Origin of the sequence: Alkalihalobacterium sp. APHAB7, assembly GCF_048323755.1 — a bacterium.
Lineage (GTDB): Bacteria > Bacillota > Bacilli > Bacillales > Bacillaceae_F > Alkalihalobacterium.
The window spans coordinates 1-115,343 of record NZ_JBLWFS010000011.1 but is presented as its reverse complement, the minus strand read 5'-3'; the positions used below and the strand labels follow the sequence as shown (position 1 = coordinate 115,343).

Annotated in this window: 86 protein-coding genes, 1 rRNA gene and 3 pseudogenes (1 of these 90 running past the window's edge); 76 read left to right on the top strand and 14 right to left on the bottom strand. The window is 38.0% G+C overall.

From position 1 onward, the window contains the following. Positions 1 to 323, top strand: partial view of a phosphoribosylamine--glycine ligase gene (gene purD / locus ACNSTQ_RS12885; protein ID WP_418200227.1) — the 3' end only. It extends 949 nt beyond the left edge of the window; only the last 323 of its 1,272 coding nucleotides appear in the window; its start codon lies beyond the left edge, outside the window; it ends in the stop codon at positions 321 to 323. On the opposite strand, the gene ACNSTQ_RS12880 is transcribed toward purD, so the two are convergent. Together ACNSTQ_RS12880 and ACNSTQ_RS12875 are read right to left on the bottom strand one after the other, a co-directional pair. Further along, positions 298 to 396, bottom strand: coding sequence for an EYxxD motif small membrane protein (locus ACNSTQ_RS12880; RefSeq protein ID WP_373323188.1), 99 nt, complete (start codon positions 394 to 396; stop codon positions 298 to 300). The two genes, purD and ACNSTQ_RS12880, sit on opposite strands and share 26 nt — an antisense overlap. A 524-nt stretch (positions 397 to 920) precedes the next feature. Further along, on the bottom strand, positions 921 to 1,199 hold the full coding sequence (locus ACNSTQ_RS12875; RefSeq protein ID WP_418200226.1) for a DUF2892 domain-containing protein: 279 nt from the start codon (positions 1,197 to 1,199) through the stop codon (positions 921 to 923). A gap of 131 nt (positions 1,200 to 1,330) precedes the next feature. On the opposite strand from ACNSTQ_RS12875, the gene ACNSTQ_RS12870 reads away from it, so the two are divergent. The 3 genes from ACNSTQ_RS12870 to ACNSTQ_RS12860 are packed head-to-tail and all read left to right on the top strand — an operon-like array spanning position 1,331 to position 4,490. Continuing rightward, the gene (locus ACNSTQ_RS12870) at positions 1,331 to 3,073 is read left to right on the top strand and encodes an adenine deaminase (RefSeq protein ID WP_418200225.1); all 1,743 of its coding nucleotides are present in this window, start codon (positions 1,331 to 1,333) and stop codon (positions 3,071 to 3,073) included. A gap of 46 nt (positions 3,074 to 3,119) precedes the next feature. After that, entirely contained in the window at positions 3,120 to 4,163 is a 1,044-nt protein-coding gene (locus ACNSTQ_RS12865) for a DUF3048 domain-containing protein (RefSeq protein WP_418200224.1), read from the top strand. Positions 4,164 to 4,178: 15 nt separating this feature from the next. Continuing rightward, entirely contained in the window at positions 4,179 to 4,490 is a 312-nt protein-coding gene (locus ACNSTQ_RS12860; protein ID WP_418200223.1) for a YerC/YecD family TrpR-related protein, read from the top strand. A gap of 66 nt (positions 4,491 to 4,556) precedes the next feature. Here the strand turns inward: ACNSTQ_RS12860 and ade are convergent, their stop codons facing one another. Next, complete coding sequence (gene ade / locus ACNSTQ_RS12855) at positions 4,557 to 6,290, bottom strand: adenine deaminase (RefSeq protein WP_418200222.1); 1,734 nt, start codon at positions 6,288 to 6,290, stop codon at positions 4,557 to 4,559. Between the two features lie 188 nt (positions 6,291 to 6,478). Here ade and ACNSTQ_RS12850 point away from each other — a divergent pair, with 188 nt between their 5' ends. The 8 genes from ACNSTQ_RS12850 (at position 6,479) to gatB (ending at position 18,121) form a co-directional block, all read left to right on the top strand. Continuing rightward, entirely contained in the window at positions 6,479 to 7,165 is a 687-nt protein-coding gene (locus ACNSTQ_RS12850; RefSeq protein ID WP_418200221.1) for a heptaprenylglyceryl phosphate synthase, read from the top strand. A 48-nt stretch (positions 7,166 to 7,213) separates the two neighbouring features. Beyond that, a complete protein-coding gene (pcrA, locus tag ACNSTQ_RS12845; RefSeq protein ID WP_418200220.1) occupies positions 7,214 to 9,451 on the top strand; it encodes a DNA helicase PcrA in 2,238 nt (745 codons plus the stop codon). 15 nt (positions 9,452 to 9,466) lie between these two features. Continuing rightward, positions 9,467 to 11,479 carry an NAD-dependent DNA ligase LigA gene (gene ligA / locus ACNSTQ_RS12840; protein ID WP_418200219.1) on the top strand — a complete coding sequence of 671 codons (2,013 nt, stop codon included), beginning with the start codon at positions 9,467 to 9,469 and terminating at the stop codon, positions 11,477 to 11,479. A gap of 78 nt (positions 11,480 to 11,557) precedes the next feature. After that, positions 11,558 to 12,730: a CamS family sex pheromone protein gene (locus ACNSTQ_RS12835; protein WP_418200218.1), complete on the top strand. Its 1,173-nt coding sequence runs from the start codon at positions 11,558 to 11,560 to the stop codon at positions 12,728 to 12,730. A 393-nt stretch (positions 12,731 to 13,123) separates the two neighbouring features. Continuing rightward, positions 13,124 to 14,641, top strand: coding sequence for a sodium/proline symporter PutP (gene putP / locus ACNSTQ_RS12830; RefSeq protein WP_418200217.1), 1,518 nt, complete (start codon positions 13,124 to 13,126; stop codon positions 14,639 to 14,641). Positions 14,642 to 14,908: 267 nt separating this feature from the next. After that, positions 14,909 to 15,199 carry an Asp-tRNA(Asn)/Glu-tRNA(Gln) amidotransferase subunit GatC gene (gatC, locus tag ACNSTQ_RS12825; RefSeq protein ID WP_418200216.1) on the top strand — a complete coding sequence of 97 codons (291 nt, stop codon included), beginning with the start codon at positions 14,909 to 14,911 and terminating at the stop codon, positions 15,197 to 15,199. Positions 15,200 to 15,212: 13 nt separating this feature from the next. Further along, positions 15,213 to 16,673: an Asp-tRNA(Asn)/Glu-tRNA(Gln) amidotransferase subunit GatA gene (gene gatA / locus ACNSTQ_RS12820; RefSeq protein WP_418200215.1), complete on the top strand. Its 1,461-nt coding sequence runs from the start codon at positions 15,213 to 15,215 to the stop codon at positions 16,671 to 16,673. A gap of 14 nt (positions 16,674 to 16,687) precedes the next feature. Next, positions 16,688 to 18,121: an Asp-tRNA(Asn)/Glu-tRNA(Gln) amidotransferase subunit GatB gene (gene gatB / locus ACNSTQ_RS12815; RefSeq protein ID WP_418200214.1), complete on the top strand. Its 1,434-nt coding sequence runs from the start codon at positions 16,688 to 16,690 to the stop codon at positions 18,119 to 18,121. 499 nt (positions 18,122 to 18,620) lie between these two features. Here the strand turns inward: gatB and ACNSTQ_RS12810 are convergent, their stop codons facing one another. After that, positions 18,621 to 20,153: a glycine betaine uptake BCCT transporter gene (locus ACNSTQ_RS12810; RefSeq protein WP_418200213.1), complete on the bottom strand. Its 1,533-nt coding sequence runs from the start codon at positions 20,151 to 20,153 to the stop codon at positions 18,621 to 18,623. 253 nt (positions 20,154 to 20,406) lie between these two features. Between ACNSTQ_RS12810 and ACNSTQ_RS12805 the strand changes: the two genes are divergently transcribed. The 6 genes from ACNSTQ_RS12805 (at position 20,407) to ACNSTQ_RS12780 (ending at position 26,543) form a co-directional block, all read left to right on the top strand. After that, positions 20,407 to 21,009, top strand: coding sequence for a DedA family protein (locus tag ACNSTQ_RS12805; RefSeq protein ID WP_418200212.1), 603 nt, complete (start codon positions 20,407 to 20,409; stop codon positions 21,007 to 21,009). Between the two features lie 196 nt (positions 21,010 to 21,205). After that, complete coding sequence (locus ACNSTQ_RS12800) at positions 21,206 to 22,357, top strand: amidohydrolase (RefSeq protein ID WP_418200211.1); 1,152 nt, start codon at positions 21,206 to 21,208, stop codon at positions 22,355 to 22,357. A 131-nt stretch (positions 22,358 to 22,488) separates the two neighbouring features. Next, positions 22,489 to 23,379 (top strand): diacylglycerol kinase, encoded by an 891-nt coding sequence (locus ACNSTQ_RS12795; RefSeq protein WP_418200210.1) that lies wholly within the window; start codon positions 22,489 to 22,491, stop codon positions 23,377 to 23,379. A gap of 60 nt (positions 23,380 to 23,439) precedes the next feature. Next, a complete protein-coding gene (locus ACNSTQ_RS12790) occupies positions 23,440 to 23,778 on the top strand; it encodes a DUF7010 family protein (RefSeq protein ID WP_418200209.1) in 339 nt (112 codons plus the stop codon). 102 nt (positions 23,779 to 23,880) lie between these two features. Then, a complete protein-coding gene (gene rlmD / locus ACNSTQ_RS12785) occupies positions 23,881 to 25,260 on the top strand; it encodes a 23S rRNA (uracil(1939)-C(5))-methyltransferase RlmD (protein ID WP_418200208.1) in 1,380 nt (459 codons plus the stop codon). A 383-nt stretch (positions 25,261 to 25,643) separates the two neighbouring features. After that, the gene (locus ACNSTQ_RS12780; RefSeq protein WP_418200207.1) at positions 25,644 to 26,543 is read left to right on the top strand and encodes a cation diffusion facilitator family transporter; all 900 of its coding nucleotides are present in this window, start codon (positions 25,644 to 25,646) and stop codon (positions 26,541 to 26,543) included. 144 nt (positions 26,544 to 26,687) lie between these two features. On the opposite strand, the pseudogene ACNSTQ_RS12775 reads toward ACNSTQ_RS12780, so the two are convergent. Further along, positions 26,688 to 27,192: pseudogene (locus ACNSTQ_RS12775) on the bottom strand (DsbA family protein). A gap of 50 nt (positions 27,193 to 27,242) precedes the next feature. Between ACNSTQ_RS12775 and ACNSTQ_RS12770 the strand changes: the two are divergent. The 14 genes and pseudogenes from ACNSTQ_RS12770 to ACNSTQ_RS12705 all read left to right on the top strand — a co-directional run bounded on the left by ACNSTQ_RS12770 (position 27,243) and on the right by ACNSTQ_RS12705 (position 44,066). Continuing rightward, entirely contained in the window at positions 27,243 to 27,761 is a 519-nt protein-coding gene (locus ACNSTQ_RS12770; RefSeq protein ID WP_418200206.1) for a TetR/AcrR family transcriptional regulator, read from the top strand. A 596-nt stretch (positions 27,762 to 28,357) separates the two neighbouring features. After that, the gene (locus ACNSTQ_RS12765; protein WP_418200205.1) at positions 28,358 to 28,654 is read left to right on the top strand and encodes a WXG100 family type VII secretion target; all 297 of its coding nucleotides are present in this window, start codon (positions 28,358 to 28,360) and stop codon (positions 28,652 to 28,654) included. 229 nt (positions 28,655 to 28,883) lie between these two features. Continuing rightward, the gene (esaA, locus tag ACNSTQ_RS12760) at positions 28,884 to 32,279 is read left to right on the top strand and encodes a type VII secretion protein EsaA (protein WP_418200204.1); all 3,396 of its coding nucleotides are present in this window, start codon (positions 28,884 to 28,886) and stop codon (positions 32,277 to 32,279) included. Then, positions 32,254 to 32,745, top strand: a complete 492-nt coding sequence (gene essA, locus ACNSTQ_RS12755; RefSeq protein ID WP_418200203.1) for a type VII secretion protein EssA — start codon at positions 32,254 to 32,256, stop codon at positions 32,743 to 32,745. The genes esaA and essA overlap by 26 nt, the downstream gene beginning before the upstream one ends. 11 nt (positions 32,746 to 32,756) lie before the next feature. Continuing rightward, a complete protein-coding gene (locus ACNSTQ_RS12750) occupies positions 32,757 to 33,008 on the top strand; it encodes an EsaB/YukD family protein (protein ID WP_418200202.1) in 252 nt (83 codons plus the stop codon). Positions 33,009 to 33,049: 41 nt separating this feature from the next. Then, positions 33,050 to 34,345, top strand: coding sequence for a type VII secretion protein EssB (gene essB / locus ACNSTQ_RS12745; RefSeq protein WP_418200201.1), 1,296 nt, complete (start codon positions 33,050 to 33,052; stop codon positions 34,343 to 34,345). 55 nt (positions 34,346 to 34,400) lie between these two features. Then, complete coding sequence (gene essC, locus ACNSTQ_RS12740; RefSeq protein ID WP_418200200.1) at positions 34,401 to 38,852, top strand: type VII secretion protein EssC; 4,452 nt, start codon at positions 34,401 to 34,403, stop codon at positions 38,850 to 38,852. Positions 38,853 to 38,865: 13 nt separating this feature from the next. After that, entirely contained in the window at positions 38,866 to 39,285 is a 420-nt protein-coding gene (locus ACNSTQ_RS12735) for a YwqH-like family protein (protein WP_418200199.1), read from the top strand. Next, positions 39,286 to 39,585: a TIGR04197 family type VII secretion effector gene (locus ACNSTQ_RS12730; RefSeq protein WP_418200198.1), complete on the top strand. Its 300-nt coding sequence runs from the start codon at positions 39,286 to 39,288 to the stop codon at positions 39,583 to 39,585. A gap of 19 nt (positions 39,586 to 39,604) precedes the next feature. Beyond that, positions 39,605 to 41,140 carry a T7SS effector LXG polymorphic toxin gene (locus ACNSTQ_RS12725; RefSeq protein WP_418200197.1) on the top strand — a complete coding sequence of 512 codons (1,536 nt, stop codon included), beginning with the start codon at positions 39,605 to 39,607 and terminating at the stop codon, positions 41,138 to 41,140. Between the two features lie 5 nt (positions 41,141 to 41,145). Next, positions 41,146 to 41,790 carry a DUF443 family protein gene (locus tag ACNSTQ_RS12720; protein WP_418200196.1) on the top strand — a complete coding sequence of 215 codons (645 nt, stop codon included), beginning with the start codon at positions 41,146 to 41,148 and terminating at the stop codon, positions 41,788 to 41,790. Positions 41,791 to 41,866: 76 nt separating this feature from the next. Next, the gene (locus ACNSTQ_RS12715; RefSeq protein ID WP_418200195.1) at positions 41,867 to 42,166 is read left to right on the top strand and encodes a DUF4176 domain-containing protein; all 300 of its coding nucleotides are present in this window, start codon (positions 41,867 to 41,869) and stop codon (positions 42,164 to 42,166) included. A gap of 49 nt (positions 42,167 to 42,215) precedes the next feature. After that, a pseudogene (locus tag ACNSTQ_RS12710) lies at positions 42,216 to 42,723 on the top strand (DUF443 family protein). A gap of 143 nt (positions 42,724 to 42,866) precedes the next feature. Further along, positions 42,867 to 44,066, top strand: coding sequence for a class I SAM-dependent rRNA methyltransferase (locus ACNSTQ_RS12705; protein ID WP_418200194.1), 1,200 nt, complete (start codon positions 42,867 to 42,869; stop codon positions 44,064 to 44,066). Between the two features lie 44 nt (positions 44,067 to 44,110). Here ACNSTQ_RS12705 and ACNSTQ_RS12700 read toward each other — a convergent pair whose 3' ends face one another. Beyond that, a complete protein-coding gene (locus tag ACNSTQ_RS12700) occupies positions 44,111 to 44,542 on the bottom strand; it encodes a VOC family protein (protein ID WP_418200193.1) in 432 nt (143 codons plus the stop codon). 93 nt (positions 44,543 to 44,635) lie between these two features. Here ACNSTQ_RS12700 and pgmB point away from each other — a divergent pair, with 93 nt between their 5' ends. Then, complete coding sequence (gene pgmB / locus ACNSTQ_RS12695; RefSeq protein WP_418200192.1) at positions 44,636 to 45,313, top strand: beta-phosphoglucomutase; 678 nt, start codon at positions 44,636 to 44,638, stop codon at positions 45,311 to 45,313. A gap of 117 nt (positions 45,314 to 45,430) precedes the next feature. Further along, the gene (locus tag ACNSTQ_RS12690; RefSeq protein ID WP_418200191.1) at positions 45,431 to 46,774 is read left to right on the top strand and encodes an aspartate aminotransferase family protein; all 1,344 of its coding nucleotides are present in this window, start codon (positions 45,431 to 45,433) and stop codon (positions 46,772 to 46,774) included. A 205-nt stretch (positions 46,775 to 46,979) separates the two neighbouring features. Here the strand turns inward: ACNSTQ_RS12690 and ACNSTQ_RS12685 are convergent, their stop codons facing one another. Next, positions 46,980 to 48,281, bottom strand: a complete 1,302-nt coding sequence (locus ACNSTQ_RS12685; RefSeq protein ID WP_418200190.1) for a methyl-accepting chemotaxis protein — start codon at positions 48,279 to 48,281, stop codon at positions 46,980 to 46,982. Positions 48,282 to 48,465: 184 nt separating this feature from the next. On the opposite strand from ACNSTQ_RS12685, the gene ACNSTQ_RS12680 reads away from it, so the two are divergent. From ACNSTQ_RS12680 to ACNSTQ_RS12615, 14 genes are all read left to right on the top strand, one after another. Next, positions 48,466 to 49,794: a polysaccharide biosynthesis protein gene (locus ACNSTQ_RS12680; RefSeq protein WP_418200189.1), complete on the top strand. Its 1,329-nt coding sequence runs from the start codon at positions 48,466 to 48,468 to the stop codon at positions 49,792 to 49,794. Between the two features lie 61 nt (positions 49,795 to 49,855). Then, a complete protein-coding gene (locus ACNSTQ_RS12675; protein WP_418200188.1) occupies positions 49,856 to 50,563 on the top strand; it encodes a hypothetical protein in 708 nt (235 codons plus the stop codon). A gap of 312 nt (positions 50,564 to 50,875) precedes the next feature. Beyond that, positions 50,876 to 52,486, top strand: coding sequence for a glutathione ABC transporter substrate-binding protein (locus ACNSTQ_RS12670; RefSeq protein WP_418200187.1), 1,611 nt, complete (start codon positions 50,876 to 50,878; stop codon positions 52,484 to 52,486). Between the two features lie 169 nt (positions 52,487 to 52,655). Then, positions 52,656 to 53,579: a nickel ABC transporter permease gene (nikB, locus tag ACNSTQ_RS12665; RefSeq protein WP_275119850.1), complete on the top strand. Its 924-nt coding sequence runs from the start codon at positions 52,656 to 52,658 to the stop codon at positions 53,577 to 53,579. A 20-nt stretch (positions 53,580 to 53,599) separates the two neighbouring features. After that, positions 53,600 to 55,162 (top strand): ABC transporter permease, encoded by a 1,563-nt coding sequence (locus ACNSTQ_RS12660; protein WP_418200186.1) that lies wholly within the window; start codon positions 53,600 to 53,602, stop codon positions 55,160 to 55,162. Positions 55,163 to 55,177: 15 nt separating this feature from the next. Further along, entirely contained in the window at positions 55,178 to 56,164 is a 987-nt protein-coding gene (locus ACNSTQ_RS12655; RefSeq protein WP_418200185.1) for an ABC transporter ATP-binding protein, read from the top strand. After that, positions 56,161 to 57,189 (top strand): ABC transporter ATP-binding protein, encoded by a 1,029-nt coding sequence (locus tag ACNSTQ_RS12650; RefSeq protein ID WP_418200184.1) that lies wholly within the window; start codon positions 56,161 to 56,163, stop codon positions 57,187 to 57,189. The genes ACNSTQ_RS12655 and ACNSTQ_RS12650 overlap by 4 nt, the downstream gene beginning before the upstream one ends. Further along, entirely contained in the window at positions 57,158 to 59,884 is a 2,727-nt protein-coding gene (locus ACNSTQ_RS12645) for a cyanophycinase (RefSeq protein ID WP_418200183.1), read from the top strand. The genes ACNSTQ_RS12650 and ACNSTQ_RS12645 overlap by 32 nt, the downstream gene beginning before the upstream one ends. Positions 59,885 to 59,923: 39 nt before the next feature. Continuing rightward, the gene (gene iadA, locus ACNSTQ_RS12640; RefSeq protein ID WP_418200182.1) at positions 59,924 to 61,093 is read left to right on the top strand and encodes a beta-aspartyl-peptidase; all 1,170 of its coding nucleotides are present in this window, start codon (positions 59,924 to 59,926) and stop codon (positions 61,091 to 61,093) included. A gap of 257 nt (positions 61,094 to 61,350) precedes the next feature. Continuing rightward, positions 61,351 to 63,429 carry a sigma 54-interacting transcriptional regulator gene (locus ACNSTQ_RS12635; protein WP_418200181.1) on the top strand — a complete coding sequence of 693 codons (2,079 nt, stop codon included), beginning with the start codon at positions 61,351 to 61,353 and terminating at the stop codon, positions 63,427 to 63,429. A 394-nt stretch (positions 63,430 to 63,823) separates the two neighbouring features. Further along, complete coding sequence (locus tag ACNSTQ_RS12630; protein WP_418200180.1) at positions 63,824 to 64,726, top strand: aldo/keto reductase; 903 nt, start codon at positions 63,824 to 63,826, stop codon at positions 64,724 to 64,726. A 598-nt stretch (positions 64,727 to 65,324) separates the two neighbouring features. Continuing rightward, the gene (locus ACNSTQ_RS12625; RefSeq protein ID WP_418200179.1) at positions 65,325 to 67,232 is read left to right on the top strand and encodes an ABC-F family ATP-binding cassette domain-containing protein; all 1,908 of its coding nucleotides are present in this window, start codon (positions 65,325 to 65,327) and stop codon (positions 67,230 to 67,232) included. Between the two features lie 10 nt (positions 67,233 to 67,242). Then, a complete protein-coding gene (locus tag ACNSTQ_RS12620; protein ID WP_418200178.1) occupies positions 67,243 to 68,013 on the top strand; it encodes a DNA polymerase beta superfamily protein in 771 nt (256 codons plus the stop codon). Between the two features lie 281 nt (positions 68,014 to 68,294). Beyond that, the gene (locus ACNSTQ_RS12615; RefSeq protein ID WP_418200177.1) at positions 68,295 to 69,083 is read left to right on the top strand and encodes an enoyl-CoA hydratase/isomerase family protein; all 789 of its coding nucleotides are present in this window, start codon (positions 68,295 to 68,297) and stop codon (positions 69,081 to 69,083) included. Positions 69,084 to 69,233: 150 nt separating this feature from the next. Here the strand turns inward: ACNSTQ_RS12615 and ACNSTQ_RS12610 are convergent, their stop codons facing one another. From ACNSTQ_RS12610 to ACNSTQ_RS12600, 3 genes and pseudogenes are all read right to left on the bottom strand, one after another. Beyond that, the gene (locus tag ACNSTQ_RS12610; protein WP_418200176.1) at positions 69,234 to 70,562 is read right to left on the bottom strand and encodes a hypothetical protein; all 1,329 of its coding nucleotides are present in this window, start codon (positions 70,560 to 70,562) and stop codon (positions 69,234 to 69,236) included. 273 nt (positions 70,563 to 70,835) lie between these two features. After that, positions 70,836 to 71,744, bottom strand: a complete 909-nt coding sequence (locus tag ACNSTQ_RS12605) for a hypothetical protein (protein ID WP_418200175.1) — start codon at positions 71,742 to 71,744, stop codon at positions 70,836 to 70,838. A gap of 325 nt (positions 71,745 to 72,069) precedes the next feature. Continuing rightward, positions 72,070 to 72,381, bottom strand: a pseudogene (locus tag ACNSTQ_RS12600) (methyl-accepting chemotaxis protein); the annotation flags it as partial. A 727-nt stretch (positions 72,382 to 73,108) separates the two neighbouring features. Here ACNSTQ_RS12600 and ACNSTQ_RS12595 point away from each other — a divergent pair. The 18 genes from ACNSTQ_RS12595 (at position 73,109) to ACNSTQ_RS12510 (ending at position 103,198) form a co-directional block, all read left to right on the top strand. Continuing rightward, complete coding sequence (locus ACNSTQ_RS12595; RefSeq protein WP_418200174.1) at positions 73,109 to 76,141, top strand: PD-(D/E)XK nuclease family protein; 3,033 nt, start codon at positions 73,109 to 73,111, stop codon at positions 76,139 to 76,141. Next, positions 76,134 to 79,334, top strand: a complete 3,201-nt coding sequence (locus ACNSTQ_RS12590) for a UvrD-helicase domain-containing protein (protein ID WP_418200173.1) — start codon at positions 76,134 to 76,136, stop codon at positions 79,332 to 79,334. The genes ACNSTQ_RS12595 and ACNSTQ_RS12590 overlap by 8 nt, the downstream gene beginning before the upstream one ends. Positions 79,335 to 79,622: 288 nt before the next feature. Next, entirely contained in the window at positions 79,623 to 82,028 is a 2,406-nt protein-coding gene (locus ACNSTQ_RS12585; protein WP_418200172.1) for a penicillin acylase family protein, read from the top strand. 87 nt (positions 82,029 to 82,115) lie between these two features. Then, complete coding sequence (locus ACNSTQ_RS12580) at positions 82,116 to 82,835, top strand: lysophospholipid acyltransferase family protein (RefSeq protein WP_418200171.1); 720 nt, start codon at positions 82,116 to 82,118, stop codon at positions 82,833 to 82,835. Between the two features lie 270 nt (positions 82,836 to 83,105). After that, positions 83,106 to 84,824 (top strand): methyl-accepting chemotaxis protein, encoded by a 1,719-nt coding sequence (locus ACNSTQ_RS12575; RefSeq protein ID WP_418200170.1) that lies wholly within the window; start codon positions 83,106 to 83,108, stop codon positions 84,822 to 84,824. Positions 84,825 to 84,993: 169 nt separating this feature from the next. Further along, positions 84,994 to 86,352: an MATE family efflux transporter gene (locus ACNSTQ_RS12570; RefSeq protein ID WP_418200169.1), complete on the top strand. Its 1,359-nt coding sequence runs from the start codon at positions 84,994 to 84,996 to the stop codon at positions 86,350 to 86,352. Positions 86,353 to 86,402: 50 nt separating this feature from the next. Then, positions 86,403 to 87,038 carry a ribonuclease H gene (gene rnhA, locus ACNSTQ_RS12565; RefSeq protein WP_418200168.1) on the top strand — a complete coding sequence of 212 codons (636 nt, stop codon included), beginning with the start codon at positions 86,403 to 86,405 and terminating at the stop codon, positions 87,036 to 87,038. A gap of 90 nt (positions 87,039 to 87,128) precedes the next feature. Then, complete coding sequence (locus tag ACNSTQ_RS12560) at positions 87,129 to 88,502, top strand: aldehyde dehydrogenase (protein WP_418200167.1); 1,374 nt, start codon at positions 87,129 to 87,131, stop codon at positions 88,500 to 88,502. A 653-nt stretch (positions 88,503 to 89,155) separates the two neighbouring features. Then, positions 89,156 to 90,937, top strand: a complete 1,782-nt coding sequence (locus ACNSTQ_RS12555; RefSeq protein WP_418200166.1) for a methyl-accepting chemotaxis protein — start codon at positions 89,156 to 89,158, stop codon at positions 90,935 to 90,937. A 345-nt stretch (positions 90,938 to 91,282) separates the two neighbouring features. Further along, positions 91,283 to 92,179, top strand: a complete 897-nt coding sequence (locus ACNSTQ_RS12550; protein WP_418200165.1) for a DNA-3-methyladenine glycosylase family protein — start codon at positions 91,283 to 91,285, stop codon at positions 92,177 to 92,179. A 257-nt stretch (positions 92,180 to 92,436) separates the two neighbouring features. After that, the gene (locus ACNSTQ_RS12545; RefSeq protein ID WP_418200164.1) at positions 92,437 to 94,050 is read left to right on the top strand and encodes a long-chain fatty acid--CoA ligase; all 1,614 of its coding nucleotides are present in this window, start codon (positions 92,437 to 92,439) and stop codon (positions 94,048 to 94,050) included. 196 nt (positions 94,051 to 94,246) lie between these two features. Beyond that, positions 94,247 to 94,870: a hypothetical protein gene (locus ACNSTQ_RS12540; protein ID WP_418200163.1), complete on the top strand. Its 624-nt coding sequence runs from the start codon at positions 94,247 to 94,249 to the stop codon at positions 94,868 to 94,870. Positions 94,871 to 94,983: 113 nt separating this feature from the next. Then, positions 94,984 to 95,367: a hypothetical protein gene (locus ACNSTQ_RS12535; RefSeq protein WP_418200162.1), complete on the top strand. Its 384-nt coding sequence runs from the start codon at positions 94,984 to 94,986 to the stop codon at positions 95,365 to 95,367. A gap of 452 nt (positions 95,368 to 95,819) precedes the next feature. Further along, positions 95,820 to 97,235: a PTS system trehalose-specific EIIBC component gene (treP, locus tag ACNSTQ_RS12530; protein ID WP_418200161.1), complete on the top strand. Its 1,416-nt coding sequence runs from the start codon at positions 95,820 to 95,822 to the stop codon at positions 97,233 to 97,235. Between the two features lie 170 nt (positions 97,236 to 97,405). Further along, complete coding sequence (locus ACNSTQ_RS12525) at positions 97,406 to 99,070, top strand: glycoside hydrolase family 13 protein (protein ID WP_418200160.1); 1,665 nt, start codon at positions 97,406 to 97,408, stop codon at positions 99,068 to 99,070. A 13-nt stretch (positions 99,071 to 99,083) separates the two neighbouring features. Then, on the top strand, positions 99,084 to 100,766 hold the full coding sequence (gene treC / locus ACNSTQ_RS12520) for an alpha,alpha-phosphotrehalase (RefSeq protein ID WP_418200159.1): 1,683 nt from the start codon (positions 99,084 to 99,086) through the stop codon (positions 100,764 to 100,766). A 23-nt stretch (positions 100,767 to 100,789) separates the two neighbouring features. Then, entirely contained in the window at positions 100,790 to 101,506 is a 717-nt protein-coding gene (gene treR, locus ACNSTQ_RS12515) for a trehalose operon repressor (protein ID WP_418200158.1), read from the top strand. A gap of 219 nt (positions 101,507 to 101,725) precedes the next feature. After that, positions 101,726 to 103,198: a CPBP family intramembrane glutamic endopeptidase gene (locus ACNSTQ_RS12510; RefSeq protein WP_418200157.1), complete on the top strand. Its 1,473-nt coding sequence runs from the start codon at positions 101,726 to 101,728 to the stop codon at positions 103,196 to 103,198. Positions 103,199 to 103,464: 266 nt separating this feature from the next. Here ACNSTQ_RS12510 and ACNSTQ_RS12505 read toward each other — a convergent pair whose 3' ends face one another. Then, positions 103,465 to 104,499 (bottom strand): cytochrome d ubiquinol oxidase subunit II, encoded by a 1,035-nt coding sequence (locus tag ACNSTQ_RS12505; RefSeq protein ID WP_418200156.1) that lies wholly within the window; start codon positions 104,497 to 104,499, stop codon positions 103,465 to 103,467. Between the two features lie 14 nt (positions 104,500 to 104,513). Then, a complete protein-coding gene (locus tag ACNSTQ_RS12500; RefSeq protein WP_418200155.1) occupies positions 104,514 to 105,848 on the bottom strand; it encodes a cytochrome ubiquinol oxidase subunit I in 1,335 nt (444 codons plus the stop codon). Positions 105,849 to 106,157: 309 nt separating this feature from the next. Here ACNSTQ_RS12500 and ACNSTQ_RS12495 point away from each other — a divergent pair, with 309 nt between their 5' ends. After that, a complete protein-coding gene (locus ACNSTQ_RS12495; RefSeq protein ID WP_418200154.1) occupies positions 106,158 to 106,487 on the top strand; it encodes an SCP2 sterol-binding domain-containing protein in 330 nt (109 codons plus the stop codon). A 57-nt stretch (positions 106,488 to 106,544) separates the two neighbouring features. Here the strand turns inward: ACNSTQ_RS12495 and ACNSTQ_RS12490 are convergent, their stop codons facing one another. Next, a complete protein-coding gene (locus ACNSTQ_RS12490) occupies positions 106,545 to 106,700 on the bottom strand; it encodes an FbpB family small basic protein (RefSeq protein ID WP_418200153.1) in 156 nt (51 codons plus the stop codon). Between the two features lie 219 nt (positions 106,701 to 106,919). Between ACNSTQ_RS12490 and ACNSTQ_RS12485 the strand changes: the two genes are divergently transcribed. The 6 genes from ACNSTQ_RS12485 to ACNSTQ_RS12460 all read left to right on the top strand — a co-directional run bounded on the left by ACNSTQ_RS12485 (position 106,920) and on the right by ACNSTQ_RS12460 (position 112,389). Continuing rightward, entirely contained in the window at positions 106,920 to 107,339 is a 420-nt protein-coding gene (locus tag ACNSTQ_RS12485) for a hypothetical protein (protein WP_418200152.1), read from the top strand. Between the two features lie 360 nt (positions 107,340 to 107,699). Further along, positions 107,700 to 107,846: a hypothetical protein gene (locus ACNSTQ_RS12480; RefSeq protein ID WP_418200151.1), complete on the top strand. Its 147-nt coding sequence runs from the start codon at positions 107,700 to 107,702 to the stop codon at positions 107,844 to 107,846. A 189-nt stretch (positions 107,847 to 108,035) separates the two neighbouring features. Continuing rightward, complete coding sequence (locus tag ACNSTQ_RS12475; protein WP_418200150.1) at positions 108,036 to 109,214, top strand: CaiB/BaiF CoA transferase family protein; 1,179 nt, start codon at positions 108,036 to 108,038, stop codon at positions 109,212 to 109,214. Then, the gene (locus ACNSTQ_RS12470; RefSeq protein WP_418200149.1) at positions 109,201 to 110,172 is read left to right on the top strand and encodes an MBL fold metallo-hydrolase; all 972 of its coding nucleotides are present in this window, start codon (positions 109,201 to 109,203) and stop codon (positions 110,170 to 110,172) included. The genes ACNSTQ_RS12475 and ACNSTQ_RS12470 overlap by 14 nt, the downstream gene beginning before the upstream one ends. Before the next feature lie 90 nt (positions 110,173 to 110,262). Further along, positions 110,263 to 110,637, top strand: a complete 375-nt coding sequence (locus ACNSTQ_RS12465) for a YtxH domain-containing protein (RefSeq protein WP_418200148.1) — start codon at positions 110,263 to 110,265, stop codon at positions 110,635 to 110,637. Positions 110,638 to 111,612: 975 nt separating this feature from the next. Further along, complete coding sequence (locus ACNSTQ_RS12460) at positions 111,613 to 112,389, top strand: VLRF1 family aeRF1-type release factor (RefSeq protein WP_418200147.1); 777 nt, start codon at positions 111,613 to 111,615, stop codon at positions 112,387 to 112,389. A 162-nt stretch (positions 112,390 to 112,551) separates the two neighbouring features. Here the strand turns inward: ACNSTQ_RS12460 and ACNSTQ_RS12455 are convergent, their stop codons facing one another. Then, positions 112,552 to 113,757 carry an MFS transporter gene (locus ACNSTQ_RS12455; RefSeq protein ID WP_418200146.1) on the bottom strand — a complete coding sequence of 402 codons (1,206 nt, stop codon included), beginning with the start codon at positions 113,755 to 113,757 and terminating at the stop codon, positions 112,552 to 112,554. Between the two features lie 174 nt (positions 113,758 to 113,931). On the opposite strand from ACNSTQ_RS12455, the gene ACNSTQ_RS12450 reads away from it, so the two are divergent. From ACNSTQ_RS12450 to ACNSTQ_RS12440, 3 genes are all read left to right on the top strand, one after another. After that, the gene (locus tag ACNSTQ_RS12450; protein ID WP_418200145.1) at positions 113,932 to 114,318 is read left to right on the top strand and encodes an OsmC family protein; all 387 of its coding nucleotides are present in this window, start codon (positions 113,932 to 113,934) and stop codon (positions 114,316 to 114,318) included. After that, positions 114,315 to 114,926, top strand: coding sequence for a YitT family protein (locus ACNSTQ_RS12445; RefSeq protein WP_418200144.1), 612 nt, complete (start codon positions 114,315 to 114,317; stop codon positions 114,924 to 114,926). Before ACNSTQ_RS12450 ends, ACNSTQ_RS12445 begins: the two co-directional genes overlap by 4 nt. 310 nt (positions 114,927 to 115,236) lie before the next feature. After that, positions 115,237 to 115,343, top strand: a 16S ribosomal RNA gene (locus ACNSTQ_RS12440); the annotation flags it as partial.

Genomic DNA, 115,343 nt, shown 5'->3' with positions numbered 1-115,343 from the left:
TTGAACTAAAATGGTCAAACGAAGCAGTTGTTGGTGTTGTGATGGCTTCAAAAGGGTATCCTTTAGCTTATGAAAAAGGTGCTGTAATTGAAGGTTTGCAAGAAGTAGATTCACAAACGCTGGTGTTCCACGCTGGAACCAAATTAGAAAAAGATCAATTTGTAACAAACGGCGGAAGAGTCTTACTTGTTGCTCGTAAAGACAACAGCCTGCAAGCAGCTCAAGAAAAAGTGTACGAAGAGATTACGAAAGTAAAGAGCGATGGCTTGTTTTACCGTACAGACATCGGAAACAAAGCTATCGGGCGCGCTTTTTCCTCATAAACAAATAAATAATCGCAACAATTGAACCAATGATTGATGCATAAACAAATAAAGAATCAATCGCAAATTCCATAAAATTTCATCTCCTTTATAATAAGAGAGGCTGTACTCAAAATGGTTGAGATAGCCTCCTTTTTTATAATAGCTTTGCTAACGACATGATTTAGTCAAAATACGTTGAATTTAGGCTCACCGTCATTTCAAACGCCTTTCAGCAACTGGAAGGTTGAAAAACGAAATGCTACGATGGTGAACACCAGCAAAAATAACTCAAAAGTTTGAGAAATTGTTCTTATACAAAAAGTTAGCGGATACCAGGGCCGTTATTTACTAATTCTTGTGATGTTTATAAAGGATTCCAAGCAAATAGCGTCCTCTCAGTCCGCTAAAAAAATTCCATTAGTAGTTCTAGCGCAAGCCCCCATCGACTAGCGAGACTTCCCTCACCTTCGTACGATAAGTCAACATCGACTCACTGGCGATCGTCGTGTTTCCTTTATCTCCTACTGTTCAGTCCAGTCCTTACGGCGCTTAACGGTTGCTTGCGCTTTTCTTGACATGATTTAGTTCGTCAGTTCATAGAGTAATGAACGAACCTTAAATGGTATCAACTGTTTCTTGTAGCTTTTCACTGTCAACATTCATTTGTTGTTCATTATTTTGTTTTTTCATTTGTACGATTTGTTCTTCAAACATGTATGTTAAAGGACAAAAACGAGTAAAGCCTTCTGCCACTTTCATTGCGCCCATCATTGCGACAAACAATGGCATACTTCTATATGGTTTTTTCACTAACTTTGCTGTGGCCCAAGCAAGGACAGTAAATCCACAAGTAATACGAACAAATGCGTTAATCATTCCAATATTTGGTTTCATTTCACTGACAACACCTTTCTGACAGACTATTTTGTAAAATTTCTAATAAATTGTATAACTTTAATGTGTTAAACGGTGAAAATATGTTACGATAATATAAATTAGCTCAAGTAGAAATGGGTGAAGTTAAAATGGCTGAACGTATCTATCGTTGGACAAAGAAACTTTTAAGACAACAACTAGCGGTCATTCGTGGAGAGTTAGCCCCTACTGTTGTATTAAAAAATGCAACATATCTTAATAGTGTAAGAAAAAAATGGCTTAAAGCCCATATATGGATTTACGAAGATCGGATCGTCTATGTAGGAGACCAAATGCCTACACAATATAAAGGGACTTCTATTATTGATTGTAGCGACCAATATATCGTACCAGGGTATATTGAACCGCATGCTCATCCTTTTCAGTTATATAATCCCCATAGTTTTGCTAAATATGCATCAACTCGAGGGACGACTACATTGATTAATGATAATCTAATGTTCTTTTTACATCTTGAAAAAAAGAAAGCGCTTACGCTGATTGAAGAGCTAGATGAACTTCCGACCTCTATGTACTGGTGGTGTCGTTATGACGCACAGACCGAATTAGACGGGGAGGAAGAGTGTTTTTCTAATTCGAGAATGAAAGCTTGGCTCGAACACCATCTTGTCGTTCAAGGAGGAGAGCTAACGTCTTGGCCGAAAGTGTTAGCTGGGGACGATTCCATTCTTCATTGGATGCAAGAAACAAGGCGCTTACGAAAGCCGATTGAAGGACACTTTCCTGGAGCGTCTGAACGAACGCTTACTCAAATGGCATTATTAGGTGTAACTTCAGATCACGAAGCGATGACAGGTGAAGATGCGGTCATGAGGTTAAATCTAGGGTACACTACATCTTTACGACACTCCTCTATTCGTCCCGATTTACCAAGGTTGTTAAAAGAAATGTTGGAATTGGGTGTAGATGATTTTACGAACTGTTTATTAACTACTGATGGTTCGACTCCTACATTTTATGAGCGAGGAGTAATTGACCATTTAATTCAAATTGCCATTGAAAGTGGTGTCCCTCTAGTCGAAGCTTACAACATGGCATCTTATAATGTGGCTAAATACTATAATTTAGACTATAAGATTGGAATGATTGCACCAGGACGAATTGCACATCTAAACTTTTTATCAGAAAAAGACAACCCTGTCCCTACTTCAGTAATGGCAAAAGGTCAATGGGTTGTTCGCGATAATGCTATTGTCCAAAATTATGAAAGTTTTCCGTGGGATCAATATGAGATGAGACCATTGCAGTTAGATTGGGATATTACAGAAGAGGACCTTCATTTTTCAATGCCAATGGGGATCGAATTAGTGAACTCTGTTATTCTTAAGCCATTCCAGATAACGGTTGAAGGAACAGGTGAAAATCTATCTAAGGAACACAATGAGAGCTTTTTTGTCTTACTCGATCGAAAAGGTAAATGGCGGATTAATACCATAATAAAAGGTTTCGGCAATAAAGTTTCTGGTTTTGCGAGTTCGTTTTCGAATACAGGCGATATCGTGGTAATCGGAAAAAATAAAAAAGATATGATGTTTGCGTTTAAACAATTAAAACAACAAGGTGGAGGTATTGTCCTTGTTGAAGACGGGGAAGTCATTAGTGCTATTCCTTTAAGTTTAACGGGAATTATGTCCGACCAAGCAATGGAAGAAGTAATTGAGCAAGAGAAAGGTCTTGTTAGAGAATTAAAGAAACGTGGTTATGCATACGAAGATCCTATTTATAGTTTATTATTTTTCTCGTCTACACATTTACCGTACATTCGGGTAACACAACATGGAATTTATGACGTTTATAATAAAAAAGTACTCTTTCCTTCAATTATGCGTTAAACTATTAAAGAACAATTATCATTATGGGTCAAAGGTCGTGTAATCATTGAAGAATTCATCGAAATTATTATTAACAGCAGTGTTAGCAATAACGATCAGCATGACAGGATGCAAAAAAGATAAAGAAACGGTTCAAGATGATATTGATCCTGTTAAACAAGAAGAGCCTAAAGAAGAGGTTGTTGAATATGAGGCAACTTTTCCGTTAACAGGCATTCCAACTGATTCAGCAATTGACCAGCGCCCATTTGCTGTAACGATTAATAATCATCGTCAAGCTAGACCGCAGTCAGGTTTGTTAGAGGCGGATGTTGTATATGAAGTTCTTTCAGAATATGAAATCACTCGTCTAGTCGCGATCTATCATAGTATGCAGCCAGAAAACGTTGGACCAGTGCGAAGTGCGAGAGGGTATCACATTGACTTAGCCAAGGGCTACGATGCATTTTTCGTAAGTCATGGCTGGAGTCCTGACGCTAAAGAAAGGCTGCTTATACAAAATGAGACAGATTACCTAAATGGTATAGAAGGTAATAATGATGGCGCCTTGTTTAAGCGTTCATCTGAACGAAAAGCTCCTCACAATTCGTATATTACGTATGATAATATTATGAAGGGGTTAGAAGCCAAGGGGTATAATCTAATGGGTGAACCGGCACCGTTAACCTTCTATGAAGATGTTGATGTTGAACTTGAAGGAAGCACTGCCGACAGCGTAACGATCGACTATCATAACCTTTATGATGTAACTTATAAGTATGATCAAGCTAATAAAACATTTTCACGGTATAATGGTTCTTATCATGCTGTAGATTATGCAACGTCAGACCCACTGGCTATTCATAACATCTTTGTTGTTGAGACAAAGCATGAAGTCATAGATGATCAAGGCCGACGTAAGATCGATTTAACATCAGGCGGTAAAGGACTATTGTTACAAAAAGGTGTAGCAATCGAAGTAGATTGGGTGAATAAAGACGGGAAAATATTGCCTGAGAAGAATGGTGAGCTGGTGAAGTTAGTACCAGGGCAGACGTGGATTAATATTATTCCAGAAAAGATTGAACAAAGAGTAATTATTGAAGAATAGGAAGAGGTGAAAACATTGCAAATTAATAAGTTACGTGGGAAAGAACTAGACCAACTATTTAATGCAATATTATCGCTAAATGATCTAGAGGAATGTTATCAGTTTTTTGATGACTTATGTACAATAAATGAGATCCAATCGTTAGCTCAACGTTTAGAAGTAGCTCGTATGCTTCAATTAGGATACACGTACCATAAAATAGAAACCGAAACAGGTGCAAGTACTGCTACGATTTCACGAGTAAAACGTTGTCTCAACTATGGTAACGACGGTTATAAAATGACATTAGACCGAGTTCACGGCGAAACCAAAGAAGAAAAAGAATAAAAACCCGGTGCCAGGCACCTTCAACACTGTACAGTGTTAAAGGTGCCTGGCACCTCTTTTTTTCCTCTATATAGTTATATGCTTGAATTGTTTGACTTGGAAAAGACCTGTATCGGTTAGCTTCAAGTCGGGGATAACGGGTAGGGCTAAGAAGGACAACGTTAAAAATGGATTAAAGTTACCCGAGAATCCGACTTCAGCCAGTGAGGTATTTAACGCATTGATTTGTTTTAATGTCTCCTCGTAGTGCTGGTCCGTTAATAACCCGCAAATCGGTAATGATAGACTGCAAACTGACTTACCGTTTTTAACGATTGCTATTCCTCCCTGCATGTCTTCGATCATAGAAATCGCTTCTAACATGTCATCATCATTCGTACCGCAAACAATAATATTATGTGAATCGTGAGCGATCGTCGTTGCAATCGCGCCTTCCTTTAATCGCATGCCTTTCACTATACCAAGCCCAATATTTCCAGTTGCATGATGCCGCTCAATAACCGCCAATTTCAGTTGGTCTTTTTTAATAGAAGGGACAAATGAGCCATCTATGGAAGACACTTCCTCATTTAGATGATTAGTAATTAGTGAATTAGGAATGACTTCAATGATGTTCGCTGTTTTCCCGTTTAATGAGATGTTAAAGTCTTCTTTCGTAACGGGCTGAATGTGCACACTTTTCTTCAGAGATTGAGGTATCATTATATCCTTTTTGTTTGTGGCACTTTCGATAAGTACTCTCTTCTGAACGATGTGCTCGCCTTTTAGAAATACGTCCTCAATTGCAACTTGATTAAGGTCTGAAAGAATAAGCAAGTCGGCATCATAGCCAGGCGCAATTGCGCCTTTGTTTCGTAATTGGAAACATTCTGCAGCATTAAGAGTCGCCATTGAAATTGCTTGTATCGGATCTAACCCCTCGGCAATGGCTAAGCGAACATTGTGATCAATGCTTCCTTCTTCTACTAGATCATCTAGATGTTTATCATCTGTTACGAATAAGCAACGCCTTGAGTTCCGTTCAGTTACGACCGGAAGGAGGGCTTGTAGATCTTTAGCGACTGACCCTTCTCTAATCATTAAATACATCCCACGTTGCAACCGAATTTTAGCTTCTTCTGCATTAACAGCTTCGTGATCCGTTTGGATACCTGCGACTCGATATGTATTAATTCCATATGTATCTAAACCCGCTGCATGACCATCAATCAATTTACCGTGTTCCGTTGCAGAAATTAGCTTGTTCACCATCTGCTCACTACCATTTAAGACAGCAGGAAAATCCATCACTTCAGCTAGTCCTAATACATTTTGGTCGTTATAAAAAGGTACAATATCTTCTGCCTCAAGGACAGCACCGGCATTTTCAAATGAAGTGGCAGGAACACAGGATGGGATCATAAAATAAATATCTAATAAAGACTCCCTGCTGCTTTCAATTAAATATTGAATGCCTTCTGTTCCTGCAACATTTGCAATTTCATGTGGGTCAGCAATCAATGTAGTAACCCCATGAGGAACAAGAACTTTTTCTAGCTGCTGCGGGGTAAGCATGGATGATTCGATATGGACATGACCATCAATAAAAGCAGGACATATATAACCACCTTTAGCATCAAATGTGGAATGGCCTTCATAGGAACCAATTCCAACGATTTTTCCTTTTGTAATTGCTACGTCCTCTTCGATAATTTCCCCATTAAATACATCAATTACTTTTCCATTCGTTATGACAAGATCTGCTTTTTTAGCTGTAGATGCACTATGAATATAATCATAGATGTTATTGCCGATATTCAATTGAAAACCTCCTAATCGTTCGAACCGAAATCATTTTGTATAGTATACCAACCTAATTTTTAAAATGTTAGTTTTTAGTCCAAAAATGTACCAATATTTTTTTCGTGGGTGTATCCTTAGATTGATATCTAATTTTTGATATAATCATTCAGTGTAGATAAATGTTTTCGATGATGGAGGAAATAGTCATGCTTGAATATAAAGATTGGAAGCATGCCTTTAAATTAGATCCGAATAAAGAAATTAGTGATGAGGATTTAGAGGCAATTTGTGAGTCTGGAACAGATGGAATTATTGTAGGAGGAACAGATGGAGTAACCCTAGATAATACCCTTAGTTTATTGGCAAGAATTCGCCGGTATTCAGTACCTTGCGCGTTAGAAGTTTCAAATCTCGAATCATTGACACCAGGATTCGATCATTATTTTATTCCAACTGTTTTAAACAGTAATGATACGCAGTGGATCACGAAACTTCATCATCAAGCTGTAAAAGAGTATGGTCCGATTATGAATTGGGATGAAATTGTAATGGAAGGATATTGTATTCTTAATCCAGATGCCAAAGTTGCCCAATTAACGAATTCAGATACAAATTTACAAGAAGAAGATGTTGTCGCGTATGCACGAATGGCAGAGAACATGTACCAGTTACCTATATTTTATATTGAATATAGTGGAATGTATGGAGAAGTATCAGTTGTAGAAGCGGTAAAAGATGTGTTGAAAGATACCCGCTTATTTTACGGCGGGGGCATAACGAATGCAGACCAAGCCGAAGAAATGGCGCAGTTTGCTGATACAGTCATCGTAGGAAATATCATCTATGATAATATAAAAGCTGCAATTGCTACGGTGCGTACCGTAAAAAAATAGAGTTGTTGCAAAACAAATACTAAAGTAAAATAGATAGAATAAGAACATATGTTTGGTGGTGGGATTGTGCAAAGTAAGTTAATGGAAAAGATGTTAGCAGGATTAAACCCAGAGCAAAGGAAAGCTGTGCAGCATACAGATGGTCCCTTATTATTGATGGCTGGTGCTGGAAGTGGAAAAACGAGAGTATTAACTCATCGGATTGCTTATATTATTCGAGAAAAAGGAATAGCGCCCTATAATGTTCTAGCAATTACATTTACGAATAAAGCAGCCCGTGAAATGAAGGATCGTGTGGCTCAAATTGTAGGAGGAACAGCTGAGAATATTTGGATTTCGACCTTCCACTCGATGTGCGTACGGATTTTACGTAGAGATATTGATCGAATTGGATTTAGTAGAAACTTTACAATTTTAGATGGATCCGATCAATTGTCTGTTATAAAGCAAATCTTAAAAACGAAGAATATTGACCCGAAAAAATTCGAACCTAGAAGTATTCTTGGTACTATTAGTTCAGCCAAGAATGAATTAAAGCGTGCTGAAGAATTTTCAAAAACGGCAAGTGGGTTATATGATCAAACAGCAGCAGAAGTGTATGTAGAATATGAAAAACAATTAAAGAAAAATCAGTCCTTGGATTTTGATGACCTGATTATGACAACCATTCGATTATTTAAGCTAGTACCTGAAGTACTAGAGTATTATCAAAGAAAGTTCCAATATATTCACGTTGATGAGTATCAAGATACAAACAAAGCACAATATGTATTAGTGAATATGCTAGCTGAAAAATATAAAAACATTTGTGTTGTCGGGGACTCGGATCAGTCAATTTATCGCTGGCGTGGAGCAGACATTGCAAACATTCTTTCATTTGAACAAGATTATCCAACAGCAGCGGTTATACTATTAGAGCAAAATTACCGCTCAACCAAAACCATTTTAGAGGCAGCCAATAAAGTTATAGAAAATAACTTGAAAAGAAAGCCGAAAAAGCTTTGGACTGAAAATGACGAAGGATGTAAAATTGTCCGTTATGAAGCGGATACCGAGCAAGATGAAGCGTATTACGTCATCGGAAAAATTAGAGAAGTCACACGTAATGGCCATAGTAATTCTGATATAGCGATCCTTTACCGTACCAACGCACAATCGCGTGTCATGGAGGAATTGCTCGTTAAATCGAACATTGAATATAACATCGTCGGCGGAACGAAATTCTATGATCGTAAAGAAATTAAAGATGTATTAGCTTACTTACGTCTTATTGGGAACCCTGATGACGATATTAGCTTACAACGGATTATCAATGTTCCAAAACGAGGAATTGGGGCGGCCACGGTTGACCGTATTCTAGAATATGGAGCAGACCAAGGGATCTCAATGTTTAAAGTATTACAAGAAATTGAACAAGTTGGTTTAAGCGCACGAGTGGTCGGTAAGCTCGAAGATTTTTCAAAACAGATGAACAACTGGATCAATATGCAGGAGTACTTATCCGTTACTGAACTAGTAGAGGAAGTCCTTGAGAAATCAGGCTACCGAGACATGTTAAAAAATGAAAAAACATTAGAAGCGCAAAGTCGCTTAGAGAATATTGATGAGTTTTTATCGGTAACGGTCGATTTTGAAAAAAATAGTGAGGATAAATCGTTAATTGCCTTTTTAACTGACCTTGCTCTTGTGGCTGATATTGACAAACTTGATGAAGATAATGAAAAGCCAACAGAAGTGGTTACTTTGATGACGATGCACTCGGCAAAAGGATTAGAATTCCCCATTGTATTTATTATTGGAATGGAAGAAGGCGTCTTTCCTCACAGCCGATCTCTTTTCGAAGAAGAAGAAATGGAAGAAGAACGCCGCTTAGCTTATGTAGGAATCACTCGAGCTGAGCAGCAATTATTCTTAACGAATGCAAGAAGTCGTACGTTATTTGGACGTACGAGTACAAATGCTCCATCTCGTTTCTTAAAAGAGATCCCAGAGTCGTGTCTAGAAGAACCGGCAAAACCAGAGCCGGTCTGGGCAAAAACTTCACGACCAAGCTCATTTGGTGCGCCAAAACGAAATGTTGCTGCTAGTCGACCGGTCGCTTCCTCATCAGGTGGGGAAGGCTTCCAATGGTCAGTAGGAGATAAAGCAGAACATGGGAAGTGGGGAATTGGCACTGTAGTGAGCACAAAAGGCCAAGGAGAACATATCGAGCTTGATATTGCCTTTCCAAAGCCAGTAGGTGTCAAACGGTTAGTAGCCAAATTTGCTCCAATCAAAAAGGTGTAATGAAAGGACGATCACATGGAAAAGCATGAAGCGAAATCTCGGATTGATCAATTAAGAGAGCTTCTAAATGAATATGGTCATCATTACTATGTACTAGACAAGCCAATCGTTTCTGATGCAGAATATGACCAATTAATGCAAGAACTTGTCTCTCTAGAAGAAAAACATCCAGAGCTTATAACCGATGACTCTCCAACCGTCCGAGTTGGGGGAGAACCGTTACCATTTTTTAATAAGGTACAACATGATGTACCTATGTTAAGCTTAGGAAATGCGTTTAATGAAGAGGATTTACGCGATTTTGATCGTCGAGTTAAACAAGGTCTAAACGAGGCTGAACCAACATATAGCTGTGAATTAAAAATAGATGGACTAGCTGTTTCACTTAAATATGAACAAGGAAAATTCATTCGTGGAGCGACTCGTGGAGATGGTTCTGTCGGGGAAGACATTACACAAAACTTGAAAACGATCCGTTCGATACCATTGCGACTAAAGGAAGAAGTGACTTTAGAAGTTCGCGGCGAAGCCTTTATGCCGAAACGATCATTTGAAAAGTTGAACGAGGCAAAAGAGGCTGCTGGAGAAGAAAAGTTTGCCAACCCTAGAAATGCAGCAGCTGGTTCACTACGTCAACTAGACCCAAAAATAGCAGCAAAACGTAATCTTGATCTTTTTCTCTATTCACTCGGTCGCATCGAAAATGATCAGATTACTTCCCATCATCAAGCATTAAATTATATACAAGATTTAGGGTTAAAGATTAATCAGGAAAGCCGTCATTGTAGAAACATCGATGAAGTCATTGAATATGTTAAAAGCTGGGTAGAGAAAAGACCAGACTTACCATATGAAATTGACGGTATTGTAATTAAAGTTGATGAACTTGATCAACAGATAACGTTAGGATTTACTGCGAAAAGTCCCCGTTGGGCGATCGCTTATAAATTTCCAGCAGAAGAAGTGGTCACAAAGTTAATTGGGATTGATTTGAATGTTGGCCGGACGGGAGTAGTCACTCCGACAGCAATTTTAGAGCCGGTAACAGTTGCTGGTACTACTGTGAAGAGAGCTTCATTGCACAATGAAGACTTAATCCGGGAAAAAGATATTAAAATCGGTGACTCTGTTGTTGTGAAAAAAGCAGGGGACATCATCCCAGAGGTCGTTAACGTATTACTTGAATTACGAACAGGAGAAGAGCAAGACTTTCATATGCCGACACAGTGTCCTGAATGTGAAAGTGAACTTGTCCGACTCGAGGGTGAAGTAGCTTTACGCTGTATTAACCCGAAGTGTCCAGCGCAAATTCGCGAAGGGCTAACTCATTTTGTTTCTCGAAACGCTATGAATATTGATGGACTAGGAGAACGAGTGATTGCCCAACTTTTCGCTGAAGGGCTTGTTGAAGATGTTGCTGATTTATATAAGTTAAAGAGAGAGCAATTGTTGCAACTTGAAAGAATGGGCGAGAAATCGGTTGATAACTTACTCAGTGCTATCGAAGCGACAAAAGAAAACTCACTGGAAAAATTACTATTTGGTTTAGGAATCCGTTTTGTAGGTGCAAAAGCAGCGAAAACATTAGCAATGCACTTTGAAACGATCGAGGCACTTCAATTAGCTGATTACGAAACACTGAAAGCGGTTAATGAAATTGGTGAAAAAATGGCCAATTCAATCGTGAATTACTTTGAGCAGGAAGAAGTGATCGAATTAATTAACGAGCTAAATGAACTCGGTGTGAGTATGACATATAAAGGGCCAAAGCTACCGTCTGCTGAAGACGTTCAGGAAAGCCCGTTCTTAGGTAAAACAGTTGTACTTACGGGGAAACTAGCTCAGTTAACCAGAGATGAAGCAAAAGAAAAGATCGAAGCTCTAGGTGGAAAAATAACTGGAAGTGTCAGTAAAAAAACGGATTTAGTGATTGTTGGGGAAGATGCAGGCTCCAAATTAGCGAAAGCACAGGAATTAGGGATTACGGTTTGGAGTGAAGAACAATTCATTGAAGAAACGGCTAACTAGTAAGGTTAGATCAATAATCCTCCTCTTAAATAAACGTTTGTTTAAGAGGAGGTTTAATACGGAGTAGGAGTGATGAAGATGATAAAACGAGCGATACCGATTGCTCTTTGTAGCGTCATCTTTTTGTCAGGTTGTTTGCCTTTTTTACAGCCAGAGGAGCAGTTAATAGAAGAGGAAGAACATGGGGAAGACCAAATTGTTGAATTGAGCCCGGAAGTGTACACACCTGAAAACTACTATCGAAGTGTTCTGTATGATGGTTCCTATACTCATGGTGAAGGCAGAGGCTTTAGTAATGCCGTCGTATACAATCGTCTTGATATCGAACAACTTGAATTAGGTTTAATGGAGCTGGCTAACGAAAGATTCGATCCAGAAAAGTATTTCTTTAGGGAAGGCCAGTTTATTTCTCGTAATGAACTGAATAATTGGTTAATGCGAAATCACGAAGAGGATAATCCTCTAGGACTAAATCCACCTCTCGGATCAGGGGACACGTTAAGGGACCAAGAAGAGGACCAACCTCGTTATTTGTCTCATATACTAGAACATAATTATTTAGTAGAAAATGCAAACGGCCAGCTAGAATTAGGCGGAGTGGTCATTGGCCTTTCTATGAATAAGGTGTATAACTATCGTATTTATGATGATCAAGGAAGAATTTATCGATACGAAGTTGATATTAATGAGAAAAAAATGGAGGCTGAAGGAAAGCGAATGGCCGAAGAAATCGTTTCTCGTTTGCGTTTGCCTAATCGTGAAGAAGGAGCGTTAGAAAATGTTCCAATTATCATCGCACTATTTCAAGAAGAAAAACGAGAAGCCATTGTACCAGGTAGTTTCATCATGAAGGGAATTGCTGAACCACAACGCCAAGTGGATAAATGGCAACCGATTAATCAGAAGTACTATTTTTACCCTTCTACTCTTGCAAACAATGAACAGCGAAATGATGCGGAACGTTTCTTAAAGTTTAAAGAAGAAATTAATGATTTCTTTGATAACTATGTGGGGGTCGTAGGTAAAGGGTTTTATAAAGATGAGCAGCTTACAGAACTGACGATTGAAATCCCGATCCGTTTCCAAGGGAAGGCTGAAATCATTGCACTTACACAATTTTCGGCTGACCGAATTGCGCAACGTTTTCCAAGTAACTTAAAAATACAAGTGTATATCACATCTGTATCTGGACAAGAGGCCCTTATTGTTCGTAATCCGAATGAAGACCCGTTTATCCACATTTACAGATAAATCATTTCCAAAGGTAGTTGTGGACTAAGTAGTTCCATGTTGGTGGAGGATCATTCCAAATAGCTTATTAATTAGCAGACCAAATCGCATAATGATTTGGTCTCTTAATATCCATTTTTGTTTAGATGATGTAATAATCATTTAAATGTTCGTACATCTATAATGTGTTAACGTAAAAAGAGCGACTCAATTCAATTAGAATGGAGTTATTAAAAGAAAATTGAAGATATTTTGAACATTGTTAGGACGTTTGATGCATAGATTTTGCATAAAGGGAGGTGTAGGAATGGAACATCAATTAACGTTGGCTACATCTGTTTTACTTTGGGTTCCAATGCTTTTATTAATTGTTTTTTCATTGGTAAGTTTGATTAAAGAAAGGAGAGAATAACTTTGGAGGTTGCAACGTTATTTACGTTTATCATTTATCTTGTTGGAATGTTGGTCATTGGAATTATCGCTTATCGTTTAACTAACAATCTATCTGACTACGTGTTGGGTGGTCGCAGGCTTAGTGGAAGTGTTGCTGCATTAAGTGCGGGTGCTTCGGATATGAGTAGTTGGTTGCTTTTAGGTTTGCCAGGTGCCCTTTATATCGGTGGAATGGGTGAAATCTGGATAGCGGTAGGCCTTGCAATTGGTGCGTATCTAAACTGGCAGTATGTTGCTGCTCGCTTAAGAAAGTATACAGAAGTCGCTAATGATTCTATCACTCTACCAGACTTCTTTGAAAATCGATTTCATGACAAATCAAAGATCCTTCGAGTGGTGTCAGCCCTAGTTATCTTGCTGTTTTTTGCTTTTTATACATCAGCAGGACTTGTGGGGGGCGCGTTGTTGTTTGAAGCTTCTTTTGGAATGACTTACACACAAGCACTTTGGATTGGTGCAATTGTTATCATTTCTTACACCTTTTTAGGTGGTTTTTTAGCGGTTAGTTGGACAGATTTTTTTCAAGGGATATTAATGTTTCTTGCATTAATTATTGTTCCGGTTGTTGCTATATCTAAATTAGGTGGTTGGCAATCAACGCTAAATGCTGTCGGTGAAATTGATCCTGCCTATTTAGATGCGTTCCAAGGAGCTACGATACTGGGTGTCATTTCGTTGTTAGCTTGGGGATTAGGTTACTTTGGTCAACCTCATATCATAACGAGGTTCATGGCTGTAAAATCAGTAAAGGAAATTCCAAAAGCCCGCTTTATTGGAATGACGTGGATGGTTCTCGCTTTATTTGGAGCCATTTTCACAGGCTTTGTTGGAATCGCTTATTTTTCGATGAACGGGCCAGAAGCAGCCATTTCAGCAGGGGCTCATGAAACGGTATTTATCTTATTTACTCAAGTTTTATTTGATCCTTGGGTAGCTGGTTTCCTTCTTGCTGCTATACTAGCTGCGATTATGAGTACAATTGATTCGCAGTTACTTGTTTCATCAAGTGCTTTAGCTGAAGATTTTTATAAAGGCATGATCCGAAAGAGTGCTTCAGAAAAAGAGCTTGTTTGGGTTGGGAGATTAGGTGTTGTTGCTATTGCAGTGATCGCCATTATCCTCGCCTACAATCCGAATAATTCCGTATTAAATTTAGTTGGTTATGCTTGGGCAGGGTTTGGCGCAGCATTCGGACCACTGATCATTTTCTCTTTATTCTGGAAAAGGATGACACGCAATGGTGCTCTTGCTGGTATGCTTACGGGGGGAATTACGGTTGTAGTATGGGATCTCTTATCAACACCTCCAAATGGTCCGGATGGAACGCCACTGCCGCAATCAGAAGCGATTATTCCGTTTGGGCTCTATGAAATCGTTCCAGGGTTTATCTTTGCTGTCATTGCGATTGTAGTTGTTAGTTTACTAGGCAAGGTACCTAATCAAGAGATTCAAGAAGAGTTTGAGCGAGCTAGATTATAACAGAAGCTCTGGCATACTGACTCGTTTTAGAATTTTTTATGGGTTAATCAATCAAGCAAACCTTGAGGATAATTCTACTATCCTCAAGGTTTTTTATTTAATTGAAAGCAATTAAAGACTTGATCCAGTGGAAGATAGAAACCTTAATACTTTCCGTAATATTTCGATAATTTGTCAAGTCTTGTTATAATGGGGTTTATTGCCTATTACAGCGTAATTTGGTATGATCTATTTATTGTAAAAATGAACGATTTTGGAGGTGGAAGGATGGCACGTATCACAAAAGACGAGGTGAAACATGTCGCGAACTTAGCACGCTTATCAGTGACAGAGGAAGAAGCCGAGATGTTTACAAAACAACTTGATGCAATTATCTCATTTGCTGAGCAACTAAATGAGTTAGATACAGATGGTATTGAAGCGACAACACATGTATTAGATGTGAGAAATGTATTGCGTGAAGATGAGGTAAAACAATCGTTACCGAGGGAAGAAGTATTAAAGAACGCACCAGATGAGCAGGATGGACAAGTTAAAGTTCCGTCGATCCTTGAGTAGAGGAGGGGTATAAATGTCACCATTAGAAGGAAGTATTTCAGAAATACATAATCGTTTACGTAATAAAGAAGTATCAGTTTCAGAACTCGTTAATGCCTCTTACGACAGAATTCAAGCTGTTGATGAGAAAGTTAAGGCATTTATAACGTTAGACGAGGAAAAAGCAAGAAATCATGCAAAAACATTAGATGAGGCACTCAGTTCAAATGATAAAAGAGGCCTCCTTTTTGGAATTCCAGCAGGTATCAAAGATAATATCGTCACAAGAGGGTTAACGACTACATGTTCAAGTAAATTATTAGCTAATTTTGAACCGATGCATAATGCGACTGTCATTGAGCATTTACAAGGAGCTCAATCTGTAACAATCGGTAAGTTAAATATGGATGAATTTGCGATGGGGTCTTCTACGGAAAACTCAGGATTTTTTAATACAAGAAATCCATGGAACACCGATTACGTCCCTGGTGGTTCTAGTGGAGGTTCTGCCGCATCTGTAGCGGCTGGAGAAGTTGTCTTCTCATTAGGTTCGGATACTGGAGGATCGATCCGTCAACCTGCATCCTATTGTGGAGTAGTTGGACTCAAACCAACGTACGGACGTGTTTCTCGTTTTGGACTCGTTGCTTTTGCATCTTCTCTAGATCAAATCGGTCCGATTACGCGATCGGTTGAAGATAATGCATTAGTACTTCAAGTGTTAGCAGGCTATGACAAAATGGATTCTACTTCAGCGAATGTAGAAACATCCGATTACCTGTCAGCGCTGACAGGTGAAGTAAAAGGATTAAGAATTGCTGTGCCAAAAGAATATTTGGCTGAAGGTGTTAACGAAGATGTTAAAAACCGTATTCTAGAGTCACTAAAAGTCCTTGAAGGAATGGGCGCTACTTGGGAAGAGGTGTCTTTACCTCATTCTAAATATGCGGTTGCTACGTACTATTTACTTGCTTCTTCTGAGGCTTCTGCTAATTTAGCTCGTTTTGACGGTGTACGCTATGGTGTACGTTCAGATAATGCTGCAAACTTAATTGAAATGTATAAAGAAACACGAAGTAAAGGCTTTGGTGATGAAGTCAAACGCCGTATTATGCTTGGAACGTATGCACTAAGCTCAGGCTATTATGATGCTTACTATAAGAAAGCTCAAAAGGTTCGTACATTAATCAAAAAAGACTTTGAAGATGTGTTTGAGAACTATGATGTGATCATTGGACCAACAGCACCGACAACGGCATTTAAAATTGGTGAAAAAATCAATGATCCATTAACCATGTATGCAAACGATATTTTAACGATTCCAGTGAACTTAGCAGGTGTACCCGCTATATCGGTTCCATGTGGCTTAGGGGAAAATGGAATGCCAATCGGATTACAAATTATCGGAAAGCATTTTGATGAAGATACAGTCTACCGTGTAGCTCATGCCTATGAGCAAGCGACAGAACATCATAAAGCGAAACCGGAACTTTAAGGGGGGATAAACAAATGAAATTCGAAACGGTAATTGGATTAGAAGTCCACGTTGAGTTAAAGACAAAATCAAAAATCTTTTGTGGCTGTTCGACTGAGTTTGGTGCCCCGCCGAATACACACACATGTCCTATCTGTTTAGGACATCCAGGAGTACTGCCAGTATTAAATAAGCAAGCTGTTGAATATGCTATGCGAGCAGCGATAGCGTTAAATTGTGAAATCGCAGAAGAAACGAAGTTTGATCGGAAAAATTACTTCTACCCAGACAGTCCAAAAGCTTATCAAATTTCTCAGTTTGATAAACCGATTGGAGAACACGGATCTATCGAAATAGAAGTGAACGGAGAAAAGAAAACGATCGGGATCACACGGATTCACCTTGAAGAGGACGCAGGGAAACTCACACACTCAGAGTACGGGGACTATTCGTTAGTTGACTTTAACCGTGTGGGAACACCGTTAATTGAAATTGTATCGGAGCCTGATATCCGTACACCAGAAGAAGCTTATGCTTACCTAGAAAAATTGAAAGCGATCCTTGAATATACAGAAGTCTCCGACTGTAAAATGGAAGAAGGATCATTACGTTGTGATGCAAACATTTCCCTTCGCCCATTTGGACAAATAGAATTTGGTACAAAAACGGAGCTTAAAAATTTAAACTCATTTGCTAACGTTCAAAAAGGACTAGCGTATGAAGAAATTCGTCAAGAGAGAGAACTGTTGGAAGGGAATGTATTAAATCAGGAAACTCGCCGTTGGGATGATGGAAAGAAAGAAACGATCTTAATGCGTGTAAAGGAAGGATCGGACGACTACCGTTACTTCCCAGACCCAGACCTCGTATCTATTTTTATTGACGAGGAATGGAAAGAGCGTGTTCGCAACCAAATCCCAGAGCTTCCTCACGAGCGTCAAGTTCGTTATATAGCTGAGCTAAACCTTTCAGAGTACGACGCACAAGTATTAACGGCTTCAAAGGCGATGTCAGATTTCTTTGAACAAACATTGGCTCAAGGTGGCGATGCAAAACAAGTGGCCAATTGGTTGATGGGTGATGTATCAGCGTATCTAAATTCGAATAACAAAGAAATTACGGATGTACCATTAACGTCGGAAAACCTTACAAAAATGATTGCTTTGATTGAAAAAGGGACGATCTCATCGAAGATTGCTAAAACGGTCTTTAAAGAAATGATCGAAAATGGTGGCGATCCAGAAACCATCGTAAAAGAAAAAGGACTCGTACAAATTTCAGATGAAGGAGAATTGCGCAGCATCGTTGTCGCCATTCTTGATAGTAACCAACAATCTGTAGACGACTTTAAAGCAGGGAAACAAAAAGCGATTGGTTTCTTAGTCGGTCAAGTGATGAAAGAAACAAAAGGAAAAGCCAACCCGCCAATGGTTAACAAGCTAATCGCTGAAGAGATTGGCAAACGTTAGGCTTGGTATGATGTAATATGTAAATAGGGAACACACAGGCCCCTATTTTGCCAAAAACAATGATTTTTTTAATGATAGGGCACTGAGAGGACGTTATTAATTACTATTCGTTATGTTTTTTAACGATTTTAAGCAAATAAGGTCCCCTCGAGTCCGCAAGTGACCTAAAAATGTGATTTCCATTAATATAAGGGCTGCTGCTGAGTCTGTTAAAAAAGCAACAAACAAAAATAGACAGAGTAGTTTACAAAATTGCAGTTTTCTTTCATACAAAGACGGTCTCAATAGTGTTTGGAAGCAATGCTTCTAACACTGTCAGAGACCGTTTTTTATATACGTTTAAAATTCGAAGATGTCTAGCTCCAGTGGCCCAGCGACCAGCGAGACTTTGCTCACCTCCTTACGATAAGTCAACATCGGCTCACTAGCGATCACCTTGTTTCCTTTATCTCATACGATGCACTTCAGTCCGTACGTTGCTCAACGGGCGCTTGCGCTTTTAAGTTGGATTTGGTCGTTCTTTTATTACAGTTTCTGTCTTCCGTTCTTTTTGTTTTTTAGGGCCAACTTCGGCATTTAAAGATTTAACCATGGAGAAGGACATCGCAATCAGAACAAAGGTTAACGGAAAGGCGCTAACGATAATCGCTGTTTGCAAACCAGCTAATCCCCCCGTGTACATTAGAATTGCAGCGGAAGCAGCTAATAATATCCCCCACGCATACTTGATGATATTAGGTGGCTCTAAACTTCCGTTCGTTGTCTGCATCCCAAGGACAAATGTAGCAGAATCGGCTGATGTTATAAAGAAGACCGTAATTAAAAACAAGGTAACGATAATCAATAGAGCGCTTAACGGTAGCTGTTGAAAAACTAGAAATAAAGCCGTTTCAAGGGTTTGTTCCGATATTGGAATGCCCAAATTGTATTCGAGGTAAATACCCGTTCCACCGAAAACAGCAAACCATAAAGCACATACAATTGTTGGAATGAATAAAACAGCAACTACGAATTCTCTAACAGTACGCCCTCTCGAAACACGTGCAATAAAAGTTCCGACAAATGGTGCCCACGCAATCCACCATGCCCAATAAAAAATAGTCCAGCCTTGTATCCAAGCTGCATTGTCCGCATTAAAAGGTGCCAATCGTAAGCCCATTGCAGGTAAATTTTGAATATAAGAACCTAAAGTGGTAGTAAAGAGCTCTAATAAGAACACAGTAGGTCCAAGGAAAAGTACACTGAAAAATAGAAGCACAGCTAATATCATATTCGTATTGCTTAAATATTTAATTCCTCTTTTAATTCCAGTCCCAGCTGAAATGAGGAACAGAACTGTGATGATCGTAATAATTAACAGTTGAATACCAAATGTGTTTGGAATACCAGTAACGTAGCTTAATCCTCCGTTAATTTGGGCTGCACCTAAACCGAGTGAAGCAGCAACACCAAAGATGGTGGCAAAGACCGCAACAACATCAATAATTCCACCAATCGGTCCCTTTGTTTTCTCCCCTAGTATCGGATATAACGTAGCACTAATTAATCCTGGATATCCTTTTCTGAATTTAAAATAAGCCAATCCTAACGCAATCGTTGCGTAAATCGCCCACGCATGAAATCCCCAATGAAGATACGTATACCTTAAAGCTTGCGTAGCTGCTGCACTCGTCCCGGCTTCTCCTAAAGGCGGATTCGCAAAGTGTGAGATTGGTTCGGAAACACCGAAAAAAAGAAGTCCGATTCCCATCCCGGCACTAAACAACATCGCAAACCAAGTCGGTCTGCTGAACTCTGGTTTATCCTCATCTTTCCCGAGCTTTACTTTGCCGTAACGACTGAAAATGAGAAATAAAGCAAAGATGAGAAAGAATGTAGCCGACAGTTGGTAGAACCAGCCGAAATTTTGTAAAAAGAAGCCTAACGTAACATCCATAACACTAGTTAACTGATTTGGTAATAGGACACCCCAAAGCACGAATACAATGGCAATTACAATAGATATCCAAAATACCTTAGTTGCTTTCTCCATATGTACACGCTCCTCCTTTTTACCATAGCTTTTCATGAATATGATTTCTTTATGTGTTTCCAAAGTGTTTGGTAATATGTAGTAAGCTGCATAGATATAGTAAAGCGATGATTTAATAAAGGGTCAAAGCTTCTTTAGGTTAGACTAAATAATGCACATTAATTGGTTTATTTTCAATAATGGTGTAAATTGGTACTAACGTGAAAGAAATTCAGCATGTCTTTTTCCGAACAAATAGGGAGAGGGTGCAGTAATGGAATGGGAAATGGTTATTTCAGTTTTATATGATTTCGGTTACGGCGGCTTATTTCTGTGGCTTTGGCTAGGAATGTTTATTTTTCCTGTTCCTAATGAAGTCATTGTAATAAGTATCGGCTGGTTGTCAGGTGGGTATCTAGAAGCAATTCCAGCATTTGCAGCAGCTTACTTTGGAATAATTGCAGCGACAACAACGACTTTTTTATTGGGACGATTTGCAGGAGCGCCTCTTCTAGGTAAATTAAAAAGCAGAAGTGTCATAAAAAAGGGTAAGAAAATGATTGATGATCACGGCACATACGCACTTGTTTTTTGTAGCTTTTTTGCTGGGTTACGACATGCAATACCATTCTTGTGTGGGACTCGGAAACTATCGTACGTAACATTTGCTATAGTTTCATATACTAGTAGTCTCATATGGTGTGCTCTTTACTTTGCGTTTGGACGATTTATTCTTGTAACTGGAATTGAAAACTTACAACAGCACAACATATATATCGTTTCAATCGTTGTTTTTGCAATAGCTGTCGTCGGCTTTTTTGTAAAAAATCTTCTTCGGAATAAGAGAGACGATGAAGCAACGACGTATACAAGTTAATATATTTTTTTTAAAAATAATTCTAAAAATAAATAGTTTGTCTTTGAAATATTTCGATACCCGTAATAAGATAGAGGTATCGAATTTTTTTATTCACTTCACATAAGTAATTGAGAGCATGCTATTAGAGAACTGCAACATAGTCATGAACAATATGCGTAAAAAAAGGATCGATATTATTAAAGGAGTTGTTCACATGAAGGCAATTATTAATGCACATATTTTAGGTGAAAATGAAATCGCAAAAGGGACACTTTTATTTGAAGGTGGAAAGTTAATCAGTGTGGGGAAAGATGAAGATGTAAAAGTTCCAGCAGAAGCAGAAGTTGTTGATGCCAATGGAAGATACGTGACGCCTGGATTTATTGACGCGCATACTCACTTAGGAATTGACGAAGAAGGGGTACGTTGGGAAGGGCAAGATTATAACGAAACCACTTCGGCTATTACACCGCATTTGCGTGCGATGGACGGAATTTATCCGTATGACCAAGGGTTTCACGATGCGGTTGCTTCAGGTGTGACAACGGCCCAAGTGTTACCAGGAAGTGCCAATGTCATTGGCGGTTTAACGGTCTGTATTAAGATTAGACTTGGAAAATCAGTAGATGAGATGGTTGTCCGTCAGCCATCAGGGTTAAAAATTGCCCTTGGTGAAAACCCTAAAGGAGCTCATGGTAATCATGGACGAGCACCTAAGACAAGAATGGCTGTTGCCGCTATCCTTCGTGAACAATTTTCTAAAGCGAAGCACTACATGGAAAAGAAGAAAAACGGAGAGAATGTGTTTGATTTTGAATTAGAGGCTTTACAACTAGCTCTTGAAAAGAAAATTCCTGTTCGTGCTCATGCGCACCGTGCTGATGATATTATGACGGTAATTCGAATTGCAAAAGAGTTTGATTTAGATTTAAGTGTTGAACATACAACAGAAGGACATCAAATTACCCACTTGTTGGCGGAAAGCGGTGCGAAGTTTACAGTCGGCCCTACGATTTCAAGCCGTAGTAAAGTAGAGTTAAGAGATAAAGGCTGGCAGACATATAAAGCTCTAGAAGAGGCGAATATTCCATTTGCTATGACGACAGATCACCCTGTTATTCCGATTCAGTACCTTCAAACCTCTGTAAGCATTGCTGTAAAAGAAGGATTGTCAGAACTCACTGCATTAAAATCAGTAACAGAACACGCAGCGGCCGTATTAGGTATCGAAGACCTTACAGGAACACTCGAAGTGGGGAAAGATGCGGACATCGTTATTTGGGATGCGCATCCATTAAGAGAAAACAGCTATGCATGGAAGACGTTTGTAGATGGGGACCTTGTGTACGAGCAAGACGAAGAGTAAAAAGTGATATGTTAAAAGGGTTGTCAGAAATAGTTATGAGATATCACTTGTATAAGAAGCATGTATCCCTTATCATACAAGTTAATAGATTGTAATAAGATGGATATTACTTCATAAAAGTGGGAGATAGTATGAAACGAGCCCGAATTATATATAATCCAACGTCCGGAAGAGAGCAAATGCGTAAAAGTTTACCTTACGTATTGGAGCGACTTGAAAAAGTAGGTTACGAAGCTTCTGCACATGCAACGACAGGGGAAGGTTGTGCGATTAAGGCGGCTAGGTCAGCTGGTGAGAGAGGCTTTGATTTAGTTATTGCTGCTGGAGGAGACGGAACAATTTTTGAAGTTGTCAATGGGTTAGCAGAATTAGAACAACGTCCATTGCTTGGATTAATACCAGGTGGAACGACGAATGATTTTGCTAGAGCGCTGCATATTCCAAGAGATATCGTAGAAGCTTGCGATGTGTTGTGCGGGGAACATCAGCAACCCATCGATATTGGAAAAGTTGGCAGTCAATACTTTATCAACATAGCGGCAGGGGGAACCCTAACCGAGTTAACATATGAAGTACCTAGTAAGTTAAAAACATTAATGGGGCAACTTGCCTATTATATAAAAGGCTTAGAAAAGTTACCGTCCATTTCGCCGACTTCTGTAAGAATTGAATATGATGGAAAGCTTTTTGAAGGCGAAATCATGATGTTTTTAGTTTCGAATACGAATTCAGTTGGCGGGTTTGAAAAACTAGCGCCTGATGCTTCAATTCAAGACGGGTTGTTTGATTTAATCATTGTGAAAAAGACATCCTTCCCCGAATTTATTCGTATTGGTGGTCTGGCGATGCGCGGTGAACATATGAACCATCCGAAAGTTATCTATACACAAGCGAACCGGATTAAAGTCTATGTTGAAGGTGATATGCAGTTAAACCTAGACGGGGAATATGGCGGGATGTTACCAAGCGAATTTGTTAATTTGTATCAACATTTTCAAATCTTATGTCCTCCAAAAAAGTAGAGAAAAAAATGGGATTAACAGGTTTACTTCAGCTTCAGAGAATGTAAACAACCCAATCACATGCTAAAAAACATGCATTTCCCACAAGGAATGCATGTTTTTTTATTGAATTGTACTGATAGAAACAGAGGATTACTTTTTGCAAAATATCTATCTAACAGGGGGAAGGCGATATTTTTTGCAATTATAACTGGCGCTCATTTTTATCCATATGGGTGGTTTTATAATGCTGAGCCCTTCTATATCATGGCACCAATCGTTTCAGTTGTAATTATGTTGCTTGGGTTTTATTTAAACGGAAACGATTTATGGCTGATTACATTGTCTATGACTGTACTTCTTCTATTTTTGGTTTTTTGGCTTGTTTTAGACTATAAGAGAAAATCTAAGATAAAATAATATTTTACATACGGTGTGTACTAGTTTAGTCAAAGTTTTTTATATACAGTCAGTTATGCTACAATCAGGGGAGCATATTTCGGACGTAAAGGAAGAGAGATAATGAGTAAACATAATATACCAGTTCAAAAAAACCAACAATATGAAGTAGTATTTGAAGATTTAACCCATGAAGGAGCAGCCGTTGCCAAAATTGATGGCTATACCCTTTTTGTACCTAAAGCTCTTCCCGGTGAACGTGGAGTAGTAAAAGTAACAAAAGTCAACAAAGGATACGGATTCGGCCGATTAATGGAACGACTAGAGACGAGTGAGCACCGAGCGGAACCGCCTTGTCCTGTCTATCATCAGTGTGGTGGCTGTCAATTGCAGCATTTAAGCTATGACGCCCAACTTAAACAAAAGCAGAAAATGGTCCAAAATGTACTGGAGAGAATTGGTAAGATTTCAGATATTCCGGTGCATCCTACATTAGGTATGGATGACCCGTGGAGGTATCGAAACAAGGCTCAAGTTCCTGTCGCGACAAGAGAGGGTGGGCTAGTTGCTGGATTTTATCAAGAAAGAACCCACCATATTATTGATATGGACGAGTGTTTGATTCAACAAGAAGCCAATGATAAAGTCGTTCAAACCGTGAAAGACATTGCAAATAAGCTTCATATTAAAGGATATGATGAAGAAAAGCATAGAGGTGTATTGCGTCATGTAGTAGCTAGATACGGACTAGTCACGAAAGAAGTCATGGTTGTCCTGGTTACACGAACCAATGATTTACCTCAGAAAGAGCAGCTCATTTCACAAATAAGAGATCGACTTCCAGAAGTGAAATCGATCGTACATAACATAAATACTAAGAGAACGAATGTTATTTTTGGTGATCAAACCGATGTTCTTTGGGGTGAAGAGTATATTTATGATTATATTGGTGAAGTGAAGTTTGCGATTTCTGCCAGATCGTTTTATCAAGTCAATCCTGAGCAAACAAAAGTGTTATATGATAAAGCGCTAGAATATGCACAGTTGTCAAATGAGGATACGGTGATTGATGCGTATTGTGGCATTGGGACGATTTCGTTATTCTTAGCACAAAAAGCAAAGCACGTCTATGGTGTAGAGATTGTGCCACAAGCCATTGATGATGCGAAGCGAAACGCAAAATTAAACAACATAGGAAATGTAGATTTTGCCGTTGGTGAAGCTGAAAAAGTGATCCCGTGGTGGTACGCTCAAGGTATTCGTGCCGATGTCATCGTCGTAGATCCACCGCGAAAAGGCTGTGACGAAGCGTTACTGAATACCATTATTCAGATGAAACCGAAGCGGGTAGTGTATGTTAGCTGTAATCCAGCAACATTAGCTCGCGATTTACGAGTACTTGAAGACGGCGGTTATAAAACGAAAGAAGTTCAACCGGTCGACATGTTCCCTCATACGATGCATGTTGAGTGCGTGTCGCAGTTAGAATTTGTAGGAAAGTAATTAGTCTCTATAGGTATTGAAAACTTATACTTTATGATTGGAGTTCCATGCTTTTGAACATCAATTCGTTCAACAAGGTAATGTAACAACTCATTTGATACACTATTTATCGTTGTAAGATGGTACCCCCTGCGATTAAGCAGGGGGTACCACTTTTATTTATGAATATGCTAAATTACCATCGAAAGCTTTGCTGGTTTTGTTATTTATATTAAGTTTACTAAATGCAAAAAAATATAGTAAACGAAAGTTATTTTACTAGTGTTACATTACTTGTCACCTCACAAAAACGTTGCTGTAGACCCACATGATATTCATCTGATAGGATAAAAAAGCATTAAAAAGTGATCTAGGATATGGAATATTTGGGTGGTGTTTGATAAATGGAAAATCGTTTTAAACAAGCAGAGGTGGCAACGTGGATAGGAATAGTTGCCAATGGGTTATTAGCAATTATGAAAGGGTTTATCGGTTGGGTGTCTGGTAGTCGAGCTCTAATAGCTGATGCCGCTCATTCGGCTTCTGATGTGGCGGGTTCAATTGCCGTTCTTGCAGGGTTACGTACCGCCAAAAAGCCTCCAGATAAAGATCATCCGTATGGGCATGGTAAAGCTGAAAATATTGCGACGATTATAGTTGCCATTCTATTAATTGTTGTAGGGATCGAAATAGCCATTTCATCTTTAAAAGTATTTTTTGGTGAAATGCCTACTGCTCCAAAAGGGATCGCATTAGGTGCTATCATTATTTCCATCATTGTAAAGGAATTGCTGTTTCAATATAAGTATCGTTTAGCTAAAAAAATCAACAGTTCAGCATTATTAGCTGAGGCCTGGCATCATCGTTCTGATTCATTATCATCAATCGCAGCTTTTGTAGGTGTCCTTGGAGCCATTTTAGGTCAACATTATAACTATCCGATATTGATTTATTTTGACCCATTAGCTGGGTTAATCGTATCCATAATTGTTATAAAAATAGGATTTTCATTGGCAAAGGAATCGAGTCTGATTATGATGGAACAAGTTCTTGATGCTGATAAAATAATGCCTTTTTTTAAAACAGTAACCAATATCCAGGGTGTTAAAAGAGTTGACGAATTGTTGGCTAGGACACATGGACACTATATCGTTATAGATATCAAAGTAAGTGTTGACCCTCATATTAGTGTGGAAGAGGGGCATCTCATTTCAAAAGAAGTCAAAAAGGGACTAATAGATAACCATAGTAATATAAAAAAAGTGTTTGTTCATATTAATCCGTATCGGTTAGAAAGTGGTTAAAATGAATAAAAATAATAGCCTGTATCATTGATCGTTTGTATTCAAAGATACAGGCTATATTATATAGTAATATATAAATATTTTCAGCAAAACATAGTTCTTATTGCCTCTTGTGCAGATATTATAAGCTACTGGATTTCTCTTTTATTTACCAGTCGTTATAAAATACGACTCTCCAAGAAAATTCTTTGCTTGATAACTACTTGGTGAAAGTTCTTTTTCAATAAAATTGTTAATATCCGATTTCTCAACTCCATACATTACTTCGATTTCTTTTGAGAAAAGGAGTTTTTCGTCTTGAAGTAAAGTTGATAATGCTGGCTGTTGTTCGGGGGTAGGCTTTTCATCTAAAACTTGCGCTAATCCATCTACATAATATTCGAAAGGACGACCACCAACGATTTTAACTGCCACCCATTACTGTTTTGAAGTTGAAATATTGACCATATTGCTTCATAAAACGACGAAGTACTGGTTCTAATGCCCAGCAATGTGAGCAGATTGGATCGGTTACATAATATAAATCTATTTTTTTGCTTGGTTGGTTGAATTCAATTACCTCTATATCATCTTCACCTGTCACACCACATACACCTGTTTCTAGATCACAAGTCATATTATTATTGTTTTTCAATTCATGTTCCTCCATTTCTATTTAATAGCAACTACCCTCGAGTTTTGCGTACGCGGAAATTAATTATGGATTCTTTCATTGAACTTTCAGTAAAAAAAGAATTTAAGGATATTACGATAAAAGATATTACAACTGAAGCTATGATTAACAGGGCAACTTTTTATTATCATTTTAAAGATATTTACGACTTACTAGAAAAGGTCTTATCAGATGTATTGTTAGTAAATTTGAATTATGATACTTACGAGATTAATGAACTAAATGAAGAAGCTTTCGTTTGTATTTTTACAGCGATAACGAATTTTCAAAAGTCATTATCGAATCGGTGCCATAGGGGATACGAAGATACTATTTCTCGAATTATTAGGGATCAGCTCGAAGTCATTTTTTATAATATGTTATTAAAACAACATAATATGAAAGAGGATGAAGCGCTAAGAATTACTACAGTTATATTAAGTTGGGGGATCTACGGAGCTTCTGTAGAATGGAAAAGGGTTGGTATGAAGGTAAGTCCAGAAGATTTTATTAAACCCGCAATTCCTTTTCTATTGTCTAAGACGGAGTTTCGTTCAGAAATATAACTGTGAGATTTTGTACTTAAACAAAGGATTTAGTTCAATAATATCCGTATTCCTTATAAATATACTCAAAATTAGATCCACAACCCCGTAAATCAAGAAGTTTCCAACTAAAACTATCTTCCTAGAACTACAAAACCACAACAAGTCCATACCAAAAATAAAAGATATAAGTCTGAAAATGCTAAGCAACGCCACAATGTCAATGGACAGCTACTTTCCTTAAAATAACTTTAACAACAAGTCTCTCCCTCTCGTACAAAAGAGATTCGAGGCCATTCGAATTAATTCATCAATCGTAAACCCATCATTTTTACTAGATACATAGCGTCGATTAGTCCCTATTATAATAGTGGGGTCTATTTGACTCTGTATAATCGAGAGACATTTTTCATATCTTTTTTAGGTGAAAAGCAATGTTTAATGATGGTAAATCGCAGAAAACTTTAAATGCGGTTCTAAATATTCATTTTTAGGAAAATATTTCAACTTAATTGACTCTATATATTGTTAGTAATACCATATTATAGGATAACAGAGGGAAATTCATTATATTATCCTATGTAATTTCCTAATTTTGAAAAAGGAGATGAGTATTCATGGCAGGCCAAATTCGTATGACCCCTGATCAGCTGCAAGCAAAGGCTAAGCGTTACGGTCAGAGCTCACAGCAAATCGATCAAATTTTAAGAGATTTAACTAATTTGCAGGAAGAGTTAAGAGGCGAGTGGGAAGGGCGTGCATTTGAACGCTTCGATGACCAATTTAGAGAATTAAGTCCTCGTGTGCAAGACTTCTCTCGTTTAATGCAAGACATTGAAACACAATTGACTAAAACGGCTGAAGCTGTTGCACAGCAGGATCAAGCTCTTTCTCAAAATTTTGGTCTTAGATAAGAGATAAGTAGTTTTTGAGATTGTACGTGCCCTTTATGAGCTACATAACTAATGTTGTGTAGCTCATCATCTTTAAGTGGTGGAAAATAAATTCATCTTCATATTGTTTTGAGAATAGGACTGTTAAATAGTATGATTCTTGCCTTTATATAATTTTTAGAATATCGATCATTTTTACTGAAAGACTAGTCTACTAATTTCGAAAAAGTAGCGGGAAGAGGAAAAAGAGATGAAAAGAATAGAGCTAAGGTTAATCGCATTCTTAGTATTAATTCTAATACTAGCTACTGGTTTATCTTATGTAGCTTTAAATCAAGTAACAGACACAAATAGTGATGATGCCGGACACCGGATGACGATTGCGTTGGTAAATGAAGATGAAGGTGCGGTATTTAATAATGAGCGTTTGGCTTTTGGAGATGCTTTTGTCCGTAGTGTCGATAATGATCTTAACCATGAATGGTTTGTCGTTAGTCGGGGAGTTGCAGAGAGTGGGTTGGAAAGACAAACCTACGACATGATGATTGTGATCCCAAATGACTTCTCTGTTAAGGCGCTATCAATAGATTCAGTTTCGCCAGATCCGGTTACACTGAATTATAAAATTAATGCTTCAGAAAATGATGAAATAAGAGCAGAGGCTGAAAGAACTGCTAGTGAAATATTAAATGACTTTAACCGACGTATCATCGATGTTTATTTTGCTAGTGTGATTGGTAATTTGCATGAAGCACAGGATCAAATCGGTTATATCGTTGACGAGCAAGCGAAGTACACAGCTACCTATAATACAGCTATTCAATCTCCTTTATCAAACTATACAAATCAATTTAGTACAGTGAAGAATTTTACAGAAGCATCAAGAGGTAGCTTTAGCAGTCTTGAAGATACTCTTGGATTTTTTACCGATCGATTAACTGAAGAGACTGAATTAAGTAAAAACTTTGTATCGAATATTAACGATATAACGAGTCTTACAGCCTCTAACCAAGCTTTATCACAAGGTTTTTATGATTTATTAAATCAATATAATTCTACGATTCATGATACAGGTACCCAGCGACAGCTTGATCAACTCGTTCGTGCTAATGAACGGATCCATTATCAGTTTCAACTCCAAGAAGAGAGTGCAACGCTTATTTCTGATGCTGCTCTGTTAAGAGAGTACTTTGATCGAGCCAATCAACAAGTAAGCAGTTTAGAGCAGAATTTAGAACAAAAACTTCAATCGAATATGGAAAAAAACGTTTCCAATCGGTTGTCGGGGATCTTTACCAACGCCTTTAAAGATGAATTGACGAATTTAAATTCGTTATTTAGACGTCCTGATCGCAACCTGCATCGTACGATACAAGAGCAGATTAATCAACTGCCTTCATTAAATATGCGAGATATTGATGAATCTGGATTGTCTGATCAGATGGCATTAGAGATCAATAATGTCATTGCCACAGCAAGAAAGTATAATCGTGAAAATGACTTTTCTCCTAAGGAACTTGATAATAGCAAGATTCTATCAACCCAAATTCAAGAAATTAAAAACCGCTTAGCTGATACAGGTGTTGTAATGAGAAACTCTGTTGAATTACCAGCTAATCAAAAGTCAGGGCAAACTTTTACCTTATCGATTCCGAATGAATATGAGTTACAAAATTTGTGGTTAACGTTGCCTGATTTTAATGAAGTCAATTACACAGAGGTATATAAAGAAAATGGGCAAGTGAAATTACCTCGTAATGATGAAGGGGTTTTCACTGTTCGAGTTCAACTACGGTTGAAAGATGCAAATAGTAAAATAGATGTTTTCCAACCTGCTACTTGGAGCTGGAGTATGCTTCAAGAAGATATTACAGATGTTGATGATGTAGAAGAGCTCTTCGGCTATGAGGTTTATAATGCTCCTTTACTTGCAAATACAGTTATCGTTCAAGAAACGGAAGAGCCGGGTGGAACTGAAGTTGATGGAGAAAATGGGAATCGTGAGAGCGAAGAGCAGCCAGTGAGTCCTGGTGATCAAGAGGAAACAAATCCGTCTAAGCCTCAAGATGATGAGAACAATGACGGTGGAAACGGGGAAGAGCCTGAACCTCAGCCTGAACCCGAGCCTCAGCCCGAACCTGAGCCAGAGCCAATCATAGAAAAGGTGAAGGTGATCAATAATTATATTCACCATCGAGTCATGTCACCCATATTAGATGATGGTACGCAAGCTCTGATTAATGCAGCTGAGCATACGATGAGCGATTATATAAAATTATCCGCTCTTTTCGAGACTTACTTTGGATTAGATATGAGTTCACCAACATTACAGGATTCCTTTGTTGGAAATCGTTTATCTGATTTAGCAACCGAGTCTTCTCTATATTATCTGTTCAATGTTCAAGAGTTAGATGAATTGATTACGAATTATGTTGTTGAACGAGTAACGGCAGGTGTTACGAACGAAATTAGAGAGCCAATTGTACAGCTATATGATCAAATTAGACGATATCATGACCAATCAAAACGGGCTGAAAGTCTTATGGATCAACTTGTTGGGAAGATAGCTTCAACGACAGAGCAGGCTCAGGTCATGAATCAAAGCCTTTCTGACGTATTGGAGGATGTCATGGACTGGCGAGATCGAAGCATAGCATTAATTGAAGAACAGTCTGTGGTGAGGGCTGCTAGTGATGAAGAACAACAGGCAATCATGGCACTTGGTAATGATTTCATGCCACTGTTATCAACAAGTGAAGTGCTCACAGAACAAGCGCAAAGTAATTTTTATTCGGCTGAGACTGTTTATCAAACCCTTGAAGACATTGACAATCAGGCGACGATGATACAAGAAAGCGGAAATGATTTAATCAGTCAGGCAGAAGCTCTCTCTATTAATTTGACAAATAAATTAATAGAAGATGAAGAGTTTGTGACTAACTTTACCGACGTATTAGCGAATAGCCGAATTGGCGATAGACAAAATGAGGATTTATTAGGCTTCTTATCAAGTCCGGTTCAAACGAAAAATGAAGGCGTGATCGTCTCTGGTAATACATTTACACCATACTTTATCGTGTTAATTGCTTTTATTGTTGCTCTCTTTACAGCATACGTGATTTCAACCAATCACCAACGTCGTTTAGCGAAGGATGAGTTTGAAGGAGAACGTACGATTTTCTCTCAAAATACTCCTATTACAATTATTACAACAGGTGTCGGGATTATCGAGGGTGCAGCGATTGGGTTAATTTCAAGTTACATCTTAGAGATCAAAGGGTCTAACCTATTGTTATGGACACTACTGATAACGGCTATTGTCTTAACGATATTACTCATCTCTACTTATTTATTAAGACAATTAAAAATGATAGGAATGTTCTTGTTACTCGCGGTATTTGGTATGTATTTATTCTTTACAAGAGCATTAGGTTCAGTGGCTAATGGAGGATTACGAGCATACTCGCCATTACAATATGCGGAAAATGTATTGATCCGGGTCTTCGATGGATCGATTAATTATCAAGTAACCTTCTTTATTTTGTCTCTGCTATGTATGGCAGGTATTCTGCTTAACCTACTAGTGTTCAATCGTGCGACAAGGAGTGAGGGAACAGAAGATGAAGAGGTTTCTAAAGCTAGTTAATGGAGTGTTCTGTATTTTAATCGTTAGCTTATTGCTTCCAATGTCGGTAGTGCTCGCTGAAAGTCAATTAAGTACTGAGGAACGTGGAAAATTAAATATGAATTTGGATCGAATTAGTGGCAGTAAAGGAGATCAAACCAAAACGAAAACAGAACTTGAAAAAGTGTTTCCAGAGTTGTTTCGTGATGAGACGAGAGAGCTCATTGACAGGAAGCAACTAAAACAGGAAGAGTGGCTTCAAGACCTACATCAATCGATTTTTGAAATGGAAAGCCAAGCAGATGCGACAGTCGCTCTTGTCCAAGAAACACTTTTTACCGAAAGTTATACGGCACCAACAACGCAAAGCCTTGCACAGGAGATACCAAATGAGGACGCTCAAAACGTCCTCCTTTTCTCCGCTTTGGGATTTATCTTAATGGTTGGTGGGGTTGTTTTCACGATGATGCGACAAGTTGTGGAATAGGAGAATAAACGATGGCAAAGTCTTCGCATATAAACGTAACGATCGATTTTCATCATTGGGGTGGCGGTGTATACGACTTGCGTATTCCGGTCCAATTAACGGTAAAACAATTATTGTTAAGCGTTTCTGAGACGCTGAATTTACAGCAGTCGGATTCATCTGTTTGGGCTATAAAGGTAGTGACAAAAAAGCTACTGATTACAGATGATGATAGTTTGAATGATTACCCAATTACAGATGGTGATATTTTACAAGTGCTTTAGAACAGATAGTGAGTCTGTTGAAAAGGTGAAGGAGTAACGTTATGGAGGAAAAAAAAGTTCAATTTGATTCTCTTACTCTTCATTTTCATATCGAAGATGAAGAGTGGAGGACAGAATTAGCAAAGTCTCAAACAAAAGTGAAAGATATCAAGCAATTAGGACTCATTACAGCCCCTTCAGAATATTTTGTACCGGTAACTATAAAAGAGGAAGAGGATCTTTTTAGATTTTCGTTTGTGGTGAAAGAAGAAAAAAAGAAATGGAAGGACATAAAGGATCTTCAACGGAATGAGAAGCTACGGTTACTTTGTAACATAGCGAAACTGAAACCTTACTTATCTTCTAGAATCACTTTCTTTCTTCATCCAGATAACGTTGTTTTTGATGCAAATTTAATGCCAGCGATTATGTACCGTGGTATTCGTGAATTGTTACCACCGTACGTAGGGAAGGAGGAAGACTTCTTCCTACAATATAAATGCTTCACCCTCGCTTTATTTTCCAAGCAGTATACATTTGATGATCTGTACAATGGTTCATTAAATAAGGCGAAGGATACAGAATTTGAACGTCATATTCTCGAAAAGAAAAATCTAGAAGAATTGATGGAATATATTCAAATCTGTTATCACAAAGAGCAACAAAAGACAGAAAACACGATGATGACGGTACCCATTAAACGGTTCCGGTTATTTAAGCAGCTATCGATCATCATGATCGCGTTATCTATTATTTTGGCTGTGCCTTTGTTTTATTACATGTTCGTGAAGGATCCATACCAAGATAAGTTATTAACAGCTCATGGTGAATTTCTATCATCTAATCACAGTGCTGTCATATCAACACTGAGAGGAGAAGACCCTGAACGACTACCATTTCGAACAAAGTATATTTTAGCCTATTCTTATATTCAAGTTGAAAGTTTATCCGATCGAGAAAAAGAAGCGATTATGAGAAACGTCAGCTTACGCAGTCATGAAAATTATTTACTTTACTGGATATTAAATGGTCGAGGCTCTTTTGACGAAGCCATTGATAAAGCAATGTTTATTGATGACCCTCAATTAATTATGTATGGGTTAATCAAACAAATTGAACAAGTACGAAATGACCCTAAATTAAGGGGTTCAGAACGAGATGAAGAAGTACGAAGGCTACAAGAAGAACTAAATCGGTATCGTGAGGATTATATTCAGGCTGGAGAAGAAGAGCTAATTGATGAAACGCCAATTGAAGAGGCAAGTATAGACCAAGAACCAGTCGAAGTACCTGCTGAAGTTGAAGAACCTGCTGAAAATGAAGAATTGATTGATGATGAGAATAACGAAGAGGCATAGCAGTATGGGGTTGTAGGCCAATGCTAGATGGGCTGACGGAGAGAGGAAGAAAATCATGGCACAAACAAAACTATTCATTCTTTTTGATAAGCAGTTGCAAAAATGCTCATTACCTCAAGGGGTGTCAAAAGAAATTACAGTAAGTAGCGATTGGTCCGATACAGTGACATTTACGAACCTAGCAGCATCTTTTGTAGTCACTTGGGATGGGGAAGCGTGTACCCTTGATGGGAAAGCTCTTACGCAAAATAGGCGAACTCAGTTACCAGTAGGCTCTGCTGAAATAGAATTTCTTCTTGTAGAAGAGAAAGAAGTCATCGTTTATGATTTAGCGGGAGTTTCAACGGTAACGTTTGGAAATAGCGAACAACATGATATTCAACTGAAGTCAATCGAAGTAGATTTCTCCCTTATGCGAACGCTCGAACAACCATTCTTTCAATTGATGGTCAATCGTGGTGAAGTTTATCACAACAATGTTTGTAAGGAAAGTGTTCACATTGAACCGGGAGACCAATTATATGCTGATGGAATATCGATAACGATTCATTCAGAGGACATGGAAGTCGTTGTAAGCCAAGAGGAACCACCCTCGACGCTAACACGGTTGATGGAACGAGATACGTATTATAGTGAGGAGTATCCAGATTATCATCGCTCTCCTCGGGTCATTTATCGCGAGCCGACCAAAAAGCAGACGATTGCGAAGCCACCACCCCAGCCGTCCAAGCCGAGTGAGCAAATTGCACGAACCGTTGTCCCGTCTCTTGTCATGATTGCGGCCTTTGTTTTGCTAACGATTTTTCAACCACGTGGAATTTACATTGTCGTCATGCTTGCAATGACCGTCACAACCATTTTAATTTCAGTCATTTATTATGTGAAAAACGTAAGACAATATAAGGCAGACACGAAAGAGCGATTAGAGAGCTATAGAGAGTATTTACATCGAAAAACAAAAGAGCTTTATCAGATTAGTGAAGACCAAAGGCATTCCTTACGTTATCATTTTCCAAATATCGAGCAAATGAGAGATATGGCTATACGTGTTGATGCGAGAATTTATGAAAAAACGAGGTTTCATCATGATTTTCTTCAATTCCGTACAGGGCTAGGCTCAGCAGAAAGAAGCTTTGAGATTGATTTTAATGAAGAAGAGTTCACACAAGAAAAAGACATATTGGTAGATGAAGCTAGGGAGCTATTAAATCAGTATGGTGATATCCGCGAAGTCCCAGTCGTTGCATCGTTGATGAAAGGGCCTGTTGGTTATATTGGTCAACGACACCTCGTATTAGAGCAGCTACAGCTATTAGCAATGCAAATTGGACTGTTTCAAAGCTATCATGATGTTCAACTCATCACGGTATTTCCGGAAGAGGAAAAAGAGCAGTGGAATTGGATGAGATGGCTACCACATGCACGTCTACGTGATGTCAATGTAAGAGGTTTTGTCTATCATGAGCGTTCCCGTGATCAAGTACTTTATTCCATGTATCAAATATTAAAGGAACGAAAACAGGTGATAGATGAGAAAGGAAATACAAGTGAAAAAACGTATTTCTTCCCGCACTATGTTGTCCTTATTACAGATGAAAAACTGATCCTTGACCATACGATTATGGAATTCTTTAATGAGGATCCTAGTATTCTTGGGCTATCACTCGTTTTTGTTCAAGATGTGATGCAATCTTTGCCTGAGCATGTAAAAACGGTGATTGATATTCGAGATTCAAAGACGGGAAATATAATTTTAGAAGAGGGAGAGCTAGTCAATCGTACTTTCGTTCCAGATCACTTTCCGCCGTCTTTTGATAAGGAAGAAGTATCACGGGCGCTTGCGCCAATTAATCATTTGCAAAGTTTAAAAAATTCCATTCCTGAAAGTGTGACCTTCCTTGAAATGTATGGAGTGGAGAGAGTCGAAGAATTAGGAATTTCAGCAAGATGGCAAGCAAATGAAACGTATAAGAGCTTAGCTGTTCCGCTTGGACTGCGTGGAAAACAAGATATCGTTCAGCTTAATCTTCATGAAAAAGCACACGGGCCGCATGGGCTTGTCGCTGGGACGACAGGTTCAGGTAAATCTGAGATTATCCAATCGTACATCTTATCCCTTAGTGTCAATTTTCATCCATATGAAGTCGCCTTTTTATTAATTGATTACAAAGGCGGAGGAATGGCGAATTTATTTAAAAACCTCCCGCATTTAGTTGGGACGATTACGAATTTAGATCGTAGCCAATCTATGCGAGCGTTAGCTTCTATTAAGGCAGAGCTTCAAAAGAGACAGCGCCTCTTTGGTGAAAATGATGTCAATCATATTAACCAATATCAGAAGCTTTATAAACAAGGGAAAGTTCAAGAACCGATGCCACACTTGTTCCTCATTTCCGATGAATTTGCGGAGTTAAAATCGGAGCAGCCTGATTTTATGAAGGAGCTAGTATCAACAGCGCGTATCGGTCGTTCACTCGGGATTCATCTAATCCTAGCCACTCAAAAGCCAAGTGGGATTGTGGATGATCAAATCTGGTCGAACTCTAAATTTAAGCTTGCCTTAAAAGTACAAAATGCTAGTGATTCGAACGAAATTTTAAAAACACCAGATGCCGCAGAAATCACATTGCCTGGTCGTGCCTATTTACAGGTTGGGAATAACGAAATTTATGAACTGTTCCAAAGTGCCTGGAGTGGTGCTGACTACATTCCAGATCAGGATGACTTTGAATTAGTAGATACGACAATCTATGCGATCAATGATTTGGGCCAGTATGATATTTTAACGGAAGATTTAAGTGGATTAGGTCGTAAAGACCAAGTAGAAAAGGTACCAACGGAGCTTGATGCAGTCATTGATCATATTCATGATTATGCTGAGGAACAAGAGATTGCCCCATTACCAAGGCCGTGGTTACCTCCGTTACCCGAACAGTTAACGACAGAAGAGCTACATGTAGTAAATTTTGAAGAAGCTTGGGAAGAAGAAAAGAAACCACTGAAGGTAACGATCGGATTACTCGATCAGCCTGAGCTTCAATCTCAGACACCGTTAACGCTAGATTTATCGAAGGATGGTCATATCGCTGTTTTTGCGAGTCCAGGATACGGGAAATCAACTTTTTTACAAACAATCGTCATGGATCTATCAAGACAGCATAGTCCTAAGCATTTTCATGTCTATTTGCTCGATTTTGGTACCAATGGGTTATTACCGTTAAAAGGGTTACCTCATGTAGCAGATACCATTCTCGTTGATGAGATGGAAAAAGTCGGGAAGCTAATTCGGTTATTAACCTCTGAGATTAAGAAAAGAAAGCAGCTTCTGAGTCAATATGGAGTGGCCAACTTAGCGATGTATGAAAAAGCGAGTGGAGAGATCGAACCGAACGTATTATTAGTCATTGATAACTTCGACACAGTGAGGGATACAGACTTCTCAGACGAGTTTGAAAAAATAATTACACAAATCGCTCGTGAAGGAGCAAGCGTTGGCATACATCTAGCCATTAGTGCGGGACGACAAGGTGCTCTTCGCATGCCATTGCTTTCCAATATAAAGACACAAATTCCTCTCTACCTCATTGAACAATCAGAAGCACGGTCCATTATCGGTCGAACGGACTTGGAGATTGAAGAGATCCCGGGTCGAGGATTAGTGAAGCTAGAAGAGCCTGCTTTATTCCAAACGATGTTACCTACAGAAGGTACAGAGGCATTAGAAATCATCGACTCGATCCAAAGAACCGCTCAAAGCATGGATGCCTATTGGCAAGGTGAACGTCCAGAGGCCATCCCGATGATGCCAGAGGGTGTGATTGATTTTGAACAGTTTAAGCGGAAAAGAAAAACGAAGAAATTGGTTGAACAAAGCCATTTACCACTGGGGCTAGACTTTGAAGAAGTGGCACCAATAGGGTTTGATCCAGAAAAAGACGGCTTCCTAACTGTTGTTAGTGATCGAAAAGATGGATTGGATAATATGATTAATGCAATTTCAAAAAGTATGACATTACTTACGAAGTCTTTCCAAACCATGATTATTGATACACCTGACCAAGGACTTACTGAAATTGGTAAATCAATGAATAAGTATATTTCTGATCCTGAGGACATCACTGCAATTAAACAAAACATACTTACAGAAGTTAATAATCGAATGAAAGGTGATCACAATGGTGTGAAATGGATGATTTTAATTAGGGATTTAAAAGATTTTGCAGAAAGAAGTATCCTGATGGAAGAAGATTTATCCGTTTTATTCGAACAAGGTCCAAAAGTCGATGTACATCTAATCGTATGTGGAGATGCTAGCTATATAAATACGAGCTATGAAAAGCCAGCCAAAGTGGTTCGAAACTTATCTAATGTAGGGTTAGTGAGTATGCGTCTAGGTGATCAAGATATATTTAGTCAACCATTTATTCGTAAGGAAACATATCCGAAAGACTATGAAGCTTATTACGCAAGGGACCATCAGCATATCAAAATAAAATTAACAAAATAAGGAGGAGGAATGGATGAGTTCGTTAAGTTATTTACGTTGGAGGAAGAGTTCTGTACAGAGTCAAATTCAATCTAACCGTACGTTAGTATCTGTTACTGAGGATAAGATATCTCGCTTACGGCATGCTGTAAACGAGATATCAACCAGTTTGTCAAATTTGCGATCTGTAATGAGTTCGATAAATAGTCTAACCATTGATTTAAACAGCTGGCGTGGAAAGAAAGAAGATGATTTCGAAAAGAAATACAATCGATATAAGGATAGTGTAAAAACATATATATCAAAAGTTAATGATGCCAAAGAAGCAATTAATGATGATATTAGGAAATATGAAGCAGAAAAGATTTCCTACCAATCTAGTTTAACGAGCTTACAGCAGACACTTCACTCTTTGGATAGACAAATAGCTCAAGCACAGAGGGAGTTGAATTAGATGTCTAATGAAGTTGCTATTAATTTAAGTGTTTTTCGCTCTAGTGTATCAAAGTTAAAAACATCTGTCGCAAGAATAGAAGCGAAACGACCAACGAATGCATTTCGTAATACAAATATAGAACCGTTTACAAAAGATTTAGAGAATGCGATAGAAGCTATAGAGCTGTTGGAGCGATATAAGGGCATTCTGGAGGCAGATGTAGCTATTTTAGAGCAGACAGGTGAACAAATGAGAGAAAAAGATCAAGAGTTAGCAACAGTATATCACCTTAATTCTGGTCCACAGCCAATACGATAAGGAAAGAGAGGGAGTTTTCATGGGACAAAAAGTAGATCTGTCAGAAGTGATAGACTTCTCGGATGAATTTAAAACAAATTCAGAAGATATAAAAGTTAGCCTTTTAAAAGTAGAACAAAACATAGAAGAGATGTGCAACATGAGTTCTTTTTCTGGTAAAACAGCAGATCAGGCAAAATTATATTTTAGCGATCTCCATCTTACGGTTTTGACTACTTTTAATGGATTGTTAACTGATCTTTATAATAATTTGAATCAACATATAGAAAGTTTTCAAGCAAAAGTAGATGAAAGTAGTAAAACGATTATAAAAAGTGACTATGTTAGAGACGCCATGGAAGATGTTATCGAACGATATGAAGCACTAGAAGTACAGCAAGAAACAGTGAATAACACCATTCGCAGTGTTTCAGATATTAGTAGTGCAACGACTCCCTCTTTCAGTTTCGTTAGGAATGATAATGATACGGCGGTTAATGCAGCTGAGAATTTACTAGACGATTTAAATTCTTTCACAAGCATAGGTCGAAGTAGCACTTCGCAAATAGAGAGCCTATTACAAGAAATCAAAACAACGTTAAATCATGCGGGTGCTGTAAGTGGTAGTGCTAGATTTACGGATTACAAAGGTGCATCAGCAACTTCAGGATTGGCCATGCTTAAAGAGTATAATAAAAAAATAGATCATTATTCTATTAAAAATATGTCTATGTTTGAGATTGAGCAATTAAAGGACGCTGCATTAAAAGATATGGATGAGACCACTCAAAAGATTTTAAATAGTGCGTTTACAGATCTGAAAAATGGAGATATCGATCGAGAAACTTACTATAGCATTTTTTCGACGATGAAAAAGTCTACTAAAGATTTAAGTGAAGGAGAACTAAAGGAAGAAGTACCAGAAGCGGTTATTCAATATATTTTTAATAATAGTGGGAAGATCGGTATTGATTTAGCAGTGAATACTACTGCAGGAGCAGTAAAATATATTGGGTATCAAACAAAAGAGATAGGAAAATCAGTAGGAGGAATCGCAACGCAAATAAAGAGTATAGGGGATTTATTTAGTAAGCTTTCAAGTAATGTAGGTAATGCTGTAACAACTGTTGGGAACTTTACAACGAAAACATCTAACGTTATCACGGAAACAGGTAAATTCGTGAAAAATGCAGGCAGATCTCTAGGTGGGGGATTTATAGCAGTTAGTGCTGGTTTCGGATTTTATGAAGACGTGACTGAAAAAGGTAAGACCGTTGGAGAGGCTATAGCGCATAATGGAGCAAGCACGCTAGCTGGTTTAGCAGGAGGTGCAGCTGGTGCAACTGTGGTCACTCTATTGGCAGTCAGTAACCCTGTTGGATGGGCAGTAGTAGGTAGTGTTGCGATCGGGGCAGCTGCAACTTGGATTTTTAATGGAATGTACGATAACAATGTTTTTGGGCTCCAAAATCGACTAGATGCAGTAGGAAGAAAACTGGACGACTTTGCACAGGGTGTTGGAGAGGCTGTTAGTAATGGATTAAAAGCAATAAATCCAATAAATTGGGGATGGTAAGTTCTATGAAGTGTGAAATACAAAAAGCTTTAAATATAAGGTATAGAATATTAAAGATTGATGGGAACACCTACATCTTAGATATGAGTCAATCGATTTGGAAGATTATACTTCCATTTTTAACATGGGTCCTTCCACATACCATCTATAAAGTCGATGGGGAAGAAATTAGTAAACTATTAAAATCCCCTATCAAATATCAAAAGAAAAATAATATAAGTATTTTATTTACAGCAGGGATAGGAATTTTTTTAGGAAATATACTGACCGGTTTGACAGATTATTTTTATATTCCAAGTACGCTGATGGTTAATAGCATAATTGTTGCAATAGTGCTATTAATAATCATTTTGATACGCTCACTCCTAAGTATAAGAAATAGAAAAAATTTATATAAAATACTAGACCCAAATAAATTATTAAAGGAAAGTATTTGGATTAGACCAATGGCATTCAAACATTTTGTTCAATGTTTGTTTGTATACATTTTTTTTCTAGTATTTTTCATAGCTAGTTTAGTACTAGTTATTGAAATTAGTAATATTCTAGCAATCCTATTTGCCATTATGTTTGGATTAGCTTTATTTATTACTAATGGTTTATATGTAGTAGAGGGTCATACTACAGTGAAATTCAAGAAAGGGAAGTAAGTAAATTAATTAAAAGAAAAATGATAAAAGTACATAGAGAATGCCATACAAACTCAAAAAGAAGGGAGAAGCTAGTATGTTACCAATAGGTTCAATCGTGTATTTAAAGGAAGGAACAAGTAAGCTGATGATTTTAAATAGAGGTCCGATTCTCGAAGCAGATGGAGAGAATAAAATGTTTGATTATTCCGGGTGTTTTTACCCACAAGGATTAGTTCATGATAAAGTTTTCTACTTTAATCACGAGAATGTTGATGAAGTTGTATTTAAAGGTTTTCAAGATGAGGAGGAGCAACGTTTCCAGAGGTTGTTTCATGATTGGAAAGAAGAAAATAAAGGTAGTTATGTTAAGGGGAAAGTAGATGTCCCTCTTTAGTACATCGTGTATTTAGTTCTCTAGTTTTTGAATACAAGTTTTGTAGAGTATGGTCCTTATCATTAATTGTATAGCAAAATGGAGTCGATGGGCAATCGTTTGGTTGCTCATCTTTACTGTGTGTGTTTGGAAGAGCAATGAGTGCGGCAATGCTATATTTACGGATTATAAAGGAATATCGAAACTGCAGGATAATAGTATAATTGCAGGAATAGTGATGGGAATAATCATCTTAGTACGCTTCGTTTTAAGTAATTGGAATAAAAATAACTTTCATAAATTGGTTGAGCCAAATTTATTGTTAAAAAGACGCATTTGGATTAGACCAAATTCATTTAAACATTTTATTCAAAGTTTGCTTATATATATCCTTTTTAGTATTTTTCATGGCTATGTTTGTACTATTTATTATAGATGGTAATATCATGTTAATCTTTTCTGCAACTATTTTAGCACTGTTTCTATCTATTGTTAACGTTGTGTTTGTAGGAGATGGCCCTACTACAGTGAAATTCAAGAAAGGGAAGGAAATTAATAAACGGAACAAAAAAGGATAAAACAAAAACAGGCTTTCTAATACATAGAATGACAGGAAAATATTGAAGGCAGATGTATCTTATGAACGCGAGTTATTTTCGTTGTTTAACGAGAGTGTTGCGGTGTTATAATTGAAATAGAACATAAAATAAAGGATGAAACGATGAGCCAAGAAACGAAATTAAAAATAAAACAAAAGTTTGTTAATGAGTATAGAAATGGGTATCCACTGCTATCAAAGGAAGCCATTAGTAACTTGAGAGACGTTACAGTTGAAGGAACAATTGTCCAACTAGTCGATGAAAAAAATCGTTTTATTGCCAAAGGCTATTACGGAAAACAAAACAAAGGGTATGGCTGGGTTCTTTCAAAAGATCAAAATGAAACTTTCGATCAAACATTTTTTGAAGCTAAACTATCTGAAGCATTTAAACATCGAAGTCCCTTATTCAATGACCCAGAAACGACGGCATTCCGAGTGTTCAATGGGGAAGGTGATGGCATCGGTGGTTTAACGATCGAGTACTTTGACGGTTACTACTTAATTCATTGGTACAATCAAGGGATTTATGAATTTAAGGATGAAATGATTCGAGCGCTTCAAACGGTTGTAGAGTTTAAGGCGATTTATCAAAAAAAGCGATTTGCAACAGCTGGTAAATACATTGAGGAAGATGATTTTGTTACAGGTGAACAAGGTCAATTCCCTATTTTTGTGAAAGAAAATGGCGTACGCTTTGCGATCTACTTAAATGAAGGAGCAATGGTCGGAGTGTTTTTAGACCAGCGTGACGTGAGAAAAGCCATTCGGGACAAGTATGCGAAAGGAAAAACGGTGTTAAATACCTTTTCCTATACGGGGGCCTTTTCCGTTTTCGCCGCTCTTGGTGGGGCTAAGAAAACGACGAGTGTCGATTTAGCTAATCGTAGTATGAGTAAGACGATTGAACAGTTTAGTATTAACGATATTGATTATGAAGCACAGGACATTATTGTCGAAGATGTTTTCCATTATTTTAAATATGCGGGGAAGAAAAGCTTAAAGTTTGATATGGTCGTTTTAGATCCGCCAAGCTTTGCAAGGTCAAAAAAGCATACGTTTAGTGCGGCAAAAGATTATACGAACTTATTGAAAGAAACGATTGCCATTACAGAAGATAATGGTATTATTGTAGCCTCTACTAATTGCAGTTCGTTTGGAATGGGTAAGTTTAAAAGTATGATCGAAAAAGCATTTAAAGAAATGAATGGGAAGTTTAAGTACTTGGAAGAGTATTCGCTGCCAAGTGATTTTAAGACAATAAAAGAGTTTCCAGAAGGGAACTATTTGAAGGTAGTGTTTATTGAAAAGATAAAAGGATAAAATTAGGTACCGTGCATGTATTTGGGCACGGTACTTCGTTCATTTTATAAAGGTTGTTCATGATTACCTGGATAATCACAATATTCTACGATGGTTCCTTCTGTATCAGCGGGGTTTAAGTAAATTAATCTTCGTCCATGTTTATTGATCCGTAATGTATTTTCTAACGTTCGAATTCCTTGTTGTTTCAATTCCATTATTGCTTCATCAAGATTATTTACTCGGTAGGCGATATGATGAACACCTTTGCCTTTTTGTTTAATAAATCGGGCAATAGGTGAAGTCGTATTATTCGTTGGAGCTAATAACTCGATTTGATCGCCATTCATATCGAAAACGGCAATTTCACTCTCAACACCTTTGGCATCACTTCTATACCTGTCTAATAGTGTCCCTCCTAATATGTTCGTGTAAAATGTAATGCTTTTATCTAAATCTCTTACGGCTATACCGATATGGTCAATTACTTTTTCCACTTGTTCCACTCCTATAATTTAAAGTTTGACACGATTTAATGTATTGTTTAGTATAATCGATTTATTCTATTTTTGTTAGAGAGGGAGGTTTTTATGAAGCAAACTTATCATGCCGTAATTTTTGACTTAGACGGAGTACTCGCTGATACAGTGGAATACCATTACTTAGCAACAAAACGAGTAGCCGACGAGTTAGATATCCCTTTTGATAGAGCGCTTAATCAAAAAATGCAGGGAATGAGTCGAGCTTCGTTGATTGAAGCACTTGTTAAAAATAGTGAATATTCATTTACTCCAGAGCAGAAAGAAAAACTAGGCAATCGCAAGAATGAATACTATCAACAACTGATTGGACGCATTACACGTGAAGACATCTTACCAGGGATGACCGACTTTCTGGAAAAACTTAAACAAAATAACATAAAGCTAGCCATCGCTTCTGCTAGCTCGAACGCAAAAACTGTGTTAAACCATTTAGAAATCAGCCAATTTTTTGAGCACATTGTAGATATTCGAGATGTCCAAAAGATGAAACCTGATCCGGAAATTTTCTTGAAAGCAGCCGATGCTTTGCAAGTTCCATACGAGAATTGTATTGCAATTGAAGATAGTGAAGCTGGAATTAAGGCGATAAAACAAACACCGATGTTTTCAATTGGGGTAGGTACTCACGCAGCGGTAAAAGAAGCCGATTGGCATGTGGATAACACGAGTGAAATTACATATGAAAAGCTGACACGGAACATTTTCCTATATCCAGTCATCAATTAGTTTATGTTACATAGCTTCTAATAAGGGTAGTTTCAAATAAACGTTAGAAAAAGCATGTTTGTAAACCCAACGGCAACACCCTCAAACGACATGAAAAATTGAGGAGGCGACGTTTACATGACTGAGAAGGACAGAGTGTTAGCTAAGGATGAGAAGTATGTATGGCATGCAATGAAGCCGTATAACCCTGAGGCTACAATGGTTGTTCAGGAAGCAAGTGGGGCTTGGATAACAGATACAGATGGAAAAAGGTACTTAGATGCGATGGCCGGATTATGGTGTGTTAATGCGGGGTACGGGAGATTGGAGTTTGCCGATGCAGCCCATGACCAAATGAAAAAGTTAGCGTATTATCCGTTAACACAAAGTCATTTGCCTGCGATTGAATTAGCTGAAAAGCTTAATAACATGTTAGACGATGATTATGTTTTCTTCTTTTCGAACAGTGGATCTGAAGCGAATGAAACGGCTTTTAAAATTGCGAGACAGTATCATGCACAAAAAGGAGACCATCATCGACATAAGATCATTTCTCGATATCGTTCGTACCATGGGAATACGATTGCGACTTTAGCTGCAACCGGGCAGGCTCAACGTAAATATAAGTATGAACCGTTAGCTTCGGGCTTTATCCATGTCCCGCCTCCAGACTCGTACCGCTCACCGGAAGATCCTTCTGCCACACCAAGAGAATTGAAGTCGGTTCAAGCCATTGAACAAGTTATGACCTGGGAGCTAAGTGAGACGATTGCTGCTGTCATAATGGAGCCGATTATTACAGGAGGCGGTATTTTAATTCCACCCGATGGATATATGACAGGGGTTAAAGAAGTTTGTGAAGATCATGGCGCGCTGTTAATGGTGGATGAAGTTATTTGTGGCTTTGGAAGAACAGGTGAGCCATTCGGTTTCATGAATTACGGAGTCAAACCTGACATCATAACGATGGCCAAAGGTATTACGAGTGGGTATTTACCATTGGCAGCAACAGCAGTGAAGCGGGAAATCTATGAAGCGTTTAAAGGTTCAGAGGAATATGATTATTTTCGTCATGTGAATACGTTTGGCGGGAGTCCAGCTTCTTGCGCAGTTGCACTTAAAAATCTAGAAATAATGGAAAAAGAAAATCTGTTTGAGCGCTCCAAGCAAGTAGGGGAGCAAATGCTGACAAAGCTTAGAAATGCAATAGCTGACCACCCGAATGTCGGTGATGTCCGAGGGAAGGGTCTTTTAATGGGTATTGAGTTAGTAACCTGCAAAGAGACGAAAGAGCCTCTTGATGTAAAACGAGTCAATCAAATTTTAAGTGCTTGTAAAAATGAAGGATTAATTTTAGCGAAAAACGGGGCAACGGTAGCGGGGTATAATAATGTGATTTCCATTTCGCCTCCACTCACTATTGAAGAAAAAGATATTGATTTCCTAGTTTCAACTGTTAAAAAGGCGATTGATCGATTATAAAGAGAGTAGTAAAAAAACAGGCTCAATGCCTGTTTTTTTAGCAGTTAGCAGTAGATTCAAAGAGCGTCCAGCACCCCAGTGAGACTTCCCTCACCGCCGTACGATAAGTCAACATAGAGTAACTAACGTTCTTCGTGTTTCTTTTCTCTCCTGCGTCAGAGCCAGTCCGTACGTCGCTTAATGGGCGCTTGCGCTTTTCTCTCGACTAATGATTACTAAGATTTTCAGCCTTTTCGGTTAACGATGTTGATAAATAAGTGAGGCTTCCTGTTGCTGTATTAATTTCCTGGATGGCGGCAACGATTTCATCAATATCTTTTTTATTATTTTGAAACATTGTCGAGTATTGATCCATTTCCATCCCAACAGTGGTTAAGCCATTTTTTACGATTTTTAAACTACCATTCGATGTTTCAGTTGATTCCGTCATGAGGTTCATTGTATTCGTTAAGCTAGTGATGTTCTCGTTACTTTCTTTTACAAGTGAAATAATATCATTACTTAATTGTTTCGAAGATTCGGCTAGTTTACGTACTTCGGTTGCTACAACGGAAAAGCCTTTCCCATGTTCCCCAGCGCGTGCGGCTTCTATCGATGCATTTAAAGCAAGTAAATTGGTTTGATCGGCAATCTTTTCAATTTCAGCCGTCATCGTGTTAATTTGATTTGATATCGATTTCATATCCTCAATTTTTTCTAACGAGACGTTCACTTCTGTCATTAAAGTAGAAAAAGAAGTCTCCATCTCAACCATATCATGTTCACTTTTCGTCATTAAGTTTTTCAGGTTTTGACTGCTTTTGACGGTAGATTCTGTATCTTTACCAATCCTAACCGCTTTTTCAGCGGTTTCAGTCGTTGCGGCTTCGGTTTGCTCAATGGTCGCTGCTAATTCTTGGCTAATCGCCGTTAATTCTTCTTGTAGTTGGTAATTTGCACGATTGAGAGACTCAATTTGATCGATACGGCTTTGAATATATGTTTCTACAATGAGTTGAGAGTCGAAATTAATGCCATGTGTAACAGCTATAATAGCTTTACCAAGTTTTTCTGGTTGATTTTCATAATGTTTTACGAGTTGAGGTATGAGGAACGTTTGAAATAGTTGATACGTTGCTAAAAACCAACCGATAGGAAGTGTTCCTTTATTATGAGCTCCGCCAATTCTTTCACGTTGTAATATGTATTGATCGTTTATTTCTCCAGAGAAGAGAGATCTCAAGTAAAACTGAAAGACTTCAAACAGCCGTTCACGTGATGAGTGAGTCGTTGCGATTTTTTCAAGCATTGGGTATTGAAGCACATGGTCTAATGTTTTATTAAGTAGTTGATCAGATAGTTGTAAGACGACCGGCTGTAATTCCTTTAGTATAACAGCATGTTCTTTGTGAAATGTCATGTACTGGAGGCGTAACTCTTTTTGTTTATCTGACAGTTTGAAAGTTTCCCCCGTTGGAAGCTCAAGTTTTGGTTGATATTCTTCCTTCTTTTTCAATTGAAATAACATCCCATCCCAACCTTTCTAGGTTTTTCGTACTAGGTATTGTGTTATAAATATATAACATATGTATAAGTTTTGTCTATGGTTATATAAGAGTTTTTATATAAAAGATAAAATTATAAATAGAATAAGATATTATTTAGACTTGTCTCATATCTATATAGAAGTATGTATAGATAAGGAGAGTCTCATGAAAACATTTTTTAAAGGTGCACTTCTGCTAGTTATTGCGGCATTTTTGAGTGAGTGCCTGGAGTTTGTTATAAACATGGTATTGGCTCGAGAGTTAGGAGAGGAAGCGCTAGGGCGTTATATGTCCATTCTCCCAACGATCATTTTAATTGTTGTCCTTGCCAGTATAGAGTTGCCCATTTCCATTTCCAAGTTTATTGCAGAGCAAGATAAAAAATATCATCTCAACATGTTGCAACATACACTAAGATTTACGTTGTTATTCACGATTATTTTTGTCCTGCTTGTTACAGTTGTTCTACCGTTTATTCCTGTGTTCGATCGGTATCATCCGATGATTCGCTGGCTGATTATCTTATTAATCCCCATCATCTCACTATCCTCAGTAGCTAGAGGATACTTTATGGGCTCACACCGAATGGGGAAGATCGCGTTATCTAACTTTTTACGACGTGCAGCTCAACTGATATTATTAGTAATCCTATTCCAGTGGTTTAATTTTGAGCATGAATTAGCGATTCTCATTGCGATATGTACATTAATTGGCAGTGAGTTAATTGTATTTCTATATCTAATAACCGCCTATTTTTTACAGTTGAATTCTTTGAAAAAGGAACCTAGTGAGAAGATAAGTGCAAAGACCGTACGCCAACAATTGCTAGCCGTTTCTATTCCAACGACAGGTGTTCGAATTTTCCATGCGGTAACATTTGCTATAAAACCTTTTTTAATCAAAGCAGCTTTACTTAATTCAGGATTAACTGAAGCAGTAGCCATGGCGCAATATGGTAAATTGGCAGGTGTGGCCTTTACGATCGGTTTCTTTCCTGCATTCATTGCGCATTCCTTACTAATTGTTCTAATTCCGACGGTTTCTGAAGCTTATGCCAAACGAGACTTTATCAAACTTCAAAACCTATTACAGAAAGTAATGTTATTTACTTTCTTTTATGGACTCGTAGCAGTCACTATTTTCTATGTGTACGCTGAGCCGTTAACGACCCTATTTTTTGAATCGTCTCGAGCAGCGGGATACCTGCAGCTATTATGTCTTTACTTTTTATTTCACTATTTCGTGATGCCGATGCAAGCGTATTTAATTGGTCTTGGACTGGTAAAGGATGCGTTTCTTCATGCGGTTTGGGCAACGATTATCTCATTTGCTTTAATGTATTTCCTCGGTTCAATGGAGCAGCTGCAAATGCAAGGTATCATTATTGGAATGAACACAGGAGTTGTATTATTGACTTTGATGCACTACGTTACTATTTGTAATAAAATAGGAGCAACATTATTGCTGCGGGCACCCTCTCATTTTAAGTATTAATGGTGTTTTTCTTTTATTGAATTAGGCAATACCGATAGTATGAAAGGAAGGAGAGGTAAGAATGTGCTGGACAAAAATAGTACTCAGTATAAGTATGGTTTTTTTCTTTACAGCGTGTGGCAATGTAGATGAACCTCGAGAGGAACTGCCGGCTGAAGAAGAGCCGATCGCAGAGCTGACGGATGAGCTCGTTGAGGAAGAACCGACTGAAACAGAAGATCCTGCTGTTGAAGAAGATGAGCTAACGTTTGCAGATATTGTTGAAGAATATGACGTTCTTTCGAGTTTTGAAACGGATGGTCCGGGGACAGGTCTAGGACTAGGAATGAATGTCCTTTATAAAGAAGAGGATCTCGTTTTTGTCTCGGGGCATCAAGCACATGCGCTAGGGCATTTTAGGTTATTAAAAGTCGATCACGAGCAACAAAAGGTCATCGTTACTCACCAATTTTCTGAGGAACAGTATGAAATATATGAAGAACTGCAAACAAAGGTTCAAGAAGAGGGAGAGCAGGCTGCTTTTGAATGGATGAAAGCACAAGACTCGAATTTATATGAACTGTTTTTTACATCCGACATTCCGCCAAGCACTACAACGGCTACGTGGAATGATCAAGAGTGGGAAGCGATTGAAGTCGAAATAAAAGACGGTGATGAAAAGTATGTATTTGCAAAAGGCAAAGGGCTTATCCAAATTCATTATCAAAGTGAATTAGCTCAGGAGATATTTGGAGAAGTTCGAGTAGCGGAGCGGATAGAAGGAGAGTAACTTTAAAAACGGCTATCACATAGGTGATAGCTTTTTTTTATACATTAAGAAATGATTAACCAATTAAACCAAAGTTACACTCGGGTTCTTATGGTTATTAGATAATAACCATAATACAACCAAAAAGAACCCATAAAAACGATTGTAATTATAAAACTCGTATCTCATACAGTCATCGTCAACTTTACAAGTATGTTAAATGTAAGTTTTCTATTAATATTCTGAAAATTTGTAAATGTGTAATGAATTTGGCACATTCTTTGCAATATAAAAAGTGAAAGAAAACAATAAGAGTGAAAAGGGGGAAACTATATGGTTACAAAAAGCAAATGGCTATTGTTTAGTTTTTTAGTGTTAATTTTGTTGGCAAGTTTAGGTGCATGTAGTTCAAATCCAACGACAGAGGAAAGTGTAGATACGCAAGATCAAACAGAAGAGCCAGTGGCAGAAGAGACAGTTGAAGGAAATGAATTGACGGTTGGTATAGAGGCAGAGCCGACATCATTAGATCCTTTTAATACAACAGATGGTAACTCAGCGACTGTTCAAAGTACGATGTTTGAAGGCTTGCTAAGGTTTGATGAAAATATGGATTTAGTTCCTGTGTTAGCTAGAGATTACACCTATAACGAGGATGCAACAGAGATTACATTTACCCTCCAAGAAGGTGTAACTTTCCACGATGGTACTGCCTTTAATGCTGAAGTAGTAAAAGAAAATCTAGACTTTGTTCGAGATCGTGACAATGGTTTAGCACGTGCATCATTTTTCTCATTTATAAGTGAAGTAGTGGTTAATGATGAATTAAGTGTGACGATTAAGTCAGAAGAACCGAATTCAGCAATGGCATCGTACATGGCGCATGCTTCAGCTTCATTTAAATCCATTGATGAAATTACTAAGAAGAAAAATGATGAAAGTTACAACTTAGACCGTAATCCTGTTGGAACTGGGCCGTTTATTTTTGGTGAATGGAGAGATAGTGAGCACGTTGTTGTTTATAAATTTGATGAGTATTGGAATAGTAGTGAAGCGGCTAGAGTAGAAAGCATCACCTTCCGACCTGTCGTAGAGGCAAGCACACGAGTCAATATGTTAAAAACAGGTGAAGTGGATTTAATTTATCCGATACCGACTCTTAATGCGGCAGAGCTTGAAAACGATGCTGAGATTGATTTATACGTAGGATCTTCTACAGATGTGTTTTATATTGGAATGAACTTTAAAGAAGATAAGTACCAAGATCTAAATGTACGCCATGCGATGAATCACGCGGTTGATAAAGATGGGTTAATTGCGCAAATTTCAGATGGGTATGGTCAGATTGCGGCTTCTGCTATTGCACCAGCCGTTTACGGATATGCGGGTCAAAGTATTTATGAACACGACAAAGATTTGGCACGGGAGTTAATGGCTGAAGCTGGGATGGAGGAAGGCTTTAAGGCAACTCTTTGGACAAGAAATACAACTGAGTTTGTTTCTGTTGCAGAGTATGTAGCTATTCAACTGAGTGAAATAGGGATAGATGTTGATGTTCAAGCGTATGAAAGTGGTACATTGTTTGACATGCTAGACGCGGGTGAAAATACCGACCTTTGGATAGGACGCTGGTCGCCGGGAACTGGTGAAGCGGACTATGGGTTACGCCCTAACTTTGCATCGGACCGAGTCCCGCCTAACTTTAATAACTCCGGATTTTATATTAATGAGGAATTAGATCAATTATTTGATGAGGCATTACGTACACCGGATCAAGAAAAAGCGTTAAGTATTTACGCTGATTTACAAAAGAAGATTTATGAAGATGCGCCGTGGGTATTCTTGCACATCCCAGATACGATCATTGCAAAAGGTAAAAATGTTACAGGCATTTATGTATTACCTTCAGGAGCTGTTCATTTAAACCAAGCAGATAAGAAGTAATAGTAACAGTTACTCAGACTTATTTTTAGTAAGAGTGGTGACTCAATAGGAAAATAACGGTTGCCTCAACCGCAACTGTAGTTCAATTGTGAAGAAAGAGAGCAAATGAAACTTATGAGTCACCCTCAAAACACAAAGGTTCGCCTTTAGATTGAAGAGGTGAAAAGTATTGGCAAATTATATTATTAGAAGACTAGTTGGCATGATACCTATTTTATTTATCATAACGATTATCGCGTTCCTATTTGTTCACCTTACCCCAGGTGATCCAATCCGAATTATGTACGGAGCAGAGATTGATCAACAAGCTTATGAGTCCTTGCGTGAGAGAGAAGGCTTCAATGATCCTTTATACGTTCAGTATGGAAGATATATGTATAACATGGTTGTACATGCTGATTTTGGTACTTCGTATCGTACGAAAACGGATGTATCTTCAGAAATCATCCGCCGGTTTGGTTATACATTTGTCTTAACGATATTGGCGATGTTCTGGGCGATTTTAATTGGGGTGTTTGTTGGAATTATTTCCGCTACAAAAAGAAATTCGGTGTGGGATCGATTAGGGATGGTTTCAACAATCAGTGCTTTAAGTGTACCTGAATTTTGGTTTGGTCTAATGGTGATGCAGATCTTTGCTGTTCAGCTTGGATGGTTTCCGACGAGTGGCAGCGGCACGTTTCAGCATATTATTCTCCCATCGATCACTCTCGGATTTGGGGTTGCGGCAACTATCGTCCGTTTTACTCGTTCAAGCGTACTAGAGGTAATGAGAGAAGACTATGTCAGAACGGCACGGGCAAAAGGACAAAAGGAGTCTGTTGTTATTTGGAGTCACGTACTTAGAAATGCCCTAATCCCAGTTGTTACGATGACAGGATTGCAATTTGGTTTCTTAATTGGCGGTGCCGTCGTTGTTGAGCAAGTATTTGCTTGGCCTGGTCTAGGTTCTTATTTAATCGATGCCATACTATCGAGAGATTATCCAGTTATTCAAGCTCTAATCTTATTGTTTTCCATGCAGTTTTTAGTCGTTAATTTATTAGTAGATATCAGCTATGGATTTTTAAATCCGCAAATTCGATACGATTAAAAGAAAAAGGAGATTGATCTATGAGCAAAGGAATTTATTCGTCGTACTCTCCTTTCAAAAATTTTGTGACTAAGTTTTTAAAACAACGTCTTGCGGTCATTGCCTCTATCATTGTAACAATTATTGTTTTTATCGGTCTCTTTGGAAATTGGTTAGCTCCATATGATCCGTATCGACCCGTTACGATGCAATACGAAGAAAGAGGAATTGACAGCGATCAATTGACAAGTGAACGAGTTAGTTTTCAAGGCATTTTAAGTGACGGGACTGTAGTAGACAGCGATAAGTTTGAAACGTTACAGGTAGAAAGTGAGAATCGTAGAGTGGCTTCTGTTAGAAGAGTTGGTGATGGAGTGATTGTTAGTGCAAATACTGGCGGCGCTACTAATGCGATTCTTGAAAGTGAAAATGTATCATCCATCATCCAAGTGAATGTTTCAGGAGAGGACGTTAACGAAGGAGAAGTTGAAATTATCAGGTTAGAGGCTGAGCAACCCAACCAAATCTTAGAGTCTGGTGATCGCTACGAGATTCAATTAACGGCTATTTTATCAAATGGGGAGGAAATAAAAGGAATTGAAGCCGTTCGATCCTTCTTAAATGAAAGTTTGAGTGATGAGGAACAAGTATCTACAAGCAGCGGGTTCGTTTCAGGAGGGCAAGATACGAAGAGCACAGGAGGCTTATCTATTGAATCTTTAACAAGCGACATCGCATCAGTAACGAATGAAGGTATTGTAACGGTCAGGGGAGAGGGAGATGGACTTGTTAAAGTGTCAGCTGAAAATGCCTCTACAGTCGTCCACTTGCCAACAAATGTGTCAGAAGTCAACCCTGTCCTTGTGTCCATCGTTCCAACGGTTGCTGCAGTCAGTTTAGTTGATATTTATAAGCATCAACCACCATCGCAACTCCATTATTTTGGAACAGACCATCAAAACCGCGATATCTTTAGCCGAGTCATTATCGGAACAAAAGAAACATTATTAATAGGGTTTGTTTCAGTGGCTATCGGTGCTTTCGTTGGAACGGCATTAGGTTTAACTGCAGGTTACTATGGTGGGAAATTTGATAGTTTTATTACTAGGTTTACGGATATATTACTTGCTTTTCCTGGGATTCTTCTTGCAATAGCGGTTATTGCCTTTCTCGGAGCTGGGTTAGTAAACATCATATTTGCTGTAGCTATTTTTACAGTCCCTATCTTTATCCGAATCGTTCGTGGAAGTACTTTGGCACTCAAAGAAATGACTTATGTGGAAGCAGCTAAATCAATCGGTGTTAAAGATCCAATTATTATTTTAAGGCATATCTTCCCAGGTACATTATCCGTCGTTATGGTTTTCTTAACGATGAGGGTTGGTGTAGCGATTTTAATTGGTGCGGCATTGAGTTTTCTCGGTTTAGGAGGAGACATTACAGCACCTGAATGGGGTTCAATGTTAAGTGCAGCTAAAGACAATAGTGGAAATCTGTTTCATCCTACCTTTTTTCCAGGGCTAGCTATTGTGATTACAGTTTTAAGTTTTAATATTTTAGGAGACGGATTGCGAGATGCCCTTGACCCGAAGTTAAAAGAATAGGAGGATGACGACAACATGACTAAGAAAGTGTTAGAAGTTAACGAATTAAAAGTTAATTTTAAAAGTGACGGTAAGGAATTAACTGTAGTAAATGGTATTTCCTTTCACATTAACGAAGGTGAAACGCTTGGGGTTGTAGGAGAGTCTGGTTGTGGTAAAAGTGTAACTTCTCTATCCATTATGAGATTAATTCCTTCTCCTCCAGGAAAAGTTGTAGGTGGTGAAATAAAGTATAACGGAAAAGACTTATTGAAATTGAAAGAACGAGAAATGAGAAAAATACGTGGAAATGACATTTCAATGATTTTCCAAGAACCGATGACATCCCTTAATCCAGTTTTTACGATTGGAAAACAATTAGATGAAGTGCTCCTTTTGCACCGAGAAATCACAAAGCGAGAAGCTAAGGAGCATTCTATTCATATGCTGAAGTTAGTCGGGATCCCAAGAACTGAACAAATATATGACAGCTATCCTTACCAACTGTCTGGTGGAATGAGACAAAGAGTCATGATTGCAATGGGACTTGCATGTGAGCCGCAATTACTAATTGCGGATGAACCGACAACGGCATTGGATGTGACGATTCAAGCTCAAATCCTTGATTTAATGCGAGGGTTAAAAGAAAAAACAAACACGTCTATTATGTTTATTACACATGATTTAGGTGTTGTAGCGGAGATGTGTGAGCGAGTAATCGTCATGTATGCAGGTGAAGTCGTCGAGCAAGCAGACGTAGATACCATTTTCAATGACCCTAAGCACCCTTATACGATAGGTTTGCTTGGTTCCATACCAAGTATTCATGAGAAACGAGACCGCCTCTATTCAATTGCGGGTCAAGTACCACCAGCAGGTACAATTACAACAGGCTGTCGCTTTGCAGATCGTTGTGACAAGGTAATGGATCATTGTAGGGAGCACGATCCTCAATTACTAGAGCTGAAAGAAGGACATTCATGTCGATGTTTTCTCTATCAAGATAGGAGTGCAAAAGTATGACATCCACATTGCTTGAAGTTAAAGATCTAAAGATTTATTTCCCTATTAAAAAGGGCTTAATTAAGAAAAAAACTTCATATGTCAAAGCTGTCGATCAGATTTCGTTTTCTGTTCGAGAAGGTGAAACACTCGGGCTAGTTGGGGAATCGGGTTGTGGTAAATCGACCACGGGGAGAGGGATTACTCAACTAGTAAAACCGACAGCTGGAAGCATAATGTTTGATAATTGTGATTTGAATGATCTGTCGGTTAAAGAAATGCGCAGAAAACGCAAAGAGCTACAAATGGTATTTCAGGATCCTTATGCTTCTTTAAACCCTAGATTAACAGTAGAAAATATTTTAGCTGAACCGTTAAAAGCCCACGGTATAAAAGATCGGAATAAAAGGAAAAAAATGATAGAAGAGATTATGGAAGTATGTGGACTAAACAAAGCTTTTATTAATCGTTATGCTCATGAGTTTTCAGGTGGTCAACGTCAAAGAATTGGAATTGCTCGCGCATTAATATTAAAGCCGAAGATGATTATCGCAGATGAACCTGTAGCTGCATTGGATGTGTCTATCCAGGCGCAAATTTTAAATTTACTAAAAGATTTACAAGAAGAGTTTAAATTAACTTATCTTTTTATTTCCCATGACTTAAGTGTTGTTCGTCATCTTTGTAACCGAGTAGCTGTTATGTATTTAGGAAGAATTGTAGAAATTGGTGAAACCGATAAAATTTACGACAATCCACTACATCCATATACAGAGACACTATTATCAGCTATTCCGATTTCTAACCCACGTGAAAAGAAAGAACGAATCATTTTACAAGGCGATGTCCCATCACCTGTAGATCCACCGTCAGGATGTGCCTTTGTTGGCAGGTGTCCAAAAGTGATGGATCGTTGTCATGAACAACGGCCCGAATTAAAGGAAATAGAAGGTGGACACCAGGTGGCTTGTCATTTGTATGAAAATGAAAGCTTACAATTGGAGGAAAGTAAAGATGAGAAAAGCGTTTATCAATTTATCGGTTAAAGTATTGGTACTATTAACCGTAGTCAGTTTACTAGTACCTTCTAGTTCTTTAGCAAATGGAAAAGAGAAAAAGAGTTCTTCTATGCCAGATCATGTACATCAAACTGCACTTCAATCATTGTCCATACAAGGGGCTGAACTGGATCCGCCTTTTTCTACGGATATACTGAACTACAAAACTACTGTCAATGGCCACGAGAAGGTTGATTTAAATATAAAAGCGGCAGCTAAAAACGCTAAAGTTACGATTAATGGTAAAAAAGTGAATGCGAATAAAGCTGTTCAAGCAGAAATACCTAATCATCAGAACATAATAGAGATCGAAGTAGCAACTCCACATAGAATAAAGCAAACGTATACAGTTGTAGTTCAAAAAGAGAACGAATATGAATTACAGGACGTTACATTAATTCAAACAGGTGAAGGTTCTTCCATTCATCATTATCAATTAGGCTTTTTCCCTGCACGAAACATGGACGGTGTCGAAGCCTATTTACTGTTCTATTCTAAAGAAGCTTATATGGATGTTTGGAATTATGTTCGTCACCTATCGCCTACAGAAATTGAAGCTCATTTAACTTCTAATACAAGTGGTGAACATAAAGATAAGATCTATAAAATTAGTAACTTAAGTTATGCAGATGGAGTCGGAAATACGTTTCGAGAAGGACAATTGGATATTATAACTGGAAAGCCACTGGAAGTAGGTGAGTATGTTGCGTATGCAGCAACTTTAGGAGCAAATGAGGTTTTAGGAATGTCAGAAGCAGATCGTAAAATTGAAATAAAGCCATTTCCTATGAATGTCGAAATTAGTGGGGAAGGTAAAGCAATTGAGAATTATGTGGTAACATTCGATCATCCACAAGACAGTCGAGTAACAGATTACTTTATTTTTTATTCTGAAGATGGCTTAACACGCCTAGTTGAACCGAAACTTGAGGGGAAAACGAAAACTCATTTAAAAGAGTTGGTCAATCAGGGACGAGGTAAGCTTGTATCGAGAGACGTGATTGGTAATAACGCCGTTAACTTTATGGAGAACCAACTCACGATTGATGGACAATCACTAGGTACTGGACTGTATTACGCTTATGTATTGGCCGTTGGCGAAGCGCAAAACTTTGGTATGGCAAAGTCACTTAAAATGATAAATACCAATCCAATGCCAAAACCATTAAGTACCATTGGTGATGGAAAAGGAACATTAATTCCAGCTGGTGGCTCAACAAGTAATGTTAGCGCTTACTTTGAAGCGATTAGATTAGCGACTTCAGTGGATAAGCCGAGAATTGCAATTTTTAATAGTTCAAGAGATTCCGTCGAAATTGCCTATGATCATTTTCATTTAGATGACCCGCCGTATAAGTCATTAAAGGAAGAATTTGAAAATTGGGGGTTTGAGCCTGTCTATATTCCACTCGCTATTGATACGTACGAGTTTATTGCCCATGACCCTTACTTTGTTAACTTAGTAAAAAGTAGTCATGCTGTTATGCTGCAAGGTGGGGACCAAGTGAAACATGCAAGATCTTTACTAAATGATGATGGTTCTCCATCACCTTTATTACAAGCAATTAAGTATGTGTATGAAAATGGTGGAGTTGTAGCCGGGACAAGTGCAGGTGCCCATGTTATGAGTCAACCTATGTTTGGTGTAGGAGACAGTTTGACTTCAATCACAATTAATCAAACAGAAGAAAAAACGTTAAATGATGTTCCGTTAACAGGTTTCTTAAACCCAACAATCTCAGGAAACAATTTATTCATGCCGGGCATTGGCTTAGCAGAAGATATATTGTTTGATACTCATTTTGATGCCCGTGGAAGATTAGGACGTCTTTTAGTAGGTATGAGAGATACAGGTCATACATTGGGTATAGGTTTAGATGAAGGAACAGGTCTGCAAATGAAAGGAGATATGGGTGAAGTTGTTGGTTTAAATGGTGTATTCATATTAGACCGTTCGGATGCTACTGTTAATCATCCAGGGACAAAGCCAGGATTTGAGACAACAGGAGTTCGTGTACACTATTTAACTTCCGGTGATCTGTATAACTTTAGTACAAAGGAAGTCATTCCAGCTCAAGATAAAAGAGTTGTAAATTCAACTGCAATTGACCCTTATAGTAGTCAAAACTTGTTCGGTGGAAGTTATGAGACGACCAAGTCGCTTATCTCCTTTGCGGAAAGTTTACAAGAAGATTTCGTTACGGAGATTGTTCATCAAACAAACTATCAGCTAACCTGGTCAAGAGATGAGCATACAAAGAACTACACGAGTGATGAGAACTTCACAATAAGTGCTTTAAGAGCATACCAGAAACCAACAATTATTAATATGATCCTTGATTTAGCACCTCAAGATAATCAAGTGGAACCACAGCCTGTTTTAATTGAAAGTGTCAAAACATACTCGTATAACGATACGTTCTTTATTCAATTGTCAGGACCGATTGAACCTAATTCAGTTACAAAAGAAACGATTGATCTAAAGGGGCTTACTCATGTATCTTGGTCACCTGATTACTTATCGGAAAGCTTTGAAATTGAAGTTAGAGTAACTGAAGATATTCCGCTTGACTATGAAATTACTATACAGAATTTGAAAGATAGTAACGGAAATGAACTTCCTACCGAAACGTGGAGAAAAGTAGGTGGAGAAAATACAGATTGGGAAAAAGTATCCGAGTAATGTCTATTAGTAGAGTACTGGAAAAAGGTGGATCAAATAATGATTAAATTAATTAAGAACGCTGTGGTTTACAACCCAGAGTATCTTGGGAAGAAGGATGTCTTAATTGTAGATCGTAAAATTGGAGCCATTGAAGACGATATTCCTGTTGACTGTTTTCCTACTGTCGAAGTTTTAGATGGAAATGGCAAAGTAATGGTCCCTGGTTTTATAGATCATCATGTTCATATTATCGGTGGAGGTGGTGAAGGAAGCTACCGGACGAGAACACCAGAATTACAGTTGTCGGATGCACTATTAGGTGGAATCACGACAGTCGTTGGAGTTATCGGAACTGATGGGACAACAAGAACAATGGCAAGCCTCATAGCAAAAGCAAAAGGATTAAAAGAAGAAGGGATTAGTTGTTATGTGCACACCGGATCTTATCAGGTCCCTGTCAAAACATTAACAGGAAAAATTGAGGATGACCTTATTTTAATAGAAGAGGTCATAGGAGTAGGAGAGATTGCGATTTCAGACCACCGTTCTTCACAACCTACGTGTGAAGATTTAGCTAAAATTGCGGCAGCTGCTCGTGTAGGAGGCATGTTATCTGGTAAAGCGGGTATTGTAAATGTGCATATCGGAGATAGTTCTTCTAAACTATCTTTACTTCATGAAGTTGTTAAAAATACAGATGTTCCTATTCGTCAGTTTTTGCCTACTCATATCAATCGAAATCGGCAATTGTTTGAAGCAGGTATTGAATATGCTAATCAAGGAGGCTATGTCGATTTAACGACTTCTAGTGTTCCACAGTTTTTTGAACAAGGAGAAGTAAAGTGCAGTAAGGGTTTCAAAGAGTTGTTAAGTGCAGGTGTACCTGTTGAGAGAATTACATTTACATCAGATGGTCAAGCGAGTCTCCCCGAGTTCGATGAAGATGGCCTACTGATTGGTCTGCAAATTGGTAAGGTGACCTCTCTTTATCAGGAAGTTAGGGATGCGATTATAACTGAAAAAGTGAAAGTGGAAGATGCCATAAAAGTAATTACTGCTAATCCGGCTGATATTCTCAAGCTAACACAAAAAGGATACATTGAGGTTGGCAAGGATGCAGATTTAGTATTGTTGGATGAGGAAAGCTATGAAATAGATTCGGTTATGGCATTAGGGAAGAAGATGTTGTGGGAGCGAGAATTACTTGTGAAAGGAACTTTTGAGTAAAAAATGACTAAAACAATAGTACTCAAGACTGCTAATTTGTTTTGAATGAAATAAATTAGAAAAAATATCATCCTATAAGACTACTATGTATAAGTTTATTATTATTCGAAATATTATTATAATAAAGTAATAGTAGAAACAAAGAAACACTGCCCTTCAACGGTTCAGTGTTTCTTTGTATAACGAATCTTTGCGCAAGATACCCAAGCAGCATGTATGTTTACGGTTTTCCTTTCAAAAGAGAAAGAGGTGAGGTAATGGCCATTGAAACAAAAGAAATCACATTATTAGCTGGTTCGGAGGAAACGAGAAAGACTTTAGCCGATCAATTAAATGAAATTATTGGCGATTTTATACAAGTAAAGAGCTATGCAGTAGATGCTAACGAAGTAACGACCGTTCATAATCAGCTTGTAATACTTTCCTCTTATCTGATTGAAGAAGAAGCAAAACCCTACATTGGAGAGAATTGTTCAGTGCTCGTGGCACATCGTATTGTTAATTTTCTAAACATAGAAAAGATCTATTCAATTCCTAAAGGAGAGAAGGTACTATACGTTAATGATTTTCCAGAGACCGTAAATGAAGCAATTTCTTCTTTTGAAAAATTAGGGGTTGACCATATTGATTTTATTCCATTTTTTCCAGGGAAAAAACAAGATAAACCGGTAAAGTTTGCAATTACACCTGGTGAATTAGACCTTGTCCCTTCTTTTGTTGAAGAGGTTATTAATATTGGACCACGTTTGATTGACATTACGACGTTAATTACGATTTTAAATCGTTTGGGGCTCCTTGAAGCGAGGCAGGAGCAAGTCTCCGGAAAGTACATAAAAACGATTACTCAATTAAGTAAAAAGTTAGGCTGTTTAAGTCAGGAAGCAACAATTATGACCGAACATCTCAAAAAAGTTGTAAATGGGGTAAATGATGGTATTCTAGCCGTTAATAGTAATGGGAGAATAACTGTATTTAATGACATATTAGAACGTTTTTTACGAATGCCTGTAAAAAAGGCCGTCAATCGCCACATACAGGATGTTATTTCAGATAAAGAATTAGTTCAGTTCATATTAAATGAACAGGAAGAAGAAGATCGTTATTTTACAATTGAAGACCGGAGTGTAATCGTTCACCGGTTTACGATTGAGGCAGAAGGAACAGTTGTCGTGACATTTAAAGATGCTGAAGAAACTATTGAAATAGAAAAGAAGTTAAGAAAAGAACTGTTAAAAAAGGGGTACTATGCAAAATATACATTTAATGACATTGTTGGAGTTCACCCTAAACTACAGGAAGTCAAAAAAGTTTCAAATAAGCTTGCACGTTCAGATTTGACCATTTTAATTGAAGGGGAGAGTGGAACTGGCAAAGAGTTGTTTTCAAGCTCAATTCATAATGCTTCCCTCAGAAATAAAGGCCCTTTTTTAGCAGTGAATTTTAGTGCACTTCCTGAAGATTTAGTCGAAAGTGAATTGTTTGGTTACGAAGAAGGAGCTTTTACAGGTGCAAAAAAAGGTGGAAGAAAAGGTCTCTTTGAGCAAGCTAACGGTGGAACAATCTTTTTAGATGAAATAGGAGATATAAGCTTGAAAGTTCAAGCTCGATTGTTACGGGTTCTACAAGAAAAGGAACTACTACGTATTGGCGGAAATAAAATTATTCCGATTGATGTCCGTGTCATTGCGGCTACAAATAAAGATTTGTTATCGCTCATTGAAGAAGGTAAATTTAGAGAGGATTTGTACCACCGGTTAAAAGTTCTATTCTTACATCTACCTGAATTGCGAAAACGAAAAGAAGATATTGATCTACTTGTCCAGGAATTTATTAATCAGAGTGGGCGATATAATGTAAAAATAGAGCCACAAGTTTTGCATAAGTTAAAAGAGTATCAATGGTACGGTAATGTAAGAGAATTGAAGAATACGATAGACTATATGTTAGCAGTCTGTGAAGACGATGTTATTCGTTTACATGACATTCCTGATGAAGGATTTTTCCAACAAAAGAAAGCACCCCAATTAAACAAAGGTGAAGACAGGTTTTCTTTACCTATAGTTGAGCCATCAGTAGATCATTATTTCCACTACGAGGATGAGCAAGAATTAACAACACTATTAAAAATAATCTTTCAACTGCAACAACAAGGGGAAAGTGTAAGTCGTAAGAAAATAGCTAAGGAAACTCAACTACACTCACAGCCATTATCAGAACAACAAGTTCGATTAAGGCTAAATAAATTAGAGCAACGAGGGTATATTGAAAAAAGAAAGGGAAGACTAGGTACCCGCTTAACTGGATTAGGTCAAAAATATATACAAACCGTGTATTAACAGGCGCATAAAAAAAGAGCTCGAACATTAAAATTCGAACTCTTTTTTTGTATTTATTAATCATTATTATGATGTTTCTTCATTCGTTTCCTTTTTCGCATCTTCTAACATTTCATTAATCGTTTCAATATACTCATATAAACTCATCTTGGTATTCCTCCCTTTAATAAATAACAAGAATTTTGTTTCACTAATAGTATTTCCAATTTTCTAATTATTAAACTAGCAAACTAAAAAATAGGAAAATGAGATTACTAGCTTTTATTAGAATAGGCTAGAAGAAGCAGATATCAGTTAGAGATTCAACATTATTTTATGTAAAAGTGGAGTAGATGTGAGATACTAAGGCAGAAAAATAAATTAGTGGTAGTTGTACTAACAAGGAGTGAACAGAATGGATAGAATTACAATTGGAGCGGATTTATCTTTCTCAAGAATTGTTCATGGGCATTGGAGGTTAAATGATTGGAACTTAACGACAAAAGAGCTTCTGCATTTAACCCGTGCTTGTATGGAGAAAGGATTAACTACGTTCGATCATGCTGACATATACGGTGATTATACATGTGAAGAACGCTTTGGTGAGGTATTAAAGCTCGAGCCTAGTTTACGTTCTAAGATAGAAATTGTTACAAAATGTGGGATTAAGCTTTTGTCAAAAAAGCATCCAGACCACTACATTAAGCATTATGATACGAGTAAAGAACATATTATTAAGTCTGTCAATCAATCGTTAACCAATCTTGCTACAGATTATATCGACGTGCTGTTAATTCATCGTCCGGACCCATATATGGATCCTAGTGAAGTAGCAGATGCTTTTATTCAATTAAAGGCTGACGGAAAAGTGCGAGCATTTGGTGTTTCAAATTTTACCCCATCTCAAGTTGCGATGCTTGATTCCTATTTACCGTTTTCATTAGTGACCAACCAGATTGAACTGTCTGTTTTACATACAAGTCCATTTCTTGATGGGTCGATTGACCAATGCTTAGAAAGAAGAATGTCACCGATGGCGTGGTCACCGTTAGCGGGCGGTCGAGTTTTCACTGGAGAAGATCACCAGTCGGTTCGAGTTCGTAAAACGTTAACCAAATTGAGAGATGAGCTTAATGGAGCTTCTATTGATCAACTCATGTTAGCTTGGTTGCTGCAACATCCGGCCAAGATCGTACCTATAATCGGAACAGGGAATTTAGAAAGAATGGAACGTTCGGTAGAAGCATTAGATATAAAGTTAACAAGACAACAGTGGTTTGAAGTCTGGGAGTCATCCCTTGGCCATGAAGTGCCTTAACCAAACGCGTTCTAAGACCAGGTCGTTTAGTGTTTGTCGTTGATAAACTTGGCGTATTTCGTTTTTTGTATCTAGCAGCAATGTGGGAGACGAGTGGATGGTGCATGTTAACGGGTGGCACACGAAATGAGCGGACTCACAGGCCCTTATATCTATAAAAATGGCTCTTTTTTTAATTTAAAGGACTCAGAGGCTCTTATTTACTACTTTTCGTGTTGTTTTTGAATAAATTTAAGCAAATAGGGTCCTCTAAGTCCACCAAATGCCTAAATATGGTGATTTTTATTAAAATAAGGTCCTCTCAGTCCGCCAAATAGGTACAAGTAGTCAAATAGATGCTCTTCAGGCTAGAGCTGTTAACTCAATCGGTGGGCTGGAGTCGACTATATGCCGTTAAATGGGGACTTTCACTTCTCAGAGTATATGCAGGATTAATTTGCTCGAGGGCTTTTTGTACGGTGAAACACAACCAGATCAGGCCGCTTGTTTTAACACCACTAGTACAATACGATAATCATGCGTCTTACACTTTTCTTAGCACATCTTCTTTTTTTCATTTAAAATAGAAGAAACAATATGAAACGTAAGGATTGAGAAGATGAGTATTTTTACAATAGAAAATTTATATAAATCATTCGGTGAGAAAGTTTTATTCGATCATATTTCATTTGCGATTGGCGAACGGGAACGAATTGGTCTAATTGGTGTTAACGGAACGGGGAAATCAACATTATTAAAAGTAATCTCCAAAGAAGAAGGGATGGAAGAGGGGAAGATCACTCATTCCAACCAGCTTCAAATTGAATATCTTCCGCAACAACCGGATTTAGACGACAATCTAACAACCTTAGAACAAATTTATTACGGCGACTCGCTGATTATGAAAGTGATGCGGGAATATGAGCAAGCCCTGCATGAACTTCAAAACCAACCAGAAAGCAATCAACATCAAGAACGTCTTTTAAAAATTCAAGCGAAGATGGATGAGTGTGAGGCGTGGGAGGCCAACACCGTTGCAAAAACGATACTGACTCGTCTTGGGATTACTGATTTTACGAAAAAAGTAAAGTATCTATCTGGTGGTCAAAAGAAACGTGTAGCGATTGCGAAAGCGTTAATTCAACCTGCTGATTTACTAATATTAGATGAGCCGACGAACCATTTAGACAATGAGACGATTGAATGGTTAGAAAGCTATCTAGCTCAGTATAAAGGGTCGCTCATAATGGTAACACATGATCGGTATTTTCTTAACCGAGTAACCAATCGTATTTATGAATTAGATCAAGGACAACTTTATACGTATGAAGGCAATTACGAAGCGTTCCTTGAAAAAAAAGCTGAACGAGAAGCGCTTGCTGAACAAAGTGAAACGAAACGTCAAAACTTATTACGACGGGAGCTAGCCTGGTTACAACGAGGGGCTAAAGCACGAACGACCAAACAAAAGGCCCGGATCCAGCGAGTCGAGGATTTAAGAGATCAAAAAGGCCCTACACAAAAAGGTGACGTTGATTTTGCGATCGGCTCCACTCGACTGGGAAAAAAGGTAATCGAAGTAAAAGATCTTTCGAAGTCTTACGGTGAACACAAGCTATTTAACCATTTAAATTATTTAATTGTTCCAGGAGAAAGGTTAGGAATTATTGGGCCAAACGGAACAGGGAAATCTACGTTATTAAATATTTTAGCGGGTAGACTTGAACCGAGTGAAGGTGAGATTGAAGTCGGTGAAACGGTAAAAATCGCCTATTATACTCAAGATGATGAAGAGCTTGATGGAAATTTACGAGTGATTGATTACATCAAAGAAGGTGCCGAAATCGTTCGGACGGTCGATAATCAAATCATTACCGCCGAACAAATGTTAGAACGATTCTTGTTTCCTCGGGCGATGCAATGGACGTATATTCGCAGATTGTCTGGAGGCGAACGCCGCCGCCTTTATTTACTTCGTGTCCTGATGGAAGAGCCGAATGTTTTATTTCTCGATGAGCCGACGAACGACCTTGATACACAAACGTTGAGTGTATTAGAGGATTATCTCGATCAATTTCCTGGAGTCGTATTAACGGTCTCCCATGACCGTTATTTCTTGGATCGTGTAGTCGACCATTTGCTTGTCTTTGAAGGGAACGGTTTAATTAGCCGTTACCAAGGTTCTTATTCGGAATATATGGAAGACAAGAGACTGGAAAAAGAACTAGAACTTCAAGAAAGAAAAGCGAAAGTGCAAGAAACGAATGAGCAACCGAAAAAGAAGGAACAGCGAAAGAAGCTTTCGTATAAAGACCAACAAGATTGGAATACCATCGAGGAGCGCATTTCAAAGCTGGAATTAAAAATCGAACAAATTGAAGCGGACATTGTGGCTGCAGGCAGTGATTATGGAAAAATTAATGAATTAATGAAAGAACAGAAACTTACAGAAGAAGAGTTGGAACAAGCGATGGAACGGTGGGAAGAACTTTCCCTATTAGTTGAGGAAATCGAAGGCCAAAAATAACGGGGGTTAAATGAAAGAAAAAATCAAAAACATTCTTTCAGAAATGGAAGCTGCACATCATGTGAAAATTATTTATGCGTGTGAAGCAGGAAGTAGAGCGTGGGGGACGGCTTCTGAAGACAGTGATTATGATGTACGCTTTATCTATATCCGTCCGAAAAACTGGTATCTATCGATTGAGCAAAAGCGAGAGGTATTGGAAATCCCCGTAACGAAGGAACTAGATATGGTCGGTTGGGATCTAAGAAAAGCATTAGTTTTATTGAACAAGTCCAACCCAACGCTGTTGGAGTGGTTACAATCTAGCATCGTCTATTATGAAAAGGACGCAATTGTGAATGAACTGCGTTTGCTTTCACGTAGTACGTTTTCCGCTAAGACCTGCTTGTATCATTATCTTAATATGGCAAAACGTAATGCGAAAGGAGCGTTTAACAGCCCAAACGCTAACGTTAAGCTCGTCTTAAATGTTGTAAAACCCTTATTAGCCTGCAGTTGGATTGAGAAATATCATTCCATTCCGCCAAATGAGCTTCAACATTTTATTGATGGGGTACTAACTCCAAGTCCACTTCGATCTGAAATAGATGAGTTATTGGCGAACAAATTAAAAAAAGTTGAAGAAGTAAAAAGAGAAGAATTGATTGCAACACAAGAATATGTGGCTGAACGAATGGTTCAACTGAGTGAATATGTAAAAGCGCTAGAAGAAGATAGAGAGAACTATACAGAAGCGTTAGACCAATTTTTTCAATCAACGTTAGATAGGGTTTGGGATTAATTCGGTTCAAACAAACTATTATTAATAAGAAGGGGCCTGATCCAAAGTTGAGTATACTAGGGTCAGGCTTTTTAGCTATTGGACCGTAGCCAAGCGAAAGCTTGGTTCTTCACGCTTTAGCGTGAATCTTTTGAATATAAAACAGCCTATTCAATCTAAACAAATCTTTAATCTAGTAAATTGTGACAAGTAATTGAGAAAAGTGTTATACTAAAATAGTCAGAATAATTAATAAATGATATGAAGTGAAAGAAAAACAAATTATTGAGGAGGAATTAAAGATGGAACATATTATTATCGAAACCAAAGATGGGGTCCGTACACTAACACTTAACAGACCGGAGCGTCTTAATGCCGTAAATGATACACTTAGTAATGAGATTATCGAGGCAGTTTCAGAGGCTTCTGCTGACGATGAAGTCCGTGTCATTGTCATTACCGGCAGTGGACGAGGATTTTGTGCAGGTCTTGATTTGACTGAATATGCGAAGAGAAATCCAGACGATCAATCTCGTCATGAAAAATTAGATGAATTGGGTTGGGTTGGTCACCAAGCGTTGGGGATTGTTCATTGTGATAAGCCAGTTATTGCTGCAATCAATGGGATTGCGGCTGGTGCAGGACTCGCGCTAGCTCTTGCTTGTGACATCCGCTTTATCTCTGCAGATGCAAGGGTAACAGCTGGGTACATTCGCCGCGGTCTCAGCCCTGATGCGGGAATGAGTTATTTTTTACCACGGTTGGTCGGTCAGGCAAAGGCTGCCGAATTGATCTTAACCGGTCGGGATATTTACCCTGAGGAAGCAGAACGAATTGGATTAGTGAACGGAATATTCCATGATGAAGAATTTCAGGAACAGGTGATGAACTTTGCCAGGGAATTAGCGGCAGGACCGCCGGTTGCAATGACGCTTTCTAAAAGATTGCTTGCTGCAAGCCCTGATACCGATCTTACATCAATTCTAAAACAAGAGTACGCCTTTATTAAACAATGTTTTGGAACCAAAGATGTTCAGGAAGGGGTTCAAGCTTTTGCTGAGAAAAGAAAGCCCGTGTTCCAAGGGGAATAGTAAATCCTCCAATAAATTTGGTGAGGAACGTACTTATACTATAATGTATATAAAAGAGCTTTAATTGAACCAAAAAATCTTCTAGGACCAAAATTTTAGATTTGGTCCTAGAAGATTTTTGATAGGCCTGAACGTTAATCTTAACACTGATTAAAATGCAGTGACTGATATAATACCTGTTGGTTGTACGTCTAAAGTTAATACTGTATCCACGTGGTCATCGTGGACAAGTATCAGTGTGTTATTATCTGGATCAGTAATAACGACTTGGTCATTCACTAATGCTAGACTAGGGTACACATGATCATGTCCGTGCCCTTCAGCTAATTCAAATGGATCAATAACCTGAAGTTCAGATGTAATCGTTCCACTTGCTAAGTCGAGTTGATATAGGGTTCCGTTTATGCCTAGGACAAACCCTTCTCCCACCGCATTAACGGCCATTGAGCTTATATAAGGTGTGGAGATATCGACAGTTTTAAGGGATTTTTCATCAATGCCAATTACACTAACATTTGACCCGAGCTCTGGTTTTTCTTTACTGCTGTAGTTTGCTAGAAAATAACCACTAGCATTATGACTCTTAATCGTTCCAACTCGTGCCTCTTCATCAGGTAAGGAAACTTCTATCGCTTCATCTGTGTGCGGAAGGTATAAAAGAACTTGCCCTTCACAACCGAAGGCAACGATTTCTTTTTCTTTAGACCCATGAGAAGCTTCACCATGAAGGCGAGGACAAGATGCATATCGGGATACTTCTTCTCCTTCATCATCATAAATAACAATACCTTCTGGAAGTGGCTGTGGATCTTCCTCATCTGTATATGAAACAGCATAATTTCCATTTGATAAAGGTACTGCAACCCCGTGGTGTCCTATACCAGGGACCGTAAAGATAGGATCTGGCTTTTTATTGGTTTTTAAACTTTTATTTGGATAAACCTCTACTTGACCATCACCATCATAGAAGATTGCTGTTTTTCCACTATGTGTAACGATGTGTGTTGGCTTTTCCCCATGTATTTCATAGTCTGATACAACAGGTGGATCTACATATGTATGCCCATGATCACCATGGCTTTCAGCCCATACACCTAAATCTAGAAGCTTTAATATCCCTTCTTCGCGGTTGTTCAGAAACACGTGACGATTGTCAGCTGCAAGACCCATAGCACTAGTGTCGGTTTCTAGAGTGTCAATGATTTGAAAGTTTCCGTCTAAAATGATGACACCTTCTTCATAGCTAACGGCAATGCGTGTTCCGTTTTTCTCATTTAATTTACTGTGCTCTTCGTTTTCTTCTGTAGGTTCCTCTTCTTCTTCATTTTCAGATGTAAGATCCTCGGACATACTCTCGTTTGAAGCAGTTTCTTCGTTTGTTGTTGATGTTGAATTTGAACTACAACCTACAATAAGCAAGATAGTGACCGTTAGTAATAGACTAACAAGCACCTTTGAGTTACGTAAATAGCTTTTCATCTGTAAAGTGATCCCCCTTTTTATAAATAGTAATCATTACGTTTTATATTATAGGAAGGATTTTCCTGAAAGGTCAATGAGCATTTTGAGGGGTGGCTAAAGTTCCGTTCTAGAAGAAACCTTACAAATGACTGACTAGAAAAATTAAAGCAGAGAGTAGAAAAAACGCTAGGACTAAATGGTTTTCCTAGCGTCAATAGTGTTCATTTATTTTTCTCTTTCTATTCTTCACATAATGCAATTGTTGTAATAACTAGCTTCGTTCACTATACATTAACTAGTTTTTTTATCTTTCTTATCTTTAATTAATTGTAGAATGTCCTGTTTTAAGTGATTTCTCTTTTCATTAGTTATGGAACTCAGCCATGACGTAACATCTTTTCCGTATTTTCTTTTTCCACGTTGATAAATGGTTGTAAACACTTGCTTAAATACAGTGGAATTAACGTTTACTTTATTTAGTTTGCGACTTTCATCTAATAGAAAGTTTAAAAATGCAACATTAGATAGGGAAGATTTTTTTGCTAACTGTATTAGGAAAGTTTCAGCGTCATCATTGGCTTGGTGATTATTATAATAGGTTAAGATATCTGAAACTAATGATGGGGATTGCTCAAATTGGCTGATCAGGTGGACCAGAAACTTGTCATAACGATGGAGCAGTAAAAAGTCGATCGCTTTTTTGGGATTCGCAAAAGAAAGTGCTGTTATGAGTGTGGAATGGATCAATGAGTTAGAAGACTTATTGTTAGTTGATTGTGATGTTAATAAACGAGAAGGCCAACAATTTTTAATATCTTGTAAATGTTCGTCCGAAAGAAGTTTTTCTAAATTTTTATTATGAAATTTAGCATGTTCCTGATCATTTAAAGCATCTTTAATATCAGCTTGGGTAAGAGGACTATTCGTTCTGGCAGCTTCAATTTGCTTACATTGTTCTAGGCAGCGTACTGCATTTGCATCATGTGTCTTATTTAGGAAAAAAGATTGTAAAAATTCCCCTGAGTGAGATATACGCGCATAAATTTTCGGGCGGTCCTCTTCAAATAAAATGACATGGTTATCCTTGTCTGTAGGTTCTTGATACTTGATAAGATAGTGTGAATTGTTATTTAAACTAACAGTTTTCCCGAGCAGGCAAGCAGGTAGAGTCATAAAATAACCTTCCTTTCGCTGGAGCATTTAATAACCTTTTTTTCTCCTTACCTATTATTGTAAATGTTTTTAACTAAAAAGTGAAATGTTGTTTGCTTTTGTAACTAAAAGAGTGTAATGGCGTGCGCTGGTGGAGAAATTAGGAGGATGTGTGAACGAAAAGGGATAAATCGTGAGCGTTAGAGGGGAAATTTAGGAGAAAGCGTGAACGAAAAGGGATGAAACGTGAGCAGTAGAGGGAAAAATCAAGAGAAAGCGTCAACCAAAAGCCGTGAATGGTGTGCAGTAGAGAAAAAAAACTAGGAGAAACTAAAAAAAGGTCCCTTATGTAGGGACCCTTTTCACCTTATAGTTAACTTATTTTGGAAAGCTTTATTATGTCGTCAACAACAGCATGTAGTGATTGGACCGCAGTTGTAATCTCTTCGGTAGCTGCTGTTTGTGAGTGTACATATTGAGAAGTCTGAACAATTTGGTTTTGTATTGCTGTAATGCCTTCCTTCATTTCATGTAAAGAAAGCTCTATTCCCTTGACAGCGTCATTACTTTCTACCGAGAGCTTTCGAACCTCGTTAGCTACAACAGCAAAGCCTTTCCCATGATCGCCTGCACGAGCAGCTTCAATCGCAGCGTTTAAGGCAAGAAGGTTCGTTTGTCCTGCAACCTTCTTAATTAGACTCGTAATTGTTTGTGTTTCATCGGCATGTTGTTTCATATCGTGCGCAGATGCTGTAATTTTTTCTTGAGAAGCAGATGATTCTAGAGCTGTATTTGAAATTTCTGAAAGACTAGCAGAGATTTCTTCGATAGAAGCAGCGAGCGTTTCTGATAATTCATTTATTTTATAAACTTCCTCTAGACTCCAGCCAATTCCGAAAGCACCAATAATTTCCCCATTGTTATCACGAACAGGAGTTGTAACCGCACGAAAAGGAACACCTTTTACCTCTTTAGGTATATTGACACGCAGTGTCTGTTTGGCTTTAATCGTGTCATACAGACCGTCTCCCTCTAAAAGCTTATCTCCTAAACGCGCTGTATTTAGCGTTTTACCGGGAACATAATATACAATTTCGCTCAAGTTGCTAATTGCAATCATATTGTCCTCTTCTAAAAACAACTCTTTTAATAGTGGTGCTACTTCAATTAATTGATCTAGTTTATTCAATTGTTTTCCCTCCACATTCATTTCCAAGTATTTAAGCGTATTGGTCCTCTGGATGAATTGGCTGAAGATGTCAACTTTATTGTAGCGTAAAAGGATAGAGGTGGAGAGAGTTGAGATAAAAGATTTTGTGTCAGAAAAATGTTAAAAAGAGAACTAACATTCGCTTTTCGATAGTAATTTCTGTATAATTAAAGGGTGATCTACTAAAAGCTGGGAGGTTAATATGAATCCTCATCCTATTATTGAGCAACTTACTGAAATTGTGACAAAGAATAAGTTAACAGAGAAGATTTTTGTTGTTCCTTCACACCGTGATGGACAACTTGTGATACAAGCATTAGCGAGAGCGGGGCAACCAGTTCTTAATGTGAAGGTCAAAACGTTTATGGACTTAGCTTTAGAGTTAATTAAACCTATTATGAAAAAAGCCGATTATAAACAAATGCCACACCAAATTGGCAAGCAGTATATCTTTTCAGAGTTGCAAAAATTGAAAGCCGACAAACAGTTAAATTATTTTAACTCTGTTCAATTGACCCCTGCATTTAGTCAAGCTGTGTACCAAGCGATTTTAGATTTAAAACAAGCGAGAGTATCTGTAAAAACTTTTCCAAAACAAGCATTTCTAAAGCAAGAGAAAGGAGAAGATTTATACAAGCTCTTTCATGCGTATGAACAAAAACGCCAAGAAAATCGATTGCTGGATACGGCGGATATCTTCGAGCTTGCCATGCAACAACCTGTTGATCCCAAAAAACAGTCACTTTATATCTTTTTTCCTCATGAAGCTTATTATCGAATTGAGAAAGAGTTTTTTCTGCATTACACGAAAGGCGAAGAGGTTGTCGCACTAGACTTCCCAGCAGTTCTTGGGGTAGAACCGCTGCCAACGATGTTGCCGCCATCAAAGAATATCCAATCGCACCATCCATTTGGTTTTTTATATCAAATCGAAAATGCACCTAGTGAACCGGATCTTGCTTTAAAAGCAGCCATTAGTGAAGATGAAGAAATCCATGGTGTATTTAGGGAATTAAAAAATAAGAATCTACCTTTTGATCAATCCGTCATTTTCTATACGAGTGGACGGCCTTACGTAGAAAGTGTTCTTCGCTTTGTGCAAAAACAAAAGCTAGAGGATTGTGTAACGTTTGCAGAAGGAGTGCCTGTTAATCTAACAAAGCCCGGAAAGCTTATTAAAGGTGTATTTCAGTGGATACGTGAAAATTACAGTGTCAAGATGCTTGCTAAATTAATTAGAGAAGGCTGTATTTCATTAAATCAGATAGAACTATCAGGAGAAAAAGTCATTGAGCTTCTTCAAGATGCAGACATTCATTGGGGAAAAGAAAGGTATTTACAAAAGCTTAATGAAAAAATGGCGGATTTAGCACTAAAAATAAAAGAAGATCCATCCAATACACGTGCTGTACAAAAGCTAGAGAGATACAAACAATTAGAAAAATGGTTAATCCCATGGATGGAACGTTTTGAAGGAGATGGTACGTGGAGTTCTATTTCGTATAAGCAGTGGTTAATCGCTTTAAAAGATTTAATTTCAGTAGAAGATAACTCAAAGAATGCGCTAAACACATCGGCTAAAAATCAATTAATTGAAGCGATAACAGAAGTTGAGCATCTGGCAGATGGAGACATGACGTTAGGTGAGGCACTAAATGATACGGAACAGTGGTTAATGAAGCTTACAGTGGGAGCATCTATGCCTAAACCAGGCCATCTCCATATCTCCCCTCATCGAATTGGTTTGTATTTAGATCGGCCTCATGTGTTTATCGTTGGCTTAGATAACGGAAGATTTCCTGGCCGTCAAAAAGAAGACCCGATTCTTCTTGATTTAGAAAGAAAAGTGATTCATCCTGAGATGACGTTAGGTCGTGAGTTTGTCAAACGGAATTTTTATTTATTTGTTCAGCTATTATTGACGACAAAAGGTCATGTGCAAATGAGTTATCCGTTTATGGATACGGTTGAAAATCGGCGATCCGCTCCGGCGCATATCTTTTTACAAGCCTATCGATTATTGACCAGACAACCTAGTGTAACAGGTGAAGAGCTTGCCCTTGCTCTGCAAGGTGATGTTCATTTTATCCAAAAAGAAGCAACAAATATCCTCCATGAAAGTGAATGGTGGGCCAAGCAAGTGTGGGACAACAGTCAATTGGATAAAGACGTGTTGAACGAAGAAGCATTCTTGCATTTAAGACAAGCTGAGTCGGCTAGAGAGGCACGTCGTAATGAGGTGTTTACCGAGTTCGACGGACGAGTAGAATACGATCACGACAAGCTTGATCCTAGAAAAAATGAACAGCTTACCATTACAACGAGTAAGTTAGAGATGCTCGGGACTTGTCCTTACAAATATTTTTTAAAGCATATCCTATATGTAGAAGAAGACCAAATAGAAGAATATGATATGTATAGCTGGTTGAAGCCGCAGGCGAGAGGAAGTTTAATGCATGAAGTGTTTGAGCGTTTTTATGAACGTTTAAAAGAAGTGAAACAAAAACCGCAAGTAGAACAACATCTAGATCTGATTATCGAGATTGCTGATCAAGTGCTCTCTTTCGAACGAGAAAGTAACCCGCCGCCAAGTGAAATTATTTATTTGTTAGAACGCCAGGAAATTTTAGAGTCATGTGCGGTCTTTCTGAAAGCGGAGGAAGAAGCGAGTGGTGAAGGCGACCCGTTATTCTTTGAATTTAATTTTGGAATAAGAGGACAAGACCCAGCAACGATCGACCTCGCCAACGGGGAGTCGATCCGATTAAGCGGAAAAATTGACCGTGTCGATCGTTTAAAGAATGGACTATACGCAATTATTGATTATAAGACAGGAAGTTCTTATGGCTATACGGAAAAAGCTTATTTTAACGGGGGACGTAAACTTCAACATAGCTTGTATGCACTTGCGTTTGAAAAGCTTTTTGCGCATCAAAATGCACAAGTCAGCTCAAGCACCTACCTTTTTCCGACACTGAAAGGGCAAGGTGAGAGAATTGTACGAAAGCATAACGATGATGAAAAGCAGCAATTTTTAACGATCGTCGAGCACTTATGTGACCTCCTTGCTAAAGGGCATTTTCCTTACACCGATGCAGCTGATGATTGTAAATTTTGTGATTATAAAATAGTTTGTCAAAGGCACACGTACGAAGAAGAGGTACTTGCAAAAAAACACGAAGAAGAAACAGCTTCAGGAGCTTTACGGTTAAAGGAGGTGCGCTCGTATGACTGATGTTGTGTTAATGGATCAAGCTGAACGTGACAAGATTATGGAGCACTTGAACACGAACTTTCTTGTGGAAGCAGGCGCAGGCTCTGGAAAGACCTTCAGCCTTGTTCAAAGAATGGCCAATCTCGTGACAACAGGAACATATGAAATTCGAGAAATTGTTGCGATTACGTTTACGCGAAAGGCGGCCGACGAGTTAAAGGAACGGTTTCAAACCGAATTAGAGAAAAGAAGAAAAGAAATAACGGATGCTGTTGTTAAAGAAAGAATTGAACGAGCCTTAGCCGACTTTGATCAATGTTACCTTGGAACAGTTCACTCTTTCTGTGCCAGGTTGTTACGGGAACGACCAGTAGAAGCAGGGCTTGATTTTGACTTTAAAGAGTTAGATGAACAAGAGGACAAAATGATTGCCGATGAAGCGTGGGAACGGTACATCAATGATATTCGCTTAAAATCTACAGAACAATTGGATGAGCTTTCCGAGTTAGGCATTGATGTCGCTTCTTTACGAGCGAATTTGCATGAGCTTCGCGAGTATGCTGATGTGGTCTGGTTTTATGATGAAACAGAACGACCTGATTTAAGTGAGGTATTCTCTGAGCTAAAAGCATTCATAGAATATGTAAAAACAAATCTACCAGAAGAAGAACCTGATAAAGGTTATGATTCGCTTCAGAAGAAAGTTCTTCGCACGATGCGGGAATTAAAATATTTTGACATTACGAAAGATAAGACGAAAGTGGCGATGTTAAGGCCCTATCAAAAGAAAACAACGGTTACCTTAAATCGTTGGAAAGATAATGATGTAGCAAAAGAAATAAGAGATGAACGTCAAATTATTCTTGCAGAAGCGGTTGCGCCTGTACTAGAAAGATGGTTTGAATTTTGCCATAGTCGGTTAATTCCATTTTTAAAGCCAGCACTAGCATATTACCAGAGCTTAAAAAAGAAGCGATCTTCATTAAACTTTCAAGACTTGCTTTCTGAATCGGCGAAATTATTAAAGGAAAACAGTGAGGTTCGTCGATATTTTCAACAGAAATATAAGTGCTTACTCGTTGATGAATTCCAAGATACGGATCCAATCCAAGCCGAATTAATGTTGTATCTAACGGGTGAAGAAATTGAAGAAAAGAATTGGACGAAGTTAACGCCTCGTCAGGGCTCTCTCTTTGTAGTTGGGGACCCGAAGCAGTCGATTTACCGGTTCCGGCGCGCGGATATTGATATTTATCAACGCGTAAAGGAGATGATTGCGAGTACGGGCGGGGAAGCGCTGAATTTAACGATGAACTTCCGAACGACGAGTCTTGTTACTGAACCATTAAATGAAGTGTTTGTTCAGCATTTACCTGAACAAGAAACAAGTTATCAAGCCGCTTACAGACCGTTAAATTCCGTAAAAAAAGATAATCTGGAAGAAGAACAGAAATTGGGCATTTATAAATGGACGGTTCCTAATGCAAGAAAAACAGCGGAAGTGATTGAAGCTGATGCTGACGGAATCGCAAAGTATATCCGTGAAAAGCTAACAAATGGTGAAGCGCAACCACGAGATTTTATGATCCTGACCCGGTACAACGGCGGAATTGATGATTATGCAAAAAAATTGGAAGAGTATAGGATCCCTGTGATGACAACTGGAGAGGTCAGCTTAGCTGAAGATGAAGAACTTCGTGCGGCACTTTACCTGTTCAAGCTTTTAGCGGAACCGACGAATTCTCTTTATGCTGCAGCTGTATTACGAGGCCCACTATTCGGTCTTAGTGATAAGCTTTTATATAACTTCACTACTCATGGCGGAAGGCTTGCATTATTTACAGCCATTCCTGAACAATTAGGAGAAGAAGAACAAGCCTTATTAACATTAATATACGACAAGCTGAAGCAATATTATATGTGGCGCAGACAAGACATCCCAACTGCGGCCATTGAGAAGATTTTGTTGGATGTCGGTTTACTGCCGAAGTATATGAGTTTAGAAAAAAATAAACGCGATTATACTCGCACCTACCAAGTATTAGAGAAATTAAGAGCTTACGAAGCAAGCGGACATGCTGAGTTTTATGCTATCGTTGAACGATTAGAGCAATTAATCGTTGACGAATCAATGGAAGAGATGACATTACCGGATGAAGAAAATGCCGTACGTGTCATGAATGTTCATAAATCAAAAGGGCTTGAGGCACCAATTGTGTTTCTAGTTCATCCGAAGAAGTTTGTCGATCAAAAAGATAAAATTGGCCGTCATATCCAACGCGAGCAAGAAAATTCTATTGGCTACTTTTGTTTTACCAATGAAAAAGACGAGATGATGGCTCAACCACCAAACTGGAAACGTCTGCAAGTAGAAGAGTATGAGTATTTAAAAGCGGAGGAAATGCGACTCGTTTATGTAGCTGCGACGCGGGCTGAGAAGATGCTTGTCATTAGTTGTATGGATAAAAGCAATGAAAAAAATAATCCGTGGAATGATCTGCTCGAGGGGCTTGAATTGAATGAGTTTAAAGTACCTGAAGACACCGCTAAACCTGAAGCTACGGATAAAAACGTGGTTAGCTCAGTCGAGTGGAAGCAGATCCGCGACCAAGTATTGAACTGGGCCGAACCATTAAAGCAGAAAACGTATGAGATGGAACGGCCGACAGACCGAACAGAAGACGATCATTCCTTACTAGCTATCGCTCGGGAAACTGGCGGTGGCAAGGATTGGGGAAGTGTCATTCATGAAGCGTTTGAAGCAATTCTTAAAGGAAGTGAGCATAGAAGCGAAGTCATTGAGGAGCTTCTAAGCCAATATGACTTTCCTTTAGAACGTGCGAAAGAAGTTAACGTTGCCATCGAAGCGTTTTTACAGTCACCTATTTGGGAGCGTTGCAAGCAATCCGTTGAGTGGTATGCAGAAATGCCATTTACAGTCATGGTCCAAGAAGGCCATCCATTATATCGAGAAGAAACAGGTGAAACGATATTAACAGGGATTATTGATCTTATTTTTAAAGAAAATGATCAGTGGATTATCGTAGACTATAAGACGGACCGATTTACAAGAAAAGAAGATATAGAAAAGCTAAAAGATCATTACGCAAAGCAGCTCAATGTTTATAAAAAAGCTTGGGAAGAAATCACACAGGAACAGGTAGGGGAAATGAGTATCTATTTTGTTCAAACGCACGATTGTGTGAAGATCTAAATGAATGTGTTTAAATAATCCCTCCTTCAACAAGGGCATTTTCAGCCGATTGTTGGAGGAGGGATTTTTCTAAAAATAGACTGCCCCCTGAACGACGAATTAGAACAGAAGATTTCCTCATAATGGAAGACAGATGACGTAAAGTACAATTTACCAAAGTTGAGAGGTATGTGTTTCAACGGAACAGCCCTTTATTTTTGTTAAAATATAGAATTTTCTGATATATATCGATATAATAATAGATAATCAATCTTAAAACGAATAAAAAATAGAAACGGGGGAACTTATTTGGAAACTATCGTCCGAAGCCAGAGAAGTCGTACAAAACAAAATTTGTTCAAAAAGATTACGTTAATTGGCGCACTAGTTTTAGTATTAATCGTTACATCAGTTATTATTTGGGGATATCTTCAACTGAAAAAGCCTCTACCAGTTATTGAAGGGACGATACAACTTTCAGGATTACAAGAAACCGTAACGGTATGGCGCGATGAGAACGGTGTTCCTCATATTGAAGCAAAAAATGAAAATGATCTCTACTTTGCCCAAGGGTATGTAACGGCGCAGGATCGACTCTTTCAAATGGATTTAGGCCGTAGACAAGCCTCGGGAATGTTAAGTGAAGTGATTGGAGAAGCAACTGTTGAAAATGATAAGTTCTTTCGGACATTTGGGTTAAGAAGGTCTGCTGAAGGAACGATTGATCACTTATCGGAAGGTGCTATTATGGCATTAACAGCTTATGCAGATGGGGTGAATGCATTCATTCATGAAGCTAAAGAAGAGGGGACCTTACCAATAGAGTTTCGTTTCATGGGTTACGAACCAACGCCTTGGACAGTCGTAGACTCTATTACTCTAGGAAAGTATATGGCTTATGATCTAGGGGGCAATTGGGAAAGTCAGATGTTTAGACATTATTTAGTTCAAAACTTTTCAGAAGAGGAAGCACTTGAGCTATTCCCAACCTATCCTGCAGGAGGTCCACACGTATTGGATCTTTTGAAAGCGCATACATTGGACTTTTCGAAAAGTTTTGCCTATGCAGATAGCCCGAATTTAGAAAATGGTAGTAACAACTGGGTCATAAGTGGAGAAAAAACAGCATCAGGAAAGCCGCTACTTGCAGATGACCCTCACTTAGGATTAGCTACACCATCGATATGGTATGAAACGCATTTAAAATCACCTGAAGTGAATGTGACAGGGGTCATCTTTGCGGGAATACCGGGGATTATTGTCGGCCACAATGAACATATCGCATGGGGAGTTACGAATGTAGGCCCAGACGTTCAACAATTATATATTGAAAAACGCAATCCAGATAACCCATATGAATTTGAGTACATGGGAAATTGGGAGAAAGCTGAAGTCATAAAAGAAGAGTTGAAAATTAAAGGTGAAGAATCAATAGAGTTTGATGTCGTCATTACAAGACGTGGACCGATCATTTCAGAATTCGCTCACGATGATCAGCCAGACAGTGCGTTATCACTTCGGTGGACAGCGCATGATCCAACACCTGAATTAGATGCAGTACTTCGTTTTAATAAAGCTTCGAATTGGGAAGAGTTTGAGGACGCTTTAAGATATTTCCATGCACCTGCTCAAAACTTTGTGTTTGCATCAACGGATGGAACGATTGCTTATCGTGCGAACGGACTTATTCCTATTCGTAAAACGAATGAGGCCCTGTTACCTGTTCCAGGATGGACAGACGAACATGAGTGGCAAGGATATATTCCGTGGGAGGACCTTCCGACCATTATTAATCCAGACGGAGGCTTTATAGCGACGGCAAATAATAAAATTGTCGATGATAACTACCCATACCATATTGCTCACAGCTGGGCGCAACCGTTTAGGCAACAACGAATTGTTGATGTCTTATCGAGTAAAGACGTAATGTCAACTGATGATATGAAAGCTTTACAATTTGACCAGAAAAATTTACAAGCTGAAGAGCTGTTGCCGCTCCTTTTACCAACGCTAACATCACATAGTATGTTGCGAGAGATTGATCAAGAAGCCATTCGTTTGCTAGAAGAGTGGAATTTTGAAGATGATCCTAATTTAGTTGCACCGCTTATTCATCATTTATGGATCGCTTCGATATCAGATGTCTTGTTTGAGGAACGCATTGACCCTGATATGTTTAAACATTTTAGAGAGCGAAGAAGTGTTGTGGATGGACTGATCCGCCTGGCATCTAACGGTGAAGAGAGCCTTTGGATAGAAAGTCAAGGGGGATATCAAGAAGTAGTATTCCAAGCCTTTCAGCGAGCAGTAAATCGTGGGATTGAGATGCAAGGACCTAGAATGGAGAAGTGGTCATGGGGAGATTTTCATCAACTTACAGTGAGACATCCACTAGGCGCTATTGCACCTCTACATTTACTTTTCAATCCAACACCACAACCAGTAGGAGGAAGTGCAATTACGGTTATGGCGGCAGCGTGGAATGTAAATAGTGGAGAAGTCAATCATGGTGCGGGTTGGCGTGGTGTAATGGATCTATCCGATTTGTCTGAAAGCTACCACGTCGTTGTTCCAGGTCAATCCGGTCATGTGACGAGTCGTTGGTACGATAATCAAATGAATGATTGGGTAAATGGTAAGTATCACTCAACCAATATAAATCCAGAAACTTATCAAAAAACGAGTAAAAAATTAGAATTGCTTCCCACTGATTAAGAAAGAATTTTACACATTTTTGAACTACTCTCTTACTTTATTTTTCTGCTATAATTACTCTCGGAAGAATAGAGTGGAGGGTACATCATGATACGAACGATCATCTGGGTGATTTACTTAGCCCTTTATTTAATTTATAGTTTACCAACGTTGTGGAAAATGATGCGACTCAACAAATCAATTCCCGTCGAAGAAAGAGACCAAATATCAGGTGCGATGCCCAAGCGTTGGTCTCGTTCGCTCGTTAAGCTAGCAGGAGCGAAAGTGAACGTAGAAGGATTAGAAAATGTTCCGAAACAGGGTGCTGTATTATTTGTTTCAAACCATCAAGGCGATTTTGATATTCCATTGTTGTTAGGTTATATCGATAAGCCCAAGGGATTTATATCCAAGGAAGAAGTAAAAAAGGTTCCGATTGTGGGGCAGTGGATGACAGTGATCAATTGTGTATTTATGCAACGAAAAGATCGCAGACAGTCACTTCAAGCAATAGATGAAGGTGCAAATCTGTTACGAAACGGTCATTCCTTAGTCATTTTTCCAGAAGGTACGAGAAGTAAAGGAAAGGAAATGGGACGGTTTAAAGCAGGGAGTTTCAGGCTTGCTTTACAATCAGGTGTTCCAATTGTGCCCATTTCAATTAATGGTTCCTATAAATTGTTTGAAGAAAAAAAGCTAATCCAACCTGGGACTGTCGACTTAAAAATTGCGAAGCCGATCTATGCCGAACAGTATAAAGATATGGATGTAAAAGAAATCGCTAATCATGTTAGGGATGTTGTTCAAGAACAGCAATTAAAGAGGTAAAATAGAGCAATCATCATTGTTCGTTTAAGAGTTAAAAGTGATGAACGTCTCACAATATTAAAAAGTAATTACAATTACAAAAAATCGTATGGGAATTATAATTCCTATACGATTTTTTTGTATTTTGATTAGCTTAACTTTAACTTAGCTAACAGTCACACCAGCTTTTTAAATAAATATTTAAATAGTAGATATTTCTAATATTTTCTATATAATGGATGTAGAAATGTAGTTTTTCGTAGAAAAAACACCTTGAAGGAGTATATGAAGATGAATAGTATAAAGTTTAAAATGGTGGTTCTTTTTTCATTTTTATTTTTAGTATTAGGTTCAACCATAGGTTTCATCATGTTTCAATCTTCTTATAACTTAGTTATTGATTCGATTAGTGAACAAGCTGAGAGTATAGCTGAACATGCTGTTAATAGTATCGACCTTGAAGAATATGCAAAATTGGTAGAAGCAAATCGCGAGACAGACTATTATTTTGAATTAAGAAACCAGCTAAATAATATTAGGGAAGCTAACGGTGTTAAATATATTTACACAATGAATAAAACGGATAGTGAGCAATCGATTTATTATTATTTAGTAGATGGGATGCCAATCGGATCTGAAGATGCATCTGAGTTAGGTGAAGAAGAGGATATTACAGAATTCCCCGCCCTTTTGGAGGCATTTGAGACGGGAGAGGTAGTAGAAGGAGAATTAACAAACTCGGTTGAATATGGAGCTCTCTTATCTACTTATGTACCAATTAAATCAGGAAATGGGCAACTGCTTGGGATCTTAGGAGTGGATTTTGATGCTTCTGAAATCTATAGTTATTTACTAGAAAGTCAAAGGAAAATGCTGCTTACAACGGTTAGTTTGTTAGTGATTGGATTAGGTTTGATTTTTTGGATTTCAACCGTTATTACTAAACCTCTTACTCGATTAACAAAACAAGTAGAAAAAATAAGTCAAGGTGATTTAACTTTAAAAATAAATGAAAATCGCAAAGATGAGATTGGTAAACTAGCAAATGCAGTACAGGTTATGATCGATGACTTACATCTAATGATCCATGATATTAGAAATTCAGCGCATACATTAAATCAATCGTCAAACGACCTCTTACATGGTGCTGAAGTTACGGAGGCGATGGCTGTACAAACTTCTCAAGCAATGATTGAAACCGCAACCGGGACTACTGAACAATCTGTGGAAGCTAATACAGTTGTAGTGATGATGAGAGAAGCGACAGAAAAGTTAAACCAAGGGTCTGCCCAGATGGTTAGAACAGTGGAGGATGCTAAAATTTCAGTAACACAGGCGGAACAAGGAAAAAGTCAAATTCATGATACAATTCATCATTTAAACCAAGTGATAGAAAACGTAAAAGGTACGACGGCTACCATTCAATCACTATCGAAACGTTCAGATGAAGTTGGTAACATCATTCATGTTATTTCAGATATTGCCAATCAGACCAATTTGTTAGCTTTAAACGCAGCAATAGAGGCAGCACGAGCGGGGGAAAATGGCAAAGGGTTCGCAGTAGTTGCAGATGAGGTAAGAAAGCTGGCAGAACAGTCTGCCCGATCAGCAGAAGAAATCATTCATGTGATTAATGATATACAATCCGAGACTAAAGAGACTGTCCAATCGATGGAAATGAATTTACAAGGAGTTCAAGCACAAGTGAACTTAATTGATAAAGTTGGTCAATCTTTAAATGTTATTGTAGAAAAAGCCAATCATACAGAGGCGGATACAAAAGAACTAGAAAAACTGTTTAATGAATTGCATAGTGATGTCAGAAAAGTAGAAGAAGCAATTGTTCATATATCAAAGGTAACAGAACATACATCGTCCATTGCTGAAGAAGTTGCGGCATCATCAGAAGAACAGTGTGAGTCACTGAAAAATATGGTTAAGCATGTTGGTGATTTATCCGCGCTCTCCAATGAGTTAGAAAGCCATGTAGACAAGTTCCGCCTCAAATAAATAAAAAGAGGTAGCAGGTACCACTAGCGCTTTAAAGCACTGGTGGTACCTGCTACCCTTTTTAATGAGAAATGTATAAATAATTAAGTAGTATTTGCTAGACATTAAGGAATAAGTTCGTTGTAATAATATAGGTACATAATGTTCGATAGAGAAAGTTGGTCACATCATGAAACAAACCAAAACATGGCAAGAAAAGTTAAGACTGTTAATGTATATACTGATCCCGATCCTAATTACGCAATTAGGTCTTTATGGGATGAACTTTTTTGATACCGTGATGTCAGGACAAGCAGGGGCGAATGATCTAGCGGGTGTTGCGATCGGTTCAAGTATATGGTTACCGGTATTTACCGGACTTGTCGGTATATTAATGGCTTTAACGCCAATCCTAGCGCAAGATATAGGAGCAGAGAAGTACGATAAGATCCCTTTTTCCGTTATACAAGCGACGTACTTATCTATTGCAATTGTCATTGTCATTATTGTTGCGGGAATCATTTCTCTTAATCCAATACTCAACGCAATGAGTTTGACAGATGAGGTAAGAAGAATTGCCAAGCATTATTTAATCGGATTATCATTTGGTATATTACCGTTATTTTTATATACCGTGCTGCGTTGTTTTTTTGATTCACTCGGTCAAACGCGTGTTACGATGATCATTACCCTTTTAGCCTTACCGATTAATGTGTTCTTTAACTATATTCTCATTTTTGGTCATTTTGGTTTTCCGAGATTAGGTGGAGTAGGAGCAGGATATGCCTCTTCAATCACGTATTGGTTTATATTAGGGATCGCATTCTTTTTCGTTATAAAAGTTCGTCCCTTTTCAGAATACAATATATTCAAAACGTTCTTCCGCGTTTCCTTTTCCTCGTGGAAAGAGTTACTTTTACTAGGGTTACCGATTGGATTTACGATCTTTTTTGAAACGAGTATTTTTGCTGCAGTCACATTACTGATGAGTCAGTTTAATACTGAAACCATTGCGGCTCACCAAGCCGCCATTAATTTCGCTTCGTTACTTTATATGATACCGATGAGTGTAGCATTTGCTTTAACAATTGCTGTAGGGTATGAAGTGGGGGCCAAGAGATTACAAGATGCCAAACAATACAGTTATTTAGGAATAGGGTTTGCCGTCTTATTTTCGCTCGTTGCCTCCTTAATTTTATATGTGACAAGAGGTCCAGTAGCTGGCTTATATTCGAATGATCCAGCGGTGTTACTATTAATTAAGCAGTTCCTATTGTATGCGATTTTCTTCCAAATATCAGATGCATTAGCGACCCCAATTCAAGGCGCATTGAGAGGGTACAAAGACGTAAATATTCCATTCGTCATGGCTTTAGTTTCTTTTTGGATCATCGGTCTTCCGACGGGTTATATCACTGCTAATTTTACACCACTCGGTCCATATGGATATTGGGTAGGATTGATTGCAGGTCTGGGGTGTTGTGCGATCGCCTTGTTGTATCGATTAGTGGTCGTTCAAAGAAAATTTGCTGTAAAAGTGAGTAATTAGATCATTAAAATCACTTAATAAAATTATAAATATAGTCTGGAGTGAATGTCTTGGCAAAAAAGAAATATTATGTGGTATGGAGCGGGAGAAAAACTGGAATATTCAACACGTGGGCGGAATGCGAAGCGCAAGTAAAAGGATTTCAAGGCGCTAGATTTAAGTCATTTGAAAGTAAAGCAGACGCAGAAGCTGCTCTTTCTAACGGGAAGGCTCCGGCAAAAAAAACGTCTTTTACTAAGAAGCCCACTGCGAAAGGAAAAGAAGAAGCAGTTGGTGATGTTGTATGGGATAGCGTATCAGTCGATGTAGGCTGCAGAGGCAACCCTGGTATTGTTGAGTATAAAGGTGTGCACACCAAAACAGGGGAAATTCTGTTTTCTCATCCAGAAATACATATAGGAACAAACAATATGGGTGAGTTTTTAGCGATCGTACATGGACTTGCGTGGTTAAAACAACAAGGAAAAGATACAACACCGATTTACTCTGACTCGAAAACAGCGATGAAGTGGGTACGAGATAAAAAGGTAAACTCGAGCTTAAAGCGTGATAAAGACACAGAGTATATCTGGTCTCTGGTTGAACGCGCTGAAAAATGGTTGAAAACAAATACGTACAAAAACCCAATCCTAAAATGGCATACAGAATTATGGGGCGAAATTAAAGCCGATTACGGGCGTAAATAATTGGCTTATTCCAAGCTGTTAAAGAAGCAGTTTTGAATGAGAGATGATAACATAAAGTTGTCGATAATTATTGGATAGGGGGTTTAACAAATGAGCAAATCGTACGAAAACCTTCTTCATATGCAAAAAGATTATTTTTATAGCGGTGTAACCCATGATATCAATTTTCGAATTAAACAACTTAAGAAATTAAAAAAAGCTCTTAAAGCCAATGAAAAGAAGCTTAGTGAAGCACTTCGCAAGGATCTCAATAAATCAGACTTTGAAGCGTACCTTACTGAAATGGGCGTTCTTTACAGTGAGATATCAGAAACGATTAAGCATGTAAAAGGCTGGGCAAAGCCACGTAAGGTAAAAACGCCAATGACCCACGTCGGTTCAGACAGCTATATTTATCCGCAACCGTATGGGGTTTCGCTTATTATTTCACCGTGGAATTATCCGGTGCAATTAACAATAGCACCGTTAATTGGGGCAATCGCTGCAGGGTGTTGTGCTGTTATTAAACCGTCAGAATTAACACCGCACACATCTGCTGTTCTTGCACACTTTTTACAACAAACGTTTGAGGAACAATATGTAGCAGTCGTTGAAGGAGACGTAGAAACGAGCACAGCGTTACTTGCTCTTAACTTTGACCACATCTTCTTTACAGGTAGCGTTGCAGTTGGAAAAGTAGTTATGGCAGCTGCCGCAAAGCATTTAACACCAATTACTCTTGAATTAGGCGGGAAAAGTCCTACGATTATACATGAAGATGCAAAATTAGATATAGCAGCGAAACGGATTGCGTGGGGGAAATTTACAAATGCCGGGCAAACATGTGTGGCTCCAGATTACTTACTCGTGCATAAAAGTGTAAAAGAACCCTTTTTAAACAAATTGTATGAACAAATTAAGGACCAATTCGGTAAAGATGTTTCTCGGAATTCAGATTTTCCTATGGTCGTTAATGAAAGGCATTTCGATCGTCTAACTGGATATATGGAAGATGGGAGGATTCTCTTTGGCGGAAACTCCATTCGAGAACGGCGTTTTATCGAACCGACGATACTGGATCATGTCTCATGGGACTCCAAAGTAATGGAAGAGGAAATCTTTGGGCCAATCTTACCCGTTTTTGAATATGAAACGGAACAAGAGGTCATTGAGATGGTACGGAAACGTCCGAATCCATTGGCTCTTTACCTTTTTACAGAAAACAAAAAGACTGAGCAAAATATAGTCACTCATTTATCATTTGGTGGCGGTTGTATTAACGATGTCATCTACCATGTTGGAACGTCGCAATTACCATTCGGCGGAGTAGGTTCAAGTGGCATGGGCGCTTACCATGGAAAATACAGCTTTGATGCGTTTTCACATGATAAAGGAATATTACACCAATCTACTAAAATGGATATTCCACTAAGGTATCATAAAGCTAAAGGTGGATTAAAACTGCTAAAACGAATTATGAAATAAGAAACATACAAGGGAAGCTGACTTTACGTCAGCTTTTTTTTATGCAGCAGAGGCGGCGGTAACTTTTCGGTTTGATTTATTGAGCTTACATTGTGTATTGCCGGGTCTTTCTTTCTATTTTTCTAGCAAACGTCGACGCTAGTTCCACCTTATATGCTGGGAAGAAATTAGCGGACACACAGGCCCTTATTGCTATGCAAAAGGACCTTTTTCTTTATTTAGAGGACTCAGAAGCCTCTATTTACTAATATTAACGACAATTCTTAGTGATAATAAGCAAATAAGGACATCTCAGTCCGTTAAAACTAAATAGGCGTCCTCGCTAACGTCAGTAACAAGTTTGCAGCGTTTTTCTCATCAAAGGGTTTCACTTCCTTGATCAATTACACCATTAGTCTACTTCCTGCATCGATACCAAGACCAGTCCACTATCTATATTAATATAAAATTAAGAAAAAATTTACAATCCTGATTATTAAATTGTGTTATGTATAAAACCTAGATTTATCAACGGTTTTATTTATTAAGATTGTTAAGGGTTTGAAAAGATGTATGAACAACTTGGCCATTGGTATACTGTTCCAATTGTTATAGTGCTATACTACTAGAGTGAGAAAACTGTAGAGAAGCCCAAGATGTGGAAGGTGTTATAGATGAGATTAACAGTTCGGAAAAAGTTATTACTTAGTTTTGCAACTATTGCATTGTTTTTGATCGTCGTCTCAGGAATTACATTTTACCAAATGACAGAAGTTAATCAAAATTATCAAAGTTTGTTAGAAACCAATTCAGAAATGAATGCGATGTCTATAAGTATTGAACGCCTAGTAAATGAGCAAAGTACTAGTTTAAGAGGATACTTTCTTTCTAGTGATCCTTATCTAATAAAAAACTTAGAAGAAGCGAATGAGTCCATCCATCAAGTGATTGGGGAAATGAAGACAAGGGATATTTCAGATGAGGCGGAAAAACACCTCGACACCATTCTTCGTTTAAACGAAGAATTAAAAATAAGTACAACAGAAGCAAGACAATTCTTCTTTGTTCAACAGAGAAGAGCTTATGAAATGGTGAGTGAAGAAATAATCCCAATTGAGCAAGAAATGTTGGAAGCAACTACAAAGTTTTCGAATACGATTGAAAACGAATTAACGTTACATATCCAAAACACCGAACACTCTGTAAGTCGGACGTTGAACCTTGTTTTAATAATTAGTATTGTCGGTATTATTTTTTCTCTATGTATCGGACTAGTTGCTTCAAATATGATTTCTAAGCCGTTAATTCGACTATCAAAAATGGCTAATGAAATTGCTGGAGGTAAGATAACGTCAACAGAGGAAGTTTTTAAGGGGAATGATGAAGTTGTTGATTTATATCAGGCTTTTCAAAGGATGAGTGAACATTTGCGAACGGTAATGAAGCAAATTAGTGATCATTCGGTCCAAGTAAATCATTCAGCTCAACAATTAGCCGTTAGTTCCGAGCAGACATCAGAAGCAACTGAATACGTCTCGGTATCGATTGATGATATTGCCAAAGGAACAGAATTACAAACAACATCTACAAATGAATGTGTGATTGCGCTTGAACAATTGGCAGCAGGAATTCAAGACCTGGCTGAGTACTCTAAACATATTTCTAATGGAGCAAATACATCAATTCAATATGCTAATGAGGGACAAATGCTTGTAAAACAAACGGTAGATGGAATGGGATCTATTCGTCATTCTGTAGAACAGTCAGATGAAGTCATTAAGCAGTTGTATCAACGTTCCACAAAAATCGGTGCCATCTTAGAAATGATCAGTACTATTGCAGAACAGACGAATTTATTGGCTATTAATGCAGGGATTGAAGCAGCCCGAGCAGGGGATCATGGACGAGGATTTGCTGTTGTGGCAAACGAGGTTAAAAAACTGGCAGAACAATCTGCACATTCTACAATTGAAATTCGCCAAATTGTCCAACATATTCAAAGTGATACGAAGGAATCCGTTGATATGATCGGCGGAGTAACAGCGAAAGTAGAAGCTGGCATGGAGTTAGCAGCTGAAACAGAAGCAAAGTTCAACCTTATATTTGGCACTATTGATACCATTTCTGCTCAAATTCAACAACTGACTTCTGTCTCGCAACAAATGGTTTCTCAATCACAAGGTCTTATGCAAGCTATTGAAAATATTGCAAATATCGCAAGTTCAAATGCTGAAAATGCTGCAAATGTCAGTGCCGCTTCAGAGGAAACATTAGCTTCTATGGAAGATATTGTATCCACATCCACTTCCTTAAATAAGATGGCAGAAGCTTTACGCTCAATTCTCGACCAGTTTATGTATGAGAAGAAAACGGATCAAACGGAAAAGACGAGGTATAGAAAAAGTGAGACTTCTTCAGATGTTGATACTAACGACTCGAAAAAAATCACTAGATAGCAAAGTGTAGCCACCGTTTTGTATCCTAATAAAAAAACGAACCCTCTGAAAACAGAAGGTTCGTTTTTTAAAAATTAATTATAGAGGCGGCATATACAAATCTGAAGTTCCTGGTTTGACTAAACCTTCTAGTTCCAGGGCTAAAACCCATTGGTACATCTCTTCAGAAGTCATATAACTTATTACCTATGTCGTTACATGATGAAGTTTGTAAGATTTTGAAGCGTAAAAATTTATAAAATTTTATAGGAAGTGGCAGGAGATAACCCAAATAGATCGTATATTTATATAGTGTGAAAATTTAGATATTTAAATGATTGTCCAAAAAGTTAGGGGTACTAAAAATTGAACACAATAATTGAGATAAACACACCATATGCCGTCTCTCATTTGCTAGAAAGATTATCTGCTGACCCGCTGCATGTTGTCGATCGTATCAATCATGAGGTTAAAGTTCCGATTTATACTGAAAACAAAGTCGTGTCTGTTTCTTTTGTGCAAAACAACAATGGGGTAACGAGAATTACCATAATCGGTGATGTTCAAGATGAGGAAAAGGTTCTTGAAAAATTGAAGCAGATCTTTTTATGGGATGTCGATTTACAAGACATAACCGAACATTTTAAACATACGAAACTAGCACCTTTATTTGATATATTTTACGGTACACCTATCGTTTGTGATTTTGATCTATATGGTTGTTTAATGAAAACAATTATTCATCAACAGTTGAATATGAAGTTTGCCCATGAACTTACTTCTCGGTTTGTCAAAACGTTTGGGTTTGAAGTGGATGGAGTTCCTTTCTATCCTGAACCTGCAGTTGTTAGCAGGCTAGAGGTAGATCAGCTGCGCCAGTTACAATTTAGTCAACGAAAAGCCGAGTATGTTATAGATACATCTAAGAAAATAGCAAACGGTGAATTGGATTTAGAAGCCCTTCGTTGCGAAGGCAATGAAGAGATTATTGAGAAGTTAGTAAAAATACGTGGGATCGGTAAGTGGACAGCCGAAAACTTCCTATTATTTGGGTTAGGACGTCCTAATCTATTACCTGCTGCCGATATTGGAATTCAAAATGCACTAAAACGATTGTATGATTTAGAAACGAAACCGAAACTAGATAAGATATTAGAACTGGCAACGGAATGGGAGCCGTATTCAAGCTATGCAAGTCTTTATTTATGGCTGAGTACTGAGCGTCCACAATTGGTAGAGAAAATTTACCAAAAAGTAGAATGATACCATACCCTCGAACATAAAAATGTAAAGTGTGCAAAAACTAGAAGTAAAACATTTAGTTTGACTCTAGTTTTATATAAATAGTAAGCGCTTACAAAAAGCCTGCTGATTACAACTTCATTAGTTTATTAGTGATTACTAGTTTAGAAAATAAAGCTACTAGAAGCAGCCTAATCTTAGAAACAATTCTTTCATATGTGTAATCCGGCTTTAGCCGAAATTATAAATATTATAGGTTATTTTAGGAGGCGTTATTTATGATGAATGTACCATTAAACATTTCTTCTATGATGGAAAGAGCAGAAAAGTATTTTCCGAAAAAAGAAGTCATCACGAGAACACCAGCAGGGAACAAACGACTGACGTACAGTGAAATTGGTCAAAGAACAAGACGATTATCAAGTGCGTTACAGAAGTTAGGTGTAGAACAAGGTGACCGAGTAGGGACATTTGCATGGAACTCTAATCGTCATTTAGAAGCGTATTTTGGTATTCCAGGAATAGGGGCTGTGCTACATACGATTAATATTCGTTTAGCTCCAGAGCATATTTCTTACATTGTAAATCATGCTGAAGATAAAGTACTTCTAATAGATAGTGACCTACTGCCATTAGTAGAACGAGTGAAAGATAGTTTTAAAACTGTTCAAGCCTATGTTGTAATGACCGATGGAGAGTTACCGGAAACGAGTTTATCTCCAGTGTATTCGTATGAGGAATTATTAGCTGAGGGAGATCCAGAGTTTGAGTTTGTGAAAGATATTGATGAAAATTCTCCAGCAGGTATTTGTTATACATCAGCAACAACAGGAAATCCAAAAGGGGTCGTATATAGTCATCGTGGTATTTTTCTCCACAGTATGGCACTAGGAATGGTAGATACAGGAGGTCTGTCTGAGTCAGATCGTTGTATGGCTGTCGTTCCTATGTTCCACGCTAATGCTTGGGGAATGCCTTTTATCGCTACTTGGCTAGGTTCGACTCAAGTGATGCCAGGTGCACAGTTTACTCCGAAAGTTCTAGCAGAGCTTATAGAGAGTGAAAAAATAACAGTAACCGCAGGTGTTCCAACAATTTGGCTCGGTCTCCTTAAGGAGCTTGAGACGGGTGAATACGATACGAGCAGCTTAAGAGCAGTTCTTTGCGGTGGTTCAGCAGCACCTCCTTCTATGATTAAGGCGTTTGAAGTGAAGTACGGAATTCCGTTCTTACATGCCTATGGAATGACGGAAACGAGCCCGCTCGTCAGCGTTTCTAGGTTAAAAAGCTATGAAACGGATTTACCGGAAGAAGAAAAGTTATCTATTCGTGCAAAACAAGGTCTTGTCGTGCCAGGACTTGAGGTAAAAATCGTCGGTAAAGACGGTGAAGTGAAAATGGATGGAGAAGAGATGGGTGAACTTCTCATTCGTGGACCTTGGATTGCCAGCGAGTATTACAACGATGAAAGAACTAAAGATGCCTTTTATGACGGATGGCTCCATACAGGTGATGTAGCAACAATGGATGAAGAAGGGGTCATCAAGCTCGTTGACCGTACAAAGGATTTAATTAAAAGTGGTGGAGAGTGGATCTCTTCTGTAGATTTAGAAAATGGTATTATGGCGCATGAAGCTGTATTTGAAGCAGCAGTTATTGCGATCCCACACCAAGAATGGCAAGAGCGACCGCTAGCATGCGTTGTTCTTCATGACCAATTCAAAGATAAAGTTTCTAAAGATGATATTATGGACTTCTTACGTCCGCAATTTGCCAAATGGTGGTTGCCAGACGATGTGGTCTTCTTAGATGAAATTCCAAAGACTTCAGTTGGTAAATTCCTAAAAAGAGCATTGCGTGATCAGCTGAAAGAACATTATCAAATTCAATAAGACTGTAAAAATAAGCATCTAAATAGAAAAAAATCGGACATAAACCGTTCACGGAGCCAAGCATTTGCTTGGCTCTTAGTGGTTTGCGAAAAAATAACTAATTTATTTATTTACCATTTGTGTACAATTGGTAAAATAAAAGTAAGGGTTTGTAAAATTATCCAACCCAAAACTTTGGATCATGGAGTGTGTTTAGTTGATAGCGGTCTATGTTTATTTAGGAGTATTAGTCTTACTATTAATTGGAGAATTTATAAAGTCAATCAGTTTGAATAAAAATAACGGGGTATTTGTTCAATCGAAGTTTTCCATATGGCTGTCGATCCTGCCTACGTTACTCATTTTTCCTCTACAAGAAGGGCTGGATGATCGGTTTCTTTTAACACTATATATTGTAGTTATTGGCGTTTCACTTTTGATTCTATTAGCAAATCTAGCCAACATTGGATATATCACAATATATAAGTCAACCGGGCATCGAACAGCAGATGTCATTCGCTGCGTTTTACAAAAACACCATATAAGTTTCACCGAAAAAGAATATCTGGTCGATTACTGTGAAATTACATTTATATTACCAGACAATCAATTAAGAATTTGTGTAGAGTGGACGGAATCAGAAAGTGTTTTTACAACGGTAAAGGTCCGTTTTAAAAAAGCTTGGAGATATCCGGAAGCTGAAGTTTTAAGAGAAGATATTGTTGAACAGTTACGTTCAGACTTAGGGGAGCGATCCTTTTCAACAAGAGTATGGCTTCAAATTGCTGGGGTAGCCACGGGTTTAACGGCGTTAATGGCGTTTATAATTCTAGTTAATTAAACGTTTATTTAATAGACTTTGAAAGAAATTTCTAAAATAATTTGTAAAATGACTCATAGAAATTGAAAATTGCACATAATAACAGGAAAATCTTTAATAAAGAGGGATTAGTAATGTTACTATCAAACGGTGTAATTAACACAATTTCAGTATCGGCTGCTTTAATATCCATGATCCTTGTGTTGCTCCTGCAATGGAATATTGAAAAGGAAACGAAAGAACGGAAGCTTTCACTATTCTTTCATTGTATTAATGCCCTCGTCATGCTTATGTTTTATAGTACGTCTCAATTAGCATTATATGGATCGGTTTCAACATACAGTGATCACGGTGGATTTGCTCGTGTTTTATTGGAGGCGCTCGTTTTCCCAATTCCATTTATTGCGATTACTTATGTTCTAGCAGCTGTCACGTATCGTAATTATGTTCGCCCCTATGTAAAAGTAAAGGGATCAAACTTGGTTGTGTTAAAACGTAGGCGAAGATGGCGGATATAAATAGATATCTTTGGTTCTCAGCGTAATACAGAAAATTTTTTAAAGTACACGACGAAAGACGAAAGTATACTCTTCACAGCAGTAAAATAAAAACGCAGCAGTTCTTGAACTGCACCTCAATTGTTAGGAACTCACTGACAGTTAGAGGTGCAGTTTTTTTTTGGGGCCACTGTCCGCTTAAGAAGGGGAGTTGCTGCACTTTTCTGGATTTAATATAGTGCCTAAAAAACAATTGACACATTTGTATATACAAGTTACTATTTCAGTATAGAAATCTTGTATATACAAGTTTTATGAAAGCGTATTTTTGGGTGATTTATCCATTACATAAAGTACCTCAAAACTAGAATAAGATACTGTTGTAGTGAAACATTAAATGGTAGGAATAATAGGATAGATCCTCATTTTTAAGTTCGAAATGAAAACGATATCAAACTAAAGGAGAGTTGGTTATGGCCGATGTTAACAGACAAGCCGTCGAAGAAATAATTGAAGCCATTGGTGGAAAAGAAAACATTGCTTCTGCCAGTCATTGTGTAACCCGTTTACGATTTGCGTTAAACGACGAAAATAAAGTCGATCAAGAAAAGTTAAGTAATATTGATATGGTAAAAGGTTCTTTTGCAACGAACGGCCAATTTCAAGTTATTATTGGACAAGGTCTTGTAGACAAAGTGTATAAAGAGCTTGTCAATATAACGGGAATTGGAGAAGCGTCAAAGGATGATACGAAAACTGCCGCGGAGAAAAACCTAAATCCGCTTCAACGTGCAATTAAAATGTTAGCTGATATTTTTATTCCGATTCTACCGGCGATTGTTACAGCTGGTTTATTGATGGGGGTAAACAACGTTTTAACGGCTCCAGACATTTTTTATCCTGGTCAAGGAATTGTAGATGTTCATGAACAGTGGGCCGATTTTGCTGGAATTATTAACTTAATTGCCAATACCGCCTTCGTTTTTCTCCCAGGTTTGATTGGTTGGTCAGCTGTAAAACGATTCGGTGGTAATCCATTACTCGGTATTGTTCTAGGGTTAATGCTCGTTCACCCTGATTTATTGAATGCATGGGCATACGGGGCAGCTTTAGAAGCTGGGGAAATTCCGTACTGGAACTTATTTGGATTAGAAATTGCGAAGTTAGGTTATCAAGGGCAGGTACTTCCGATACTTGTTGCATCCTATGTGTTAGCCAAAATGGAATTAGCATTAAACAAACGGGTGCCTGATACAATCAAACTTTTAGTCGTGGCACCTGTTGCCTTGCTTGTTACTGGTTTTATTGCATTCGTTGCGATTGGACCTGTTACTTTTACAATTGGTAACTGGATTACAGATGTTTTTGTTTGGACTTTTGGTAACTTTGCAGCCATTGGTGGTTTACTCTACGGAGCAATTTACGCACCGCTTGTTATTACAGGTATGCACCATACGTTCTTAGCCGTTGATTTACAGTTAATCGGCAGCATTGGCGGAACATTCTTATGGCCAATTGTTGCTCTTTCTAATATCGCACAAGGTTCAGCAGCATTAGCGATGTACTTTGCAACAAAAGAAGATAAATTAAAAGGGTTATCATTATCATCATCTATATCAGCATACTTAGGTATTACCGAACCGGCGATGTTTGGGGTTAATTTACGATTTAGATATCCATTCATCTGCGCAATTATCGGTGCCGCAACAGCAGGTATGTTTATTACGATTAGTAACGTTATGGCTCCATCTATCGGTGTTGGTGGTCTACCTGCATTTTTCTCTATTGTTGCTGATAAGTGGGTTCCTTTCTTTATTGGTATGGGAATTGCGATCATCATTCCATTTACATTAACTTATCTGTTTGCTAAATATAAAAAATTACAGTAATAGGGTCTTAGAAAACGAGGGAAATCCTCGTTTCACCATTCTCTAGATACAAAAAAATACCATTGGTTTGCCACTCTGCAGCCAATGGTATTTTTCAACATATGAGCGATTTTAGACAGACAAGATGAAGTTTAGCGCTTACGCAGAAGTTAAGGTGGTGGAGGTTAGCGATGAAAAAAGCATGGTGGAAAGAAAGTGTCGTTTATCAAGTGTATCCTCGAAGCTTCATGGATTCGAATGGTGATGGAATCGGCGATCTTCAAGGAATGATTTCGAAGCTTGATTATTTAAAAGAACTTGGCATTGATGTGATTTGGCTCTCACCTGTATATCGGTCACCAAATGATGATAATGGGTATGATATTAGCGATTATCAAGACATTATGGATGAATTTGGAACGATGAAAGATTGGGAACAACTTTTAGAAGAAGTACATAATCGTGGGATGAAATTAATTATGGACCTTGTTGTTAATCATAGTTCAGATGAGCATCAATGGTTTGTTGAAGCAAGGTCTTCAAAAGCGAATAACTATCGAGATTATTATATATGGAGATCTGGAAAAGATGGAAAGGAACCGAATAATTGGGGTTCCAACTTTGGTGGTTCGGCTTGGGAATATGATGAACAGACAGATGAATATTTTTTACACCTTTTTTCTAAAAAACAGCCGGATTTGAATTGGGGAAACCCTGCGTTGCGACAAGATGTTTATCAAATGATGACGTGGTGGCTAGATAAAGGAATTGACGGCTTCCGAATGGACGTTATTAACTTTATTAGTAAAGTGGAAGGTTTTCCGGATGACGTAGTAAAACCAGGTAAAAAGTATGCATCAGGTAGTAAATACTATCGAAACGGCCCCAAAATTCACAACTACTTACAAGAAATGAATGAGCAAGTACTCTCGCAGTATGACATCTTGACGGTCGGTGAAATGCCAGGGGTAAGCCCAGAGTTAGCCAAGCTTTATACGGCGGATGATCGACAGGAACTGAATATGGTCTTTCAATTTGAACATATGGGTCTTGATAATGGGCCAAATGGTAAGTGGGATTTAAAAGAACTTAACTTAAAGGATTTAAAGACCAACTTGTCTAAATGGCAAACGGAACTCGAACATAGTGGATGGAACAGCTTATATTTTAACAATCACGATCAGCCTAGGTCCGTTTCTCGATTTGGAGATGACAGGCAATATCACCGTGAATCTGCAACGATGCTTGCCACTTTACTACATTTGATGAAAGGGACGCCTTACATTTACCAAGGAGAAGAATTTGGAATGACGAATGTTTCCTTTTCCTCCATTGATGATTACCGGGATATTGAAACGTTAAATTTTTACGAAGAAGCGAAAGAGCAAGGTCAGACGGAAGAGCAAATCATGGCTAGTATTTATGCAAAAAGTCGCGACAACGCAAGAACACCGGTTCAGTGGGATGATAGTGCTAACGCGGGTTTTACTTCAGGTGAACCATGGATACAAGTAAATCCTAATTATAAAAAAGTGAATGCTAAGCAAGCGATGGAAGATCCTAATTCAATCTTTCATTTTTATAGAAAATTAATTCAGCTAAGAAAACAACATGAGGTTGTCGTTTACGGGTCATATCATTTGCTTCTTGAAGATCATCCTGCAGTTTTTGCTTACAAACGAACGCTAGGTCATCAAGAGTTATATGTCGTTTGTAACTTTTATGGTGAACCTGCGACAGTCGATCTCGATAAAGTGAGCGGAGGCCAGTTGCTAATCCGTAATTATAAAGAAACAGAAACCAATGAATTAAGGCCATATGAAGCTAGAGTCTATTTAGTAGAAAATCAACATTGAGGATGGTGCAGCAATGAACGAATGGTGGAGAAAATCAACAGTATATCAAATTTATCCTAAAAGCTTTAATGATACGACAGGAAATGGTGTAGGTGATATTCAAGGCATTATTGATAAACTAGATTATTTAAAGAAACTCGGTATTGATGTGGTTTGGCTTACACCAATCTACAAATCGCCACAGATTGATAATGGCTATGATATTAGTGACTATTTTTCAATTCATGAAGAGTACGGAACGATGGAAGATTTTGACCGATTGTTAACGGAAGCTCATAATCGCGACATCAAAATCATTATGGATATTGTCGTTAATCATACATCGACTGAACATGAATGGTTTCAGAAGTCGCAGCAATCGAAGGATAATCCATACCGCGGTTTTTATATTTGGAAAGATCCCGTTGATGGAAAAGAACCAACGAATTGGGTTTCCAAATTTGGTGGTTCAGCGTGGAAGTTAGATGAACAGACAAGTCAATATTATTTACATCTTTTTGATGTAACTCAAGCTGATCTCAACTGGGAAAACGAAGAAGTGCGTAAACAAGTTTATGACATGATGCACTTCTGGTTTAAAAAAGGTGTAGACGGGTTCCGCTTAGATGTTATTAACTTAATTTCAAAGGACCAACGTTTTCCGAATGATGATGGATCTGTACCCCCAGGAGATGGACGTAAATTTTACACAGATGGACCACGAGTTCATGAATTTATGAAAGAAATGAATAGCGAAGTGTTTTCGAAATATGACAGTATGACCGTTGGTGAAATGTCTTCAACGACAATTGATCACTGTATTCAATATACAAACCCGGATAGTAAAGAGTTAAGTATGACATTCAACTTTCATCATTTAAAAGTCGATTATCCAAACGGAGAAAAATGGGCAATCGGTGATATGGACTTCCATGCGCTAAAGGACATTCTCTCGAAATGGCAAGTGGACATGCATAAAGGCGGCGGCTGGAATGCACTGTTCTGGTGTAATCATGATCAGCCTCGTGTCGTCACTCGGTATGGAAATGATGAAAAATATCATAATGAATCAGCGAAAATGCTGGCGACAACGATCCATATGATGCAAGGTACACCTTACATTTACCAAGGTGAAGAGTTTGGTATGACGGACCCTAAGTTTGATAGCATCAAGGATTACCGTGATGTTGAAACATTAAACTATTATGAAATCATGAAGCAAAAAGGTATAAGAGAAGAGGAAATCATGGAAATTATTAAGCGAAAATCCCGTGATAACTCAAGAACTCCAGTTCAATGGAACGAAGAAAAAAATGCAGGGTTTACGACAGCGACTCCTTGGATCGATGTAGCTAGCAATTATAAAGAAATAAATGCAAAAAAAGCAGTGCAAGATGATAATTCAATTTTTTATCATTATCAAAAATTAATCCAATTACGAAAAGAATATGACATAATTACGCATGGAGATTATGAGTTGTTAGACCGCGATCATAACGAAATTTTTGCTTATGTTCGATCTTCTAATGATGAGAAGCTTCTTGTCATAAATAACTTCTATGATAACGAAGTGGCGTATGAACTGCCGTCATCTATTGAAGTGAATTCCTTTAATTGTGAACTGCTCATCTCGAATTATAATGAAGTTGCACCAATAGCAAACTCCATGACCATTCGCCCTTACGAATCGGTCGTTTATCACCTTATTAAAAAGTGATACAATTGTAATTGGTGATATTTGTGAAAAATAAATACGTGAAAATATACGAAGAACTGTCAAAAAAAATTGAAGAAGGAGACTATCCGGTCAATAGTCTTCTTCCTTCAGAAAATGAACTAGTCGAGCTATATGAGACATCGCGGGAAACGATCCGTAAAGCGTTAAAATTACTTTCTGAGCATGGGTATATCCAAAAAGTACAAGGTAAAGGGTCAATTGTGCTGGATGTCCAGAAGTTGAATTTCCCGATTTCAGGGCTTGTCAGCTTCAAGGAATTGGCGAAAAAAATGGGCGGTCGTGCAAGTACGATCGTAGAAGAGTTTACTGAAATAAACTTAGATGCTTTTTTAAAGGATCAATTGAAGGCGGCCGATGAAGATAAGGTTTGGAAGGTACTTCGTGTACGAGAAATCGCAAAAGAGAAGATCATTTTAGACAAAGACTATTTATTAAAAAAATATGTCCCTAACCTCACACGGTCAATTTGTGAAAACTCGATTTATGAGTACATTGAAAACGACCTAGGTTTAACGATTAGCTTTGCTAAAAAGGAAATTACGGTTGAAGAACCGACCGAAGAAGATCGACGTTATCTTGATCTGGACGGATTTGTTAATATCGTTGTTGTTAAAAACTTTGTATATTTAGATGATGCGAGTTTATTTCAATATACGGAGTCCCGTCACAGACCGGATAAATTTCGATTCGTCGATTTTGCCAGAAGAAAAATTAATTAAAAGGTGAAACGTGCACTCCTGCTTCTTTCTAATTATTTAGTTAGAAGTGGGGGTGTTTTTGTTTTTCAGCGGGTAATGATTGGTTGAATTAGCAAGTAGTCTATAGCGTAAAGAGGAATTTTTTTCATGGGTGCAATTTCTGAAATGATGAAAATAGCGAAACTAAATCAGTCGTTGTTCGTATATATTTGAATAACTACATAAGAAGAGGTGACGACATTGAATAGGCTTAGACCGTTAGTACTTTTATCGATCGTTTCTGTTATTTTTCTAATCATCTATTATTCTGTTAATACAGAACCCGTTTATCCGGTTCAAACCGTTACTAAAGAAGACATAACCGAGTCGATTGAACAGCTTACTAAACAATTTGACCTGAATACGGACATTAAATCAAAGGCGCCAACATATGAAACAAGGGCCAACGAAAGTATCGGTCAATATATTGCTAAACAGAAATGGACAAATGAAGAAATTGAAAATTTGGCAGGTGAAATACCGATCTATACGATTTCTGTGCTAGTTGACATGGATCATTTTGAAGTCGATCCTTTCACAGCCGAAGTGGTTCGTGCCAGTAGTATCTACTACGAGATTAATAGTGAACAAGAAGTGAGTGACTTTATTGAGAAGATATTTGGAGTGGGCTTTGAAAAAGTAGATGAGGAGCAAACCTTTTTTGGTGAGGTTGAGCAGGTTTATAGCCGTGGTGAAGTAATGGGAGACATCGAGGAAAAGCTAAGTATTACTCTTACCGATCATGCAATTATTGGATTTCATAAGTATGGTGAAGTTCGTGATTTTCAGCTATCGACGGAATTATTTAACATTTGGGAACTGATCTTAGTCTTTATTTTTATGGTTACGATAGTCATCATTGCGATTGTTGCAACTGTTCAACTAATTAAAAGGTTGAACAAAAACGAAATAGAAACCTTTTTAGGCCCTATTCTTATTTCTCTTTTAGCCGGGGTGGGATGGTTTTTTGGACTCTATTTAGCAATGGGTACAGTCGATATTTTTAGTTTACTATTTACAGGTGTTCTCACATATACGACGTTTATCATCCTTCTGATAACGGCGAAGAAAGCAGACTACGTGCAGCCGTTCAGCCAAATAGCCATCAAGCTTCAACCTGCCGTCTGGAATGGATTTTTACTGATGCTCGTCTCAACGGTTTTAGTAACCATTTTTTATGGGATCTGGGCACAGTTTGGGGCATGGACGTCACCCGTTATGGATTACTCCATATTTCTAAATACACCGCTATGGGCACTGCCTGTGTTTGCTCTTTCATTAGGAATTTGTGCATCGATCAGTGAAGAGACCATTTTCAGGCGGTATTTAATACCTGCCTTTGACCGTTGGGGTGTCATTTTCTCAGTGATAGCGACCTCTTTTTTATGGGGGATTGGTCATATGGGATATCATATGGTCCCGTGGCATATTCGTATATTTGAGTTTATGATTATTGTCGGACCATTCTTCTACTTTGTGTATAAAAGGTATGGATTTGTTACAGCGATCTTCTGTCATTACTTTTACAATAGCTTATTCGGTTCGATCTTTCTCATATCGATCTATTGGCCGGTTGGTGTATTGTCAGTTGTTTTAACGTTAGTTCCATTTCTTGTCTTTTTGAAACGATCACCTGAAGAAAGAGGTAGTTTGTTGTTCCGGTCGGTGAGCTAGATAAGTTTTTGAGAGTATTAGTAAGTGAGTTTACCCCCAAAAAGAGATAGCAGTTAATTGAACGATGAAGAAGAAACCTGTATTTATGGATTGCAATATTACTATCTCTGAAATGTGGTAAAAAGGGATCTGAGTTGAGTATAGACTAAAATATTCCTAAAACTAGTCCACTTTATGGATTAGAGCAAACCTACTTTCCCTAATACGTAAAGTTAATGAAGAAGAGAACGAACTGTATTTTTCGTTCTCTTCTTTTTTAGCGCATATTATTTTGATTTCTCTGCCTGCAAATAACGCTTATCTTTCATGAACAGTCGCCAGAAGATGTAAAAAGCAGGTACTAAGATAGCTAAACCAATCCCGTATCCAATTAATAATGAGTAGAACATTGTCTCATTGGTGAACGCATCAAAAATAGTTAAGTCCGGATATAAAATATAAGGCATATGAGCCATTCCGTAGGCAAAGCTTGCTAAACCAAATTGAGTTACGATAGCAAGCACGGCCACACGAGGTTGTCCGATATCGACTTTCTTTGATGGCCACCATAGTGCACTGTAACCTAGGGCAAAAGCAATTAACGATAGTGCAAAAAGCTCCCATTCTCTTGCCATATTGTCTACCATCCATGGTGCCTCAGGTATCAGTGTCAAAGTAGCTGCGACAGCAAAGCACAACGTAATCGGACCAAGTATGATCGCATTTCTCCGATACACATGATAAGTACTTTCTGAATTCGCTTCCCGTGCATAGTCGCTTAATAAGAGCGAAGAGAGAAATAATTCTGTACTTAAACCAAATCCTAGATGAGCGTATAGAGTAGGGCTCGTTAGTAACTCGTTATATAGTATATATTGGCGCGTTCCAACGGTTTCAACAAAACCGCCAATGGCGATAGGAAGCATACTGACCATTAAAGCAGGGATTAAAAGACCTGTAATTCCAGAAATGACGGTCAACATTTTCGTATACTTTTGGACGGTATACGAGTAGACCATAAAGGCACTACGGATCGTTAACAAAAGCAAAACAAAGCTTACAGGAACAATCATTATTGTACCTAGTGAAAATGCCGCACCTGGAAAAAAGCCAACGAGAGCAACGACTAATAAGACGAGAAAAACATTCGTTACTTCCCAAGACGGAGAAAGATACCGATTGGCGATACTTGAAGCTTTCGTATCTTTTCGTCCGTAATAATACATCGCCCAAAATCCAGCTCCAAAATCAATAGATCCCCCAATAGAGTAGACAAATAAAAACACCCAAATGATTACAATTGCAATATATGCTTCATTCAAGGAACATTCCCTCCTTAAGGAGTCGCTTCGACTTCGAGATCTTTAGAGACAGGATTTCGCTTAAAGTAGAAGTTCATCACTAAATACGTTAAGACAAGGAGCATGACGTAAAGTGTGATAAATAAGAAAAACAACATGCCGAGATTTCCAGATTGTGTAGCGGCATCAGCCGTAAGCATCACTTGATGTATGGTCCACGGTTGTCTAGCGGTACAACTAAAAATCCACCCGGTTTCAATGCCAATCATCGCAAGTGGACCACCGGCAATGACCGGAACTAAAACCCAAGCAGGAAAGGGCTTATCCTTCCTAAATATTCGGTAAGCTAAAGCGAGGAAAGATATACCGATCAACATCGTGCCAATTCCGACCATTATATTAAAAAGAGTATGAACAAATAATGGGGGCCACTCTTCTTCAGGAAAGTCATAAAGACCTACTACAACGCCATCTGTTGACCCTGTAGCTAACCAGCTGAGCATACCTGGAATTTCAATTCCACCGACCACACGCCCAGCTTCAGGGTCAGGTTCACCAAAAATCGCGAGTGGAGCATTGGATTGAGTTTCAAATAGTCCTTCGGCAGCTGCTAGTTTTACCGGTAAATAATTATGAAGCATAACGGCAACGTCGTGACCATTAACTGAAGTATAAACAGACGTAATTGCAGCAACGATTAAAGAAAGAATCATGCCTTTTCGGTGATACATACGTTCACGGTCGGATAACCCCCCGCGAATGAGGCGATAGGCAGCTACGGCAGCGATAGCAAAAGCACCAGCTAGATAAGCCGTGCTCACTACATGTAACGCTGTCACATAAATACTCGGGTTAAAAACAGCTTCCCAAGGTCTAACGTTCACAACTTGACCACCGACGATATCAAAGCCACGTGGGGTATTCATCCAGGCATGAGCGTCCGTAATTAGTACGGCAGATGCCGTAGCACCAAAAGCTACAAAAAATACACTGATAAGACGCATTGTACTTGACAGTCGGTCAGCCGCATAAATATAAATCGATAAAAATACAGCTTCAATAAAAAAAGCAAAGATCTCGACTTGGAAAGGCAGGGCAATGACTTGACCGACCATCTCCATAAAACCAGGCCACAACAATGAGAGCATAACACCAACAATGGTTCCAGACGGAATAGCAACACCTAATAAAATTGCTACACCCTTTGTCCATCGTTTAGCCAATAGTCCATAATCATTGTCTTTCGTTATCGCACGAACAATTTCTGCGATTAAAATCATTAGTGTAATTCCAACACCAAGTGTTGCAAAAATAATGTGAAAAGCCATAGACGAACCAAAAAGCATCCTTGCCAGTAATACGTTATCCATTGATTTTCTCCCTTTCCATATAATTACCATAAATAAAGACTTTTCCAACCCTTTTTACTATTTGTTAGAAAATGTAATAATATGCGAACGAAATGGATTGCTAGATTATTCTACAATAGTGAAGTTTTTTTATATGATGAGGGAAGATAACATTTACTCAATGAAAAGAAAGGGGATGCATTCAGTTATATAAGAGAAAATACAAAATGAATTAAAATAAACAATTATATGAAAATTGTAAAATAAATAATGAATGGTCATTCATTCTGTGGTAAACTTTGAGTAGTTAAAGCAAAGGAGCGAATGAAAATGGCAGTAAAAGAAACATTAGAAACTTTAAAAGAAAAAATGAACAGTAATCCTGAAGGAATCCAAGGGCTAAATACAACGTATCAGTTTGATTTAACAGGTACTGATGAAGGGATCTATCAAATTAAATTTGAAGATGGACAAGTAGAATATGTTTTAGGTGAAACTTACGAGCCAAAATGTACACTGGCGTTATCAGATGCTAACTTTTTAAAGCTAGTAGCTGGTAAGTTAAATCCAACAATGGCTTTTATGGGTGGTAAGTTAAAAATCAAAGGTGAAATGGGATTAGCATTAAAATTACAAAACGTTTTAAAAAGCTATCAATAATAGTAAGAACAGGGGACCGCATTAGCGGTCCCCTGTTTCTGTTAAGAGCAACTATTTTCAGTTTGATTTTCTCCCTGTAGTTACGAGATCAAACTCTTTTGCTTTTCTTTCTTCAATACGCTTTTCTATTTTATTTAATGCGTCCTGATCCTGAAGTAGTTGTTTTTTGTTTTCAAGAACTAACTCTTCAAATGATGGTGCGTGTTTTCTCATCTCTCATCATACCTTTATATTTTATTATAGGTACATCCTATATACATCTATTGTAATCTTTATTTATGAAAAGAGTATCAATAAATTGTTACAATTTTTTAAATAATTATTTTTTTCTGGTGAAGTTTGTAAGAAGAGGTGAAATGTACCTTTCGTATAGAGCAAGCTGTCAATTCATATTTATAAAAGATGAATAAAGGGAAAGCAGGGGGGCGCATAATGAACCACTATGAAAACTGGTATAGGAGCACTGCTGCTGCAACAATTATAGAACAGTTACTAACAAGGGAGAGTACATCGATTATTACTTATGATTATTTAATGGTTATTGCTGAAAGAGAAGAAAGCAAGGAATTACTAAGACAAGTTATTCAGGTCCGGCGAAGAAGTGATGAGCAACTCAAATGGGTGTATTTTCAATTAACAGGACAAATGGTCGCGGTCGATCAAGATGTATTTGAAAGACCAGATACTTACCTAGGAGGAATTGCAAAAAAGGTTGAACGACAAGACCGAAGATTAACAAGTTTAAGACGGTTGCATTCGGAATTAACAAGGAATAGATTCCAAACTGTCGTTGAAAATATTATCCTAGTAGAAGATTGGGTCTACGAAGTACTTCAGTACTTAGATAGATAAAAATAGTTTCAAACTTTTATCCACAAGTTTATCCACAATTAAACTATCTGTGTTAATTAGTAAAAAGTATATATTTATAAGTTGCTAACATTGTTCACAATCTGTGGATAAGTAATGTGGAAAAGTGCAAAAAAATTATTTTAAAACTGTAAGCGATTACATTTTAAAAAGAGGTTTACAAACATTAAATACGTTGATAGAATATTCATAAATTTAAAACGATTTAAAGCGTTACAGTACAAAGAGAAAAGTTGTAACTGATGTCATGAGATTGTTGTTATTGGAGAACAGGTAGAAACCTTATGTATGGTTTTAATTATCAGAATATTCATTTAATTTTTTAATTAGGGGGAGTTAATTATGACAGTGACAGTTGAAATGAGAGTATTAGAAGAGATGGAAAAGAAGATTGAAAGATTGACTATGGAGATCCAAGAATTACGAAAAGTTGAAAATGGGTTTGAACCATTAGAAACAGATATGTTTTTAACAGAAGTTTATAACTAATTAGTAATAAAGTTTACTGCTATAAGGCTGACTTGAGAGTAAAGTGTCTAGCACCTCAACTACAGATATAGTCGCTACGTATATCGAAGCCCATTATATCGAAAAGTTAGGAGGGAAAAGCACTGTCTAAGTCAGCTTTTTTTCGGTAAACAATTAATTAGAGAAAATTCGAATCAGGGAGAGAATGATATGCTTGAGGGAATACGTATTTTAGACTTTTCGCAGTACTTGCCAGGGCCCTATGCGAGCTTAAGACTTGGAGACATGGGAGCAGAAGTTATAAAAGTCGAGCCGTTAACCGGTGATCCTGCTCGTGCACTCGGAGATAAGCGGGATGGAACGGGATTAATTTTCTTAGCGAACAACCGCAATAAAAAAAGTATTGCGCTCAATCTTAAAGAAGATGAAGGTAAACAAATAGCTCTTGATCTGATGAGAAAATCGGATGTTGTTATTGAGAGCTTTCGACCAGGAGTAATGGAGCGCCTCGGTTTGGATTACCAAGTAGTGAAAAAAGAAAATAAGGATATCATTTACTGTTCTCTCACTGGTTATGGGCAAGATACAGCTTTAAGTCATTTTGGCAGTCATGATATTAACTACATTGCATTAAGTGGATTGCTTAGTCAATTAAAAGATAAGCGATCTGAACCTGTTCACCCCACGATCACGCTTGCTGATTTAGCTGGTGGAATGGCTGCTTCAGAAGCGATCTTAGCTGCGCTTGTTCAACGTTCGATTAAAAAAGAGGGTAGCTATATTGATTTATCCTTAACAGATGTCATGGTTTCCCTAATGAACAATCACGTGCTGATAGCAAGTGAAAAAGGGCGGCAACAAGGGGTTGCGGAGCTAACAGGGGCGATGATTTCTTATCACGTTTATAAAACGAAAGACAATCGTTATATGAGTTTAGGTGCTTTAGAACTTAAGTTTTGGATTAATTTTTGTAATGCAGTGGGCAAGGATGAGTGGGTATCTGCACATATGTCTGAAACAACAGATCAAAATCCGATTTATCGAGAAATGAAAGAGTTGTTTCAATCGTACTCAATGCATGAATGGATGAGCTTTTCACAAAAAGTAGATTGTTGTATGGCACCTGTGCTAGAACCAGGTGAGTTAACATCATCTAAGTATGTAAAGGAACGCCGTTTGATTTTTACTCCTTTCGATGGGTACCCTGAAGTGGCAACTACATATGATAAGGACAATCCCACGTTCCCTGATTTACATCCAGCACCATGTTTAGGGGAACATACAGAAGCCATTTTGAAAGATGTGCTGCAATATCCGAATGACAAGGTCAGTCGATTAAGAAAGAATAAAGTGGTTAAAACGGAAGGAGTTTATCATGGTGTATCTTAAATGTGAGCAAAAAATAACTACCATTACGCTCCCGACTCCTTTTTTAGTAGGTCCGGTGAATGTGTATCTAATTGATGGGAATGAAGCACTTACCCTTGTAGACACTGGACCTAAAACAGAAGAAGGCTGGAATGTGCTGAATCGTGAATTAAAAGCAAGAGGGTATGTACCGAGTGATATTGAGCAAATCATTATCACTCACCATCATCCTGATCATGTTGGTCTATTGGATCGGTTTGAGAATGCAAAAAAGACGGGGCATGCTAAAGTTGTTCCATGGATTGAACAGGATGCTACGTTCTTAAGAAAGAGTAGTGAATTCCTTTCTCAGTTTTATAAGGAACATGGAATGGATGAGAATGTGATATTGGAAATTCATCAACGTAGTTCTAGCTATCGTCAATTTACGAGTAAAGCGAGCGTGAATTATATTGTAGGAAATGGTGATGAAGTGCCTGGTCTTAAAGGTTGGAAAGTACTTGAGACACCGGGGCATGCGCAAACACAAATTATGATTGCGCATGAGGAAGAACAAAAGGCCATTTCAGGGGACCACCTGATTAAGCACATTTCCTCGAATGCGATTATTGAAGCGCCTTATAATGAAGAGGAAGAGCGTTCAAGGTCCTTATTGCAATATCGTGAATCGCTAAAAATGTTAAAAAATTATCAATTAAAAGTGTCTTATTCAGGGCACGGCATCCCAGTTGTTGATATACCATCATTAGTGGACGAACGAATAAAAGAACAAGACCTTCGAGCTGCTCATATTAAGGAACTGATGGGGAGTGAAACACTAACTGCTGTTCAAATGACGCAACGACTATTCCCTAAAATGTATGAAAAACAACCGGAACTAACATTTTCAGAAACATTAGGGCACTTGGATTTGCTTGAAAGTACAGGGCAAGTAAAATGTGTTAATAGTGAAGAAACTATATTTTATAAAGCGAACTGACTGGGTGTTCGTTCAGTAGGTTGTCCTTTTTTCCTGTAACGATTATTGTTAAACTATAGGTATGAAAGTATTTCCAGAGGAGGGGCACCAATGGAGAAAAAACAATGCAATTCAGTTTGCAAAGGTATCATTATCGGAAGTGCTGTGGCTGTGGCTGCATTATTAACGTACCCCAAAACGCGAAAGAAAATCGTTGAAGGTGCTGAAGAAATGAGGCATGCAGCACAAGGTGCTACATCGTATATTAAAGAAAATCGGGAAGAACTCATCGAGAAGATCAGAGATACGAGCACACAAATATCTGATGCATTAAAATCCGTTAGTCATGATGTAAAACAAATATCAGAAAGTGCGCAGCACATTAAAACAAGCTCAATTGAAGTCATTGATGCAGCTCGGGATGCAGTAGAGGATATAAAAAAAATTAAAGAACCGAAAAAAGAAGATCCGTTCGAAGGAATATAATTCCTCAAAAAGATGAGCATATCTTGACGAAGTTGTGACATCATAATTAGTGAGGAAGGCAATAGCATTCCTCGAAAAAGTTTTTCACCAAAGCTGAAGGAAATAACGATTGTTGATCAGTACCTCAAGAGGTGGTTGCGTTGAACAGTTATGCAGAAAGTGTAATTTGTTAGTAACTTCTTTGAAAGAGGTGTCTATGAAGGACAAATATCGTTACGGCCCCAGAAGCATTTCATGGTGAATATTGTAAAAAGGTGACCTGTACGGGTCACCTTTTTACGTTGTAGTATTGATGTTTTTTTAAGGCTCTACAAGCAAAGTGTGAAGCGAAACCGGTCCAAAAGCAACAGGTACACGAAAAGAGCCTTTTTAATGATTATTGATACTTTTGTGTATTGGTCTAAACGGATATTGATTATAAAGAGCTCAAAAAAATAAAAAAACATGTGCATACTTTTTTGTGAGTCGGACATCATAATAAACGAGGACGGCGGTTAGCTATCCTCAACCAACAAGTCCACATCCAAGAAGATTAAAATTACGGTTTAACATTTTGTCAGTACAACCTCAGAGGTGAATTGCGTTGAACAATTATGCGGAAAGTGTAATTTGTTAATACAACAAGTTCGTTGAAAGAGGTGTCTATGAAGGACAATAATCGTTACGGCCCCAGAGTGTAATTTTTTGAATTAACGATGTGGTACTTGAAAGGGAAGGTGGCCACTTTCGTTGGCCGCCTTCTTTTTTTTAAAAAGGAGAGGTGTTAACGATGAGTAACAAAAAACACAATAAAAAGAATAAAAATAATACAAGTCATAAACATTCAAACAATCATAAAACGAGTAGTTCAGCTAATAAATCAAACGGGTATCATTAAATTCTTGAGAAGCACTGAAAAAGTGCTTCTTTTTTTAGTTTGATTAGGAATATAAATGGTAATAGGGTTATATATCTTGTCCTAAAGGGGGAATTTTTTTGGCTTTCTCAAAACGAATAAAGGAATTAAGGGTGTCCCAGTGTGACAAAGGTGTATTAACCATTTATTTAAACACACTGCGTAACGGTCATGATGATTGGAAGCTGCAATTAAAGAATGGTTTGAAGAAATTAGAGCAATATGTAATGGCAAGGAAAGACACAGAGGAATTAAAGAATTTTCGGGATGTAAAAAAGAAAGTAACAAAACAACTGATGGAAAGTCAACATGATATGCAAAAAGCTGTAGTGATCTTTGCTTCACTGGATCAAAAAATATGGGAATTCCACCATCTGCAGCTTACTGTAGAAAATAGTTTCTGCTGGGAACAAGAACCGATGCTTGAACAACTAGAGGCTATACAACAGCAGTATCCTGCAAGTGGCGTATTGTTATTGCAACAAATGGATTTGCTAGCTTTAGACACACGTCTTGGAGAAGTAACGCAACAAATACACTACACACTAAACGTAGAAGATGAAAATTGGAGAAAGTATGAAGGAACGGCTGCTGGAGAACGAGTGGCATCGAGCGCAAATCACAAGGATCAGTATCAAGAAAGGTTAGAAGTTAATCAGCAACGTTGGTTAAGGAAGTTGGCACCGTTAATTGATCGTAAATCCAAAGAGTTTCAGTGGCAGGGAGTTTATATAGTTGGTTCAAAGGAGCTAGCGAAAGAGTTAGGAAAATACTTGCAAACGAAAATTATAAGAGTAGTTCCGAAAAACTTATCTTCATTCCCAAGTCATAAAGTAGTGGGTGAAGTCATCGGATAAAAACTTTTATTTCATCCTCTATTTATATACTTAAATATTGCAGTTTTTAACTGAAATTTATAACTATTTTTCAAGATAACGGCCTCTGGGTCCTCTAAGCTAATAACTTTAAAATTGAAAAAAGGAGGCTGAATGTATAACGTCAGCCTCCTTTTTTAATAATTATGCTGTTGCTGCTTTTTTTACAGTAGCCGGAGCTTTCTCCTTAAAAACAACTCCTAAAATGAAAACAATTAATAATATTCCTCCAACGGCAAAGTAGATGCTTCCCCGCTCCATAACATCAATTAAAATACCACCTGTTAATGGGCCAAGAATACTTCCTAAACCAAAACTTACAGCGGTCATTACATTTCCAGTCGGAAGTAAATTTCTTGGAAGTAAATCTGCTAAATACATTACACCTAGGGAATATAAAGAACCAACTAATGCTCCTGCTATTGTGAAAATGAAGAGAAGCAGTAAATACGACTGCTCTACAAAAATCATACTAAAGAAAGTGAGGGAACCAAGGAATGTAACGGTTAGAAGTATCTTTTTTCGTCCCCATTTATCACTTAGTAAACCAAGAGGGAGTTGAGTGATAAGTCCACCAATAACAAACGCAGGTAAAAGAATCGATACCCATTCTATTGTTAATCCAGATCGTAAAGCATAAACAGGATAATTTCCGTGAATCGATGCCTCGAGAAAGCCGTAACAAAATCCAGGCAATAAAGCAAACCAAGCTAATTTAATCACTTGTTTATAACGACCCCATGTTCCAGTCTGCTTAGCCGTCTCGAGATCATTTTCAGGCCATTCGTTTTTTAGAAAAAGCACAAATCCGTAAGAAAATAAACTAAATGACGCTGCGATAATAAAAGGTAAGTATTCATTAATGGCTAATAACCTTGTCATAAAAGGTCCAGCGCTAAACCCGAGCCCAAATGCTAATCCATATAATGAAATATTTCGGCCTCTTTTATGGATAGGACTTGTCGATGTAATCCAAACTTGTGTTGCAAAGTGAATCATATTATCGCCTATTCCGACAATCATGCGCAAAATAAACCAAAACCAAAAGACTTGCCAAAAAGGAAACAGAAATAATGAAATAATGATTAATATAAGACCGATCGTAATAACAGGCTTATACCCATATTTACGAACAGGTTTTTCAATAAAAGGAGATGCTAAAAGAATACCGATATATAGAGCAGCCGCATTTAACCCATTTAATGAAGATGAAGTACCAGCTTGTTCTAACATAATAGCCAATAAAGGAAGCAACATCCCTTGTGAAAAACCAGCAATTAAAACCATTAAGATTAGAACTGCAAAACGGTAGCCAGGGTGATTCTGCTTATTTTCTATGTTTGTATTCATAAGCGTCCTCCCGAGAAGAAATTTTAAAACTCATACCTTACTTATTGTAATGCCCACCAATAGATATTCAAGAAAAATATTTATAGATGGGTATAATATTTTTAGCATATAAGGTGACGTAAAGTTGAAACCTTTGTACAATTAAACTAATAAATAGGTAAGGGATGTGTAGGGATGGAATTTATAATGAAGGAAAATGGTTTTAAAGCAGAGTTTGAATATGGAACATTACATATTTCAGGGAATGAGGAATTTGGGTTTCGGCCGTATCAATTATTAGTATCTTCAATTGCTGTATGTAGCGGCGGTGTTTTACGTAAAGTATTAGAAAAGAAAAGAATCGTTTATAAAGATGTTAAAGTAACTGCAGACGTAACTAGAAATCCTGAGGAGGCCCAGGAAATTCAAAAGGTTCATATGCATTTTATTATTACAGGTTCTAATATTAGCGAAGAGAAAATAGAAAAATCGTTAGCTGTCACTAGGAAAAATTGTTCTATGGTTCAATCGGTTAAAGATAGTATTGAAATTACTGAATCCTTTGAGATTATCGAAGGATGAGTAAAGTATTTATTGGGACATCGTTAACCATTGGGTCGATCCTGCAGGGGTTAGCGATGTCCCTCTTCTTATTTCCGCATGCTATACCTTCAGGTGGGGCAGCTGGAATTGCAATTTTATTCGAACATGTTTTTTCTATTAAATATGAATTAACTTTATGGACCTTTAATCTTCTCTTGCTTACTATCGCTTATAGGTGGATCGGCTGGTTTAGTGTAGTTAAAACGTTTTACTCAGTGACAGTAACTTCAATTACAATCGGACTGATGAGCTCGTTATCGCTTGGTCCTTTATCTTCTGTATATATGGATATGTTTTTAGGTGCATTAATATTTGGGGTTGGTGTTAGTCTATTATTTATTAGTGGAGCTTCATCAGGTGGAATAGCAATTATTGTGCATGTTCTTCATAAGCAGATCAATGTGATGCCAGGGAAGTTATTATTTCTTTTTAATTCGACTATTTTTCTGTCATTGGCAATTTCAATTGATTGGCTAATATTGCTCTATGCGCTGATAACACAATTTATCTCTGCGAAGATTATTGACCTTTTCTATAAATTGTTTCATTATTATATATTGGATGGACAAGTTGCTGTTTCAAAGTAGTTTTTTGAGGAAGCAGCTTTGAAATTATTTTTATATAATTTATAGTTGACGTAACGACTAATAAGTTATATAATAATTTTTGTCGCTAAGGCGATAACCATTTATCAAATTTGATTTCAAAAAAAGTTTTAAAAAAGACTTGCATTTGAATTTCTGATTTGGTAAGATAAATCTTGTCGCTGCTGAAGCGGCAGTCGAAAAAGTTCTTTGAAAACTGAACAAAAAGCCAAGCGAAATAAATGAGATACATGATATCTCGTCAATGTTTTAAAAAACGTCACGTTTGTGACAGTGAGCTATATCAAACACTTTTATGGAGAGTTTGATCCTGGCTCAGGACGAACGCTGGCGGCGTGCCTAATACATGCAAGTCGAGCGGACTTCATAAGAGCTTGCTCTTATGAAGTTAGCGGCGGA

Excerpts from the sequence above, each read along its gene's own strand:
- ACNSTQ_RS12880 (WP_373323188.1), bottom strand. The coding sequence starts at position 396 with ATGGAATTTGCGATTGATTCTTTATTTGTTTATGCATCAATCATTGGT.
- ACNSTQ_RS12875 (WP_418200226.1), bottom strand. The coding sequence starts at position 1,199 with ATGAAACCAAATATTGGAATGATTAACGCATTTGTTCGTATTACTTGT.
- ACNSTQ_RS12870 (WP_418200225.1), top strand. The coding sequence starts at position 1,331 with ATGGCTGAACGTATCTATCGTTGGACAAAGAAACTTTTAAGACAACAA.
- ACNSTQ_RS12850 (WP_418200221.1), top strand. The coding sequence starts at position 6,479 with ATGCTTGAATATAAAGATTGGAAGCATGCCTTTAAATTAGATCCGAAT.
- pcrA (WP_418200220.1), top strand. The coding sequence starts at position 7,214 with ATGTTTGGTGGTGGGATTGTGCAAAGTAAGTTAATGGAAAAGATGTTA.
- ligA (WP_418200219.1), top strand. The coding sequence starts at position 9,467 with ATGGAAAAGCATGAAGCGAAATCTCGGATTGATCAATTAAGAGAGCTT.
- ACNSTQ_RS12835 (WP_418200218.1), top strand. The coding sequence starts at position 11,558 with ATGATAAAACGAGCGATACCGATTGCTCTTTGTAGCGTCATCTTTTTG.
- gatC (WP_418200216.1), top strand. The coding sequence starts at position 14,909 with ATGGCACGTATCACAAAAGACGAGGTGAAACATGTCGCGAACTTAGCA.
- gatA (WP_418200215.1), top strand. The coding sequence starts at position 15,213 with ATGTCACCATTAGAAGGAAGTATTTCAGAAATACATAATCGTTTACGT.
- gatB (WP_418200214.1), top strand. The coding sequence starts at position 16,688 with ATGAAATTCGAAACGGTAATTGGATTAGAAGTCCACGTTGAGTTAAAG.
- ACNSTQ_RS12810 (WP_418200213.1), bottom strand. The coding sequence starts at position 20,153 with ATGGAGAAAGCAACTAAGGTATTTTGGATATCTATTGTAATTGCCATT.
- ACNSTQ_RS12805 (WP_418200212.1), top strand. The coding sequence starts at position 20,407 with ATGGAATGGGAAATGGTTATTTCAGTTTTATATGATTTCGGTTACGGC.
- ACNSTQ_RS12800 (WP_418200211.1), top strand. The coding sequence starts at position 21,206 with ATGAAGGCAATTATTAATGCACATATTTTAGGTGAAAATGAAATCGCA.
- ACNSTQ_RS12795 (WP_418200210.1), top strand. The coding sequence starts at position 22,489 with ATGAAACGAGCCCGAATTATATATAATCCAACGTCCGGAAGAGAGCAA.
- ACNSTQ_RS12790 (WP_418200209.1), top strand. The coding sequence starts at position 23,440 with ATGCTAAAAAACATGCATTTCCCACAAGGAATGCATGTTTTTTTATTG.
- rlmD (WP_418200208.1), top strand. The coding sequence starts at position 23,881 with ATGAGTAAACATAATATACCAGTTCAAAAAAACCAACAATATGAAGTA.
- ACNSTQ_RS12780 (WP_418200207.1), top strand. The coding sequence starts at position 25,644 with ATGGAAAATCGTTTTAAACAAGCAGAGGTGGCAACGTGGATAGGAATA.
- ACNSTQ_RS12770 (WP_418200206.1), top strand. The coding sequence starts at position 27,243 with ATGGATTCTTTCATTGAACTTTCAGTAAAAAAAGAATTTAAGGATATT.
- ACNSTQ_RS12765 (WP_418200205.1), top strand. The coding sequence starts at position 28,358 with ATGGCAGGCCAAATTCGTATGACCCCTGATCAGCTGCAAGCAAAGGCT.
- esaA (WP_418200204.1), top strand. The coding sequence starts at position 28,884 with ATGAAAAGAATAGAGCTAAGGTTAATCGCATTCTTAGTATTAATTCTA.
- essA (WP_418200203.1), top strand. The coding sequence starts at position 32,254 with ATGAAGAGGTTTCTAAAGCTAGTTAATGGAGTGTTCTGTATTTTAATC.
- ACNSTQ_RS12750 (WP_418200202.1), top strand. The coding sequence starts at position 32,757 with ATGGCAAAGTCTTCGCATATAAACGTAACGATCGATTTTCATCATTGG.
- essB (WP_418200201.1), top strand. The coding sequence starts at position 33,050 with ATGGAGGAAAAAAAAGTTCAATTTGATTCTCTTACTCTTCATTTTCAT.
- essC (WP_418200200.1), top strand. The coding sequence starts at position 34,401 with ATGGCACAAACAAAACTATTCATTCTTTTTGATAAGCAGTTGCAAAAA.
- ACNSTQ_RS12735 (WP_418200199.1), top strand. The coding sequence starts at position 38,866 with ATGAGTTCGTTAAGTTATTTACGTTGGAGGAAGAGTTCTGTACAGAGT.
- ACNSTQ_RS12730 (WP_418200198.1), top strand. The coding sequence starts at position 39,286 with ATGTCTAATGAAGTTGCTATTAATTTAAGTGTTTTTCGCTCTAGTGTA.
- ACNSTQ_RS12725 (WP_418200197.1), top strand. The coding sequence starts at position 39,605 with ATGGGACAAAAAGTAGATCTGTCAGAAGTGATAGACTTCTCGGATGAA.
- ACNSTQ_RS12720 (WP_418200196.1), top strand. The coding sequence starts at position 41,146 with ATGAAGTGTGAAATACAAAAAGCTTTAAATATAAGGTATAGAATATTA.
- ACNSTQ_RS12715 (WP_418200195.1), top strand. The coding sequence starts at position 41,867 with ATGTTACCAATAGGTTCAATCGTGTATTTAAAGGAAGGAACAAGTAAG.
- ACNSTQ_RS12705 (WP_418200194.1), top strand. The coding sequence starts at position 42,867 with ATGAGCCAAGAAACGAAATTAAAAATAAAACAAAAGTTTGTTAATGAG.
- pgmB (WP_418200192.1), top strand. The coding sequence starts at position 44,636 with ATGAAGCAAACTTATCATGCCGTAATTTTTGACTTAGACGGAGTACTC.
- ACNSTQ_RS12690 (WP_418200191.1), top strand. The coding sequence starts at position 45,431 with ATGACTGAGAAGGACAGAGTGTTAGCTAAGGATGAGAAGTATGTATGG.
- ACNSTQ_RS12685 (WP_418200190.1), bottom strand. The coding sequence starts at position 48,281 with ATGTTATTTCAATTGAAAAAGAAGGAAGAATATCAACCAAAACTTGAG.
- ACNSTQ_RS12680 (WP_418200189.1), top strand. The coding sequence starts at position 48,466 with ATGAAAACATTTTTTAAAGGTGCACTTCTGCTAGTTATTGCGGCATTT.
- ACNSTQ_RS12675 (WP_418200188.1), top strand. The coding sequence starts at position 49,856 with ATGTGCTGGACAAAAATAGTACTCAGTATAAGTATGGTTTTTTTCTTT.
- ACNSTQ_RS12670 (WP_418200187.1), top strand. The coding sequence starts at position 50,876 with ATGGTTACAAAAAGCAAATGGCTATTGTTTAGTTTTTTAGTGTTAATT.
- ACNSTQ_RS12660 (WP_418200186.1), top strand. The coding sequence starts at position 53,600 with ATGAGCAAAGGAATTTATTCGTCGTACTCTCCTTTCAAAAATTTTGTG.
- ACNSTQ_RS12655 (WP_418200185.1), top strand. The coding sequence starts at position 55,178 with ATGACTAAGAAAGTGTTAGAAGTTAACGAATTAAAAGTTAATTTTAAA.
- ACNSTQ_RS12650 (WP_418200184.1), top strand. The coding sequence starts at position 56,161 with ATGACATCCACATTGCTTGAAGTTAAAGATCTAAAGATTTATTTCCCT.
- ACNSTQ_RS12645 (WP_418200183.1), top strand. The coding sequence starts at position 57,158 with ATGAGAAAAGCGTTTATCAATTTATCGGTTAAAGTATTGGTACTATTA.
- iadA (WP_418200182.1), top strand. The coding sequence starts at position 59,924 with ATGATTAAATTAATTAAGAACGCTGTGGTTTACAACCCAGAGTATCTT.
- ACNSTQ_RS12635 (WP_418200181.1), top strand. The coding sequence starts at position 61,351 with ATGGCCATTGAAACAAAAGAAATCACATTATTAGCTGGTTCGGAGGAA.
- ACNSTQ_RS12630 (WP_418200180.1), top strand. The coding sequence starts at position 63,824 with ATGGATAGAATTACAATTGGAGCGGATTTATCTTTCTCAAGAATTGTT.
- ACNSTQ_RS12625 (WP_418200179.1), top strand. The coding sequence starts at position 65,325 with ATGAGTATTTTTACAATAGAAAATTTATATAAATCATTCGGTGAGAAA.
- ACNSTQ_RS12620 (WP_418200178.1), top strand. The coding sequence starts at position 67,243 with ATGAAAGAAAAAATCAAAAACATTCTTTCAGAAATGGAAGCTGCACAT.
- ACNSTQ_RS12615 (WP_418200177.1), top strand. The coding sequence starts at position 68,295 with ATGGAACATATTATTATCGAAACCAAAGATGGGGTCCGTACACTAACA.
- ACNSTQ_RS12610 (WP_418200176.1), bottom strand. The coding sequence starts at position 70,562 with ATGAAAAGCTATTTACGTAACTCAAAGGTGCTTGTTAGTCTATTACTA.
- ACNSTQ_RS12605 (WP_418200175.1), bottom strand. The coding sequence starts at position 71,744 with ATGCTCCAGCGAAAGGAAGGTTATTTTATGACTCTACCTGCTTGCCTG.
- ACNSTQ_RS12595 (WP_418200174.1), top strand. The coding sequence starts at position 73,109 with ATGAATCCTCATCCTATTATTGAGCAACTTACTGAAATTGTGACAAAG.
- ACNSTQ_RS12590 (WP_418200173.1), top strand. The coding sequence starts at position 76,134 with ATGACTGATGTTGTGTTAATGGATCAAGCTGAACGTGACAAGATTATG.
- ACNSTQ_RS12580 (WP_418200171.1), top strand. The coding sequence starts at position 82,116 with ATGATACGAACGATCATCTGGGTGATTTACTTAGCCCTTTATTTAATT.
- ACNSTQ_RS12575 (WP_418200170.1), top strand. The coding sequence starts at position 83,106 with ATGAATAGTATAAAGTTTAAAATGGTGGTTCTTTTTTCATTTTTATTT.
- ACNSTQ_RS12570 (WP_418200169.1), top strand. The coding sequence starts at position 84,994 with ATGAAACAAACCAAAACATGGCAAGAAAAGTTAAGACTGTTAATGTAT.
- ACNSTQ_RS12560 (WP_418200167.1), top strand. The coding sequence starts at position 87,129 with ATGAGCAAATCGTACGAAAACCTTCTTCATATGCAAAAAGATTATTTT.
- ACNSTQ_RS12555 (WP_418200166.1), top strand. The coding sequence starts at position 89,156 with ATGAGATTAACAGTTCGGAAAAAGTTATTACTTAGTTTTGCAACTATT.
- ACNSTQ_RS12545 (WP_418200164.1), top strand. The coding sequence starts at position 92,437 with ATGATGAATGTACCATTAAACATTTCTTCTATGATGGAAAGAGCAGAA.
- ACNSTQ_RS12535 (WP_418200162.1), top strand. The coding sequence starts at position 94,984 with ATGTTACTATCAAACGGTGTAATTAACACAATTTCAGTATCGGCTGCT.
- treP (WP_418200161.1), top strand. The coding sequence starts at position 95,820 with ATGGCCGATGTTAACAGACAAGCCGTCGAAGAAATAATTGAAGCCATT.
- ACNSTQ_RS12525 (WP_418200160.1), top strand. The coding sequence starts at position 97,406 with ATGAAAAAAGCATGGTGGAAAGAAAGTGTCGTTTATCAAGTGTATCCT.
- treC (WP_418200159.1), top strand. The coding sequence starts at position 99,084 with ATGAACGAATGGTGGAGAAAATCAACAGTATATCAAATTTATCCTAAA.
- ACNSTQ_RS12500 (WP_418200155.1), bottom strand. The coding sequence starts at position 105,848 with ATGGATAACGTATTACTGGCAAGGATGCTTTTTGGTTCGTCTATGGCT.
- ACNSTQ_RS12495 (WP_418200154.1), top strand. The coding sequence starts at position 106,158 with ATGGCAGTAAAAGAAACATTAGAAACTTTAAAAGAAAAAATGAACAGT.
- ACNSTQ_RS12490 (WP_418200153.1), bottom strand. The coding sequence starts at position 106,700 with ATGAGAAAACACGCACCATCATTTGAAGAGTTAGTTCTTGAAAACAAA.
- ACNSTQ_RS12485 (WP_418200152.1), top strand. The coding sequence starts at position 106,920 with ATGAACCACTATGAAAACTGGTATAGGAGCACTGCTGCTGCAACAATT.
- ACNSTQ_RS12480 (WP_418200151.1), top strand. The coding sequence starts at position 107,700 with ATGACAGTGACAGTTGAAATGAGAGTATTAGAAGAGATGGAAAAGAAG.
- ACNSTQ_RS12475 (WP_418200150.1), top strand. The coding sequence starts at position 108,036 with ATGCTTGAGGGAATACGTATTTTAGACTTTTCGCAGTACTTGCCAGGG.
- ACNSTQ_RS12470 (WP_418200149.1), top strand. The coding sequence starts at position 109,201 with ATGGTGTATCTTAAATGTGAGCAAAAAATAACTACCATTACGCTCCCG.
- ACNSTQ_RS12465 (WP_418200148.1), top strand. The coding sequence starts at position 110,263 with ATGGAGAAAAAACAATGCAATTCAGTTTGCAAAGGTATCATTATCGGA.
- ACNSTQ_RS12455 (WP_418200146.1), bottom strand. The coding sequence starts at position 113,757 with ATGAATACAAACATAGAAAATAAGCAGAATCACCCTGGCTACCGTTTT.
- ACNSTQ_RS12450 (WP_418200145.1), top strand. The coding sequence starts at position 113,932 with ATGGAATTTATAATGAAGGAAAATGGTTTTAAAGCAGAGTTTGAATAT.
- ACNSTQ_RS12445 (WP_418200144.1), top strand. The coding sequence starts at position 114,315 with ATGAGTAAAGTATTTATTGGGACATCGTTAACCATTGGGTCGATCCTG.